Annotated in this window: 113 protein-coding genes, 1 pseudogene and 1 riboswitch (2 of these 115 cut by a window edge); of the genes and pseudogenes, 41 read left to right on the top strand and 73 right to left on the bottom strand. The window is 70.5% G+C overall.

What is annotated here, in order from left to right; translation table 11 throughout:
• From EER30_RS26375 to EER30_RS26365, 3 genes are all read right to left on the bottom strand, one after another.
• On the bottom strand, positions 1-316 hold the 5' portion of the coding sequence (locus EER30_RS26375) for a sugar ABC transporter permease (RefSeq protein WP_127503281.1). 515 nt of this gene lie to the left of the window's left edge; the window shows 316 of its 831 coding nt (coding positions 1-316); its start codon is at positions 314-316; its stop codon lies beyond the left edge, outside the window.
• Between the two features lie 68 nt (positions 317-384).
• The gene (locus EER30_RS26370) at positions 385-1,971 is read right to left on the bottom strand and encodes an ABC transporter permease subunit (RefSeq protein ID WP_127503280.1); all 1,587 of its coding nucleotides are present in this window, start codon (positions 1,969-1,971) and stop codon (positions 385-387) included.
• Entirely contained in the window at positions 1,972-3,189 is a 1,218-nt protein-coding gene (locus EER30_RS26365; RefSeq protein WP_127503279.1) for a sugar ABC transporter substrate-binding protein, read from the bottom strand.
• A gap of 241 nt (positions 3,190-3,430) precedes the next feature.
• Here EER30_RS26365 and EER30_RS26360 point away from each other — a divergent pair, with 241 nt between their 5' ends.
• The 3 genes from EER30_RS26360 to EER30_RS26350 are packed head-to-tail and all read left to right on the top strand — an operon-like array spanning position 3,431 to position 5,050.
• Positions 3,431-4,480: a LacI family DNA-binding transcriptional regulator gene (locus tag EER30_RS26360; protein WP_127503278.1), complete on the top strand. Its 1,050-nt coding sequence runs from the start codon at positions 3,431-3,433 to the stop codon at positions 4,478-4,480.
• Between the two features lie 12 nt (positions 4,481-4,492).
• Complete coding sequence (locus EER30_RS26355) at positions 4,493-4,798, top strand: flavoprotein (RefSeq protein ID WP_127503277.1); 306 nt, start codon at positions 4,493-4,495, stop codon at positions 4,796-4,798.
• A gap of 15 nt (positions 4,799-4,813) precedes the next feature.
• On the top strand, positions 4,814-5,050 hold the full coding sequence (locus EER30_RS26350) for a helix-turn-helix domain-containing protein (protein ID WP_205650417.1): 237 nt from the start codon (positions 4,814-4,816) through the stop codon (positions 5,048-5,050).
• A 1,169-nt stretch (positions 5,051-6,219) separates the two neighbouring features.
• On the opposite strand, the gene EER30_RS26340 is transcribed toward EER30_RS26350, so the two are convergent.
• Positions 6,220-7,236 (bottom strand): GNAT family N-acetyltransferase, encoded by a 1,017-nt coding sequence (locus EER30_RS26340; protein ID WP_127503274.1) that lies wholly within the window; start codon positions 7,234-7,236, stop codon positions 6,220-6,222.
• Positions 7,237-7,435: 199 nt separating this feature from the next.
• Here EER30_RS26340 and EER30_RS26335 point away from each other — a divergent pair, with 199 nt between their 5' ends.
• From EER30_RS26335 to EER30_RS26290, 10 genes are read left to right on the top strand one after another with little or no spacing between them, the layout of a single operon-like run.
• Positions 7,436-8,218, top strand: coding sequence for a polysaccharide deacetylase family protein (locus EER30_RS26335; protein WP_240670305.1), 783 nt, complete (start codon positions 7,436-7,438; stop codon positions 8,216-8,218).
• Positions 8,211-9,359, top strand: coding sequence for an aminotransferase class I/II-fold pyridoxal phosphate-dependent enzyme (locus EER30_RS26330; protein ID WP_127503273.1), 1,149 nt, complete (start codon positions 8,211-8,213; stop codon positions 9,357-9,359). The genes EER30_RS26335 and EER30_RS26330 overlap by 8 nt, the downstream gene beginning before the upstream one ends.
• Positions 9,360-9,364: 5 nt before the next feature.
• Positions 9,365-10,594: a glycosyltransferase family 4 protein gene (locus EER30_RS26325; RefSeq protein WP_127503272.1), complete on the top strand. Its 1,230-nt coding sequence runs from the start codon at positions 9,365-9,367 to the stop codon at positions 10,592-10,594.
• 22 nt (positions 10,595-10,616) lie between these two features.
• Positions 10,617-12,299 carry a tyrosine-protein kinase domain-containing protein gene (locus tag EER30_RS26320; RefSeq protein WP_127503271.1) on the top strand — a complete coding sequence of 561 codons (1,683 nt, stop codon included), beginning with the start codon at positions 10,617-10,619 and terminating at the stop codon, positions 12,297-12,299.
• Entirely contained in the window at positions 12,292-13,572 is a 1,281-nt protein-coding gene (locus EER30_RS26315) for a lipopolysaccharide biosynthesis protein (protein WP_127503270.1), read from the top strand. Before EER30_RS26320 ends, EER30_RS26315 begins: the two co-directional genes overlap by 8 nt.
• Positions 13,569-14,777, top strand: a complete 1,209-nt coding sequence (locus EER30_RS26310) for an O-antigen ligase family protein (RefSeq protein WP_127503269.1) — start codon at positions 13,569-13,571, stop codon at positions 14,775-14,777. The genes EER30_RS26315 and EER30_RS26310 overlap by 4 nt, the downstream gene beginning before the upstream one ends.
• Positions 14,774-15,916 (top strand): hypothetical protein, encoded by a 1,143-nt coding sequence (locus EER30_RS26305; RefSeq protein WP_127503268.1) that lies wholly within the window; start codon positions 14,774-14,776, stop codon positions 15,914-15,916. The genes EER30_RS26310 and EER30_RS26305 overlap by 4 nt, the downstream gene beginning before the upstream one ends.
• Before the next feature lie 23 nt (positions 15,917-15,939).
• On the top strand, positions 15,940-16,953 hold the full coding sequence (locus tag EER30_RS26300) for a GNAT family N-acetyltransferase (RefSeq protein WP_127503267.1): 1,014 nt from the start codon (positions 15,940-15,942) through the stop codon (positions 16,951-16,953).
• Between the two features lie 13 nt (positions 16,954-16,966).
• A complete protein-coding gene (locus tag EER30_RS26295; protein ID WP_127503266.1) occupies positions 16,967-18,184 on the top strand; it encodes an FAD-dependent monooxygenase in 1,218 nt (405 codons plus the stop codon).
• A gap of 2 nt (positions 18,185-18,186) precedes the next feature.
• Positions 18,187-19,191 (top strand): GNAT family protein, encoded by a 1,005-nt coding sequence (locus EER30_RS26290; protein ID WP_127503265.1) that lies wholly within the window; start codon positions 18,187-18,189, stop codon positions 19,189-19,191.
• A gap of 132 nt (positions 19,192-19,323) precedes the next feature.
• On the opposite strand, the gene EER30_RS26285 is transcribed toward EER30_RS26290, so the two are convergent.
• The 5 genes from EER30_RS26285 to EER30_RS26265 are packed head-to-tail and all read right to left on the bottom strand — an operon-like array spanning position 19,324 to position 24,577.
• Entirely contained in the window at positions 19,324-20,397 is a 1,074-nt protein-coding gene (locus EER30_RS26285; protein WP_127503264.1) for a PLP-dependent aminotransferase family protein, read from the bottom strand.
• Positions 20,387-21,157, bottom strand: a complete 771-nt coding sequence (locus EER30_RS26280) for a sugar transferase (RefSeq protein WP_240670304.1) — start codon at positions 21,155-21,157, stop codon at positions 20,387-20,389. The genes EER30_RS26285 and EER30_RS26280 overlap by 11 nt, the downstream gene beginning before the upstream one ends.
• A complete protein-coding gene (locus EER30_RS26275; protein WP_127503263.1) occupies positions 21,154-22,410 on the bottom strand; it encodes a nucleotide sugar dehydrogenase in 1,257 nt (418 codons plus the stop codon). Before EER30_RS26275 ends, EER30_RS26280 begins: the two co-directional genes overlap by 4 nt.
• Before the next feature lie 9 nt (positions 22,411-22,419).
• A complete protein-coding gene (locus EER30_RS26270) occupies positions 22,420-24,363 on the bottom strand; it encodes a nucleoside-diphosphate sugar epimerase/dehydratase (RefSeq protein ID WP_127503262.1) in 1,944 nt (647 codons plus the stop codon).
• Positions 24,335-24,577 carry a hypothetical protein gene (locus tag EER30_RS26265; RefSeq protein WP_127503261.1) on the bottom strand — a complete coding sequence of 81 codons (243 nt, stop codon included), beginning with the start codon at positions 24,575-24,577 and terminating at the stop codon, positions 24,335-24,337. The genes EER30_RS26270 and EER30_RS26265 overlap by 29 nt, the downstream gene beginning before the upstream one ends.
• A gap of 130 nt (positions 24,578-24,707) precedes the next feature.
• Here EER30_RS26265 and EER30_RS26260 point away from each other — a divergent pair, with 130 nt between their 5' ends.
• Positions 24,708-25,775, top strand: a complete 1,068-nt coding sequence (locus tag EER30_RS26260; protein WP_164842485.1) for a glycosyltransferase — start codon at positions 24,708-24,710, stop codon at positions 25,773-25,775.
• Here EER30_RS26260 and EER30_RS26255 read toward each other — a convergent pair.
• Both EER30_RS26255 and EER30_RS26250 read right to left on the bottom strand, forming a co-directional pair.
• Positions 25,748-26,323 carry a VanZ family protein gene (locus tag EER30_RS26255; protein WP_127503260.1) on the bottom strand — a complete coding sequence of 192 codons (576 nt, stop codon included), beginning with the start codon at positions 26,321-26,323 and terminating at the stop codon, positions 25,748-25,750. The genes EER30_RS26260 and EER30_RS26255 overlap by 28 nt on opposite strands.
• A gap of 10 nt (positions 26,324-26,333) precedes the next feature.
• Entirely contained in the window at positions 26,334-26,939 is a 606-nt protein-coding gene (locus EER30_RS26250) for a response regulator transcription factor (protein WP_127503259.1), read from the bottom strand.
• Between the two features lie 434 nt (positions 26,940-27,373).
• Between EER30_RS26250 and EER30_RS26245 the strand changes: the two genes are divergently transcribed.
• The 3 genes from EER30_RS26245 to EER30_RS26235 are packed head-to-tail and all read left to right on the top strand — an operon-like array spanning position 27,374 to position 30,399.
• Positions 27,374-27,883 carry a SigE family RNA polymerase sigma factor gene (locus EER30_RS26245; protein WP_127503258.1) on the top strand — a complete coding sequence of 170 codons (510 nt, stop codon included), beginning with the start codon at positions 27,374-27,376 and terminating at the stop codon, positions 27,881-27,883.
• Positions 27,880-29,268 (top strand): hypothetical protein, encoded by a 1,389-nt coding sequence (locus EER30_RS26240; RefSeq protein WP_127503257.1) that lies wholly within the window; start codon positions 27,880-27,882, stop codon positions 29,266-29,268. The genes EER30_RS26245 and EER30_RS26240 overlap by 4 nt, the downstream gene beginning before the upstream one ends.
• Positions 29,269-29,316: 48 nt before the next feature.
• Positions 29,317-30,399, top strand: coding sequence for a winged helix DNA-binding domain-containing protein (locus EER30_RS26235; protein WP_127503256.1), 1,083 nt, complete (start codon positions 29,317-29,319; stop codon positions 30,397-30,399).
• Here EER30_RS26235 and argH read toward each other — a convergent pair.
• From argH to argC, 8 genes are read right to left on the bottom strand one after another with little or no spacing between them, the layout of a single operon-like run.
• A complete protein-coding gene (gene argH, locus EER30_RS26230) occupies positions 30,396-31,817 on the bottom strand; it encodes an argininosuccinate lyase (protein ID WP_127503255.1) in 1,422 nt (473 codons plus the stop codon). The genes EER30_RS26235 and argH overlap by 4 nt on opposite strands.
• A 6-nt stretch (positions 31,818-31,823) precedes the next feature.
• On the bottom strand, positions 31,824-33,026 hold the full coding sequence (locus EER30_RS26225) for an argininosuccinate synthase (protein WP_127503254.1): 1,203 nt from the start codon (positions 33,024-33,026) through the stop codon (positions 31,824-31,826).
• Positions 33,023-33,523 (bottom strand): arginine repressor, encoded by a 501-nt coding sequence (locus EER30_RS26220; protein ID WP_127503253.1) that lies wholly within the window; start codon positions 33,521-33,523, stop codon positions 33,023-33,025. Before EER30_RS26220 ends, EER30_RS26225 begins: the two co-directional genes overlap by 4 nt.
• Positions 33,520-34,443 (bottom strand): ornithine carbamoyltransferase, encoded by a 924-nt coding sequence (gene argF / locus EER30_RS26215; RefSeq protein WP_127503252.1) that lies wholly within the window; start codon positions 34,441-34,443, stop codon positions 33,520-33,522. Before argF ends, EER30_RS26220 begins: the two co-directional genes overlap by 4 nt.
• Positions 34,440-35,588, bottom strand: a complete 1,149-nt coding sequence (locus tag EER30_RS26210) for an acetylornithine transaminase (protein ID WP_127503251.1) — start codon at positions 35,586-35,588, stop codon at positions 34,440-34,442. Before EER30_RS26210 ends, argF begins: the two co-directional genes overlap by 4 nt.
• The gene (gene argB / locus EER30_RS26205) at positions 35,585-36,493 is read right to left on the bottom strand and encodes an acetylglutamate kinase (protein ID WP_127503250.1); all 909 of its coding nucleotides are present in this window, start codon (positions 36,491-36,493) and stop codon (positions 35,585-35,587) included. Before argB ends, EER30_RS26210 begins: the two co-directional genes overlap by 4 nt.
• Entirely contained in the window at positions 36,490-37,662 is a 1,173-nt protein-coding gene (argJ, locus tag EER30_RS26200; RefSeq protein WP_127503249.1) for a bifunctional glutamate N-acetyltransferase/amino-acid acetyltransferase ArgJ, read from the bottom strand. Before argJ ends, argB begins: the two co-directional genes overlap by 4 nt.
• The gene (gene argC / locus EER30_RS26195) at positions 37,659-38,660 is read right to left on the bottom strand and encodes an N-acetyl-gamma-glutamyl-phosphate reductase (RefSeq protein WP_127503248.1); all 1,002 of its coding nucleotides are present in this window, start codon (positions 38,658-38,660) and stop codon (positions 37,659-37,661) included. Before argC ends, argJ begins: the two co-directional genes overlap by 4 nt.
• A gap of 137 nt (positions 38,661-38,797) precedes the next feature.
• Here argC and EER30_RS26190 point away from each other — a divergent pair, with 137 nt between their 5' ends.
• Positions 38,798-39,547 carry a Crp/Fnr family transcriptional regulator gene (locus EER30_RS26190; RefSeq protein ID WP_127503247.1) on the top strand — a complete coding sequence of 250 codons (750 nt, stop codon included), beginning with the start codon at positions 38,798-38,800 and terminating at the stop codon, positions 39,545-39,547.
• Here EER30_RS26190 and EER30_RS26185 read toward each other — a convergent pair.
• Positions 39,498-40,007 (bottom strand): hypothetical protein, encoded by a 510-nt coding sequence (locus tag EER30_RS26185; RefSeq protein ID WP_127503246.1) that lies wholly within the window; start codon positions 40,005-40,007, stop codon positions 39,498-39,500. The two genes, EER30_RS26190 and EER30_RS26185, sit on opposite strands and share 50 nt — an antisense overlap.
• Before the next feature lie 96 nt (positions 40,008-40,103).
• Here EER30_RS26185 and EER30_RS26180 point away from each other — a divergent pair, with 96 nt between their 5' ends.
• The 5 genes from EER30_RS26180 to EER30_RS26160 all read left to right on the top strand — a co-directional run bounded on the left by EER30_RS26180 (position 40,104) and on the right by EER30_RS26160 (position 45,279).
• Positions 40,104-40,580, top strand: a complete 477-nt coding sequence (locus tag EER30_RS26180; protein ID WP_240670303.1) for a Crp/Fnr family transcriptional regulator — start codon at positions 40,104-40,106, stop codon at positions 40,578-40,580.
• A gap of 48 nt (positions 40,581-40,628) precedes the next feature.
• Positions 40,629-40,862, top strand: a complete 234-nt coding sequence (locus tag EER30_RS26175) for a hypothetical protein (RefSeq protein WP_127503244.1) — start codon at positions 40,629-40,631, stop codon at positions 40,860-40,862.
• A 197-nt stretch (positions 40,863-41,059) separates the two neighbouring features.
• Positions 41,060-43,309 carry an exo-beta-d-1,3/1,6-glucosidase gene (locus EER30_RS26170; RefSeq protein WP_127503243.1) on the top strand — a complete coding sequence of 750 codons (2,250 nt, stop codon included), beginning with the start codon at positions 41,060-41,062 and terminating at the stop codon, positions 43,307-43,309.
• A gap of 57 nt (positions 43,310-43,366) precedes the next feature.
• On the top strand, positions 43,367-44,038 hold the full coding sequence (locus tag EER30_RS26165) for a SanA/YdcF family protein (protein WP_432417568.1): 672 nt from the start codon (positions 43,367-43,369) through the stop codon (positions 44,036-44,038).
• Positions 44,039-44,079: 41 nt separating this feature from the next.
• Positions 44,080-45,279 carry an acyltransferase family protein gene (locus EER30_RS26160; protein ID WP_127503241.1) on the top strand — a complete coding sequence of 400 codons (1,200 nt, stop codon included), beginning with the start codon at positions 44,080-44,082 and terminating at the stop codon, positions 45,277-45,279.
• A gap of 2 nt (positions 45,280-45,281) precedes the next feature.
• Here EER30_RS26160 and EER30_RS26155 read toward each other — a convergent pair whose 3' ends face one another.
• The 4 genes from EER30_RS26155 to EER30_RS26140 form a co-directional block, all read right to left on the bottom strand.
• Entirely contained in the window at positions 45,282-45,854 is a 573-nt protein-coding gene (locus tag EER30_RS26155; RefSeq protein ID WP_127503240.1) for a hypothetical protein, read from the bottom strand.
• Between the two features lie 96 nt (positions 45,855-45,950).
• Entirely contained in the window at positions 45,951-46,343 is a 393-nt protein-coding gene (locus EER30_RS26150) for a type II toxin-antitoxin system VapC family toxin (protein ID WP_127503239.1), read from the bottom strand.
• Positions 46,340-46,624 carry a type II toxin-antitoxin system Phd/YefM family antitoxin gene (locus tag EER30_RS26145; RefSeq protein ID WP_127503238.1) on the bottom strand — a complete coding sequence of 95 codons (285 nt, stop codon included), beginning with the start codon at positions 46,622-46,624 and terminating at the stop codon, positions 46,340-46,342. The genes EER30_RS26150 and EER30_RS26145 overlap by 4 nt, the downstream gene beginning before the upstream one ends.
• Before the next feature lie 113 nt (positions 46,625-46,737).
• A complete protein-coding gene (locus EER30_RS26140) occupies positions 46,738-47,247 on the bottom strand; it encodes an SRPBCC family protein (RefSeq protein WP_164842484.1) in 510 nt (169 codons plus the stop codon).
• A 76-nt stretch (positions 47,248-47,323) separates the two neighbouring features.
• Between EER30_RS26140 and EER30_RS26135 the strand changes: the two genes are divergently transcribed.
• On the top strand, positions 47,324-48,688 hold the full coding sequence (locus tag EER30_RS26135; RefSeq protein ID WP_127503236.1) for a M20/M25/M40 family metallo-hydrolase: 1,365 nt from the start codon (positions 47,324-47,326) through the stop codon (positions 48,686-48,688).
• 35 nt (positions 48,689-48,723) lie between these two features.
• The gene (locus EER30_RS26130; protein ID WP_127503235.1) at positions 48,724-49,791 is read left to right on the top strand and encodes a DUF3616 domain-containing protein; all 1,068 of its coding nucleotides are present in this window, start codon (positions 48,724-48,726) and stop codon (positions 49,789-49,791) included.
• 178 nt (positions 49,792-49,969) lie between these two features.
• Here the strand turns inward: EER30_RS26130 and EER30_RS26125 are convergent, their stop codons facing one another.
• The gene (locus EER30_RS26125) at positions 49,970-50,380 is read right to left on the bottom strand and encodes an RpiB/LacA/LacB family sugar-phosphate isomerase (RefSeq protein ID WP_127503234.1); all 411 of its coding nucleotides are present in this window, start codon (positions 50,378-50,380) and stop codon (positions 49,970-49,972) included.
• A gap of 231 nt (positions 50,381-50,611) precedes the next feature.
• Between EER30_RS26125 and EER30_RS48030 the strand changes: the two genes are divergently transcribed.
• Complete coding sequence (locus EER30_RS48030) at positions 50,612-52,306, top strand: GNAT family N-acetyltransferase (RefSeq protein WP_205650416.1); 1,695 nt, start codon at positions 50,612-50,614, stop codon at positions 52,304-52,306.
• Here EER30_RS48030 and EER30_RS26115 read toward each other — a convergent pair.
• The 6 genes from EER30_RS26115 to EER30_RS26090 form a co-directional block, all read right to left on the bottom strand.
• Complete coding sequence (locus tag EER30_RS26115) at positions 52,284-53,015, bottom strand: AMP-binding enzyme (RefSeq protein ID WP_127503233.1); 732 nt, start codon at positions 53,013-53,015, stop codon at positions 52,284-52,286. The genes EER30_RS48030 and EER30_RS26115 overlap by 23 nt on opposite strands.
• A gap of 398 nt (positions 53,016-53,413) precedes the next feature.
• Positions 53,414-55,306 (bottom strand): FtsX-like permease family protein, encoded by a 1,893-nt coding sequence (locus EER30_RS26110; RefSeq protein ID WP_127503232.1) that lies wholly within the window; start codon positions 55,304-55,306, stop codon positions 53,414-53,416.
• Position 55,307: 1 nt separating this feature from the next.
• Entirely contained in the window at positions 55,308-56,051 is a 744-nt protein-coding gene (locus tag EER30_RS26105) for an ABC transporter ATP-binding protein (protein ID WP_164842483.1), read from the bottom strand.
• Between the two features lie 75 nt (positions 56,052-56,126).
• The gene (locus tag EER30_RS26100; protein ID WP_127503231.1) at positions 56,127-57,134 is read right to left on the bottom strand and encodes an LLM class flavin-dependent oxidoreductase; all 1,008 of its coding nucleotides are present in this window, start codon (positions 57,132-57,134) and stop codon (positions 56,127-56,129) included.
• Positions 57,135-57,177: 43 nt separating this feature from the next.
• Positions 57,178-57,813 carry a response regulator transcription factor gene (locus EER30_RS26095; protein WP_127503230.1) on the bottom strand — a complete coding sequence of 212 codons (636 nt, stop codon included), beginning with the start codon at positions 57,811-57,813 and terminating at the stop codon, positions 57,178-57,180.
• Positions 57,810-58,955, bottom strand: a complete 1,146-nt coding sequence (locus EER30_RS26090) for a sensor histidine kinase (protein ID WP_164842482.1) — start codon at positions 58,953-58,955, stop codon at positions 57,810-57,812. The genes EER30_RS26095 and EER30_RS26090 overlap by 4 nt, the downstream gene beginning before the upstream one ends.
• 87 nt (positions 58,956-59,042) lie before the next feature.
• Between EER30_RS26090 and EER30_RS26085 the strand changes: the two are divergent.
• A pseudogene (locus EER30_RS26085) lies at positions 59,043-59,666 on the top strand (ATP-binding cassette domain-containing protein); the annotation flags it as partial.
• 68 nt (positions 59,667-59,734) lie between these two features.
• Positions 59,735-60,493, top strand: coding sequence for an ABC transporter permease (locus EER30_RS26080; protein ID WP_127503227.1), 759 nt, complete (start codon positions 59,735-59,737; stop codon positions 60,491-60,493).
• Between the two features lie 25 nt (positions 60,494-60,518).
• Here EER30_RS26080 and EER30_RS26075 read toward each other — a convergent pair whose 3' ends face one another.
• Genes EER30_RS26075 through EER30_RS26065 form a run of 3 tightly spaced genes read right to left on the bottom strand, consistent with a single transcriptional unit; the run spans position 60,519 to position 62,380 of the window.
• Entirely contained in the window at positions 60,519-61,280 is a 762-nt protein-coding gene (locus EER30_RS26075; protein WP_127503226.1) for a class I SAM-dependent methyltransferase, read from the bottom strand.
• Positions 61,281-61,307: 27 nt separating this feature from the next.
• Complete coding sequence (locus EER30_RS26070) at positions 61,308-61,979, bottom strand: cysteine hydrolase family protein (protein ID WP_127503225.1); 672 nt, start codon at positions 61,977-61,979, stop codon at positions 61,308-61,310.
• 38 nt (positions 61,980-62,017) lie between these two features.
• Positions 62,018-62,380: a MerR family transcriptional regulator gene (locus EER30_RS26065; RefSeq protein WP_127503224.1), complete on the bottom strand. Its 363-nt coding sequence runs from the start codon at positions 62,378-62,380 to the stop codon at positions 62,018-62,020.
• Between the two features lie 58 nt (positions 62,381-62,438).
• Between EER30_RS26065 and EER30_RS26060 the strand changes: the two genes are divergently transcribed.
• Positions 62,439-63,149, top strand: a complete 711-nt coding sequence (locus tag EER30_RS26060) for an SDR family oxidoreductase (RefSeq protein WP_127503223.1) — start codon at positions 62,439-62,441, stop codon at positions 63,147-63,149.
• 37 nt (positions 63,150-63,186) lie between these two features.
• Complete coding sequence (locus EER30_RS26055; RefSeq protein WP_127503222.1) at positions 63,187-63,933, top strand: SDR family oxidoreductase; 747 nt, start codon at positions 63,187-63,189, stop codon at positions 63,931-63,933.
• A gap of 77 nt (positions 63,934-64,010) precedes the next feature.
• Here the strand turns inward: EER30_RS26055 and pheT are convergent, their stop codons facing one another.
• The 10 genes from pheT to EER30_RS26005 form a co-directional block, all read right to left on the bottom strand.
• A complete protein-coding gene (pheT, locus tag EER30_RS26050; RefSeq protein WP_127503221.1) occupies positions 64,011-66,491 on the bottom strand; it encodes a phenylalanine--tRNA ligase subunit beta in 2,481 nt (826 codons plus the stop codon).
• 5 nt (positions 66,492-66,496) lie between these two features.
• Positions 66,497-67,558 carry a phenylalanine--tRNA ligase subunit alpha gene (gene pheS / locus EER30_RS26045; RefSeq protein ID WP_127503220.1) on the bottom strand — a complete coding sequence of 354 codons (1,062 nt, stop codon included), beginning with the start codon at positions 67,556-67,558 and terminating at the stop codon, positions 66,497-66,499.
• Between the two features lie 181 nt (positions 67,559-67,739).
• Positions 67,740-68,738 (bottom strand): alcohol dehydrogenase catalytic domain-containing protein, encoded by a 999-nt coding sequence (locus EER30_RS26040; protein ID WP_127503219.1) that lies wholly within the window; start codon positions 68,736-68,738, stop codon positions 67,740-67,742.
• Positions 68,738-69,514, bottom strand: coding sequence for a TrmH family RNA methyltransferase (locus EER30_RS26035; RefSeq protein WP_127503218.1), 777 nt, complete (start codon positions 69,512-69,514; stop codon positions 68,738-68,740). The genes EER30_RS26040 and EER30_RS26035 overlap by 1 nt, the downstream gene beginning before the upstream one ends.
• A gap of 260 nt (positions 69,515-69,774) precedes the next feature.
• Positions 69,775-70,167, bottom strand: coding sequence for a 50S ribosomal protein L20 (gene rplT, locus EER30_RS26030; RefSeq protein ID WP_127503217.1), 393 nt, complete (start codon positions 70,165-70,167; stop codon positions 69,775-69,777).
• Between the two features lie 35 nt (positions 70,168-70,202).
• A complete protein-coding gene (rpmI, locus tag EER30_RS26025; RefSeq protein WP_127503216.1) occupies positions 70,203-70,397 on the bottom strand; it encodes a 50S ribosomal protein L35 in 195 nt (64 codons plus the stop codon).
• A 69-nt stretch (positions 70,398-70,466) separates the two neighbouring features.
• On the bottom strand, positions 70,467-71,078 hold the full coding sequence (gene infC, locus EER30_RS26020; protein ID WP_127503332.1) for a translation initiation factor IF-3: 612 nt from the start codon (positions 71,076-71,078) through the stop codon (positions 70,467-70,469).
• 332 nt (positions 71,079-71,410) lie between these two features.
• Complete coding sequence (locus EER30_RS26015) at positions 71,411-71,872, bottom strand: PH domain-containing protein (RefSeq protein WP_240670301.1); 462 nt, start codon at positions 71,870-71,872, stop codon at positions 71,411-71,413.
• A complete protein-coding gene (hisG, locus tag EER30_RS26010; RefSeq protein ID WP_127503215.1) occupies positions 71,869-72,711 on the bottom strand; it encodes an ATP phosphoribosyltransferase in 843 nt (280 codons plus the stop codon). The genes EER30_RS26015 and hisG overlap by 4 nt, the downstream gene beginning before the upstream one ends.
• A gap of 45 nt (positions 72,712-72,756) precedes the next feature.
• Positions 72,757-73,020 carry a phosphoribosyl-ATP diphosphatase gene (locus EER30_RS26005; protein ID WP_127503214.1) on the bottom strand — a complete coding sequence of 88 codons (264 nt, stop codon included), beginning with the start codon at positions 73,018-73,020 and terminating at the stop codon, positions 72,757-72,759.
• Positions 73,021-73,096: 76 nt separating this feature from the next.
• On the opposite strand from EER30_RS26005, the gene EER30_RS26000 reads away from it, so the two are divergent.
• From EER30_RS26000 to EER30_RS25980, 5 genes are all read left to right on the top strand, one after another.
• Complete coding sequence (locus EER30_RS26000) at positions 73,097-73,969, top strand: ABC transporter substrate-binding protein (RefSeq protein ID WP_127503213.1); 873 nt, start codon at positions 73,097-73,099, stop codon at positions 73,967-73,969.
• Positions 73,970-74,001: 32 nt separating this feature from the next.
• A complete protein-coding gene (locus EER30_RS25995; protein WP_127503212.1) occupies positions 74,002-74,853 on the top strand; it encodes an amino acid ABC transporter permease in 852 nt (283 codons plus the stop codon).
• The gene (locus EER30_RS25990) at positions 74,853-75,593 is read left to right on the top strand and encodes an amino acid ABC transporter ATP-binding protein (protein WP_127503211.1); all 741 of its coding nucleotides are present in this window, start codon (positions 74,853-74,855) and stop codon (positions 75,591-75,593) included. Before EER30_RS25995 ends, EER30_RS25990 begins: the two co-directional genes overlap by 1 nt.
• Positions 75,594-75,713: 120 nt before the next feature.
• Positions 75,714-76,118 carry a hypothetical protein gene (locus tag EER30_RS25985; protein WP_127503210.1) on the top strand — a complete coding sequence of 135 codons (405 nt, stop codon included), beginning with the start codon at positions 75,714-75,716 and terminating at the stop codon, positions 76,116-76,118.
• Positions 76,118-76,498: a hypothetical protein gene (locus EER30_RS25980; RefSeq protein WP_127503209.1), complete on the top strand. Its 381-nt coding sequence runs from the start codon at positions 76,118-76,120 to the stop codon at positions 76,496-76,498. The genes EER30_RS25985 and EER30_RS25980 overlap by 1 nt, the downstream gene beginning before the upstream one ends.
• Positions 76,499-76,504: 6 nt before the next feature.
• Here the strand turns inward: EER30_RS25980 and ribH are convergent, their stop codons facing one another.
• The 6 genes from ribH to rpe all read right to left on the bottom strand — a co-directional run bounded on the left by ribH (position 76,505) and on the right by rpe (position 82,026).
• On the bottom strand, positions 76,505-76,981 hold the full coding sequence (ribH, locus tag EER30_RS25975) for a 6,7-dimethyl-8-ribityllumazine synthase (protein ID WP_127503208.1): 477 nt from the start codon (positions 76,979-76,981) through the stop codon (positions 76,505-76,507).
• Positions 76,982-77,031: 50 nt separating this feature from the next.
• Positions 77,032-78,237 (bottom strand): bifunctional 3,4-dihydroxy-2-butanone-4-phosphate synthase/GTP cyclohydrolase II, encoded by a 1,206-nt coding sequence (locus EER30_RS25970; RefSeq protein ID WP_127503207.1) that lies wholly within the window; start codon positions 78,235-78,237, stop codon positions 77,032-77,034.
• Entirely contained in the window at positions 78,230-78,829 is a 600-nt protein-coding gene (locus tag EER30_RS25965) for a riboflavin synthase (protein WP_127503206.1), read from the bottom strand. Before EER30_RS25965 ends, EER30_RS25970 begins: the two co-directional genes overlap by 8 nt.
• Positions 78,830-78,848: 19 nt before the next feature.
• Complete coding sequence (gene ribD, locus EER30_RS25960; RefSeq protein ID WP_127503205.1) at positions 78,849-79,928, bottom strand: bifunctional diaminohydroxyphosphoribosylaminopyrimidine deaminase/5-amino-6-(5-phosphoribosylamino)uracil reductase RibD; 1,080 nt, start codon at positions 79,926-79,928, stop codon at positions 78,849-78,851.
• A 135-nt stretch (positions 79,929-80,063) separates the two neighbouring features.
• A riboswitch (FMN riboswitch) is annotated at positions 80,064-80,243 on the bottom strand.
• Positions 80,244-80,326: 83 nt separating this feature from the next.
• Entirely contained in the window at positions 80,327-81,361 is a 1,035-nt protein-coding gene (locus EER30_RS25955) for a GGDEF domain-containing response regulator (protein ID WP_127503204.1), read from the bottom strand.
• Positions 81,358-82,026, bottom strand: coding sequence for a ribulose-phosphate 3-epimerase (rpe, locus tag EER30_RS25950; protein ID WP_127503203.1), 669 nt, complete (start codon positions 82,024-82,026; stop codon positions 81,358-81,360). The genes EER30_RS25955 and rpe overlap by 4 nt, the downstream gene beginning before the upstream one ends.
• A gap of 93 nt (positions 82,027-82,119) precedes the next feature.
• Here rpe and EER30_RS25945 point away from each other — a divergent pair, with 93 nt between their 5' ends.
• The gene (locus EER30_RS25945) at positions 82,120-82,992 is read left to right on the top strand and encodes a septum formation family protein (protein WP_127503202.1); all 873 of its coding nucleotides are present in this window, start codon (positions 82,120-82,122) and stop codon (positions 82,990-82,992) included.
• On the opposite strand, the gene EER30_RS25940 is transcribed toward EER30_RS25945, so the two are convergent.
• Genes EER30_RS25940 through EER30_RS25925 form a run of 4 tightly spaced genes read right to left on the bottom strand, consistent with a single transcriptional unit; the run spans position 82,989 to position 87,215 of the window.
• Positions 82,989-84,461, bottom strand: coding sequence for an RsmB/NOP family class I SAM-dependent RNA methyltransferase (locus tag EER30_RS25940; protein WP_127503201.1), 1,473 nt, complete (start codon positions 84,459-84,461; stop codon positions 82,989-82,991). The two genes, EER30_RS25945 and EER30_RS25940, sit on opposite strands and share 4 nt — an antisense overlap.
• Positions 84,458-85,384: a methionyl-tRNA formyltransferase gene (gene fmt, locus EER30_RS25935; protein WP_127503330.1), complete on the bottom strand. Its 927-nt coding sequence runs from the start codon at positions 85,382-85,384 to the stop codon at positions 84,458-84,460. The genes EER30_RS25940 and fmt overlap by 4 nt, the downstream gene beginning before the upstream one ends.
• A gap of 5 nt (positions 85,385-85,389) precedes the next feature.
• A complete protein-coding gene (gene def / locus EER30_RS25930) occupies positions 85,390-85,947 on the bottom strand; it encodes a peptide deformylase (protein WP_127503200.1) in 558 nt (185 codons plus the stop codon).
• Positions 85,948-85,988: 41 nt separating this feature from the next.
• Positions 85,989-87,215 carry a cytochrome P450 gene (locus tag EER30_RS25925; RefSeq protein WP_127503329.1) on the bottom strand — a complete coding sequence of 409 codons (1,227 nt, stop codon included), beginning with the start codon at positions 87,213-87,215 and terminating at the stop codon, positions 85,989-85,991.
• Between the two features lie 267 nt (positions 87,216-87,482).
• Here EER30_RS25925 and EER30_RS25920 point away from each other — a divergent pair, with 267 nt between their 5' ends.
• Positions 87,483-89,564, top strand: coding sequence for a primosomal protein N' (locus tag EER30_RS25920; RefSeq protein WP_164842481.1), 2,082 nt, complete (start codon positions 87,483-87,485; stop codon positions 89,562-89,564).
• Between the two features lie 58 nt (positions 89,565-89,622).
• Here the strand turns inward: EER30_RS25920 and metK are convergent, their stop codons facing one another.
• The 13 genes from metK to pyrR all read right to left on the bottom strand — a co-directional run bounded on the left by metK (position 89,623) and on the right by pyrR (position 104,160).
• On the bottom strand, positions 89,623-90,813 hold the full coding sequence (metK, locus tag EER30_RS25915) for a methionine adenosyltransferase (RefSeq protein ID WP_127503199.1): 1,191 nt from the start codon (positions 90,811-90,813) through the stop codon (positions 89,623-89,625).
• A gap of 75 nt (positions 90,814-90,888) precedes the next feature.
• Entirely contained in the window at positions 90,889-92,106 is a 1,218-nt protein-coding gene (gene coaBC, locus EER30_RS25910) for a bifunctional phosphopantothenoylcysteine decarboxylase/phosphopantothenate--cysteine ligase CoaBC (RefSeq protein WP_127503198.1), read from the bottom strand.
• 181 nt (positions 92,107-92,287) lie between these two features.
• Positions 92,288-92,551, bottom strand: coding sequence for a DNA-directed RNA polymerase subunit omega (gene rpoZ / locus EER30_RS25905; RefSeq protein ID WP_015623990.1), 264 nt, complete (start codon positions 92,549-92,551; stop codon positions 92,288-92,290).
• A 29-nt stretch (positions 92,552-92,580) separates the two neighbouring features.
• Positions 92,581-93,180: a guanylate kinase gene (gene gmk / locus EER30_RS25900; RefSeq protein WP_127503197.1), complete on the bottom strand. Its 600-nt coding sequence runs from the start codon at positions 93,178-93,180 to the stop codon at positions 92,581-92,583.
• Positions 93,181-93,212: 32 nt separating this feature from the next.
• A complete protein-coding gene (gene mihF, locus EER30_RS25895; RefSeq protein ID WP_127503196.1) occupies positions 93,213-93,530 on the bottom strand; it encodes an integration host factor, actinobacterial type in 318 nt (105 codons plus the stop codon).
• Between the two features lie 185 nt (positions 93,531-93,715).
• On the bottom strand, positions 93,716-94,546 hold the full coding sequence (pyrF, locus tag EER30_RS25890; RefSeq protein WP_127503195.1) for an orotidine-5'-phosphate decarboxylase: 831 nt from the start codon (positions 94,544-94,546) through the stop codon (positions 93,716-93,718).
• Between the two features lie 83 nt (positions 94,547-94,629).
• Entirely contained in the window at positions 94,630-95,907 is a 1,278-nt protein-coding gene (locus tag EER30_RS25885; RefSeq protein ID WP_127503194.1) for an adenosylmethionine--8-amino-7-oxononanoate transaminase, read from the bottom strand.
• Positions 95,904-96,908 carry a quinone-dependent dihydroorotate dehydrogenase gene (locus tag EER30_RS25880; RefSeq protein ID WP_127503193.1) on the bottom strand — a complete coding sequence of 335 codons (1,005 nt, stop codon included), beginning with the start codon at positions 96,906-96,908 and terminating at the stop codon, positions 95,904-95,906. The genes EER30_RS25885 and EER30_RS25880 overlap by 4 nt, the downstream gene beginning before the upstream one ends.
• Positions 96,905-100,258: a carbamoyl-phosphate synthase large subunit gene (gene carB, locus EER30_RS25875; protein WP_127503192.1), complete on the bottom strand. Its 3,354-nt coding sequence runs from the start codon at positions 100,256-100,258 to the stop codon at positions 96,905-96,907. Before carB ends, EER30_RS25880 begins: the two co-directional genes overlap by 4 nt.
• A 2-nt stretch (positions 100,259-100,260) precedes the next feature.
• Positions 100,261-101,418: a glutamine-hydrolyzing carbamoyl-phosphate synthase small subunit gene (gene carA / locus EER30_RS25870; protein ID WP_127503191.1), complete on the bottom strand. Its 1,158-nt coding sequence runs from the start codon at positions 101,416-101,418 to the stop codon at positions 100,261-100,263.
• Positions 101,418-102,683, bottom strand: a complete 1,266-nt coding sequence (locus tag EER30_RS25865; protein WP_127503190.1) for a dihydroorotase — start codon at positions 102,681-102,683, stop codon at positions 101,418-101,420. Before EER30_RS25865 ends, carA begins: the two co-directional genes overlap by 1 nt.
• Complete coding sequence (locus EER30_RS25860) at positions 102,680-103,603, bottom strand: aspartate carbamoyltransferase catalytic subunit (protein WP_127503189.1); 924 nt, start codon at positions 103,601-103,603, stop codon at positions 102,680-102,682. Before EER30_RS25860 ends, EER30_RS25865 begins: the two co-directional genes overlap by 4 nt.
• Entirely contained in the window at positions 103,600-104,160 is a 561-nt protein-coding gene (pyrR, locus tag EER30_RS25855) for a bifunctional pyr operon transcriptional regulator/uracil phosphoribosyltransferase PyrR (RefSeq protein WP_127503188.1), read from the bottom strand. Before pyrR ends, EER30_RS25860 begins: the two co-directional genes overlap by 4 nt.
• Positions 104,161-104,468: 308 nt before the next feature.
• Here pyrR and bldD point away from each other — a divergent pair, with 308 nt between their 5' ends.
• Positions 104,469-104,957 (top strand): transcriptional regulator BldD, encoded by a 489-nt coding sequence (bldD, locus tag EER30_RS25850; protein WP_020517563.1) that lies wholly within the window; start codon positions 104,469-104,471, stop codon positions 104,955-104,957.
• Between the two features lie 413 nt (positions 104,958-105,370).
• Here bldD and EER30_RS25845 read toward each other — a convergent pair whose 3' ends face one another.
• Complete coding sequence (locus tag EER30_RS25845) at positions 105,371-105,862, bottom strand: NUDIX domain-containing protein (protein WP_127503187.1); 492 nt, start codon at positions 105,860-105,862, stop codon at positions 105,371-105,373.
• Positions 105,863-106,193: 331 nt separating this feature from the next.
• On the opposite strand from EER30_RS25845, the gene EER30_RS25840 reads away from it, so the two are divergent.
• Together EER30_RS25840 and EER30_RS25835 are read left to right on the top strand one after the other, a co-directional pair.
• Positions 106,194-107,084 carry a hypothetical protein gene (locus EER30_RS25840; protein ID WP_127503186.1) on the top strand — a complete coding sequence of 297 codons (891 nt, stop codon included), beginning with the start codon at positions 106,194-106,196 and terminating at the stop codon, positions 107,082-107,084.
• Positions 107,085-107,144: 60 nt separating this feature from the next.
• On the top strand, positions 107,145-107,639 hold the full coding sequence (locus tag EER30_RS25835) for a GNAT family N-acetyltransferase (protein WP_127503185.1): 495 nt from the start codon (positions 107,145-107,147) through the stop codon (positions 107,637-107,639).
• Between the two features lie 516 nt (positions 107,640-108,155).
• Here the strand turns inward: EER30_RS25835 and nusB are convergent.
• The 4 genes from nusB to aroB are packed head-to-tail and all read right to left on the bottom strand — an operon-like array spanning position 108,156 to position 110,702.
• Positions 108,156-108,566 (bottom strand): transcription antitermination factor NusB, encoded by a 411-nt coding sequence (nusB, locus tag EER30_RS25830; protein ID WP_205650423.1) that lies wholly within the window; start codon positions 108,564-108,566, stop codon positions 108,156-108,158.
• Between the two features lie 25 nt (positions 108,567-108,591).
• Positions 108,592-109,149: an elongation factor P gene (gene efp, locus EER30_RS25825; RefSeq protein WP_127503183.1), complete on the bottom strand. Its 558-nt coding sequence runs from the start codon at positions 109,147-109,149 to the stop codon at positions 108,592-108,594.
• A 6-nt stretch (positions 109,150-109,155) separates the two neighbouring features.
• Entirely contained in the window at positions 109,156-109,644 is a 489-nt protein-coding gene (gene aroQ / locus EER30_RS25820; RefSeq protein WP_127503182.1) for a type II 3-dehydroquinate dehydratase, read from the bottom strand.
• Entirely contained in the window at positions 109,641-110,702 is a 1,062-nt protein-coding gene (gene aroB, locus EER30_RS25815) for a 3-dehydroquinate synthase (RefSeq protein WP_127503181.1), read from the bottom strand. Before aroB ends, aroQ begins: the two co-directional genes overlap by 4 nt.
• Positions 110,703-110,810: 108 nt before the next feature.
• Here aroB and EER30_RS25810 point away from each other — a divergent pair, with 108 nt between their 5' ends.
• Positions 110,811-111,494, top strand: a complete 684-nt coding sequence (locus EER30_RS25810; protein WP_127503180.1) for a Clp protease N-terminal domain-containing protein — start codon at positions 110,811-110,813, stop codon at positions 111,492-111,494.
• Here the strand turns inward: EER30_RS25810 and EER30_RS25805 are convergent.
• Positions 111,479-112,251, bottom strand: the 3' portion of a protein-coding gene (locus EER30_RS25805) for an NADP-dependent oxidoreductase (RefSeq protein WP_127503179.1). 184 nt of this gene lie beyond the right edge of the window; 773 of the gene's 957 nt are visible here — the last part of the coding sequence; the start codon falls outside the window, past its right edge; its stop codon occupies positions 111,479-111,481. The genes EER30_RS25810 and EER30_RS25805 overlap by 16 nt on opposite strands.

The following is a 112,251-nucleotide window of genomic DNA, read 5'->3' as shown; positions in this document are numbered from 1 at the left end:
TGAGCAGCACGCTGAGCAGTCCCACGCGGCGGCCGCGGAACCGTCGACGGCTGAACGCGTACGCGGCCAGGGCGGAGATGAAGACCGAGGCTGCCGACGACACCGCGGCGATCACGACCGAGTTGACGAACCAGCTCCCGAAGCGGGTTTCGCCGAACAGCCGCACGAAGTTGCCGAGCGAGGCGCCCGTCGGAACCAGCTCACTCGACGAGAGCGTGCCGAGCGGGTTGAGCGCCGCCGACACGACGAAGACGATCGGCAGCAGCGCGAACAGAAGCATCAGCACCGCGACCCCGTGCCGCCACCATTCCCTCATGCCGAGCCTCCTGTCGCGTGCCCTCCTGGCCGCTCTACGCCCTGCTGCGCTCGCTGCGGTGCGGTCGGTCACGCGTTGACCTCCTCGAGATGGCGCGTGCGACGGAAGCTGGCCGCGGAGACGACAGCGACAATCAGGAAAATGAAGATGGAGATGGCGGCCGCGTAGCCGTACTGCGCTCCCCCACCGCCGAAAGCGATCCGGTAGGTGTAGGTGATCAGCAGGTCGGTCGCCCCGTTGGCCGGGTTGTCGGCTGGGAACGGCGCGCCCTCGGTGGTCAGGTAGATCGCGTTGAAGTTGTTGAAGTTGAACGCGAACGACGAGATCAGCAAAGGGGTCAGCGCGACCATCAGCAGCGGCAACGTGATCCGGCGGAAGCCGCCCCACGCGCTCGCGCCGTCGATGCGCGACGCCTCGGCCAGCTCGCGCGGAATGGCCGTCAACGCGCCGGTCGCGACCAGGAACATGTACGGATAGCCGAGCCAGAGCTGTACGAGGATCACCGCGAGCCGGGCCGACGCCGCACCCCCGAACCAGTCGACGTCCGTACCGAAAAGGTTGTTGATCAGCCCGAAGTCGGTGTTGAACATGTCCCGCCAGACCAGCAACATGGCGAAGGACGGCATCGCGTACGGCAACACGAGCAGGATGCGGTAGGCGACGCGGCCACGTACCCGCGGCGAGTTCAGCGCGACCGCCAGCAGCAGCCCGAGCGCGAACGTGCCACCCGTTGACGCGATCGCAAAAGCGAAGTTCCAGACCAGCGTACGCAGGAAGGGCCCGCCGATCGCCGGGTCGGTCAGCACCCTCGTGAAGTTGCCGAACCCGACGCCGACCTTCCATCCCTGGGCCAGCCGGTCGCCGTCGGCCGCCACGAACGCCCCCGCGTCCTCGTCGGCCGTCCACGTCTGCCCGGTCGTCGTGTCGCGGACGCAGTCGCAGCTCGCCTCGTAGACGCGACCGGCCCTGCCCTCGTACGCCCTGGACAGCCCCGACGAGCGGATCGCGCCGCCCGGTGTGGGCACGGCGAGGGCGGTGATCTCGGCGCTGCGGGCACTGGCCTGACCGGCGTTGAGCAGCGTGTAGCCGTCGGCCGCCGTGACCCGCCCGGTGCTGCCGACCGTCGCGTCGGCGATCGGGCGCAGGCCGTTAGCGTCACCCACGAAGACCTGGCGGGTGGCCGGATCGGTGATCAGGAAGACCAGTGAGCCGGTGGTCGGATCACCTGTGGTCGCGACCGTCAGAACGTACTGGCGGGAACCCGGCACCTGGGTGACCGACGCGGTCTGGATGGCCACGACGGCCTCCTGCTTGCTGCCCCGGTGGCCGTCGCCGAAGTTCGTGAAGGCCGTGCTCGCCGTGTAGAGCACCGGGAACACCTGGAACAGGATCAGCAAAATCGTGCCCGGCGCCAGGTACTTCAGCGGAATGTGACGCGGCGTCAGGTACAGGTAGAGCAACCCGCCCGTGGTGGCCAGCAGGATCACCAGGCCGGTCCACGCCTCGTTCTCGATCAGCGGGAAGGCGGCCCAGACGGCGATCGCCACCGTGAGCCCGAGCAACACCGTTTTCGCCAGGAGACCGGCGCTGCTCCTCGGTTTCTCGTCGGCGGGGCGGGCCCGCACGGCAGGCCCGCCTTCCTTCGTTGCCGTCATCTACTTGATCTGCGCCGAGATCGTCTTGCCGGCCGCCGTGATCGTCTTGGCCGGGTCGGCGCCACCGACCACCGCGGCCTCGGCCTTGCCGAACGGGTCCCAGATCGCGGCCATCTCGGGGATCGCCGGCAGCGGCACCCCGTCCCGGCCCGCCGCGATGAACTTCTCGAGGTCCGGGTCGGTGCCCTTCACCTGGTCGAACGCCGCGGTCAGGGCCGGCGGCCGGGGCTCGGCCTCATAGAGCGCGACCGCCAGCTCCGGCGTCGTCACATAGTTGGTGACGAACTCTTGCGCGAGCGCCTTGTTCTTGCCCTTCGACGCGACATAGAACGTCTGCACCCCGAGGAACGGCCGGGCCGGCTGTCCACCTTGGAAACCGGGGACGGGGCTGATGTCGTACTTGATGCCCGCCTTCTTGACGTCGGTGATCGCCCACGGGCCGGAGACCAGGTACGCGCACTTCTTCGAGGTGAACGTGGCGATCGAGTTCTCCGGCGTGATCGACCGCTTGAGGAGCCCGTCGCCCTTCTCGCCGAGCTTCGCGATCTTCTGGAACGCCTGCACCGAGGAGGGCTTGCCGACACCGAGGTCCTTGGGGTCGTAGTCACCGCTGCCCGTCGTGCCGAAGAGGTAACCGCCCGCGCTGGAGTAGAGCGGGTAGAGGTGGTACGCGTCGCCGTTCTGTCCGATCTGGAGGCAGAGCGGTTTCTTCGCGGTTACCAGCGCTTCGATGGTCGCGGGCGCCTCCGGGGCCAGCTCGGTGTTGCGGATCAGAGCCACATTCTCCATCGCGTACGGGACTCCGTAGGTCTGCCCGTTGAAGGTGACCGCCTTGAGCGCGTTGGGGTTGAGGCCGCTGGTCTGTTCGGCCGACAACTGCACGGGGTCGACCGCGCCGTTCTGCACGAGGTTGCCGATCCAGTCGTGCGCGCCGACCATCACGTCGGGGCCGCTGCCCTGCTGGGACGCGGTGACGAAGGTGGTCTGCTGGTCCTTGCTGATCGCCTGCACCTTGACGGTGACGCCGTTCTCGCTGCCGAACTTGTCGGCGAACGGCTTGAGGGCGGCGGCTCGCTTGTCGTCGGCCCAGATGACGAGTTCGCCCTGCGCTTGCGCCGCCGACTCGGTGACGGTCGGGCTCTTGTCGTCGCTGCCGCAGCCCGCAACGGCTATCGCGGCTATGAGGGCGGCGGTGATCCCCACGGCACGGATGCGCATGTGTACGTCTCCTGTCATGTTCTTTCATCACCTGCACGCCGGGATCGAAGGGCTTGCGGGTGGGACGGTTTCGCGGTTGCATCGCTTTTGCATAGCCGCACGCGAATATGAGCAGCGTGCAGCGGGCCGATCCGGGATCGACGAACGTCTTTGGTGTGGCACGGACGTTAGCAAGTGGTTGCAGTGAATGGAAGAGCTTGCAGGAACTCGCCCGCAACACGGCACCACTAGAGTTGGCGGCATGCGTGCACGGATGGCCGACATCGCCCGTCAGGCCCAGGTCAGTGAGGCGACGGTCTCGCGTGTCATCAACGACCGCCCCGGCGTCTCCGCGGAGACCCGCCAGGCGGTGCTCACCGCGCTCGACGTCCTCGGCTACGAACGGCCCGAGCGGCTGCGCAAACGCAGCGCCGGCCTGGTCGGCCTGGTCGTCCCCGAGTTGGACAACCCGATCTTCCCGGCGTTCGCCCAGGTGGTCGAGTCCACGTTGGCCCAACAGGGCTACACGCCGGTCCTCTGCACCCAGTCGCCCGGCGGCGTCACCGAGGACGAATACGTCGAAATGCTGCTCGACCGCCAGGTCTCCGGCATCATCTTCGTCTCCGGCCTGTCCGCCGACACCACCGCCGACCACGCCCGCTACCAGCGCCTGCTCGACCGTCCCCTGCCGATCGTGCTGATGAACGGCTACGCCGAGGGCATCGAGGCCCCGTTCGTCTCCTGCGACGAACGCCTGGCCGGCGACCTCGCCGTCACCCACCTGGTCGCCCTGGGCCACCGGCGCATCGGCATGATCTCGGGCCCGCACCGCTTCATCGGCACCCAGCGCAAACTGGCCGGCTACCGCCAGGCCATGCAGCGCGAACTGGACATCGCCGACAACGCCGTCGACGACTACGTGTCACTGACCCTGTTCGGCGTCGAGGGTGGCGAGGTGGCCGCCGACCGGCTGCTGGCCATGGGCGCGACCGGCCTGGTCTGCGGATCCGACCTGATGGCGCTGGGCGCGATCCGCGCGGCCCGCCGCCGGGGTCTCTCGGTCCCCCACGACGTCTCGGTCATCGGCTTCGACGACTCCCCGCTGATCGCCTTCACCGACCCGCCGCTGACCACACTGCGCCAGCCCGTCACGGCCATGGCCGTCGCCGCCGTCCGCTCCCTGATGGACGAGATCAACGGTCACGGCGCCCCCCACTCGGAATACCTGTTCCGCCCCGAACTCGTGGTCCGCGACTCCACCGCCAAGGCCCCGTCCCGCCGCGATCAGCCCGTCGACGCCCCCGCCGCCTGAAACTTCTTTCAAATCCTGGTCCTGCCCGCCACCGCCAACCTGCTCGCCGCCGCGGCCACCGGCGCCGTCCCCAACCTGCTCGCCGGCGTGCTCCTGGCCGCCACCGTGCCGGTCGTCCTCTTCCCCATGATGAGCCCCACCATGCTGGCCAAGCCGGCCGTAGCCCGCAACCTCGACCAGCTCCGCCAGGACGGCTGCCACGTGGTCGAGCCGATCTGGGAAGAGCAGTACAACCCGGCCACCCGCGCGATGGTCAAGGCCCCTTCATTGCCTTCCCCCGCAACCGTTGTCTCCACAATCAAGGAGATCCTCGGCTGACGCATCATCGAGGACGTGGCCCTCCTGTCGACCTTCGGCGAGTACCGCGCGGCGATCAACCGCGCGTTCGTCCCGCTGACCGCCACGCCGCTCGACGACCGGCCGTTCCCCAGCCGCTCGGTGGCCGACCTGAGCCCCGCTTGTGGCTACAGCAGCGAAACCCAGCTACGCCGCGCCTTCCGCACCGAAACCGGCATGACCCCGGGCACATACCGCAGCAACCCCACGGCTCGCCCACAGCAGCGGTCCTAGACTGCCTCCGGGGTCGAGGTCTGCCCTGGAGGCCCGGTGCGGGCATCTGGTTCGCGCGGCCGTTCCCCCGAGGCCCAGACCGCCTCACCCATGCCCGCCGGTCGCGGTGACCGGTTGGTCGCGCAGGCTGTCCAGGCCGGCCACCGTCGTGGGTCCCGCACTGGTGCGGCCGGTCACGGTGGCCGGTTGGCTCGCCGCCGTGTCTAAAACCAGGAGACAGGGCTCTCCCCGGCTTGATCGTTGAGCTGATCCTTGATGCAGGGGCCTCGATCGCGTTCCAGGGGCCTGAAACCAGGATCTCGGATCGATCATGGAGAGCGAAGGGGCCTGAAACGAGGATCTCGGATCGATCGTGGAAGGGGAGGGCCTGTATTCCTGAACTCGGGACCTGTCGTCCAGCTTGACCGCTTGTCAGCGCAACCGGCGGCACCGCGGCACCACGACGCCGGCTCGCATGGGAAGCCTCAGTGGCCACCCTGCCGCCGCGACCGGCCACGCGCGTTTCGTCTTCGCCGACGCCGATGCGCTGAACACCTGGGAGCATGTCCTACCGCTCGACGGCTTGGCCGACCTGGTCCTTTGGGGCGCCGACGTGGCCCGGGCCTCCGCCGAGTTCGGCGCACCTAGGCTGACCCGTCCACCTCGATGTGGACGCCGGCGGCCACCCGGCCGCCGTCCGCATCGACATCACCACCGGCCCTTGAAGCCCACAAATTCCTGCCAATCACGGCCCCACCGCTCACCCCGGCATCCCGAGCCCGCACCCGCCGCAGTTCCCCTGCCGCCACCCGGGGCCATCGCTGGCTACTCGGACAGACCGGCAACCGCTGCGAGCAGCCGCCGTGCGAGGCCGGGGAAGATTGCCGGCGTGACCCCTCCAAGGGCGCGGAGCGTCCGTCCTGAACCGGCACGGTGCGGCTGCTCAACCCACCACTCAGGCCCGCCCGGGTGACGTGCCGACCACGGTGACCACAGCGCGGAAGCCGATCTACGCCCTGTCACGGGATCACGCAGGTCTTGATGCAATCAGAGGCGGGAGTAACCATCTTCTGGCCGTCACCGGCCACCACGCAAGGCTGAGGCCGGGGTGGAACTTCATGGCAATTAGATGCTCTTTGTTTGCCATGAAGTTCCACCCCGGCTTCGGCCGTCCCAGGGTGACCGAGGCGTCAGGAAGACCGAGCCCCCGACAACCGGGCCACAGCCCGCTGCTTCAACGCAAACCCTTGCTGAGCAGCATCGCGCAGATTAGCCACCAACGGCGACCGACTCCGCCGCGCCCACGGCACAGGCACCTCCACGGTGCCGTATTTCGCCTTGTAAGCGTTGCCTCCGACGAAGTCGAACTCGGTAACCCCTCGTTCGCGGGCCCATCGCATCGCATGCCAGATCAGCGTCTCGTTGGGACGCAGGTGCTGATGTTCACGCCAGCTCGCCCCGCCCCAGAAGTACATCGTCCGGTGATACCAGGGCAGCACCGCCGTGGCGATGCACGTGCCCGAATTGTCGCGCGCACGCAGAAGCAGCAGTTGACCCGACGATCCCACGTGTCGAATCAGTTGGCGGACCCGCTCGATCGAATAGGTCGGGACCAGATTCTGCTTGGCGAAAACGTCGCGCAGTTGGTCGTAGAAATCGAGTGCGAATGTCGGATCGCCGACATTCACTTCCTCCACTACGACTCCGCTGCGCTCCGCTTTGCGGATGTTGCGCCGGCACGCGCCGGCCATCGCTCCGAACAGCTCCGCTTCCGACGGCCGAAGATCGATCACCGCCGTAGGCGCCGCCGCCCACTTCAACCCCAGGCCCCCGAGGTCGTCCTCCGTCAGCCCGCGGTCGCGGATCTCCAGGTGCGCGCACCCGAGCTCCCCGAAGGCGAACGGCATCAACGCCTCCAAAGCGTCCCGCCGCACCACCCCTTCGTCCAGGGTGAACCCCACATATGAGGTGGTCCACCCGGCCATGGGGCTCCCCAGGATCTTCAGCCCGAACCTCTTCGACACCAGCCCCGTGAAGTGCCCGACCGTCGATCCTCCCGACGTGACCCGGGCCAGCACCGGCTCGGCTCGCTGGGCCTCCGCGACGAACTTGAGCCACGCCTCGGTGTGGAAGATCAGCCTGTCGTCGTACTGGGCGCGCTCCGCCCAGACCTCGGCTGAGGGAGCCACCCGGTGCAGTCGCAGCATGTGTCACCTTCCGCCGCCGAAATGTCTTCCCAGGCGCCGATGATGCGCCGCACGGCGTCAATTCCACAAGCGCCCGGAATTCACGTGAAGATCTCTCACGTTCCTGATGACAAATGGCACTGACGCACCCCGCCCTCCCTTTGAAAGGCTCTGTCATGGGCGTGCCACGACGCCCGCCCCATGATGCCGGAGGGTGCCGATGCCGTCCCCGACCTTGATCACCCCGGCTTCCGTCAAGAAGCGCTTGAACGAGCTCGGGCTGCGCAGCAAGCTGCGGGCCCGGCCGCGGGTGCAGGGCCGCATCCTGGCGCCGGCCGGTGCTTTCCGCCGCCTGCCGCGCGCCGCCGGGCTCTTTCTCCCCTTCTACCACGACGTCCTCCCCGAATACGCTCCCGACCTGCGCCGCCACCTGGCCGCCTTCCGCCGCCGGGGCCCGCTGGTCTCCTGGGACGACGCCCTCAAGATCCTCGCCGGCGATCACGAGCCCGATGGCCCGGTCTTCTGCCTGTCCTTCGACGACGCCCACCTGAGCTGGCGCGACGTTGTCGTGCCGATGTTGAGCGAGCTGCGCATCCCCGCGATGTTCTTCGTCACCACCGGCTTGATCGGCCGCCCCGGCAACCTCTCGTGGGACGACTGCCGTGCCATCGCCGCCGCCGGTTTCGACTTCGGTTCCCACTCGGTCACCCACCGGCGGCTCACCGACCAGGGCGACGACGACGCCCTCCGCGAGTTCGCCGACTCCAAGCGCGAGCTCGAGAGCGAACTCCAACGAGAGATCCGCGACTTCGCCGCCCCGTACGGCTCCGACGTCGATTTCGGCGAGCGCGAGATCGCGTACGCCGAAGAGACCGGCTATCGCAGCTTCGCCAGCACGCTGCGCCCGGCCATGTACCCCGGCGACAGCCCGTTGGCCATCAACCGGCAGGGCCTGCACCCGGCCTGGCCGCTCTGGGCGGTAAGGACACGAGTCCATGACTGAGGCGCGCAACCGCATCTGGCTCTCCCCGCCCGACGTCGGCGAGCTCGAGCGCAAGCTGCTGCTCGAGGCGTTCGACTCGAACTGGGTCGCCCCGGTCGGCCCCGATCTTGACGCGTTCGAGGCCCAGGTCGCCGAGATCGTCGGCGTGCGCCACGCGGTCGCCCTCAGCAGCGGCACGGCCGCCCTGCACCTCGCCCTTGTCGCGGCCGGCGTCCGCACCGGCGACACCGTGCTCGTCCCGTCGTTCACCTTCGCCGCCACCGCGAACGCCGTGATGTATCTCGGCGCCCGCCCGGTCTTCCTCGACAGCACCACCGAGAGCTGGAACGTCGACCCGGCCCTGGTCACCGAGGAGCTCAAGCGCCGCTGCGCCAAGGGCCGCCCGCCCCGCGCCGTCGTCGCCGTCGACATGTACGGGCAGTGTGCCGACTACGAACCGCTGGTCGACGCGTGTGACCGCTACGGCGTCGCGCTCATCGAAGACGCGGCCGAGGCTCTGGGCGCGACCTACCGGGGCCGCCCGGCCGGCTCGTTCGGCCTGGCCGGTGTGCTGTCGTTCAACGGCAACAAGATCATCACCACCGGCGGGGGCGGCATGCTCGTCACCGACGACGACCGGGTCGCCGCCCGTTCGCGGCACCTGGCCACGCAGGCCCGAGAGCCGCTGCCGCACTACGAGCACCGTTCGGTGGGCTACAACTACCGGCTCAGCAACCTGCTCGCCGCCGTCGGCCGGGGCCAGCTCCAGCGGCTCGATTCGATGATCGCCGCCCGCCGCGAGACCGGCCGCTACTACCGCGCCGAGCTGGGCGACCTGCCCGGCGTCTCGTTCATGCCGATCGCCTCCTACGGCGAGGCCAACTCGTGGCTGACCTGCCTGCTCATCGACGCCGACCGGTTCGGTGCGAGCCGCGACCAGATCCTCGACCGCCTCGCCGCCCACGACATCGAGGCGCGGCCCACCTGGAAGCCGATGCACCTGCAACCGGTCTTCCGCGACTGCGTCATGCGCGGCGGCGAGGTCTGCGCCGACCTGTTCCGCCGCGGGCTCTGCCTGCCCAGCGGCTCCGCGCTCACCGAGCACGACCGGGAACGCGTGGTGGCCGCCGTGCGCGCGGTCGCCGCCGAGCACGAGGGGTGACGGGCATGCACATCGTCTACATCCACCAGTACTACTGCAATCCCGCCATGGCCGGCGGGATCCGCTCCTACGAGCAGGCCCGCCGCCTCGTCGCCCGGGGGCACACGGTCGACGTCATCACGACCGACATCACGGGCGCCACCACCGAGCCGGGCTGGCGGCAGACCGAAGACGACGGCGTACGCGTGCACTGGTTCTCGATCCCCTACAACAACAACATGTCGTACGCCCGCCGGATCCGCGCGTTCGCCCAGTTCATGGTCGTCGCCACCGCGAAGGCCGCCCGCCTCAGGGCCGACCTCGTCTTCGCCACCAGCACGCCGCTCACCGTCGCGGTCCCCGGCGTCCTCGCCGCGAAGATGCGAAGGGTGCCGTTCGTGTTCGAGGTGCGCGACCTGTGGCCCGAGGTCCCGATCGAGATGGGCGCCCTGCGCAACCCCGTGCTGCGCGGCGTGGCCGGAGCCCTCGCCAACTTCGCCTACCGCAACGCCGAAGAGGTAGTCGCGCTGTCCCCCGGCATGGAGGCCGGCATCCTCGCCCGGCGTCCGAAGACCCGCACGACGGTCATCCCGAACGCGGCCGACCTGGCCATGTTCGAGGTCGACGACGAAACGATCAAGGCTTTCCGTACGAAGCACGAATGGCTGGGCGACCGGCCCTTGATCGTCTACACCGGAGCGCTGGGCCGGGTCAACGGCGTCGAATACCTGGTGCGCGCGGCCAAGCGCATGCGTGAGATCGACCCCGAGATCCGGGTGCTGATCGTCGGGCACGGCCTCGAGTGGGAGCCGACGAAGAAGCTCGCCGCCGAGCTCGGGCTGCTCGACGACACCGTACGCATGTGGGAGAAGGTGCCGAAGTCCGAGTTGCCGGCGATTCTCGGGGCGGCCACCATGTCGACCAGCTTCGTGCGGCCGATCAAGGCCCTGTGGGACAACTCGGCCAACAAGTTCTTCGACGCGCTCGCCGCGGGCCGCCCGATCGCCGTGAACTACGGCGGCTGGCAGGCCGACCTGCTGACCGAGACCGGCGCCGGACTGGTTCTCGACCCGACCGACACCGACGACGCCGGCGAACGTTTCGCCCGCCTCTGCCGCGACGAGACGTGGCTCTCCCAGGCCCGCCTGGCCGCGCACAAACTCGCCGTCGAGCGGTTCTCCCGTGACCTGTTGTTCGACAACTTCGCCGCGGTGCTCGACCGAGCAGCCGCCCACCGCACCGCGACGCGGCCCTGACGAGCCACCGAGGGAGAAGACCGTGGAACTTCGCGAATATGTGCGGGCGTGCCGTCGCCGATGGATCTGGATCGTCCTGCCGGTGCTGCTGGCTGTCGGCGGGGCGGTCGGACTGTCGTTCACCCAGGAGCCGGCGTACAAGTCCTCGATGATCCTGTTCGTCAGCACCGGGTCGAGCGACCCGGACGCCAAGGCGAGCCGCCTCAACTCGTACATCACCCTGCTCACCGGTCCCCGGGTGGCGCAGACCGTGGTCGACCGGCTCGGTGAACCGCTGACCCCGGCACGGGTGCAGGAGAGCCTGTCGGCCGAGGTGCAGGCCGGCACCGACCTGCTCGTGGTCACCGCGAAGGACGAGTCGTCCGCACGCAGCCGCGAGATGGTCACGTCGGCCACGTCCGCCCTGATCGCGCTGGCCAAGCGGCTTGATCCGCCCGCTGCCGCCTCCGACGGGCCCACGCCGACGATCTCGATCGCGCAAGACCCCGTCACGGTCCAGGAACCCGGCGATCTCGTACGGGATGTCGGCTTCTCGGCCGTGCTCGGGCTGCTCGTGGGCGGCGTCCTGGTCGCGGTGCGCGAGGCGACCCGCAAGACGATCACCGAGGAGGACGACCTGCGCCGTCTCGGCATCGGCACCGTCGGCGTGATCTCGCTGAACGGGCGGTGGGCGCGCTCGGGTCAGGCCGACTCCGCGCTGGCCGAGGCGTTCCGGCGGCTGCGCAGCCTGCTGCCCGAGGTGGCCGGTCTGCGCCGCGGCCCCACCCGGGGCACCGCGCTGCTGCTCACGGCGGCCAACCCCAAGGAGGGCACCACCGCGGTCGCGTGCGGCCTGGCGATCGCGATGGCCGAGACCGGCGCGCGGGTGCTGCTCGTCGACGCCAACCTGCGCTCACCCGGTGTCGGCCGCTATCTGGCCATGGACGGCGGTCCGGGCCTGGCCGACGTGCTGGCCGGCCGGGCCGAGGTGGGCGACGTGCTGCGCGACCCGCTCGACGGGCGGCTGACCGTGCTGCCGCCGGGCGAGAAGCGGCGTGACCCGGGCGAGGTGCTGGCCTCGCCCAAGCTCGCGGCGACCGTACGGGAACTCACCGCCCGCTTCGACATCGTGCTGATCGACGCCCCGCCGCTGCACGGGGTGGCCGACGCGGCCGTGCTCAGCAAGGTCACCGACGGTGCGCTGCTGATCGTGCGGGCCAACCGCACCCGCACGGCCGACGTTCGACGCTCCACCGACCTGCTCGAGCAGGTGGGAGCGCGCCTGGTCGGCGCCGTGCTCAACGCGCTGCCCCGCCGCCTGCCGACCGAGCCGGCCGCCCCCGCGAAGCCCGGAATCCCCGCGTCCGTCGACAGTCCCGGCCTGGTCACCACCCTGCTGGGCGAGCAGGACGACGAGCCCGAGGCGGCCACGCCACCCAACCCGGTCTCCGGCCGCGCGCGGGTCTCCGAGACGGCGCTGGCCACGGTCGACGTCGCCCACTCGGTGATCACGCCGGGCACGCTCGCCACCCGTCCGAAGACCGAGGCCCCGGCAACCGCCAACGGCCACGTCGTGGCCCACGCCGTCGTGCGTGGACAAGCTCGCGTCACCGAGGCCGACCCGGACATCCCGGCCCAGCGGTCCCCCGGCCACAACGACCCCGGCGAGGGAGAGGAGGGCTCCGGAGGGAGCACAAAAAGTAAGGACGAGGAGCAGCATGACTGAGCTCCAGGCCGAGCCCACCGCGGCCGGGCCGAACCCGCCCCGGCCCCCCGGTTCGCTCCCCTGGATCCTCGATCGACTGCGTGAGCCGTACGTCCAGCTCTTCGCCTCCCAGCTGCTGACCGGCGGGGTCGCGTTCGTGGCGAACATCCTCATGGTCCGCGCGCTGCTGCCCGCCCACCGCGGCGAGGTCGCCCTCATGCTCCAGGTCGTCTATCTGGCGACCCAGTTCGTGCTGCTCGGCACCGAACGCAGCTTCGTGGCCAACTATCACGAGGCGCCGCCGGGTGCGGCCGTCCGTGCGTACGCCCGGCTCCTGATCATCCCTACCTCGGTCGTGCTGGTCATCGGGGCCGGGTTCGAGTTCGCCGCACCGCAGCGCTTCAACCCGGGGCTGCTGGTGTTCAGCCTGATCGCGGCGTACACGCTGGTCGAAGCGGCCGGGCTGGCGATCCGGTCGATCGCGATCGCGGCCGGGCGGGTGCGCGACTTCCTGGTCTCGCGGGTCGCCGAGGCGTTGCTGCTGCTGGGCCTGCTGGTGCTGCTCTACCGGCTGAACACCACGACGCCCGCGATCTGGATCGTCGCCTACATCGTCGCCGGCACGCTGCCCACCTCGTACTATCTCGTCCGCTGGCTGCGCGGCCCCGACTCGCCGCTGCTGCCCGACCGCAACCGGCAGGTCCGCAAGGAGGGCATCGCGCTCTTCCCGGCGGCGATCTCGAACATGGCGATGCTGCGCTCCGACCGGCTCGCCCTGCCCGCGCTCGCGTCGACCTCGGCCCTCGGTCTCTACACGGCTGTGGCCACGATGACCGAGCTGCTGGCCTGGCCGGTGCGCGCCTACGCCGACGCCAAGCTCGGCAAGTGGCGCCAGGAGCACGACGGCGGCCGCCTCCCGACCCGCCCGATCCTGCTCGCCGTCGCGCTCTACTGCGTGGTCGTCGCGCCGATCGCCGCGGGCGGGCTCTACCTGCTGATCGTGCCGGTCTTCGGGCACGACTACGCGCCCGCGAAGGTCGTCGTGGTGCCGCTGGTCGTCGCGGCCGGGCTCTACGCGATGTCCAGGGTGACGCTCGGCCTGCTCATCGCCAAGAGCCGCAGCAGCCTCGTCTCGGCCGCCGAGATCACCGGTTTCGTGGTCAGCTTCGTCGCCTACGTGACGCTCATCCCGGCCTTCGGCATCCTCGGAGCCGCGTACGGATCGTTGATCGGCTACGGGTCCTGCCTGCTCTTCGCCCTGGTCGCCAACCGGCTGACGGGTGAGCGTTCATGAACTGGCTGCGCACTCCCCCGGTCTTCCTCGCCCCCGGGCTGATCATGATCCTGGTCGCGATCGGCGGCCGGTACACGCTCGACCGCGCCGGCTACACCGACCTCGCCTGGGTCGACCTGCGGGTGGCCGGCCTGCTGGTGGCGCTGGCCGTGCTGATCGTCGACATCGCGCGCCGCCCCCCGGCCCTGAGCACGCCGCGCCGCGAGGGCTGGCTCGTCGCGACCGTGCTGTTCTTCCTCTTCCAGATCGCCTCGGGCCTGTGGGCACCGCAGGCCTCCCGGGTCGGGCCGCAGACGCTCGACCTGGTGCTGATGGGCGCCCTGGTCGTCGCCTTCTACGTGTACGCCGTGGGTGATCCCGAACGGGTCGTGCGAACAGCGTTCCTGCTGTTCTTCGTCGCCGCGATCCTCTTCGCGCTCGCCGCCCTGTTCGTCAACGGCCCCGGCGAGCAGGGCCGCTACTCCGCGTTCGGCGGCGGGCCGAACGTCTTCGTCCGCATCGAGATCCTCGGCATCATCAGCGCCGTCGCGCTCTTCATGACCACCGGTCGCATCCTGCCGCTGCTGGTCACCCCGCTGTTCATGCTCGCCGCCGTGCTCTCCGGCTCGCGGGCCGGGCTCCTCGCCGGCATCGTCGTCGGTGGTGTCGCGCTGCTCAAGCTGCGTCGCAAGCTGCGCTCCGGCACGATAGTCGGCGCCCTCGCCTTCCTGACCGTCGCCGTCGCCGCGGTCTGGGCGTTCGCGCCACCCGCCTTCACCAACCTGTTCCAGGAGCGGTTCGTCGAACAGACCGTCCAGGAGCGCTACCTCTCCGACCGCACCGACATCTGGGCGGCGGCCTGGCAGCTCGCTGTTGACCATCCGATCGCCGGGGCCGGTCTCGACGGCTTCTACGGACTGATCGGCGTCAACCAGTTCGTCGAATACCCCCACAATTACGTGCTCGGCGTCGCTGCCGAGGGAGGCCTCATCGGTCTCGGTCTGCTCGCCTCGGCCGTCCTGCTCTGGACGGCCACCGTTCGCGGTGGCGGGCACCGCCCCCAGCTCACCGGCCTGGCCGTCGCCGCCGCCGTCTTCGTGGGGTTGAGCAGTTTGTTCTCCGGCGACTATTACGACTCCCGCCTCGCCTGGCTGTTCATGGCGATGGCGGCTGCGGCCGCGACGGTGCCGGCACCGTCGCGCGCCCTTGAGGAGGTAACACCATGAACACTCGAATAGGTCGTCGCGCAGTCCTGCTCGCGGCGGTCGGGTCAGTCGCCGCCGCCTGCGGCGCGGGCGAGGACGACGTCACCAGCGCCCTCAGCCCCCAGCCCGTCCCCGTCCCCGAACCTTCCGGCCCCGAGCTGGCCGTCGCCGCCGCCAAGCTCAGACCGGTCAGCTACTGGGCCGGCATCTTCCTGAACGGCTGGGACTTCCAGGCCCGCAACGCCATCCCGCTGAGCCGCTCGAAGGACAGCTGGGACCACTACGAGCTCTCCTACACGCTGGACGCCTGCGTGGCGATGTTCCGGGCCACCGGCGAGCGCCGCTACCTCGACCGGGCCCTGCAGTTCACCGAGAACGTCACCGCCTCGGCGTCGGCGGCCCGGGGCGGCTTTCTGGGGTGGCGCTCGGCGCAGGAGAACGGCGACGAGGTGCCCCTCTACGAGAGCTACTTCTGGCGGTACGGCACCGCGCTGCTCGCGGCCATGCGGGAGAACTCGGGCATCTACGGCAACAGCGGCTACCGCACCCGTTACAACCGGCTGCTCTCGTTCGCCGAGAAGAACGTCTTCGAGAAGTGGTTCTCGCGCGGCCCCGAGGAGACGATCTATCGCGAACGGACGCACATGACCGCCCACTGGGGTCTGATCGCGCTGAACCTGTCGCGGATCACCACCGAAGCGGCCCGCAAACGGCGCTATCAGACCGTCATCAGGAACGTGGACCGGCAGGTGCCCGGCGAGGGCAGCGGACTGAAACAGCAGATGCGGCGCAGCCCGGTCGAGCCGACCGCCTATTTCTGGAGCGACCAGTGGGGCGCGGCGGCACGGCCCGGGCAGGACGTCAGCCACGGCAACGGCGTCATGGCGTACGTGGTGGAAGCCCGCGAACGCGGCACGACCTGGACGAAAGCCGACATGGCGGCCTTCTCGCGTCTGCTGACGAAGGTCGTGTGGCCGAGCGGTACCACATACAAGGCCTACGTCGACGGCAGCGGCTCGGACAACGGGTGGTTCTCGGACGGCTTCGTGAAACTCGGCCGCACCGATCCCGCCGTCCAGCAGCGCCTCGAAAGTCACAAGGTCGTCAACGACCAGTTCGCCGCCAACATGGCGCTCAACGCGCGGATCCTGCGGCCCTAGGCCGTACGTGGGAGGAGAGAACGATGACCGCAGCGCTCGTGGGACCGGCGGCCCGGGAATGGAAGGAAGCCCTGCACCGCACCCGGCACGACACCTACCACCTGCCCGGCTACGTCACGCTCGACGCGGCCCTCTACTCGGGGACGCCGTCCGCGTTCTGGTATTCCGACGGCAACCGCCAGCTCCTGCTGCCGCTGATCCTGCGCGAGATCCCGGGCACCGGTCTGCGCGACGCGATCTCGCCGTACGGATACCCGGGCCCGGTCAGCGACGCCATGCCCGGCGATCGCGACTTCTGGGAACGGGCCTGCGTAGCCATGCTCGAGACGTTGCGCGGGGCGGGCATCGTCACCGCGTTCGTCCGCATGCACCCGCTGCTGCCGGCGCCGCCCGCGGTTCTGGGCAACTTCGGCACGATGGTACACCACGGCGAGACCGTGTCGATGGACCTGACGGTCAGCCTCGACGAGATGTGGTCGCAGACCCGCAGCGACCACCGCAACCACATCAACCGGGCGCGACGGGCCGGCACCGAGGTGGTCTTCGACGACTGGGACAGGCTCGGTGATTGGGTCGAGGTCTACCACGACAACATGCGGCGGGTCGGCGCCACCTCGTACTACTTCTTCAGTCACGAGCATCTGGTCGCCATGCACGAGGCGATGGGCGATCGCATGCACCTGGCCGTCGCGCTCGAGGACGGCGAGGTGGTCGGGGGCAACACGTTCTTCGAGCACCACGGCATCGCGACCGGCTACGTCTCGTCGACGCGGCGCGCGCCGAAGCGGTACGCCGACGAGATGCTGTACGACGAGGTTCGCCGCTGGTGCAAGGCGCGCGGCGACACCGTCTTCCACCTCGGCGGCGGCAAGGGCGGCGAGGAGGACTCGCTCTTCTCCTACAAGGCCGGGTTCTCGCCGCGGCGGCATTCGTTCCACACCTGGCGGGTCGTGGCCGACCGGCCCGCGTACGACGAACTGGTCAGCGACCGCGGCCGGGACAACGACGAATCCGGCACCTTCCCGCCCTACCGTTAGGAGAGCGCGCGCCATGCGGATCACGTGTGTCGGCGGTGGCCCCGCCGGTCTGTACTTCGCGGTGCTGGCCAAGCTCGCGAACCCCGCGAACGAGGTCACCGTGCTGGAACGCAACCCGCCGGGTGTCACGTACGGCTGGGGCGTGGTCTTCTGGGACGACCTGCTCGACGACCTGTTCCACTACGACCCGGTCAGCGCCGGGCGTCTCTGGCGGGCCGCCTGCAAGTGGGACGAGTACGAGGTGCGGGCCACCGGCAAAGAGGTGACCCACCTCGCCGGGTACGGGTTCAGCCTCGGACGGCACCGGATGCTGCAGATCCTGACGGCGCGCGCGGTCGAGCTGGGCGTCGACGTACGGTTCTCGGACGACGCGGTCTCCCCGCCCGACGCTGATCTGGTAGTCGCCTGCGACGGCGCCGGCAGCAGTCTGCGGTCGCTCGACGCCGAGCACTTCGGCACCGAGATCGCGACCGGGCGCAACAGGTACACCTGGCTCGGCACCCCGCACGTCTTCCGCACCTTCACGTTCGGCTTCGAGCAGACCCACGCGGGCTGGATCTGGTACCACGCCTACCCGTTCGACGACAACACCAGCACGTTCATCGTCGAGTGCACCCCCGAGACCTGGGCCGGGCTCGAGCTCGACCGGCTCGACCCCGCCGCCGGCACCGCCCGGCTCGAGACCATCTTCGCCGCCCACCTCGACGGGCAGCCGCTCGTTGACCGCGGCTCGGGCTGGATGAACTTCCGCCGCGTCACCAACCAGCGGTGGGACAACGGCAACGTCGTTCTGATGGGCGACGCCGCGCACACGACGCACTTCGCCATCGGCTCGGGCACCAAACTGGCCATGCAGGACGCGATGGCCCTGGCCGACGCGCTCGCCGAAGCCTCCGACGGCCCGCTCGCGCCGGCCCTCGAACGTTACGAACACCGGCGCCGCGCCGCCCTCGCCCCGCTGCAGCGGGCCGCGCAGGCCAGCAGCGAATGGTTCGAAAGAATGCCCGAATACGCTGATCTGCCGTCGATCCGATTCTCCTACGCGCTGTCCGACCGGCGCGGCGAGTATCCATTGTGGCGGTACCTGCTGCACCTGAGCACGCAACGCTCGGTCACCCGCGCCCTGCTGCGGCGGGCGTTGAGCGCGCGCAGGTGGAGCCGGGCCCGTCGTCGCCGCCCCGGTGACCCGGCGCCCGCCACCCGGGCGGCGCCCCTACCCACAGGAGGTTGACTATGGCCGATGCCGCACTGCTGTCACCCCAGGACCCGGCATGGATGGAGGCTCTTGCCCGGGTCCGGCATGACATCTACCACACCCCTGAGTACGTGCGGCTCGACGCCGGCCTGACCGGCGGCACTCCGGTGGCCTTCCGATATGCCGAGGCAGGACGCGTCCTTCTGGTTCCCCTGCTGCTCAGGCCGGTGCCCGACACCGACCTGCAGGACGCGACCTCCCCCTACGGCTATCCCGGCCCCGTCGGCAGTCACGACTCTGCCTTCTGGTCCCGCGCGGCCGGCGCGATGACCGAACTCCTCTGCACCCAGGGGGTGGTCACCGCGTTCGCGCGGCTCCATCCGCTGCTGCCGCTCCACCGCGAAGCCCTGGCGGGGGCGGGCACGGTGGTGCAGCACGGAGAGACGGTCTCGATGGACCTGACCCAAACCGCGGACGAACTGTGGTCCCAGACGCACCGCAGCCACCGCAATCAGATCAACAAGGCGAAACGAGCAGGCGTCGAGATCGTCTTCGACGACTGGGATCTCTATAGCGACTGGATCGACACGTACCACGCCACCATGCGCCGCGTGGGGGCCGACGAGTTCTACTTCTTCGGCCACGACCACTTCCACCGGTTGCGCACCGCCCTGCGCGACCACGTACACCTCGCCGTGGCGGTCAATGGCGACCGGGTTCTCGGCGGCAATCTCTTCTTCGAGTACGCGGGCCTGATGCACACGCACCTGCAGTCCACCTCGGACGCTCCGGTGCACTACGCCGACAAGCTGCTCTACCACGAGGTGCGGCTGTGGGGCCGCGCGCGCGGCAACACGGTCTATCACCTCGGCGGCGGGGTGGGCGGGTCGGCCGACTCGCTGTTCCGCTACAAGTCCCAGTTCGGTTCGGGACGGCACGAGTTCCACACCTGGCGGGTCATCACCGACCCGCGCTCCTTCGAGAAACTGGCCGGCGTGCCCACGCCGGAGTCCTTGACGGGGCGGTTCCCGCCCTACCGTTGAACCGGCGCGGCCCGGCCCTCCCGGCCGGGCCGCCTCACCGCGCCGACCGCCTCACCGCGTCGGCGCCTCGCCGTGCGGACGCCTCACACCGTCGGCGCCTCCCCGTGCGGACGCATCACCGTGCGGGCCGCTTCATCTTTGGGCGGCCAAGGGCCTCGGTTTCGTCGAGCGCGCCGGCTTCCCGCCGAGCACCTGGGCGGCGCGGTGGACGTCGGCCGGTCCGCAGCGGTGGTCGACGGGCACGGTCAGGATGCGGTCGGCCAGCTCGGCTGATTCCTCGTCGCCGCTCCACACTCCGCCGCGATCCTGCCGCCAGTGCACGGGCGCGAAGATGCCGTGGCCGGCGAGATGACGCAGCAGGTCGTCGCGCGACTGCTCGTCGGGGCAGAGCAGTTGCACCCGGAACGGCGCCGCGCCGCGCGGCACGTCGCACTCCAGGCCGAGGAGGGCTGACAGGGCGCGGGCGTTGCGCGTGCTCGCCGTGCGCACGCGGGCGATGTTGAGCACCGGCAGCACGGCCGCGGTGAACTCGCTCGGCGGGCCGGCACTGCCCAGCAGGGTCTGCTCGCCCCGCCCCTGCAACTCGCGGAAGGTCTCCTTGGCGATCGGGCGGCCGTCGAGCCACGCGGACTTGAGCAGCATCGCGGTCAGCTTCAGATGGGCGCCGGTGCTCGGCTCACCGGCTGGGGCGGGCACCGGCAGGCCGCGCGGCGACCACAGCAGACCACCGTCGGGCAGAGGCAGGGTCTTGCGCAGCGACGCCACGGCGTAGGGGGCGGTGCTCGACTCTGCCCACGGACCGAACGGGTCGTGCGAGTGGTCCTCGACGACGATCACGTCGGGGTTCGCGTCGATCCAGTCGTGCCAGGCTTCGCCGTCGTCGCGGCCGAACAGGTTCTGGGCCAGCACCACGTCGCCGGGGCGGGCACGCAGGGTCTCGAACCGCGGTCCGCGCCCGTCGGGCCGGTGCCGGTACCAGGCGAGCGGCATGTCGGCGCTCAACGCCTCGGCGACGCCCATGCAGAAGAACGACGGGACGTGCAGCCGGCCGGGCTGGGCGAGCCGGCGCAGCAGCGCGCTCATCGCACCGCAGCCGGTCGCGAAGAGCTGGTGCCCGGCCGGGAGGTGGCCCTCCCGCGCCACGGTGAGCAGGAGGGCCGGGTCCCAGTGAAACTCCGAGCCGATCTCGCGGCCCTCAGGCCGCACGACTGGCGTCCCGAGAGCGATCGCCGCCACCCCGGACGGGTTCCTCGTCCCACCGGCGCTCGTTGCTGCTTCGGGTCTGCGCCGGGATGCTGAGAGGAACGGTGTCACCGTCAGGCACCGGCATGGCGTCCGCGGGTTGGGCGCGCTCGATGTTCAGCGTGTCGACGTGCACGGGCGGCTCGCCGCGGCGCAGGTCGGCGAAGGTGCGCCAGACGATGCGCAGGTCGAGCGCCGGCGACCAATTGTCGACATACCACCGGTCGAGGATGAAGCGCTGCGGCCAGTCGATGTCGTCGCGGCCGTTGACCTGGGCCCAGCCGGTGATGCCGGGCTTGACCTCGAGGCGGCGCGCGTCGATCGGCGAGTAGTTGGCCACCTGTGGCAGCACGTCGGGACGGGGCCCAACCAGCAACATCTGCCCGGCGAGCACGTTGAAGAGCTGGGGCAGTTCGTCGAGGCTGGTGCGGCGCAGGAACCGGCCGCACGCGGTGATGCGCGGATCGTTCTCGACCAGCCCGAACGGGTCGCTGATGCCGAGCCCGGAGCTCATCGCCACCGAGTCGTGCACCATCGAACGGAACTTCAGCATGCGGAACGGCCGGCCGCCGAGGCCCGCCCGGTCTTGCACGAAGAGGATGCCGGGGCCGTCGGCGACGCGGATCCACACCGCGACCACGAGCAGCACCGGGGACAGCAGGATCAGCGCGACGGCGGCCACGAATCGGTTGGCGAGGTCCCAGAACAGGCGGATGGGCTTCACAGCGACTCCACGGTGGGTCCGGTCAGGCGGTGACGGGTGTCCAGCACGTAGGCGGCTTGGCCGGCGATCAGGTCGAGGTCGAACTCGTCGTGGTCGGCGAGCAGCACGACGGCGTCGGCCGCGGCGAGCTGCTCGGCGGTCAGCGCGACCCGCTCGACCCGGCTGTCGACCTGCGCGTCCTCGACGACGTGGGGGTCGGCTGCCCGCACGTCGGCGCCCATGTCGAGCAGCAGCGACGCGACCCGGCGGGCCGGCGACTCGCGGGCGTCGCCGCTGTTCTTCTTGTAGGCCAGGCCGAGCAGCAGGATCGTCGAGCCGTTCACCGCTTTGCGCCGCTCGTTGAGGGCCGCGACCAGACGACGTACGACGTAGTCGGGCATGTGGTTGTTGATGTCGTTGGCCAGCTCGACGAAGCGGAAGCTCTGGCCGAGCGTGCGCTGCACCCGCCAGGACAGGTAGGACGGGTCGATCGGCAGGCAGTGGCCGCCGACGCCGGGGCCGGGCACGAAGCGCAGGTAGCCGAACGGCTTGCTGGACGCGGCGTCGATCGCCTCCCACACGTCGATGCCGAGGTCGTGGGCGAACACGGCGAGTTCGTTGACGAGCGCGATGTTCACGTGACGGAACGTGTTTTCCAGCAGCTTGGCCAGTTCGGCGACCTTGCAGTCGGAGACGGGCACGGTCTTGTCGACGACCGAGCTGTAGAACGCGTCGACCCTTTCGAGCGAGGCCGCGTTGATGCCGGAGACCACCTTGGGCGTGGTGGCCAGCGACCATTCGCGGTTGCCCGGGTCGATGCGCTCGGGGCTGTAGCCCAGGTAGAAGTCGCTGCCGGCGATCAGGCCGGAGCCCTCTTCGAGCAGCGGGGCGACGAGGTCGGTGGTGGTGCCGGGATAGGTGGTCGACTCGAGCGCGACCGTCGCGCCGGGCCGCAGGTAGCGGGCCAGGGTGCGGGCGGACTCCTCGATGTATTTCAGGTCGGGGGTGCCCTCGCGCAGCGGGGTCGGCACGGCGATGACGGCGATGTCGAAGCCCGCGCACGACCGGGGGTCGGCGGACGGGTGGAAGCTGCCGGCCTCGAGCAGTTCGCGCAGTTCGGACGAAGTGACGTCGTCCACGTAGGACTCGCCGGTGGCCAGGCGTTTGATCCGTTCGTCGTCGACGTCGAAGCCGATGACGTGGTGGCCGGCCCGGGCGGCGTGGACGGCGAGCGGCAGCCCGACGTAGCCCTGACCGACGATGACGACCCGCATGGGAGCTCCTCAGCTCGCTCGTAGGGACAGACGCTGCTTGCGGGGCGCGCGGGCGGCCGGCGCCGGTGGGCCGCCGTTGTCGCGGGCGGCCACGGAGAGGGCGGGGCTCTCGGAGAGCCAGCGCAGGACGGCGATGAGCTCGGGCCGGGGCGCGGCCGCGTCGAGCAGGGAGAGCACGTTGCCGTCGAGCGGCGGCACCGGCACCTGGGAGATGAGCGGGTGGTTGGGGCGGCTGTCGGGCTCGGTCGCGCCGAAGAGGCTCTCGTGCATCTTCTCGCCGGGACGCAGTCCGGTGTAGACGATGGAGATGCGCCGCTCGGAGGCGTCGGCGAGGCGGCGGGCGACGTCGGCGATGCGCACCGGCTCGCCCATGTCGAGCACCAGCACCTCGCCGTGGCTGTCGAGCGCGCCGGCCTGCACGACGAGCCGTACGGCTTCCTGCACGGTCATGAAGTAGCGCGAGACGTCGGGATGCGTGACCGTGATCGGGCCGCCCGCCTCGACCTGGGCCGCGAACGCGGTGAGCACCGAGCCGCGGCTGCCGAGCACGTTGCCGAAGCGGACGCTGCAGAACGTGCCGGTGCCGGCCTCGTCGGCCGCGGCGGTGAGCCGTTCGGTGATGCGCTTGGAGTAGCCGAGCACGCTGCCCGGGTCGGCGGCCTTGTCGGTGGAGATGTTGACCAGCCGCTCGACGCCGTGGCGCAGCGCGGTCTGCAGGATCTGGTAGGTGCCGATGATGTTGGTCTTGAGGGCCTCGGACGGGTGCATCTCGAGCAGGGGCAGGTGTTTGAGGGCGGCGGCGTGGAAGACGACCTGGGGGCGGTGCTCGGCGAAGACCTCGTCGAGCCGCTGCTGGTCGCGGATGTCGGCGACGACGAGGTTGCGATCGTCGAGCAGGCCGCGGCCGTCCATCGAGAGCTGCACGGCGTGCAGCCCCGACTCGTCGCGGTCGAGCATGACCAGGGCGGCCGGTTCGAAGCGGCTGAGCTGGCGGCACAGCTCGGAGCCGATCGACCCGCCCGCCCCGGTGACCAGGACGCGGCGCCCGGTCAGGTAGCCGGCGATGGCGGCCAGGTCGATGCCGATCTCGCGGCGGCCGAGCAGGTCGGCGTGGCTGACCGGGCGGATGTCGTCGACGCCGACCGTGCGGCCGAACAGCTCGACCACCGGCGGCACGACCTTGACCTCGACGCCGGTCGGGCGGGCCAGGTCGGTCAGCTCGCGCACCAGCTCGGCGCCGGCGCTGGGGATCGCGATGAGCAGCACGTCGGCCTCGAAGCGGCTCACCACCTGGGCCATCGCGTGGCGGGTGCCGGCGACCGGCACCCCCATGATCTGCAGGGTGCGTTTGCCGGGGTCGTCGTCGAGCAGGGCGACGGGGATGTAGGGGCCGGAGGGGTCGCGCAGCATGGCCCGCACGGCCTGGGTGGCGCCCTCGCCGGCGCCCATGACGACCACGCGGCCGCCGTGCTGCGGTGAGGGGCGTAGGCGCTGGTCGCGCGCGAGGCGCACGGCGTAGCGCGCGCCGGCCGCGAGAACCAGGGCGATCAGGCCGGACGCGATGATGGCCGACCGGGGCACCAGCCGGCCGAGCAGCGTGTCGAGGACGAAGAGGATCGGGGTGGTGACGGCGGCGGTCTTGGCCAGGGCGGCGATCTCTTCGAAGCAGCCGTAGGCCCACCGGCCGGTGTAGAGACCGAGACGCAGGCCGACCCCGGTGTGGACGACGGCCCCGACCGCCGCGAGGATCAGCAGGCCGGCCAGGTGGACCTCGGCGAGGTCACCGTCGTGGCGCAGGACGGTGGCGATCAGCAGCGCCAGCGCGAGGGCGATCGCGTCGACGCCGGCCCGGGCGGCGCGGCCCGGAAGGATGGTGCCCAGCCAGCGGGTGCCCGGCCATCGGCTCCCCGCGTCGTCGGTGTCCTCAGGAGGCGCCGCGCTCCGTAACTGCATCAGTTCCTCCTCGCGCCCGGGTTTCTTCATCAGGCCAGGAATGCGCGCCAGGAAAGGACTGAAATAAGATCCGAAGCGCTTTCATCGCCTGCGGATCGAGCGTGCCAGGATGGGGCGGGTGAATACAGTGGCAATTGTCATGCAGCTTCCGAGACTTTTTCATGTTTTTTATGACACCGGCCATGACCAGCCAGGTCTCCGTGAGGAATGTCATGCAGGAACATGAAAATCTCTCTGCTTACACATGACATTTGTGACTGTCATGAGTATCCCCAGCTCTGCGAACGTCCTTTTTCGGGGAGCGCAAGCATATTGCCGACAATGGGACGGCGGGAGTAAAAGAAATGGCCGTTCGGGTGCTGCACGTCATCAGCGCCCGGGCCGGCGACGGCGTCGAGCACCAGCTGCGACTGTTGATCCGCCATCTGCCGCAGCAGTGCGAGGTGGTCACGCTGTCACCGCCCGGGCCGGTCCTGGCCGCGATGCGGGCCGGCGGCACCACCGTGCACGAGATGGTCAGCTCCCGCGACCTCGACCCGGCCTCGATCCGGGCGCTGCGCCGCCTCGCCCGGCGCGGCGGCTTCGACGTCGTACACACCCACCTGTTCCGGGCGAGCGTGCAGGGCCGCCTCGCCGCCTGGCTGGCCGGCGTGGCCCGCGTGGTCGCCACCGACTATCGCCTCGACGACGGACGGCGTACGGCCCTGGGCACCCGGCTGGTCTATCGAGGCCTGGTCACCATCGCCGTCTCCACCGCCATCGCGGACCGCCTGCGCCGCCGGGGCGTGCCCGCCGAGCGCCTGGCCGTGATCCCCAAGGCGCTCGACACCGAGGAGTTCCGCTTCGACCCCGGTCTGCGCGCCGCCGCCCGCGCCCGTCTGGGCATAGCGCCCGACGCGGCCGTCATCGGCGGCCTCGGGCGGCTCGAGCCCCGCAAACGGTTCGACGTGCTGATCCGCGCGGTCAGCGAGGTGCCCGGCGCGGTCCTGCTGCTCGTCGGCGACGGCTCCGCCCGGCGCGCCCTGGAACGGCTCGCGGCCATCGAGGGCGTCGCCGACCGGGTGCTCTTCGCCGGCTCGGTCGAGCACGCCCGCGAGATGCTCTGCGCGATGGACGTCTTCGCCTCACCCGGGCGTGAGACCTTCGGGCTGGCCGTGCTCGAGGCCGTCGCCGCCGGGCTGCCCGCCCTCTACGCCGCCTGCGAACCGCTCGACGACACGCCCGTCGAGGGCGCCCGCCGGCTCACCGCCCACGACCCGGAATCGCTGCCGCGCGGCCTGCGGGCCGAGGTGCTCTGCCACGCCGAACGACCCGGACGGTTGCCACCCCGATCGGCCGGGCCGCGGTACGACGCCAGCGAGGTCGCCGCCACCGTCGGCGAACTCTACGACCGCGTCAGCGGCTCGGGATGACGGGCCAGCGTCCAGCGATCGGCGGCCCGCGCCACCGCCGGCACCCGCAGCAGACGGCGCAGCAACAGCCAGCCCAGCCAGGCGCCGAGCGTGTTGGCGATCAGGTCGTTGGAGTCGGCCCACCGGTTGCTGTGCAGGAAGAGCAGCAGGAAGAGTTGGGTCAGCTCGATGGTCAGGCTGAGCAGGAAACCGATCAGCACCGCCCGGTCACGCTCGCGCACCCCGGCCACCACCAGCAGCACGGCGGCCAGCGGCAGGGTCATCGCGATGTTCAGCACGAAGTCGTCGGGGCGCATGGTGACGATCGGGATCGGCAGGATGCGGAAGTATTCGGGGTCGCCCGCCCGCGGCCCCCAGGCGATCAGAAGGGGCAGCATGGTCGCGCCGAGCACGGCCACCGCGTACCACCCCGCGAACCAGGCCGCACCCAGCCGCCCGGCCGTCAACGCTCCCTGGCGGCGCAGCACGACCACCGCCACGGCCATCAGGACGACCCCGAGCGGAATCAGGATCGGCAGCGCGGGGATTTCCAGTCGACCGGAAGGCACCAGACAAAGGCTATCGCAGCCAACCGTCCTTCCGGGCGATGCGGATCGCGTCGAGGCGGTTGCGGGCGCCGGTCTTCGCGATGATCGCGGAGAGGTAGTTGCGCACCGTTCCGCCCGACAGGAACAGCCGGCGGGCGATCTCTTTCACCGGCTCGCCCTCGGCCGCGAGGCCCAGCACCTCAAGCTCGCGCGTGGTCAGGCCCTTGTCGGTGAGCAGCGTCGCCGTCTGCAGCCGGGCCGAGACCACGCGTTCCCCGCCCGCGAGCCGCCGCACCGAGTCGGCCAGCACCGCCGCCGAGGTGTCCTTGGGCAGGAAGTTGAGCGGCCCGGACCGGTGGCGGGGCGGCAGCATGCCCCTTTTGTTGGGGTCGCACAGCAGCAGCAGGGCACACGACGGGTTCGCCGAGCGCACCGCGTTGGCGACCGGGAGCACTTGACTCACCATGTACTCCGTGTCGATCACGATCACGGCAGGCCACATCTCGGCGGCGACCTGTGGAAGGTCGTTGCCGAACGGGAGCGTGCCGATGAAATGCATGTCAGGGTTCGACTCGAGCAGCGCACGGACCGGGACGCCGAAGTATCCCTCGTCTCTCGCCACCGCAACGCGGATCACCACATCACCTCACCGATGGACGCCAGCACCCGTGCCCGGACAACAGATCCGGCAGGCACCCCGGAAAGCTCCTACCTGTGTACTCCTGCGTGTCTATTCGGAACATCCGCGCGCACGGATGGGTCGCGGTTGCGAAGAGTTTCCAACTCACCAGGTCACGACATACCTGGAGCGCCGGAACCCTCGGTTCCGGCGCCTCCTCACCGTAACGTCTCCGTCACTCGTCGGGTACCGGCATGTCCGATCAAACGACCCAAGTACACCGGTTCTCCTGACCGGACTCGGGGAAATGCGCCGGAAACGCCGGGGCAACGGGGGCGTCACCGTCCACGGAGGACCGAGTACGGCAGTCCGGGCACGGTTCGCGAGTGGTACAACCCGGACGCCCGGCACCGGACTCAACCTTTCGTGCCCTCGACGGCGTTGATCCTGACATGTCATCTCAACCATCGGCCGACGACGGGTTCCGGGCCTTCGTCGAACAGCAGTGGGGGCCGCTCGTCCGCCTCGCCTATCTGCTGACCGGCGACCGCGGCCACGCGGAAGACCTGGTCCAGTCCGCCCTGGAGAAGACCCACCGCAAATGGGGCCGCGTCTCGCGAATGGACGCGCCGCTCGCCTACGTACGCCGGGCGATGGTGAACACCGCGACCTCGTGGCGCCGTCGCCGCCGGGTCGGCGAGGTGCCGTTGCTGGTCACCGACGGCCCGGCCGCCGATCCCTACGGTTCGGTAGAGCAGCGGCAGCAGGTCGTCGCCGCGCTGCGCACGCTGCCACCGAGGATGCGGGCCGTGCTGGTGCTGCGCTACTTCGCCGACCTGAGCGAGACGGAGACAGCCGAGGCGCTGGGCTGCTCGGTCGGCACGGTGAAGAGCCAGGCCTCCCGTGGTCTGGAGCGGCTGCGTACGGAAATGGCCCCGACCTTGGAAAGGACGCGCGCATGAACACCGAGACCGTGCTGAAGAACGCGCTCGCCGACGAGGCTGACTCGCTGGGGGCGATCGAGGACCCGTGGCCGGGATTCGCGCGACGGGAACGCGGCCATCAGCGTCGCCGTCGCGCCAAGATCGCCGGGGTGGCGGTCGTGGTGGCGGCCCTCGCCGGGGTGCAGAGCGGAGTCGTGCCGCTGCCGGCGTTCGTACCCGGAATCGCCGTCACGGGCGGAGCGGGAGTACTCGCCGAAGGCCCCACCCGCGGTTCACTCGCCGGCGACACGGCCTTCCTCGACGGCCTGCGTCGCGAGATCAAGGACCTCGAGGACCCGGGCGAGACCTGGCGCGTCACCGACCGATCAAAGATCAAATTTGTGTACGCCGCCGACGTCGCGAGCCGTCGTCTGGTGCTCGCCCTCGTGCCGTTGCGGTTCGGCTTCCTCGACGACACCGCGCTGGTCTGGTACGAGGGTGAGCCCGGCGCGACGCCGGCCGAGATGACGGAGGGCGGCCGCGTCGACGGCGGCGAACCCGTGGTGACGTTCTCGACGACCCGCTCGGACGGCCCCGGCGTGCTGGTCGTGGTCGGCCCGATCGGCTCGACGGTCACGGTCAGTCAGGGCATCACCTACCTGCCCGTCGGCCTGGTCGCGTTCGGGACGCCTCAGGCGCAGGCGGCCGGCAGCGGGCTGGCCGAGATGACGCTGCCGCCCGCGCCGATCCCACCGGTCATCACGGTCACCGTCACCTCCGGGGCGGACGTGCTCTACGAGGGCGGGGCCGGCGGCGGGTGGGGTGGCAACTCGGACACGAACCCGCAGGAGATGAGTGCGGCGCAGATCGCGGAAGCCCTGGGCACCCGGACGTTCGACCACGCGATGCTGCGGTCGTGGGTGAACAGCGCCATCAGCGACGCCCGGCTGCCCGCAGCCGGGATCAAGCTCACCGTCCGCTGGCTGGGCACGGTCAACGGGCAAGCCGCGGTCCTGTTCACGATCCAGCCACCCGGGGGCGGCGTGCTGGCGTACGCGATGCACGGCTCGGAGAACTCGTACCGGCAGGACCTTCGACTGCTGCTGCCCGCGGCCGGAGCGGACCAGCGGCCGATCGCCTGGCGGATGCGGGCCGAGGGCAAGGACGACCGCACCGACCAGGTGATCGCCGCGGCTCCGCCCGGCGCCACGCGGCTGGAGCTCACGGACACCGGTTCGGCCCCCCGGACGCTGACCCTCGATGCCACCGGCGCGGCGATCACGTCGGTCGCCCCGCACGGCCAGGCCACGATCGTCGCGTACGCCGCCGACGGAACCCGGCTCGGCAGCACCCGGGTCCCACCGTTCGAGCCGGACTCCGGCGGCCCGCCCGGCGCCGACGCGAAAACCCGGGTGGTCGAGTAGGGCGGTGAGCGGCCGGGAACTGACCGCAATTCTGGTTAGCGTCGAAACATGACCGAGACGCTGAGCACGCGGCAGCTCAACCGGGCCACGCTGGAGCGGCAACTGCTTCTCCGGCGTACGCCGATGGGGACGATCGAGGCGCTGACCAGGCTCGCCGGCATGCAGGCCCAGGAGCCGCTGAGCTGGTACGTCGGGCTCTGGAGCCGGGTCGAGGACTTCCGGCCCGACGAGGCGTCCGAGCTGCTGGGCGACGCCGCCATCGTGCGGGTCGGGTTGATGCGCAGCACGATTCACCTGGTCACGGCCGAAGACGCGGCGTGGCTGCGGCCGCTGGTCGACCCGGTGATCGAGCGCAGCACGATGGGCGCGTTCCGGCGCGGCGTGGCCGGGGTCGACCGTGACGAGCTGGTCGCGGCCGCCCGGGCCGCCCTCGCCGGGAAGCCGATGCTCTTCGCCGAGCTGGGTCGTGAGCTGGCCAAGACGTTTCCCGACAACGACCCGGCCTCGCTCGGCTACGTGGCCCGGGCCTGGCTGCCGCTGGCCCAGATCCCGCCGCGCGGCCAGTGGGGGCGCAAGGGGCGGGCCCTGCACCTGCCGCTGGACGACTGGCTCGGCGACGTCAAGGCGGGCGAGTCCACGCCCGACCGGCTGCTGCTGCGCTATTTGGCCGCATTCGGGCCGGCCACGGTGGCCGACTGCCGGCAATGGTCGGGGCTCACGAAACTGGGCGAGGTCGCCGACCGGCTGCGTCCACAGTTGATCACTTTCCGGGACGAGCAGGGCCGCGAGCTCTTCGACCTGCCCGACGCGCCACGGCCTGACCCGGACACGCCCGCGCCGGTCCGTTTCCTCTACGACTACGACAACCTGCTGCTCTCGCACGACGACCGCAGCCGCGTGGTCGACGCCGATTACGAGGGGCAGGGTTTCGGCTACGACAACCCGGAGCAGCCCCGCTCGATGCTGGTCGACGGTTTCGTCGCCGCCACCTGGAAGGTCACCGGCAACCAGCTGACGATTCGCCCGTTCCGCCCGCTGACCGCCGCCGACCGCGACGAGATCGAAGCCGAGGGCACGGCCCTGCTCGACTTCCTGGCGCCGGGCCGTGCCCCCGAAGTGGTGATCGACTAGCGCGGCACGACCTTCTCGACCGCCCACTGGCGCCACGTGTCGAGGCGGTGCTGCACCTGGGCGAGCTGGTCGGCGACCGGGCCGGGGCCGGTCGAGCCGGGCGTCGTGCGCGAGGCCAGGGCCGACTCGACGGTGAGGATCCCCCGGACGGACGGGTCGAGGTGTTCGCTGACCGTCTTCAGGTCGTCGTCGGTCAGGTCTTCCAGCTCGCACTCGCGCACCGAGCAGAGCGCCACCAGCTTGCCGGTGATCTCGTGGGCGTCGCGGAACGGCACTCCCTTGCGGACCAGCCAGTCGGCGACCTCGGTGGCCAGCGAGAAGCCCACCGGCGCGGCCGCGGTCAGGCGGTCGACCCGTACGGTCATGGTCGAGATCATGCCGGCCAGTGCGGGCAGCAGCAGCTCGAGCGTCTCGATCGCGTCGAAGACCGGCTCCTTGTCCTCCTGCATGTCGCGGTCGTAGGTCAGCGGCAGGCCCTTGAGCATGGTCAGCACCGTGACCAGCCCGCCGATGAGCCGTCCGCTCTTGCCCCGGGCCAGCTCGGCGATGTCCGCGTTCTTCTTCTGCGGCATGATCGACGAGCCGGTGGCGAAGGCGTCGTCCAGCTCGACCCAGCCGAACTCGGTCGACGTCCACAGGACGACCTCTTCGCCGAGGCGGGACAGGTGCACCCCGATCAGCGCGGTGATGAAGAGGAACTCGGCCACGAAGTCGCGGTCGGCGACGGCGTCCATCGAGTTTGGCGCGGGGGCGGTGAAGCCCAGCTCCTTGGCGACCGCGGCCGGGTCGAGCGGCAGGGACGAGCCGGCCAGCGCGCCGCTGCCCAGGGGCGAGATCGCCGTACGCACGTCCCAGTCCCGCAGGCGGTCGAGATCGCGCAGCAGCGGCTGCACGTGCGCCAGCAGCCAGTGGCCGAAGGTGACCGGCTGGGCGTGCTGCAGGTGGGTCATGCCGGGCGCGGGCGTGCTGATGTTCAGCGACGCCTGCTCGGTGATCGCGTCGGCCAGCTCGACCAGCGCCTGGGCCAGGCCGCGGGCGTGGTCGCGCAGGTAGAGCCGCAGGTCGGTGGCGACCTGGTCGTTGCGGGAGCGGCCGGCGCGCAGCTTGCCGCCGAGCGCGCCGAGCCGTTCGAGCAGGCCGCGTTCGAGGGCGGTGTGCACGTCCTCGTCGTCGATGGTGGGCCGGAACTCGCCGGAGGCGCAGGCGGCCTCGAGGTCGTCGAGGGCGGCCAGCATCTTGCCCAGCTCGTCAGGGTCGAGGAGCCCGGCGGCCGCGAGCACCCGGGCGTGGGCGCGCGAGCCGGCGATGTCGTACGGGGCGAGGCGCCAGTCGAACTGGACACTCACGGACAGGCGGGCCAGGGCGTCAGCGGGACCACCGGCGAACCGGCCACCCCACAGCGAAGTCTTCTCAGTCATCGGGTGTCAGTCTGCCAAACGTGCGTCACGGGCCGACGCCATGCGCGACGGCAAGCCCCAGAGCTGCACGAAGCCCTTGGCGAGGCTCTGGTCGAAGGTGTCGCCGGTGTCGTAGGTGGCCAGGCCGAAGTCGTACAGGCTGGCCTCGGAGCGGCGGCCGGTGACCGTGGCGCGGCCGCCGTGCAGGGTCAGGCGTACCTCGCCGGTCACGTGCTTCTGGCTGTCGTCGATGAAGGCGTCCAGCGCGTGCTTCAGCGGCGAGAACCACAGACCGTCGTAGACGAGCTCGCCCCAGCGTTGGTCAATCGACCGCTTGAACCGGGCCAGGTCGCGCTCGACGGTGACGTTCTCCAGCTCCTGGTGCGCGGTGATCAGAGCGATCGCGCCCGGGGCCTCGTACACCTCTCGGCTCTTGATGCCGACGAGGCGGTCCTCGACCATGTCGAGGCGCCCGACGCCCTGCGCGCCGGCCCGGCGGTTGAGTTCGGTGATCGCCTGGAACGGGGTGACCGTCTCGCCGTCGATGGCGACCGGGTTGCCCTGATCGAAGGTGATGACGACCTCATCGGGGTCGCGGTCGACCGCCGGGTCTTGGGTGTAGGAGTAGATGTCCTCGATCGGGGCGTTCCAGATGTCCTCGAGGAAACCGGTCTCGACCGCGCGGCCCCACAGGTTCTGATCGATCGAGTACGGCGACTTGTGCGAGACGTCGATCGGCAGGCCCTTCTCCTCGGCCAGGGCGATCGCCTTGTCCCTCGTCCACGCGAAGTCGCGGGCGGGCGCGACGACCCGCAGCGAAGGGGCCAGCGCGCCGATGCCGACCTCGAAACGCACCTGGTCGTTGCCCTTGCCGGTGCAGCCGTGCGAGACGATCGTGCCGCCGTGCTGCTTGGCCGCCTCGACCAGGTGACGCACGATCAGCGGGCGGCTCAGCGCCGAGACCAGCGGGTAGCGATCCATGTAGAGGGCGTTGGCGCGCAGCGCGGGCAGGCAGAAGTCGGCGGCGAACTCCTCACGGGCGTCCACGACGACGCTTTCCGCGGCTCCGCAGTCGAGCGCCCGCTGCCGGATGACCTCCATGTTCTCGCCGCCCTGCCCGACGTCGAGCGCGACCGCGATGACCTCGCCGCCGATCTGGTCGGCCAGGTAGGGAATGGCGACGGAGGTGTCCAGGCCTCCGGAGTAGGCGAGGACGACCCGCTCGCTCACGGGGTGCTCCTTTCCAGGTTGTCGTGGTGCCCGGCCCACTCGGCGAGCTTGGCCGCGAGGGCCTTGCCGCCGGTGACCTCGCGGGCTACGACGAGGATCGTGTCGTCGCCGGCGATGGTGCCGACGACGTCGGTCAGGCCGGCGCGGTCGAGGGCGCTGGCCAGGAAGTGCGCGGCGCCCGGCGGGGTGCGCAGCACGGCGATGTTGCCGCTGGCGTCGACGCCGGTGAGCAGCTCGCGCAGCAGGCGCAGCAGCCGGGCCGGGCCCTGCTCGGTGGTCTCGCGCAGGGGGCGCGTGCCGTCCTCGGGGATCAGGTAGGCGCCGCTGACCTTGACCGCGCCCAGCTCCTCGAGGTCGCGGGAGAGGGTGGCCTGGGTGACGATCAGGTCGAAGTTGGAGAGTTTCTCGGCCAGCTCGGTCTGCGAGCGGATCTCGGCCTCACGGATCAGCTCGACGATGCGGGCGTGCCGGCTCGCGCGGGTTCCGGGGGCGGTCATGACGCCGCCAGCAGCCAGGCGAGCAGCGCCTTCTGGGCGTGCAGCCGGTTCTCGGCCTGGTCGAAGACGGCGCTCTGGGGGCCGTCCATGACCTCGTCGGTGATCTCCTCGCCGCGGTGGGCGGGCAGGCAGTGCAGCACGATCGCGTCGCCGGCCGCGGCGGCCAGCAGCTTCTCGTTGACCTGGTATGGCCAGAACGGGGTGAGCCGGTCGCGGCCGTCGTTCTCCTGGCCCATCGAGGTCCACGTGTCGGTGGCGAGCACGTCGACGCCGTCGGCCGCCTCGAACGGGTCGCGCAGCACCTCGACCGAGCCGCCGGTCCACGCCGCGATCTCGGCCGCCTCGGAGACGACGGTCGCCGACGGGTCGAACCCGGACGGCCCGGACACCCGTACGTGCATGCCCGCGGTCGCCCCGGCCAGCAGGTAGGAGTGGGCCATGTTGTTGGCGGCGTCACCCACGTACGCCAGTTTCTTGCCGGTCGTGGTGCCGAGGCGCTCGCGGATGGTCAACAGGTCGGCCAGGAGCTGGCAGGGGTGGAAGCCGTCGGTCAGCGCGTTGATCACCGGCACGTGCACCCCGGAGGCCAGCTCGGTGAGCCGTTCGTCGCCGGTGGTGCGGAAGACCATGGCCGCGACGTAGCGGGAGACGACCTTGCCGGCGTCGCTGAGCGACTCGCCCCGGCCGAAGTGGGTGACCTGGGTGTCGACGATCATCGGCTGGCCGCCCAGCTCGGCGATGCCGGCCTCGAACGACAGCCGGGTGCGCAGGCTGGCCTTGTCGAAGAAGACGGCGACCGAGCGCGGGCCCGCGAGGGGTGTGAACGCGAACCGGTCGGCCTTCATCTGCGCGGCCAGGTCGAGAACGTCGCTCTGCTCGGCCGGCGAGAGGTCGTCGTCGCGCAGGAAGTGGCGGGTCACAGCACACCCTCCAAGGCGGCGATGAGGGCGTCGGCCTGCTCGGTGCTGATGATCAGCGGCGGGGCGAGGCGGATGACGTCGGGCTGCGGGGCGTTGACGAGGAAGCCGGCCTCTTTCAGGTCGGCCGCGATGCGGGCCGACTCGGGAACCGTCAGCACGATGCCGAGCAGCAGACCCGCGCCTCGCACCTCGCTGACCTTCGGGAGACCCTCGATGCCGCGGCGCAGCTGCTCGCCGACCCGCTTGACGTGGTCGAGCAGGCCCTCACCGGCGATCGTACGAATCACCGCGAGCCCGGCGGCGCAGGAGATCGGGTTGCCGCCGAAGGTCGTGCCGTGCGAGCCCGGCGTGAGCAGTTCGGCGGCCGGGCCGAAGGCGACGCACGCGCCGATCGGGAGCCCGCCGCCGAGGCCCTTGGCCAGGGTGATGAGGTCGGGCTCGACGCCCTCGCTCTGGTGGTGGAACCAGTGCCCGGTGCGCCCGATGCCGGTCTGCACCTCGTCGAGCACGAGCAGCGCGCCGGCCGCCGTGCAGATCTCGCGGGCCCCGGCCAGGTAGCCGGGCGGGGGGACGACGACGCCGTTCTCGCCCTGGATCGGTTCGAGGATGACCATGGCGGTATCGGTGGTGACGGCTTCTCGCAGCGCCTCAAGATCGCCGAAATCGACGTGCGTGACGTCGCCCGGCAGCGGCCGGAACGGGTCGGCCTTGGACGGCTGGCCGGTCAGGGCGAGCGCCCCCATCGTGCGGCCGTGGAACGCGCCGTGGGTCGCCACGACGTGGCCGCGCCCGGTCAGCCGGGAGATCTTGAAGGCGGCCTCGTTGGCCTCGGCGCCCGAATTCGTGAAGATCACGCGGCCCGCGCGGCCGGCCAGCGCGAGCAGCAGCTCGGCCAGCGCGACGGGCGGTTCGGCGACGTAGAAGTTGGACACGTGGCCGAGCTGCCGCACCTGCTGGGTGACGGCGGCGACCACGGCCGGGTGGGCGTGGCCGAGCGCGTTCACCGCGATGCCGCCGAGGAAGTCGACGTATTCCTTGCCGTCCTCGGCGGTCAGCACCGCACCCTCACCGCGCACCAGGGCGGCCTGCGGGGTGCCGTAGTTGTTCATGCCCGCTTGGGACCACCGTTCGACGAGAGATGTCATGCCTTCAATCCTTCTAAGGGCGTCGGGTGGGGCGGTTGGAAGGATGAGGGGACCACCATCGTTCCGATTCCTTCCGGGGTGAAGACTTCGAGCAGGGTCGAGTGGGCAACGCGGCCGTCGATGACGTGGGCCGCGGGGACGCCGCCGCGCACCGCGCGCAGGCAGGCCTCCATCTTGGGCGCCATGCCCGACTCGAGGCGCGGCAGCAGCTTCTCGAGGGCGTCGGCGTCGATCTCGCTGACCAGCGACGACGTGTCGGGCCAGTCGGTGTAGAGGCCGGGGACGTCGGTGAGCACGACCAGCTTCTGCGCGCCGAGCGCCTCGGCCAGCGCCGCGGCGGCGGTGTCGGCGTTCACGTTGTGCACAACGCCCGCGGCGTCGGGGGCGACACTGGCGATCACCGGGATGCGGCCGGCGGCGATCAGGTCGGTCACGGCCGACGTGTCGACCCGGTCGACGTCCCCGACCAGGCCGATGTCGACGGTCTCCCCGTCGATGACCGCCCCCCGGCGTACGGCGGTGAACAGGTGGGCGTCCTCACCGGAGAGCCCGACCGCGAGCGGGCCGTGCCGGTTGATCAGCCCGACCAGTTCGCGGCCGACCTGCCCGGTCAGCACCATGCGCACGACCTCCATCGCCTCGGGCGTGGTGACGCGCAGGCCGCCGCGGAACTCGCTCTCGATGCCGAAGCGGTCGAGCATGCGGCTGATCTGGGGGCCGCCGCCGTGCACGACCACGGGGCGGATGCCCGCGTAGCGCAGGAACGCCATGTCGGCCGCGAACGCCTGCTGGAGCTCAGGGTTGATCATGGCGTTGCCGCCGTACTTGATGACGATCGTCGAGCCGTGGAAGCGTTCCAGCCAGGGCAGCGCCTCGATCAGGACCTCGGCCTTCTCCACCGTCATGAGGAGTAGGCCGAGTTCTCGTGGACGTAGGCGTGCGACAGGTCGGTGGTCCAGATCGTCGCGGCCATCTCGCCCTCGCGCAGGTTCACGGTGATCTTGGCGTCGCGGCCGCTGAGGTCGACCTTGGACCGGTCTTCCGCGGCGGCGCCGCCCTTGCAGATCCACACGTCGTTGATCGCCACGTCGACCCGGTCGGGCTCGAAGGCGGCCGACGTCGTGCCGACCGCGGCGAGGATGCGTCCCCAGTTGGGGTCGTTGCCGAACATCGCGGTCTTGACCAGGTTGTTGCGGGCGACCGTGCGCCCCACCTCGACCGCGTCGGCCTCGCTGGCGGCGCCCTTGACCTCGATCGAGATGTGCTTGGTGGCGCCCTCGGCGTCGGCGATGAGCTGCTGGGCCAGGTCGTGGCAGACCTCGGTGACGGCGGCGGTCAGCTCTTCGGGCGTGGGCTGCACGTTCGACGCGCCGCTGGCCAGCAGCAGTACCGTGTCGTTGGTCGACATGCAGCCGTCGGCGTCGATGCGGTCGAAGGTCAGCCGGCTCGCCTCGCGCAGAGCCGCGTCGAGCACCTCGTTGTCGGCGCTGGCGTCCGTGGTGATCACGACGAGCATGGTCGCCAGCGCCGGGGCGAGCATGCCCGCGCCCTTGGCGATGCCGCCGACCGACCAGCCCGAACGCTGCACGACCGCGTTCTTCGGCACGGTGTCGGTCGTCATGATCGCCTCGGCCGCGGCCGGGCCACCGTCGGACTGCAACGCGCGCGCCGCGGCGGTGACCCCGGGCAGCAGCCTGTCCATCGGGAGCAGTTCGCCGATCAGCCCGGTCGAGCAGACGGCCACGTCGCCGGCCCCGACGAGCTGCGGTTTCGGGCCGCCGCGCAGGACCGTCGCGGCGTGTTCGGCGGTCGCGTGCGTGTCGCGGAAGCCCTGGCTGCCGGTGCACGCGTTGGCGCCGCCCGAGTTGAGCACGACGGCGCGCACGATGCCGCCCTTGAGCACCTGCTGGCTCCAGAGCACCGGGGCGGCCTTGACCCGGTTACCGGTGAAGACGCCGGCGGCGGTGAAGTCGGGGCCGTCGTTGACCACCAGGGCCACGTCGGTGTTGCCGTTGGGCTTGAGACCGGCGGCGACGCCGGAGGCCCGGAAGCCCTTGGGATGGGTGACGGTCACGGTGCGACTCCGAACACGGACAGGCCCGTCGTCTCGGGCAGGCCGGACATGAGGTTGGCGCACTGCACGGCCTGGCCGGCCGCGCCCTTGCCGAGGTTGTCGAGCGCGCTGATCACCACGATGCGGCCGGAGTCGACATCGACGGTGGCTTGCAGGTGGCAGGAGTTGGAACCGGAGGTGGCGGCCGTGTGCGGCCACGCGCCCTCGGGCAGCACGTGGACGAACGGCTCATCGGCATACGCCGCCCGCAGGACCTCGCGCGGATCTTGATCGGAGAGCGGACGCACGGTGACCGTGGCCAGGATGCCGCGGGGCATCGGAGCCAACACCGGGGTCATCGACAGCGACGTCGTCCCGGTCGCCTGCTTGATCTCGGGAACGTGCTGGTGGGCACCGACCTTGTAGGGCGTCAGGTCGCCCATGACCTCGCTGGCCAGCAGGTTCACCTTGGCCGAGCGGCCCGCGCCCGAGGTGCCGGAGGAGGCGACCACGACCACGTCGGCCGGGTCGGCGAGGCCCGCGGCGATCAGCGGCGCGAGCGCGAGGGTGATGGTGGCCGCATAACAGCCCGTATTCGCCACCCGGTCGGAGGCGGCGATCAGCTCGCGCTGGCCAGGCAGCTCGGGCAGACCGTAGGTCCACGTGCCGGCGTGAGGACCGCCGTAATAGCGCTCCCACAGCTCGGCGTCGCGCAGCCGGAAATCGGCCCCGAGGTCGACGACCTTCACGCTCTCGGGGAGCTGGGCCGCCAGCGCCGCCGACTGCCCGTGGGGCAGGGCCAGAAAGACCAGGTCGGCGTCGCTCAGCGTCGCCGCGTCAGTCGTGCCGAGCGTGAGATCGAGGCCCGCCAGCTGGGGGTGCACGGAGGCGACTCGCGCGCCCGCCTGCGAGTGGGCGGTGGCCGCCACGAGGTCGAACTCGGGGTGCCCGGCGAGCAGGCGCAGCAACTCGCCGCCCGCGTATCCACTGGCCCCCGCGACCGCAACCCGGATTCCCATACATACCTCCGCATGACTATGCAGAAGACCGTATCAACTTCCACCCGAGCGCGGCAACAGCGTTCCCCCGCGAGTCTCGCGTCACAACCAGCCCGTCACCGCTGGCATACTTGGCGTCACTGTTGTGTCCTCGGAAGATGAGCACGCTCGACATGTGGCCGCGTGGATCGCTCCTGGCCGCGCTCGCCGAACCGACGGTCCGCGCGCTGCTGCGCCTGGGCTCCGAGCAACGCCTGCCCGCGGGCGGGGTCCTCATTCGCGAAGGTGCCGCCGAGTCACACGTGGTCGTCATCCGCCGCGGTGTCGCCAAGGTGTCCGCCGGGCAGTCCCTGATCTCGATCCGCACGGCCGGTGACCTGGTCGGCGAGATGGCCGCACTCGACGGCTCGCCTCGCTGCGCCACGATCACCATGTGCGGCCCGGGCAGCGTCGTGATGATCCCGCAGGACCGGTTCACCCCGTTCCTGGCCCGCCATCCCGACGCCGCGGTCGCGCTCGTCGCGATGGTCAGCGAACGCCTGCGCTCGTCCAACCGCCGGCAGACCGCCTTCACCGTCTACCCGATCAAGGTGCGGGTCGCCCGCATCATCACCGAACTGGCCGAGCAGCACGGTCAACCGCTGGGCCAGACCGCCCTCGAGATCGGGGTGCGCATCACCCAGCCCGAGCTGGCCGCCCTCTGCGGCGCGGCCGAGGGCTCGGTGCACAAGGCCCTGCGCGAGATGCGCGACGCCCGCCTGGTCACGACCCGGTACGGGCGCATCACGATCTGGGACCTGGAACGCCTCCGCACCGTCGCCGAACTCGACGAGCCACCCCGGCCGGCGGTGCCTGAGATCATTCGGGATCGTCCGGTCGCAATCCGTACTGTTTCTGAAATGCCTTGATCGCCTGATCCCAGGCCTTCGTGTATTCGGAGGGTCCGAGCCCGGCCTCGCCGTGCCCGCGCACCGCGCTGCTCAACAGGTCGAGCAGGTCGTGCACGGCCTTGCGGCGGCTGCCCACGAAGTTGCCGAAGACCCGGGCGAACTCCTCCTCGCTCAGCTGGGCGGCGAAGCTGGCCCGCGGGTCCTGGGCCAACTGGTCGAAGATGCCGGACCAGCGTGTCGTCAGCTCCTCGGCGTACCGGGCCCGCTGCAGGCCCAGCTCGTGGTCGCACTCGGCCTTGATGCGCTCGGCCCAGTAGGGACGCATCTGCTCGACGACAGCCTCGTCGGGCTCGACCCGGACGCTCACCGCGAACCAGAAGTCACGGTCGAGGTCGCGGAGCCGCTTCCAGACGTCCGCCGTTTTGTTGATCTCGTCCTCGAGCCGCGGGGCCCGATGCGGGGCGACCGATCTCGCCAACGGCCGGAACCGCTGCGTGGCTATCAACCGCACCCTGGGCATCAGGTTCTGCGCGCAGCCACGCAGCTCCTCACGCGAGCCGGCGTACCCACGCCAATGACAGCTCACGAAGACGCGGAACGAGAAGGCGTCGCCCTGAGCAAGCAACCGGATCGGGTCGGGCGCGTCGAGCCGGCAGGAGAACTCGTTCTCCGGGCCCCATTCGCGGACCGGGTCCGGCCCGAAGATGCCGCGCAGCCACGGCCGCCGCGGCTGCGCTGGTCGAACCGGCGGCGCATCGACTTCACCTCGTACCCCGTCAAGACCCGGCTGGCCCGGATTCTCGCCGAGCTCGCCGACCTGTACGGGCACCGTCCGGGCCACGGCGGCGTGGAGATCGGGGTGCGTCTCACCCAGCCCGAGCTCGCGACGTTGTGCGGCGCCGCCGAGATCTCGGTCCACAAGGCGTTGCGCGAGATGCGTCACTCCCGTCTCGTGACCACGCGGTACGGCCGGATCACCGTCTGGGACCTCGCACGCCTGCGGAACAGCGCCGACATGGCCCCTGACCAGCGCCGGATGGACGCATACTGAGGCGGCGTCACCCGCCCGCGGAGCCCTGGGTGGTGATAAGACTGGCTGATGACTGACACGACGATCATCACCCTGCGCCAGGCCGCCGAGGTTTACTCCGCCGCCGTGCGCAACACCCAGCGGTTCTTCGACACCCTCGAGAACACCGCCGACCCGTCCGTGCTGGTCGAGTACGCGACTCTCGTCGAGCGCGAGAAGGAAGCCGCCGAGGCCCGGCTCGACGCGATCGAGGCCGCCGGCATCGAGGTGCCGAGCATCGATGAGAGCGATCCGGATAACTAAGGGTCGTTCAGGCCTACCTCGACCCGCGAACAGCCGCGACTGGCATCGATGATCTCCACCGCCCTGAACAATTCTTACTTGAGTTAAAAGTTCCGGAACCGGGGCGGGGTCCCGTAACCGGTTCCGGACTGGAAGACTCCCGGTTGTTCATATGTTCGATGACCGTGCCACCGCGGTCGTGACGACCGGAGGCGTGCGTGCCCGCTGACGTCCCGTACCGGGATCCCCACCTGCCGATCGACGAGCGTGTCGACGACCTGCTGGCCCGGATGACCTTGCCGGAGAAGGTCGGGCAGATGCTTCAGCTCGACGCCCGGGGCGACGTGAAGGAGATCGTCAGCGAGAAGCTGGCGGGCTCGATCCTGCACACCTCACCGGCCAAGATGCTCGAGGCGATCGACCTGGTCGCCAAGACCCGGCTGCAGATCCCGCTGCTCACCGCCGAGGACGCGATCCACGGCCACTCGTTCTGGCCCGGCGCGACGATCTTCCCGACCCAGCTCGGCATGGCCGCGTCGTGGGACGCCGCCCTGATCGAGCGGGTCGCCCGGGTGACCGCCGTCGAGGTCGCCGCGACCGGCATCCACTGGACCTTCTCCCCCGTCCTGTGCATCACCCGTGACCTGCGGTGGGGCCGGGTCGACGAGACCTTCGGCGAAGACCCGTTCCTGATCGGCGAGCTCGGCTCGGCGATGATCCGCGGCTACCAGGGCGGCGGCCTCGACGACCCGACCGCCATCCTGGCCACGGCCAAGCACTTCGCCGGCTACTCCGAGACGCAGGGCGGGCGCGACGCCAGCGAGGCCGACCTGAGCCCACGCAAGCTGCGCTCCTGGTTCCTGCCGCCGTTCGAACGGGTCGCCCGCGAGGGCTGCCGCATCTTCATGCTCGGCTACCAGTCGATGGACGGCGTCCCGATCACGGCCAACAAGTGGCTGCTGAACGACGTACTGAAAGAGGAATGGGGCTTCACCGGCACGCTGGTGACCGACTGGGACAACGTCGGGCGCATGGTGTGGGAGCAGAAGGTCTGCGCGGACTACGCCGAGGCCGCCGCGGTCGCCGTCAAGGCCGGGAACGACCTGGTCATGGTCACCCCGGGCTTCTTCGAGGGCGCTCAGGAGGCGGTCGAACGCGGTCTGCTGCGCGAGGATGAGATCGACGGGGCCGTCCGGCGCATCCTGCGACTCAAGTTCGAGCTCGGGCTGTTCGAGAACCCGCGCGCGCCCGACCCGGCCCGCCAGCGTGAGGTGATCGGCGCGGCCGAGCACGCCGAGCTCAACCTCGAGGTGGCCCGCCGGTCGCTGGTGCTGCTGAAGAACGACGGCACCCTTCCGGTCGACCCGGCCGGCAAGTTCCGGCGCATCGCGGTCGTCGGCCCCAACGCCGACAGCGTCTCGGCCCAGCTCGGCGACTGGGCCGGCGACTCGGGCCAGGTCGACTGGCTGCCCGACGGCCACCCGCGCGAGCTGACCGAGACCGTGCTCGACGGCTTCCGCGCCGTCGCGCCCGAGAACTGGGTCATCGAGCACGCGCGGGGCGCCGAGATCGAGCGGCTGGTGCCCGACCCCGAGGGCGACACCTACCCCGACGGGCAGCCGCGCCCGCCGATCTCGCAGGGCGCGCCGGTCGACCACCACCTGATCGAGGTAGCGCGGGACAAGGCGGTCCGCGCCGACTACGCGGTCGTCGTCGTCGGTGACACCGTGAACCTGACCGGCGAGCACAAGTCGACCGCCACGCTCGAACTGCAGGGCGGCCAGATCGCGCTGCTCGACGCGATCGCGGCCACCAAGACCCCGATGATCGTCGTGCTGGTCAACTCGAAGCCGTCCGTGCTGCCGCCGTCGGCCCTGAACGCGTCGGCGATCATCCAGGCGTTCAACCCGGGCATGCGCGGCGGCCGGGCGATCGCCGAACTGGTCCTCGGCCACATCGAGCCGAGCGGGCGTCTGCCGCTGTCGGTGGCCCGCCACGTCGGTCAGCAGCCGGTCTACTACAACACCATCCGCGGCCAGCACGGCAGCCGCTACGCCGACCTCACGCAGGACCCGCTCTTCGCGTTCGGGGAAGGACTCAACTACACAACGTTGACGTACGAGGGTCTGGCCGTCAGCACTTCGTCGGTGTCCGCCGACGAGATCGTCCACGCCACGCTGACCCTGCACAACCGGGGCGACCGACCGGCCCTCGAAACGGTGCAGGCGTACATCAGCGACCTCGTCACGAGCGTGACCTGGGCGGGTCGCGAGCTGAAGGCGTACAAGCAGGTCTCTGTGCCGGCCGGGGAAAGTGTGACGGTCGAGATCGAGGTGCCGGCCTCGGCGTGCTCCCTGGTGACCGCCGACGGCCGCCGCGTCGTCGAACCGGGCGACTTCGAACTGCTGGTCGGGCCCAGCTCGCGCGAGCGTGACCTGCTGCGCGCGCCCTTCCGCATCACCGGCTGACGCCCGTCGCGACGATGCCGGCTGTTGACAGCGGCTGGCATCGTCGGGCGGGTGCCGATCTTCAAGCGCCGCCGGCTCCGTCGCCTCGCCGTCGCGACCGCCCTCTCCGTGGTCGCCGGCTGTCTTGTCTCGGCCGGCGCCGAGCTGTGGACCTGGAACACCTCGCGAGGCCACGTGTACGCCGAGGCCGACGTGCCCGCCGCCCCGGTGGCCCTGGTGCTCGGCGCGGAGGTGTACGCCGACGGATCACCCTCGCCGTTCCTGGCCGCGCGTCTCGACATCGCCCGGCGGCTGCTCGAAGCGGGCAAGGTCCGCGCGATCCTGGTCTCGGGCGACAACCGCTACTGGGACTACAACGAGCCCGGCTCGATGATGGTCTACCTGGCCGCCCGCGGCGTGCCGGCCCAGCAGGTCGCCCTCGACTACGCGGGCTTCGACACCTACGACTCGTGCGCGCGGGCCAAGCGCATCTTCGGCGTCGACCAGGCGATCGTCGTCACCCAGACCTACCACATCGACCGCGCGGTGGCGCTGTGCCGCACCCTCGGCATCGACGCCACCGGGGTCGGCGACGAGTCCGTGAAGATCTACGAGGAGCCGTGGCGCAACTCGGTCGTCCGGGAACGCGGCGCCGTCGTCAAGGCCCTGGCCGACACGGTCAGCCACCGCGACCCGGTCTTCCTGGGCCGTCAGGAGACCACGGTTCAAGAGGCGCTGGCCGCGAACTGAGGCCCCCCAAAGTGTCGTAGGCGATGCCTATGCTGACCGGCATGACCGCACCGCGGGAGTCAGTGTCGACAGCAACATCGCGCCGGCGGCGCCCCGAGCTCGACGCGATCCGGCTCGTGGTCGTGCTCGGCCTGGTGTTCTTCCACTCGGCGCTGGTCTTCGACGAACGCGACGACTTCTACGTCAAGAACGCCGAGACGACCGAGGCGGTGACCTGGGTCGCCGGGCTCGGGGTCGTGTGGGCGATGCCGGCGCTGTTCCTGATCGCGGGCCTCGGCTCGTGGCACTCGATCCAGCGGCGCGGCGCGCGAGGATTCGTCCGGGAAAGGCTTTTGCGCCTCGGGGTGCCGTTGCTCTTCGCGACGCTGACCATCGTGCCGGTGCCGCAGTGGTTGCGGTTGAAGGCGGCCGATCCCGGCTACGACGAGTCCTATCCGCGGTTCCTGCTGCGCTTTCTCGACGTCCACCTAGAACTGACCGACTTCCCGTTCCTGCTCGAGGGCGAACACTTCGAGACCGGTCACCTGTGGTTCGTGGTGCTGCTGCTGGCGTTCTCGCTGATGCTCGCGCCGCTGGCCGCCCGCGTGCCGGTGGAACGACTGTCGTGGCTTGCCCGGCGGGGCGTGTTCCTGGTGGTCCCGGCGCTGCTGTTGATGGTGATCAGCGCGCTGCTGGGCATGGAGGAGGCGTTCGCGGGCTGGAGCCGCTGGGCCTACCTGCTGTTCTTCGTCTTCGGCTTCGTCCTCGCCGCCGACGACCGCTTCCGAGCCGCGATGCGCCGCGACGCGAAGGTGGCCGCGGTGGCTGGGCTCGTGCTTTTCTGCGGCACCGGCCTCCTGCTGGGCAGCGCCGACGGCGAGCCGTTCACCGACATGACCGTCCACGCGATCGCGGCCCGCCTGGTCTTCGCCGCCGCCGGCTGGTGCTGGCTGGTCGCGATCCTCGGCCTGCTCGACCGTCCCGCTGCGCCCCCGCGGACCCAGCGGGACTCGGCCGACCCTCCGAGCGCCGAACCACGGAACCGCCCGGTGCTCGCCTACCTCGCCGCCGCGGCCCTGCCCCTTTACATCCTCCACCAGCCGATCGTCGTGGCCGTGGCCTACTTCGCCGTACGATGGCCGGCCCCGATGATCGTCAAATATCTGGCGATCGTCGCGCTGTCCTTCGCCATCATGTTCGCCGCTTACGACCTGTTGGTGCGCCGCACGCCGGTGACCCGCTTCCTGTTCGGCATGCGCTGAGCTCAGCCGCCCGCGGTGTCCTTCGGTCGCGATCTCGGCGGATAGCATTGGCCCTCGCCGTCCGGGGGAAGCTGCCATTTGTCGCCTCGAAGCTGGGCCGCCGTCTTGTCGAACGTGACGAGCAGCCCCCACCCGACCGTGCACGATCGCAGCTCGATCGCCGTCACCTTCGTCCCGGCCGGCCGCCCCAATTCGGCGGGGCAGTCCCAGCCCGGCTCGGGCTCCGAGGTCATCGACGAGATCCCCGGGCCGGGGACGAGCCGGAACCCGTTCGGTTCGACTGTCGCCTTCAGGAAGTCGACGCCGCCCTGAAGGTGATGCGTCCACGCGGCGGCTGGCCCACCGCAGGTGACCAAGTAATTCTCGTGCACGAAATGAACGTGTTCCAGCTTGACCCGGGCCGCCCGCTCCTCGAGCGTCGCCTCCGACCACCCGAAGGCTTGGCGGACGTCCGCGTTCTCGACGAACCCGGTCAGACGTTCCCGGTCGAACTCCACCTTCGCCGCCGCCGCGCCCGGCTGCACGACGCAGGCGGCCAGCACCACACCAGCAGCAGCGATCCGAACGGCGATCATCACCCGATCGTCGCACCCGGCAACGCCCTCCGGAGCCGAAACAGACCCCGAGACCAACAGCGACTCATCGCTGAGGTGGCACCGGCCAGATGTCGGTCAGAGAAGTCCCGGAGCTTCGGCCGGCAATCCCTCCGCACGCGCGACGTCGAGCATCCGCTTGTCGTAGGTGATCAGCGTGTCCAGCGAATCGCCCAGGAGCTGAGCGCTAGCCACATGTACGGCGTCGAGCGTCCGGAGCCCACCTCGGAGGTGAGCTGCCGCGTCGCGGATCTCTTCGGTCAGCAGGATCTCCGTGAAGCCCTGGACCAGGTCGCGCATGAGGTCGGGGTAGTCGCCGATGCGATCCATCGTGCGCACGGTCTCGACGAAACCGAGGGAGCTGGTGGCCATCGGCATCAACGGCCGGCTGTTCAGGAAGTCGCGCATTTCCTTGGCGTAGGTTCGCCTCGCCAGCAGCGTGACGAGTGCGGAGGCGTCGAGGTAGATCAACGATCGTCCTCGGCTCGAGCATCCAACAGCAAATCCAGCGGCGACACGTCGGCGGGAATGTCGTATGACGGCAGTCGGTCAAGATCTGCTGTCGTGGTGGCTTTGAGCCGGATCAGACCCTTGGCGACCAGCGGAGAGTAGCGGCTCAGACCGCTCGCACCGGGGAGCAGCACCGCGATGACCTTTCCGTGTCGAGTGACCTCGATCGTCTCGCCCTGCTCGACGCGGTTGAACATGGCACTGGGGTTATAGGAGAACTCTCGGACCGAGACCGAACTCATCGGCTGCCTCCTCAACGAAGTACCCACGCTGAAGAGATTGTACCTACAAAATGGTCGCGGAGAGACTCCGCTTGCCATAACCCCCATCATGCTGAATGACTATAGGCTCATGACTACCCTAAAGCGAACAGCGCGACGCCTCCGTCCGCCCATGACCCGCAGGCGCCAACGGGGCGGCGTTGCCAGTTGCAGAAGACGAAGCGGTGGACTGACTTCAGGCCGAACCACAGGGCTGGGTAGAACACCGCGGCGAAGCGGTTGCGTACGGAGACCGTTGTTGTCCGGGTGATCCGGGTGCCGGTGCCGGAGGGCTCCAGCTCGAACGTGTCGCCCAAGCTCTCGACGATGCCGCGGAAGCAGAGGTCGGTTTCCTCCATGTGGAACGACAAGCGGGCCGGCGGCTCCCACACGTCGATGCGCTGACGCACCACGCCCTGCTCGGAAACGCACTGCCGGGACGCTCCCACCGCCCCCTCGCCGTCCGGCAGCCGGCACTCGGTGGGCTGCGGTGTGCCGAGATAGAAGACCGGGCAGCGGGGCTTCAGCTCCATCGACGAGTCGCACAGCGCCGGCCACATGTCGTCGGGGCTTTGGGGCACGGTCCACCGAGTACGCACGATCATGACTCGAACCTGGTCCACCCCGGCGATACATCGATGAACGTAGACATCTGACGAACGCTGGGACAGAGTGGTCGACATGGGCAAGTCGACGAGACGTACGTTTCTGACGGTGTCCGCGGCGGCCGCGGCGGCGCCCCTGGTAGCGGGCGAGGCGGCCGCGGCGGCGAAAAGCGCGCCCAGCCGCGAGCTGCAGGCGATCCTGCGCGAGATCGACCCGAAGCGCGTCGAGGCCATCGTGCGCAAACTGGTCTCCTTCGGCACCCGGCACACGCTGTCCAGTCAGGACGATCCCGTCCGTGGCATCGGCGCCGCTCGCGACTGGATCCACGCCGAGTTGCAGCGGTACGCAGCCCGGTCCGCCGGCCGGATGACCGTTGAGCTGCAGTCCTTCGTCCAGCCCGTCTCGCCGCGCATCCCGGCCCCCACCACCATCACCAACGTGATCGCCACCCTCACCGGCAGCGTCACCCCCGACCGCGTCTACGTCGTGACCGGCCACTACGACTCGCGGGTCACCGACGTGATGGACGCCGTCAAGGACGCCCCGGGCGCCGACGACGACGCGTCCGGTGTCGCCGTGATCATGGAGTTGGCCCGGGTGTTCACGGTCCGCCGCCCCGAGTCGACGATCGTGTTCGCCGCGGTGGCCGGCGAGGAGCAGGGCCTCTACGGTTCCGACCACATGGCCCAGGCCTACCGTGATCGCAATGCCGACGTGCAGGCGATGTTCAGCAACGACATCGTCGGCACCGGCGACGCCCACGACGGCACCCGCCCCAGCAACCGCACCGTGCGGCTCTTCGTCGAGGGCGTGCCCACCTCGGAGACGGCGGCCGAGGCGAACACGCGCAAGAGCGTCGGCGGCGAGAACGACGGGCCGTCGCGCCAGCTCGGGCGGTTCGTCAAGGACGTCGAACCCGACGGCACCGACGTACGGGTCATCTGGCGGCGCGACCGTTACCTACGCGGCAGCGATCACATCTCGTTTCTGCTGCGCGGCTACCCCGCGGCCCGTTTCACCGAGCCCCGCGAGAACTTCGCCCACGAGCACCAGGACGTACGCGTCGAGAACGGCATCCAGTACGGCGACCTGCCCGAGTTCTGCGATTTCGCGTACATTGCCCGGGTTGCCCGCGTGAACGCGGCCACGCTCTGGTCGCTGTCGCAGGCGCCGGGCACCCCGAGGGGCGTGGTCATCGACACCACCCAGCTCACGAACGAGACGACCCTGCGCTGGCAACTCGGCACCGAGCCCGATCTGGCCGGTTACGAGGTGGTCTGGCGGGAGACGACCGCCCCCGACTGGCAGCATTCGAGGGCAGTCGGCAAGGTCAACACAGTCACCATCGACCTCTCCAAGGACAACGTCTTCTTCGGCGTACGCGCCGTCGACGCTCAGGGCAACCGCAGTCCGGCCGCAGCGCCCAAGCCGTCAAGCTGACCTCGGGGCTTTACGCACGGTGCGACGATGGTGACATGACCTTGGAGCACACGGTCCGGCTGCGCTTCGGCGACAGGTCGCGCGCCGCCGCGACGCATACCAACCTCTCCGCCGTACGCCTGGACGGGCCTGTCCTCTGGATCGCCGGTGACGAGACCGCCACCGTCGAGCGGCTGGTCGCCGACGATCCTCAGCAGCCGACCGAGTTCGGCGACGAGACGACCTTCCGCCTCGCCGACTACGTGACCCTGCCCGGCACCGACATCGAGGAGGAGGCCGACGTCGAAGGGCTGGCCCGGTCGGGGTCGTTCCTGTGGGCGATCGGCTCGCACAGCCTGCGCCGCAAGCAGATCAAGGACCGGCACGAGGGCGCGAGGGCGCTGCGCCGGCTGGCCCGCATCGAGGGTCAACAGAACAGGCAGATTCTCGTACGGCTCCCCGTCGCCGATGTCGATGGGCTGCCCACCCCGGTGCGCGAGCTCGAGATCGACGGGGAGAAGCACTACGCGGCGGCGCTCGGGGGCCGCGACGATCTCCGTCACCTGCTGCGCCGCGACGAGCACCTGGCGCCGTTCCTGCCGATCCCGGGCAAGGACAACGGGCTGGACATCGAGGGCATCGCGGTCAGCGACGGCCGGGTCTATCTTGGCCTGCGCGGGCCGGTGCTGCGGGGCTGGGCGTTCGTGCTCGAACTGCGCCCCTACATCGACCCCGACGAGCCCGACCGCCTGCGCCTGCACGAATTCGAGGACGGCTTCACCTACCGCAAGCACGTGCTCAAGCTCGACGGCCTCGGCGTGCGCGATCTGTGCCCCGACGGCGACGACCTGCTGATCCTGGCCGGCCCGACGATGGATCTGGACGGCCCGGTCCGCGTCTACCGCTGGCACGACGCCGTCCGATCTTCGATGCCCACCGTCGTCCGCGGCGACCTGATCAGCCGCGAGCTGGAGCTGAACTTCGGCGAGGGCGACGATCACGCCGAAGGCCTGAGCCGCTACGGCGAGGGCAAACTGCTGATCGTGTACGACAGCCCGGCCGCGGTGCGGCTCACCGACGACGACGCCGTCATCGCGGACGTCGTACGCCTGCCGTCTCGGTAACCGGCGAGCCGCGTGCGGGGTGATCGCTCAGTAGCCGGCGAGCCGCGGGCGGGGTGATCGCTCAGTAGCCGGCGAGCTGTGGGGCCAGGGCGATCGCGACGAAGCGGATCGAGCGGCCCAGCAGGCAGCCGGCCGCGAAGACCGCCGGACGCATGGGGGTGCGGCCGAGATACGGCCGTCACTCGATGGCGGCGATGTTCGCGGCCTCGCCGAGGTCGGGCTCCGGGGTGTCGAGGAACGCGCGCAGGACCTCGACCGCGACGTCCGGCGCAAGCCGCTTGAGGCTCATGGCCAGCACGTTCGCGTCGTTCCAGAGCCGCGCACCCGTGGCGATCCACGGGTCCCAGGCAACCGCTGCCCGCACACCGGGCACCTTGTTGGCCGCCATCGCCGTCCCGGTGCCGGTCCAGCACATGACCACGCCGTAGTCGGCGCGCCTGTCCACGACGGCCCGCCCGACGAAGCGCCCGAGATCGGGCCAGTCTGGCGAACCGTCCGGCCGGACGATCTCGTGCCCATCCTCGGTCAGGGCGGCCACGATCGCCCGGGTCGTCTCGTTCTCGTCGTCGCTGGCGAACGCTATCCGCATGTCCGCAGCGTAAGCAGTGCTGGGCCCGTTCACCGGCGGATCCAGCACCACCGGTGTCGCCCAGCACTCCCGACGGCATCGGCCGTTGTGAATCACCCGCCGTCGCGAAAGAATCGCTTGGCGCCACACGCCAAGAAGGATGGGAGTGTTGCACTGGTGGGCAGGTCGACAGACGGTGTGGGGCTACGGTCGGCTCGGCCGTCAGAGGCCGAGCGGCTCAGCGAGCTGGTCATGCGGTCCAAGGCTGTGTGGGGGTACGACGATGCGGTTCTGGACGCCTGCCGAGAACAGCTGCGGATCCGGCCCGGCGACGTCATCCAGCGGCGCACCGTGGTCGCCGAGCGGAGCGGGACACTGCTGGGTGTGGCCACCCTGGACGGCGACCCGCCGGACGGCGAGCTCGGACTGCTGTTCGTCGAGCCGGACGAGATGCGCCAGGGCGTGGGCCGCGCCCTGTACCGGCACGTACTGGCCGAGGCCGGCCGGCTCGGGTTCCGCCGCCTCGCCATTGACGCCGACCCGCACGCGGTGCCGTTCTACCGGGCCGTGAGCGCCGAGCCGGTGCCCCTGGCCGGACCGCCCCCCGCCGGACCAGTTACAGAGGATGCGCTGGTCCGGCTGCAGGCGTGGCCCCCGGCCCGCGAGCCGTCGTGGTCGGCGGCCTGGGACGGCGGCGCACAGCCGGTTATTGTGGGCAACGCCGCCGAGTTCAACGGCCAGTTCGGCCGGAGCGTTCGCGGCCCCGACCACTACTCGTGCTTGGCCGCCTTCTGCGCCACCCGCCCGGCGATGGTCCTGCTTCCGATGCCCGTCGAGGGCTGGTGGATCGAGCATGTGGGCGCCGTGCTCGGCTGGGAAGGGGTAGAGGTGCACAGCGGGCTTGCCGGCGATGCCCGAATGTGCGTCGCCGTCGGCTCTCGGCCAGACCTGCTGTGCCGCATCGCCGCCGATCGCTCACGGGCGCTGCCGTGGGGCTGGACAGCTGAGTTCGCGGCGATCGCGCCGGGCTCGCGTGACGCGCTGCAAGCCGTGCGGCGCTACGAGTCCAAGCGCCATGCGCACACCCTCTTCCGTGCGCTGGCTGACGGACATCCACGGATTACCGTGTCCGCGCAGCGGCCACTGGGCTCGCCTCGGGCGCTGGCGCGGGAACTGGCCGGGGGACGCCGGGTGGTACTCAAGCGCGAGTACGGCGTCGGCGGGGCTGGCACCCTGATCGTGTCCGGGGACACTCCGGGGCTGCGCCCGCTGCTGCGGCGCTGGGCTCGCGACGGGGCGCTGGTGGAGGAGTACGTTGAGGGTGACGAGAGCCACCGCGACGTCACCTTCGACGCCGTCATCGCCACCGACGGCTGGGTGCATCCGGTGGGCGCCGGACTCATGCACGTCGACGGGACCGCCTACCGCGGCGTCACCGTTGGCCCTGGTGTATTGCCTGACGTGGTTGCCCGTGCTGCGGCTGCGTTCGGCACCGCCGTGGGCCGCGTCCTGGCCGCAGACGGCTACCACGGCTGGTTCGACGTCGACTTCGTTGCCACCGCGTCGGGCCGTCTCGCGCCGACCGAGATCAACCTTCGCCTCACCGGGCCGGCCGTAGCGTTCCATGTGCAGGCCACCCTCGACCGCCGGTGGGGCGGCCGGCACGTCGTGCGGACCGCAGACCGGCTGCCGCTAGGCGCCCGCCTGCCCTCCGCTGCGCTGCGGGAGCACGTCAGCGACCTCGTCCTGCGGTGCCAGGGCCTCGGTGCCACGCTGCTGGTCACCATCCCGACGGCCGCGTTCGACGCCGCGCCCTATCTCGGGGTGGCCATCGCCGCCCGGACGGCCGTGGCTGCGGCCGAGGCCGAGGCCGCCGTGCGGCAGGCCAACGCGGCCCTCGGTGGCCTGTTCCAGGACCCTGCGCTCAATCCGCCCGTCGACGGCTGACCGCGAAGGCGGCCAGCACCGCCGCGGCCAGCATCAGCGTGACGTTGAAGCCGTAGACGAGCGCCGCCTGGCGGGGCCAGTCGGTCTTGGTGGCCAGACGGTAGAGGTTGTCCTGCGGCCACCACGCCACCAGCAGCCACACGATCGCCAGATGCGCGAGCCCGGTCCATCCGGGCGAGCGCCCGAGCCGCGCCAGCGGCACCCGGCCCAGGAGCAGGAACGCGACGCCGATTCCGAACGACAGGCACTCGGCCAAGTAGAGGGCCCGAAACAGCCCGGCCCACGGAGAGGGCACCCCACCCAGGTCGGTCGAGCCCGGCCACAGGTGGCCGGTGAGCAACAGAGCGGCAACCGTGCCGAACACGACCAGAAGGAACGCGCCCACTGCGTGCCCGGTCAGGCTGGCCGCCGCAACGCCGTGCTTACCGACGGCCGCCGCCGGTAGGGGCGGCAGCGGCAGCGCGGCGTGGTCCACCACGCCGGACGCGGACCGGGGCAACGCCCGCATGGGGATCACCGCGCCCGGGATCGACTCAGCCGGCAGACGCGCCTCAGCCAGAAAACTCCTGATCTGCTCGGGCGTAGCGTCGTCGGTCTCGACGTACGCGATCAGGATGTCGCCAGACGGTCCAGTGGGGACGCTCAAGATGGCGCATCCACGCACCAGCGGATGACGAAGCAGCACAGTCTCGACATCGTCGTGCCCCATGCCCAGTCCTCCACACGATTTCCGCTGATCGATGCCCGTCTACCATATCCGGATCTCGATCAGCCCGTGGTCGACCCGTCACCGGCCGAAGCGTCCAGCACAACCCCAAGGCTGCGGCCACCGCCGGCACGGCCGGAAGGTGTCCGGAAGCCCCCAGCTGCACGGGATAGAGGCGGGACTACCAGCGACGATGTCTCTTGTGGGCGAACCCGCTGACCCCGCGTACGCCCTGGGGGTGGCCGCCGCGGCCCTCGGCTTCCCGGCCGATCGGCTGCCTGAGGCGTCGACGCCGCGCCGGAACACTGCCAGCTCGCGCTCAGCCTGCTGCGCGCCGCCGACGACGAGCGCGACGCCGGACGGGCCGAAACCGCGGACGAGGCCGAACGCCAAGGCCGCTCTCACTCGCGGACGGCCAGCAGGGTCACCGGCGGGCGGCGGGTGGCCGACCACGACGTGATCAGGCTGGTCAGGCCGGTGACGGTCAGTCCGACGGCGGCGACCGCGCCGATCAGCGGCCACGGCAGGTCGAGCGTCGCGGCGCCGGTCACGGCCGAGGTCGTGGAGAGCACGGCGATGAAGGCAGCGGCGGCGGCCAGGCCACCCAGCAGCAGCGCCGCGCCGGTCACCGCGTACGCCTCGAGCAGCGCGGCCCGGACGACCTGCCCGCGGGTCAGCCCGGTCACGCGGGCCTCGGCGAACTCGCGCCGCCGGGTGGCCGCGCCGATCACGACCGCGTTGACCACGCCGAGCAGGGCATAGAGACCGCCCAGGCCGAGCACGATCAGCATGATGCGGTCGTTGGTCGAGCTGCGGTCGGCGGCGTCGGCGCGCAGCCACTCGTCGAGGCTCGACACCTTCCCGATCCGTGACAGGCCATCCCGTACGGCCGCGGGGTCGGCCCCCGGGGCCAGCGAGACGAATGACCGCGCAGCCGCGTCGTCGAGTTGGCCGGCGGGCACCAGGCCGGGTGGCAGCAGCAGGCTCGCGCCACCGGTCATGGTCTCGGGCACCGACGCCACCACGGGCAGCGAGCCGAGGTCGCTCTCGGGCAGCCGCACCCGCACCTCGCCGCGTTTCGGCACCTCGCCGCCGGGCCCGGCCGCCACGGCACGCCCCTGCAGTGACACCGCCGTACCGTGCACAGCGGCGTACGCCGTGGGGTCGATCACCAGGGCGGTCACCGTCTCGGTCTCTCGTTCGTCGCCGGAACCGGTGGTCAGCTCGGCCGGCAGCGACAGCTCGGTCGACGCGCGTGCGACGCCCGGCACCTTCGCGATCGCCGGCCCGACCGGACCGGTCGCCTCGATCACCAGGTCAGCGTGGGTCGAGCGGGCCAGCTCGTCGATGCCGCTGGCGGTGAACGACGCGCCGGCGCCGGTGTTGCCGACCACGAGCGCGACCAGCACGATCAGCGGCGCGGCGACCGAGGCCGACCGTCGCCGGGCGTCGCGCAGACTGGCCCGGGCCAGCGACGACGGCACCCCGCCGCCGAACGGCATGAGCCGGGCGAGCAACGGCACCAGCAGCGGAGCGAACGCCACCACGGCCACCGCGGCGGGCATCGCCACGTTCATCGCCATCGCCTGACCACCGGCCGGGCCGCCGTGCGGCGCCACGATGACCAGCGCCAGCGCGCCACCGAAGAACAGCAGCCCGGCGATCCAGCGCCCGGCCGTCATCACCCGGGCCGCCGGACCGCTCTCGCGCAGCGCCTCCAGCGGCCGCACCCGCGCGGCGCGCCGGGCGGCGACCAGCACCCCGGCCACGGCGAGCACGACGCCCGTGCCTACGGAGACTCCGAGAATCCACATGCGCCACTGCCCGGCGAAACCCTCGGGCACGAACTCGAAGCGGCGCATCAGCCACGCCTGCACGGCCATCACCCCGAGCCCGGCCGGAACGCCTAGACCCGCGCCGGCCAGGCCGAGCAGCAGCGCCTCGCCCAGCAGCAGGCGGCGCACCTGGCCACGGCTGCCGCCCACCAGGCGAAGCAGGGCCAGGTCGCGGCGGCGCTGGTCGACGGTGAACGCGAACGTCGAGCTGATGATGAAACCGGCCAGGAAGACCGCCCCGCCGAGGACGACGCCGAGCATCGCGACCGCGGCGCTCGTGCCGTCGGCGAACTGCAGGCGGGCGGCGGCGCTGAGACCGGCCGGCGGGTCGAGGGTGGCCGCCGTGATGAGCAGCAGCAGGGACGACTGCACCAGCGCCACCCCGAGGGTGACGGAGAGCAGCGCGCCGACGAAGAGGGTCCAGCGTTCGGCCAGGCCGGCCCGGCTCATGCCCAGCATCTCAACGCTCCCAGGCGGCGAGCCGGTCGGCGACCTCACGCGCGCCCGCCCCGGCGAGCCGGTCGACCACCCGGCCGTCGCGCAGGAAGACGACCGCGTCGGCGTGGGCCGCCGCGCCCGGGTCGTGGGTGACCATGACGATGCTCTGACCGGCGTCGGCCATCGCGCGCATCAGGCCGAGGACCGTACGGGCGGCGGTGGAGTCGAGCGCGCCGGTGGGTTCGTCGGCGAAGAGCACCTCAGGTCTGGTCACCATAGCGCGGGCGATCGCCACCCGCTGCTGCTGCCCACCGGAGAGCTCGCGCGGCTTGTGCCGGGCCCGGTCGGCCAGACCCACGGCGTCGAGAGTGGAGCGAACGATCGAGCGGGACGGGCGGCTGCCGGCCAGCCGCAGCGGCAGGGCCACATTCTGCTCGGCGGTGAGGGCTCCGATGAGGTTGAAGCTCTGGAACACGAAACCGATGCGGGTGCGGCGCAGCGCGGTCAGATCGGCGTCGCCGGCCCCGGTGAGGTCGGTGTCGCCCAGCATCACCCGACCGGTGTCGACCCGTTCGAGACCGGCCGCGCAGTGCAGCAGCGTGGACTTGCCGGAGCCGGAGGGGCCCATCACGGCCGTCCAGCCGCCGCGCGGGAACTCGAGGGTCACGTCGTCGACGGCGCGGACCGCCGCCGGGCCCCGGCCGAAGACCCGGCTCACCCCGTGCAGCGTCACGGCCGCCGCGGCCCGTGTCATCGTCGTCGTCATGACCAGAACGCTATTCAGCCGCGGGCTCAGTGTCGGTAAAGCCAGCCAGCCGGTTCAGGGTGGTGCTGGCACTACCTAGACAGGCTTCCAACCGAGGGCGGGACCGAGATGGCCGGCGATGTCGGTGAGGATCTGCACGTAGTCGGGGTGTTCGAAGCTGAACGGCAGCGCGAACGCCACCTCGTCGACCTGCTGGAACGCGGCGTGAGCGAGCAACTGTTCGGCGATCTCGGCCGAGCTGCCGACGTAGTCGCGGGAGAAGAGCATGCGGGCGGGGCCTTGGGGCTCGGTCGTGCGGGGAGTGCGCTTGTCGACGTAGGCCCGGTATTTGGCCTTCTGCTCGGGGGTCGCCGAATCGGTCGGGATGACGACGAGGCCCTGGGACACGCGCGCATGCTCGCGGTCGGGGTGGTGGGCGCGGAACGTGCGGATGTGCGACGACTGGATCTCGGCGAAGTCGCCGGACTCCTCGGCCTTGACGACGCTGCTGGTCAGGAAGTTCATGCCGTGCTCGCCGGCCCATTGCGCCGACCGCAGGCTGGCTCCGCCGTACCACATCCGCTTGATCAGGCCCGGTGAGTGCGGCTCGACCCGGTCGGAGAAGACCTCGACGACGCCCTGTGCACCGCTGAGGTCGCTGGCCTTGTCGCCCCGGACGAAACCGAGCAGCCGCTCGACCCGGTGGTAGCTGAAGTCTTCGGTGGTGTCGGGGTAGAGGGCTTCCTTGACGGCGTCGTAGTTCATCGGCAGGCCCACGCTCAGCCCCGGGTTGAGCCGCCCGCCCGACAGCACGTCGACGGTCGCCAGGTCTTCGGCGAGACGCAACGGGTTCTCCCACCCGAGCGGGATCACCGCCGTGCCCAGTTCGATCCTCGACGTACGCTGCGTGGCCGCGGCCAGCACGGCGACCGGCGACGAGATGCCGTACTGAAGGTGCCGGTGACGCACCCAGGCACTGTCGAACCCCAGGTCCTCCCCCAGCTTGATGATCTCGAGGGTGGATTCGTGGCCCGGCCGGGGATCGTCGGAGTCGAACAGCCCGATGGTCAGGAAGCCCAGTTTCCGCAGCGGTCGCGACGTCACCCGTTCACCCTGTCACGAACGGCGGCCACCGCGGACGTGATCTCTACCGCTGCGTGGCCACCACCCCCGTCTCGTAAGCGATGATCACAAGTTGCGCCCGGTCACGTGCGTCGAGCTTCTTGAGCAGGCGGCTGATGTGGGTCTTGACCGTCCCCACCCCGACGAACAGCTTCTGTGCGATCTCGGTGTTGCTCAGGCCCCGCGCGATCAGGATCAGCACCTCTTTCTCCCGCTCGGTGACGGACCTCAGGCCCGAACCGCTCTCCTCGGCGAACTTGGCGATCAGCCGCCGCGCCGCCCGCGACGCCGGCAGCGCCTCGCCGGACGCCACCGCACGGATCCCGGCCAGCAGCTCGGCCGCCGTCGCGGCCTTGATCAGGAAGCCGCTGGCCCCGGCCAGCAACGCGCCGTAGACGTATTCGTCGAGGTCGAACGTCGTCAGGATGAGAACCCGCGACGACGACTCGGCGCAGATCTGGCGGGTCGCCTCGATGCCGTCCATCTCGGGCATGCGGATGTCCATCAGCACGACGTCGGGCCGCAACTCGCGGACCAGCCGCACCGCCTCGGCGCCGGTGGCGGCCTCGCCGGCCACGATGAGATCGGACGACGACTCGAGCAACGTGCGGAAGCTTTCCCGGATGAGGGCGTGATCGTCGGCGAGCAGGACGGACGTCATCGGCCCTCCAAAGGAATCTCGGCGACCACCCGGTAGCCGCCCTCGGCCTGCGGACCGGTGGTCAGGGTGCCGCCGTACATCGACACGCGCTCGCGCATGCCGACCAGCCCGTGCCCACCACCGCCGCGCCCGTCGTCGTTCACCTCGATGCGCACGGCGTCGTCATCGGCCCGGACCGTCACGTGGCAGCCCGCGGCGTTCGCATGCTTCAGCACGTTGGTGAGCGCCTCCTGAACGATGCGGTAAACGGTGAGGTCGAGAGCGGGCGGCAGGGCGTAGACGCCGTCGACGACCATCTCGACCCGCATGCCCGAGGACCGCAGCCGCTCGGCCAGACTGCCCAGATCGGCCGTTCCGGGCGCGGGGGCCAGCTCACCCGCCGGATCGCCGCGCTCGTCGTCGTCATAGTCGCGCAGCACGCCGAGCAGCCGCCGGGTCTCGGCGAGCGCCGCCCGGCTGGTCTCCTCGATGGTCGTCAGGGCGGCTCGCGCCTCGGCCGGGCGATCGTCGGCGACATGGTTGGCGATGGTGGCCTTCAAAGCGATCAGTCCTAGGCTGTGACCCACGATGTCGTGCAGTTCCCGGGCGATGCGCAGCCGCTCGGCGGAGACCGCCCGGCGCGCGAGCTCGTCGCGGACCGCGCGCCGCCACCGGACGACGCGGCCGGTCACCCAGGCGGCCGTCACGATGACGGCGGTCATGCCGGACTCGACCTGCCACCACAGTGGAGCCTCGCTGGCCGGGGAGTCGGCCGGAGAGATGCCGGCGTGGTGATAGAGCCAGGGGATCGTGCTCACCGGGACGGCCACCGTGGCGGCCAGGGCGAGCGCCGAGACCACCTGACCGGTCGCCGTGGCCGCCGAATAGAGAGCGATCGCGGCCGGGACGAAGGCCACCCAGATGACGCCGGGGCCGACGACCCCGAAGGCCGTCGCCGCCGCCGTGGCGAGAAGGACCCCACCGAGAACCGGGAGCGGCCACCGGCGACGGATCGCGATCGGGAGCGCCGCGGCGGCCGCGGCCAGCCACACCACCCACGTCGGGCCGGTGAAGGCCGGACCGGGCGGGTCGAGGGTGGCGAAGGCGGCCAGCAACGTCAGCCCGAGGGCTGCCGTCAGGTCCACGATGGCGCTGATTCTCACGCACCCCACGCTATCGGCGCGGCGGCCGCTGCGCGTCTGACCCTGGTATGACGACAGCGACCGCATCGCCGGTGAAACATCGTCGGCATGATTTCGGTGCGAGACCTGACCAAGACCTACGGGTCGACAAGAGCACTCGACGGCCTGTCGTTCGACGCCCGCCCAGGCGTGGTGACCGGCTTCCTCGGCGCCAACGGCGCGGGCAAGTCCACTGCCCTGCGCATCCTCCTGGCCCTGCACCACGCCGACTCGGGCGAGGCGCTGATCGACGGCCGGCGCTACGACCAGATCGACCGTCCACTCCACACGGTCGGCGCGGTGCTCGACGCCGGTGCCGCCCACCCGGGGCGCACGGCCTTCCACCATCTCGCCTGCCTGGCCCGCAGCAACCGCATCGACCGTTCCCGCGTGACCACGGTCCTGAGCCAGACCGGCCTGGCCGACGTGGCTCACAAGCGGGTCGGCGGGTTCTCGCTCGGCATGCGGCAACGCCTCGGCCTGGCCGCAGCCCTGCTCGGCGACCCGTCCGTGCTCGTCCTCGACGAGCCCGTCAACGGCCTCGACGCGGCGGGCATCCGGTGGATCCGTTCGACCCTGCGCGCGCTGGCCGCCGAGGGCCGCACAGTTCTGCTCTCCAGCCACCTGATGTCCGAGGCCGCGCTCACCGTCGACCACGTGTTGATCATCGGCGAGGGCCGGCTCCTGGCCGAGACCTCGGTGGCGGCCCTACCCCGATCCCTCGAAGACTTCTACCTGACCATGACGGGCGAGGTGGCGGCATGAGCACCGATGTGATGGCCGCCGAGTGGCTGAAGTTGCGCACGGTGCGGTCGACCTCCGCCTTCCTGGTCGCGGCCGCCGCGGCCACGCTGCTCGGCATGACGCTGCTGTTCCTGCTGATCCAGGCGTTCGACGCGGCGACCACGGCCGAGCAGGCGAATTTCGAGACGGCCGACCCGACGGTGGTCATCATGCCGTTCGTCATGTTCTTCATCGGGGCCATCGGCGCTCTGTCGATCACCGGCTCGCCCGATCCCGGCCTGCTCGCGGTTCCTCACCGGCGGCTGCTACTTGCCTCCAAGGCCGCGGTCAGCGGCGCGATCGGCTTGCTCGCGGGCGGTGCCTTCGCGCTGCTCTCCTTCATCGGCGCGAGGCTGCTGCTGGGCGATCGTCCGCCGCCCCTCAACCCCTGGCCCGAGTGGACAGATGCCCTGCCGACCATCGGCTGCACCGCCCTGGTCGTCGCGGTCACGAGCGTTGTCGGTGTCGGCTTGGGCGCTGTCCTGCGGTCGACGGCCGCGACCCTGCTGACCCTCGGTGGACTGATCCTGGTCGCGCCGACCCTGGCCCACTTCCTGCCGACGGTCTGGCATCTGCGGCTGGCCACGGTTCTCCTGCCCAACCTGACACCCCAGATCACGGGCGCCGACCATCCCTATCTGCTGTCCCGCCCGGGTGCGGTTGTCGTGCTGGCCGGCTACATGATCGTCGCGCTCGTGGCCGGTGCTCTCGCCCTCGGACGCCGCGATGTGTCATGACGGAGAATCGGCGCGGCCGGATCGGTCAGCCAGCCCGTCGGGCCAGGTGAACGACGATGTCAGCGTTGATGTCGACGGTTTCCGGCAGCACCTCGCGGATGCGGGCATAGACCTGCTCGCGCGTCGAGGGCGGCAGCTCGAGATAGGCCGAGACCGTGGAGAGGTGGCCCACGAAGTCGTCGGCGGCCATCGTGAGGCGGCGCTCGATCGTGAACTGGCGGACGTCGGTGAACCGCTCGTCGTTCTCGAGTTCCGTGCCGGGCCACTGCATCGCCTGCTCGGGCGGGGTGCCATCGGGCGAGGGGAAATCGTCACCGGCCAGGAACGGGGCACGGGCTGTCCGCACGGCGTCGTCGATCGTGGGGTCGGCGAGCTGGACCGGGCCGCCGAAGTTGGTGAACACGCCGCCCGGCTCGACGAGCGCGGCCATGCGGTCCCATCTCCCCTCGGGCCTCGTCCAGTGCAGCGCGGCCGCCGAATAGACCAGGCCGTAGCTGTTCCCGGTCGGCAGGTCTTCGAAGGCGGCCCGCTCGGTGCGGACCTCCGCCGGGACGTGCTCGCGCAATTCGGCGAGCATGTCCGGGTCGGGGTCGGTCGCGGTGATCGCGATTCCCCGGCCGGCGAACAGGCGGGTGGCCTTGCCCGTACCCGCGCCGATCTCGAGGGCGGTGTGCACCGGACGGCCCGCATAGGCGATCACCGCTTCGAAGAGCTCCTCGGGATAGCCCCGGCGATACCGCTCGTACGCCTCGGCCATGGCCCCGAAGCTCAATGCGCGTTCAGACACACCACCGATCCTCACACGTCCGCGTTCTCAGGTCGCGGGGTTTTCCACGAGCGAGACCACCTCGTCGGTGGTGCGGACGTCGCCGTAAGTGCGGTAGATCGTGTAGAGCGTCGCGTTGTGGTCCTCGTCGCGGCGGGCCGAGTTGGCGTCCGCGACCATCACGACCCGGAAGCCCAGCGTGCCCGCGTCCCGCGCCGACGCCTCGCAGCAGACGTTGGTCACCGTTCCGGTGATCAAGACCGTGTCGATGCCGCGCTCCGTCAACAGTTCGGGCAGCGGCGAGAAGCCCGGGAAGAACGCGCTGGTCGCCGTCTTCTCCACGATCAGGTCGGCGTCGCTCACCTCGAACTCGTGCCACAGCCGTTCCCTCAGCGACCCCTCACCGCCGCTGTTCGCGAAGACCTTCGCGTGTTCCACGCCGAAGAACTCCTCATCGACCGGCGTCGGCTCGGTCGCGCCCGGCAACACCCACACCACGGTGCCCCCGGCCGCCCGCAAGCTGCCGGCCAGTCGCGAGATGTTCGGGACGATCCCGAACGTGTATTCGTTCTCCTTCACGAAGAACGGCACCATGTCGACGACCACGAGCGCCGTCCGCTGCGGCACCAGACTCGTGAACGCGTGCCGCCGGCCCCGCCGTGATTCCTGGCGGTCGTACTCGCGCTGTTCGATTCGCCAGGCGTGGGTTCTGCGCTCCATCGCGCGAAGCTACCGCACTTACAGGCGCGGACCCGCGCTCAAACGTAGTCGCACTGCGGGTTCGGCCTCGACGTCACGTCGATGATGTCGTCGAGCCGGTCACGGGCGATGATCAGTTCGGCGATCTGGTTGTTGATCCGGTCCCGTTCCGCGGCGAGCCGTTCCCGCGACTCCGGCGTGCTCACCTGGGCGTCCACACACGGCAGCAGCTCGGCGATCGTCCTGCTGGACAGGCCCGCGCCGTACAACTGCTGGATCAGCCGCACCCGGTTGACCGCCGCGTCCCCATAGAGCCGCTGCCCGCTCTGACTCCGCGTCGAGGCCAGCAGACCCTGCTCCTCGTAGTACCGCAGCGCCCGCACACTCACCCGAGCCCTGGTCGCCAGGTCCCCGATCCGCACAGTGACCCCCCTCGCAACACTTGCCTCTGACGTCAACGTGAGGTTTTAGTCTAGCGGCATGCAGATCAAAGGCACGAAAGCTCTCGTCACCGGCGCCAACCGTGGCCTCGGCAAGGCGTTCGCCGAGGCTCTCCTCGCCCGCGGGGCCGACACGGTCTACGCCACCGCGCGCCGCCCCGAGCGCATCGACATCCCCGGCGTCGTCCCCCTCCAGCTCGACATCACCGACCCGGCGTCCGTCGCAGCCGCGGCGGCCGAGGTGGGCGACCTCGACATCCTCGTCAACAACGCGGGCATCTCCACGAACGCTCCCCTGCTCGGCCCGTCCGTCGAGAACATCCGCCGCGAGTTCGACACGAACTTCTGGGGCACCCTCGACGTCACCCGCGCCTTCGCGCCCAAACTCGCCGGCGGCGCCATCCTCAACGTCATCTCGGCGCTGAGCTGGTACGCCTTCGCCCCGGCCAGCAACGGCTACGCCGCCTCCAAAGCCGCGGAATGGTCTCTCACCAACGGCATCCGGCTCGAGCTGACCGACCAGAAGACCCAGGTCACCGCGCTGGCCCTGGCCATCGCCGACACCGACATGATGGCCGGGTACGACATCCCGAAGCTCCCGCCGCACGAGGTGGTCGCCATCGCCCTGGACGGCCTGGAAGCGGGCAAGCTCGAGGTCATCGCCGACGCTCCCACCGCCAACGTCAAGGCCTCCCTGTCCCGCGACCCCGCCCTCTTCTACGCCGACATCCCCGGCGCCCTCTTCAGCTGATACGACTGACAGAAAAGAGGGCGAGTACGGTCGGCGCATGATGATCTCGGGGAGTGCGCTGGTCACCGGGGGTTCGCGGGGGCTGGGGGCGCATCTGTGCCGGCGCCTGGCCGCCGATGGGCTCGCGGTGGCGGTGAACTATCGGTCCGACGCCGACGGGGCCTCGCGGGTGGTGACCGACATCGAGGCGGCCGGTGGGCGGGCCGTCGCGTTTCAGGCCGACGTGACCGACGAGGATGACGTCGCCCGCCTGGCCGCCGAGATCGAGCAGACCCTGGGGCCCGTACGGGTTGTGGTCGCCAACGCTACCGGGCCGCAGCCCGCGGCCAAGGCCGAGAACACCACCTGGCAGGACCATCTCGACCAGCTCGTGTTCTTCGTGAAGAGCCCCACCCTGCTGCTGCACGCCACGCTCCCCCACATGCGGCGGCTCGGTGGCGGGCGCTTCATCCACATCGGCTCCGACATGGTCGAGCGGGCACTGCCGGGCTGGTCGGCCTACAACGCGGCCAAGGGCGCCCAGCTCGTGCTGGCCCGCACCTGGGCGCGCGAGCTGGGCGTGCACGGCGTGACCGTGAACGTGGTCGCGCCGGGCTGGATCCCGGTCGAGCGGCACGGGGAGATCACCGAGGAGAACAGCGCCGACTACGTGGCCGACGTGCCGCTGGGACGGCTCGGCACGCCGCAGGAGATCGCCGACGTGGTGTCGTTCGTGGCGTCGGATGCCGCCCGCTTCGTGACCGGCGAACGGATCACGGTCAACGGTGGTCACACCATCGACTAGGCCGGGCCGACGAGATGGGAAAGCCGCCGCTGGGCGGGGCCTGAAGCAGGCCCGCCCAAGCGGCGGCTCTCAAGCGCTCAGGCTCCGCGGAGGGTGGCTCCGAAGCGGGCGGCGACCGCGGTGACGGCGGCGTCGCGCGCGGCCAGGGTCTCCTCGGTGGTGAGCGTGCGGTCGGGGGCGCGGAAGGTCAGCTTGTAGGCGAGGGACTTCTTGTCCTCACCGAGCTGGTCCGACTCGTACAGGTCGAACAGCGACACCGTCTCGAGCAGGTCCCCGGCGCCACCCGCGAGCACCAACGAGACGTCGGCCGCCGGCACACCCCGGTCGACGATCAGGGCGACGTCGATCAGGGCGGGCGGGAACGACGAGATCCGCTTCGCCTGGGTGACCGGGGGCAGCGGCACCGCGTCCAGGTCGAGCTCCATCGCGCTGGTGCGCTTGGGCAGCTCGAACGCCGACACGACGGCCGGGTGCAGTTCGCCCGCGTGGCCGACCACTGTGCCGTCGACGGCGATCGCCGCGCACCGGCCGGGGTGCCACGGGGCCAGCTCGGCCGCGGCCACGCTGACCCGGGCGGGGTCGATGCCGGCCGCGGACAGCGCGATCCGCGCCGCCTCGATCGCGTCGGCCCACGAAGCCGGGCGGCCCGGGCCCCACCAGCCGGCCGGGTCGGCGTCGCCGGTGAGCACGACCGCGAGGTGCCACGGCTGGGCCGGCACGATCGTGTTCGCCTCGGCCCACTCCTCGTCGGTCGGGGCGCGGTCGACGCCCATCGCCGGCGGCGCGGTCGACGCCAGGCGCGGCAGGAACACCGTGCCCGTCTCGAACAGCGCCAGGTCTCGACGACCTCGTCCGAGGTTGCGCTTGAGCGTGCCGAGCAGCGGCGCCAGCAGCGACGTACGCAGCAGCGGGTCGGTCTCGGAGAGCGGGTTAGTCAGGCGTACGGCGCTGCGCCGCGGGTCGTCGGCCGGGTAGCCGAGCTGGTCAGCGGCCGTGGGCGCCACGAACGGGTAGGACAGCACTTCGACGTACCCGTTTTCGGCCAGCGCCCGGCCCACCGAGCGACGGCGGCGCTGCGACGGCGTGAGGCCGCTGCCCCCGCGGGCGGGCGGCAGGATCGACGGGATGTCGTTGTACCCGCCGAGCCGTGCGACCTCTTCGACCAGGTCGATCGGCGCGAGCAGGTCGGGGCGCCAGGACGGCGGGGTGACCGCGAGCGGGTCGACGCCGGTGACCGTGCACCCGACCCGGCCGAGCAGCTCGGTGACCTGGTCGGAGTTGTAGGCCAGGCCGATGCGCCGGGTGGGCAGGCCCGGGTCGAGTTCGATCGTCGCGGGGGCGACCACGTGGTCGATGTCGAGGACGCGGTCGTCGACGGTGCCACCGGCGTGCTCGGTCAGGATCCGCACGGCCCGTTCGAGGGCGACCAGGGTGAGCTGGGGGTCGACGCCGCGCTCCCAGCGCTTGGCGGCCTCGCTGAACAGCTTGTGGCGGCGGGCCGTGCGGCCGACCATGACGGCGTCCCAGTGCGCCGCCTCGAGCAGCACGTCGACCGTGTCGGGCTGCCACTCGCTGGTCTCGCCGCCCATGACCGCGGCGAGCGAGATCGGGCCGGTGTCGTCGCAGATCACCATGTCCTCGGCGTCGAGCACGCGGGCCACGCCGTCGAGCGTGGTCAGCTTCTCGCCGGGCCGGGCGCGGCGCACGACCAGGCCGCCGCTGAGCCGGTTCAGGTCGAAGACGTGCATCGGCTGGCCGAGTTCGAGCATCAGGTAGTTCGTGATGTCGACCGGCAGCGAGATCGAGCGGATGCCGGACGCGACGAGGCGCTCCCGCATCCAGGCCGGCGACGCGGCGTTCGGGTCGATGCCGCGCACCACACGGGCCGAGAAGCGGTCACACCCGACCGTGTCCTCGACATTCACCGCGTACGGCGGGGTCGCGGTCGCGCCGGGGGCGGAGACGAGCGTGGCCGGGTCGGTGTAGGCGGCGCTGAAGGCGTACGAAAGCTCGCGGGCCAGGCCGCGAAGGCTCATCTCGTAACCGCGGTCGGGCGTGATCTCGACCTCGACCAGCACGTCGGCCAGACCGACCACGGGACGCGCGTCGTCACCGGGGGCGGCCGCGTCGGCCGGCAGCACGATGATGCCGTCGTGCTCGTCGCCCAGGCCGAGTTCGGCGGCCGAGCAGATCATGCCGTTCGACTGGCGCCCGTACGTCTTCCGCGCGCCGATCGTGAAGCCGCCGGGGAGCTCGCCGCCCGGCAGGATGACCGCGACCAGGTCGCCCTCGCTGAAGTTGCGGGCGCCGCAGACGATCTCCTGGGGCGCGTCGCGGCCGACGTCGACGGTGGTGAAGCGGATCGGCTTCTTGAAACCGGTCAGCTCCTCGATGGTCAGCACGCGGCCGACGACCAGGTCACCCTTGACGGTGGCGCCCTGGTCGACGATCGACTCGACCTCCATGCCGAGGTTGGTCAGCGCTTCGTCGAGCTGATCGGCGGTGAGGCCGGCGGGCAGCTCGACGTAGTCACGCAGCCATGACAGTGACGTCTTCATGCTCGTCAGACCTCCATTCCGAAGTTCGTGGTGAAGCGAACGTCGCCCTCGACCATGTCGCGCATGTCGCTGACGCCGTTGCGGAACATCAGGGTGCGCTCGACGCCCATGCCGAACGCGAAGCCCGAATAACGCTCGGGGTCGATGCCGCAGGCGGTCAGCACCCGCGGGTTGACCATGCCGCAGCCGCCCCACTCGACCCAGCGCGGGCCGTCGCGGTGCTGCGCGAACCAGACGTCGAACTCGGCCGACGGCTCGGTGAACGGGAAGTAGTGCGGCCGCCAGCGGGTGCGCGCGTCGGGGCCGAACATCGCCTTGGCGAAGTGGTCGAGCGTGCCCCGCAGGTGGGCCATCGTGATGCCCTCGTCGACGACCAGGCCTTCGAGCTGGTGGAAGACCGGGCTGTGGGTGGCGTCGAGCTCGTCCGAACGGTAGGCGCGCCCGGGGCTGACCACATAGATCGGCGGCGTGCGGGTGAGCATCGTGCGCACCTGGCCCGGCGAGGTGTGGGTGCGCATGACCAGACCGGGCACGTCGACGTAGAACGTGTCCATCGACCCGCGGACGGCGTTGTCGGGCCCGATGTTCAAGGCGTCGAAGTTGGCCCACTCGAGCTCGAGTTCGGGGCCCTCGACGATGTCGTAGCCCATGCCGGAGAACAGGTCGCCCATGTGCTCCATCAGCGTGGTCAGCGGGTGCCGGGCGCCGCGGGGACGACGGTCCCAGGGCAGGGTGACGTCGACGCGCTCCTCGACCAGCACCTTGGCGGCGCGCTCGATCTCGAGCTCGGCCAGGCGGGAGTCGTACGCCCCCTGGACGGACTGGCGGGCGAGGTTGACCCGCTTGCCGGCGTCGGACTTGGCGGCCGGCGGCAGCGAACCGATCTCGCGCCGGGCCAGCGAGACGGGGGCTCGATCGCCGAGGTGCGCGGGCTTCAGCGCGGCCAGGGCGTCGAGGTCGGAGGCGCTGTCGAAGGCCTTGCGCGCCTCGTCGACGGCGGCTTCGAGAGCGGCCGGGTCGAGCAGGGCAGCCTGCTTCGGATCGTAAGGATCGTTGCGGTAGGACATGGTCGGGCGAACTCCCTCTGGTAGCCACCGGGCAGTCTACGGAGGCGCGGCGCGGCCGCAGCCCGCCGGTCAGGGGATGTCGCCCAGGAGGAAGCTAGCCGGATTGAGAACTAGCTCAGGCGCCCGCGACCAGCGGGCCGGCTAAACAGCTTCGGGAGTCCTGGCACGAAACGAAGCATACCTAGTGCGTCGCGACTGTGATACCGGCGTGCCCCGGGATGGGCGAGTCCATCGTGGTGAGGGCCACCCCGACCGCCTCCAGCGGGATCACCGACCCGACCAGACGGCCCGGGTCGAGCCGGCCGCGCGCCACCAGGTCGAGCATCGGCGGGTAGTCGACGGCGGCCATGCCGTGCGAGCCGACGACGTGCAGTTCGCGGGCCACCACGAGGTCCCAGGGCAGCGGGGCGCGCGCGTCGTCGCCGAGCATCAGCCCGACCTGCACGTGCCGGCCGCCGCGCCGCAGGCTGCGCACCGACGCCGCCGCGGTCTCGGCCGACCCGTACGCGTCGATGGCGATGTCCGCTTCCTGGTCGATCTTGTGCACGATGACCGCGCCGAAGGAGGCCGCGAGAGAGTTGGCCGCCGGGGACGGGTCGACGGCCAGGACCCGCAGACCCAGCGCGTTCGCGATCATGATCGCCGACAGGCCGACGCCGCCGCAGCCGAAGACCGCCACCACCGCGTCGTCGGCGACCGGCCCGTGCCCGGTCAGCGCGCGGAAGGCGGTGGCGAACCGGCAGCCGAGCGCCGCCGCCGCGACGAAGTCGACGTTGGCGGGAAGGCGTACGAGATTGGTGTCGGCCGCCCGCACCACGACCTGCTCGGCGAACGACCCCGGATGGGTGAACCCGGGCTGGGTCTGGTCGGGGCAGATCTGGGCCCGGCCCGCGACGCAGAACTCGCAGACGCCGCACCCGTTGACGAACGGCGCCGTCACCCGGTCGCCGACCGCGAACGCCTTGACCTGGTCGCCGACCTCGGCCACCACACCGGCGAACTCGTGCCCGGGGATGTGCGGCAGCGGCACCGGGTCGTGCCCGCGCCAGGCGTGCCAGTCGGAGCGGCACAGCCCGGTGGCCTTCACGTCGACGATCGCGCCGGTCGGCGGGCAGTCGAAGGGAGAGATCTCGGCGATCCGCGGCGGCGCCCCGACGGCGTCGTAGACGATGGCCCGCATCAGCGCTGTGCCCGGGCGGACGCGTAGAGGCAGACGGCGGCGGCCGCGGCCAGGTTCAGGCTCTCCGCCCCGCCGTAGATCGGCACGCGCACGCGCCGGTCGGCCGCCTCGAGCAGCGTGTCGGGCAGGCCGTGCGCCTCCGAGCCGAACAGCCAGGCCGTGGGCGCGGCCAGCACGCCCTCGTCGGCCAGGGTGTCCAGGTCGTCGGCGCCGTAGCCGCTGGTGGCCAGCACCTGCAGTCCGGCGTCACGCAGCGGATTCACGACATCGAGCGGAGAACGGATCACATCTACATGAAACAACGAGCCCGCCGACGCGCGGACGCATTTGCCGTTGTAGGGGTCGACCGCGTCGCCCGCGAAGATCACCGCGCCCGCTCCGGCCGCGTCCGCTGTCCGCAGAATCGTGCCCGCGTTGCCCGGGTCGCGGATCTCGGCGAGCACGGCCACCAGCCGGTGGCCTTTCGCGAGCGCCGTCGCCAGCGTCACGTCGACCTGCTCGCACACCGCCACCAGCCCTTGCGGCTGCACGGTCTCGGTCAGCGCGGCCAGCCCGTCCTCGGTCACCGCTGACACGACCGGCGCGTGCGCCACCAGATCGGCATACCGCTCGATGGCGTCCTCGGTCGCGAACAACTCGATCACCACGCCCGCGGCCAGCGCCTCCCGCACCGCCTGCGGCCCCTCAGCCAGGAAACGCTTGCTCTGATCGCGATCCCGGCGCCGCTGCAACTTCCGGGCGGCAGCGATCCGGGGCGTACGGGACGTGAACGTCATCAATCAGTCCAAAGGTTTGGGGTTGGGGCGCGCCCATTTACTCACGTCGCCGGGGTGGGTTTCGCGCTCTGGACGCGCCAGCGGCCAGCGAAGCCCGCGCCGGCCCCCGCGGGAGCGACGGTCTGTACCGCCCACCCGGCTAGGACATCGAGAATTTGATCTTGGGAACTTGTCTTTGAACGCCGGCACGTCAGAACTTGATCCTGGAAATGCCACAGGCGCCTCCCGAACCGATCGGGAGACGCCTGCAGAAGAAAAACTTACGCGGCCTGGGCAGCAGCGCCGCCCGTACCCTCAGCCTGAACAGCAGCCTTCGCGATCTCGACGATCGCTGCGAAGGCGGCGGCGTCGTTCACCGCGAGGTCGGCCAGGATCTTGCGGTCGACCTCGATCTCGGCCAGGCGCAGACCCTGGATGAGACGGTTGTAGGTCAGGCCGTTGGCCCGGGCGCCCGCGTTGATACGCGTGATCCAGAGCTGACGGAAGTCGCCCTTGCGGTCACGGCGGTCGCGGTAGGCATACTGCATCGAGTGCAGCACCTGCTCCTTGGCCTTACGGTAAAGGCGCGAGCGCTGACCGCGGTATCCGCTGGCGGTCTCCAGCAACGTGCGACGCTTCTTCTGGGCGTTGACTGCCCGCTTGACGCGTGCCATTTCGAACTCCTAACAGGGGACGGGTCTGGCGCGCGTCAGCGGCCCAGCAGCTTCTTGACTCGCTTGAGGTCAGCCTCGGCGACGACGGTGGTGCCGGTCATGCGCCGGGTGACGTGCGAGGACTTGCCCTCGAGCAGGTGGCGCTTGCCGGCCTTCTCGCGGACGATCTTGCCCTTACCGGTGACCTTCACCCGCTTGCCGGTTCCGGTGTGGGGCTTGAACTTAGGCACTTGGAGCCTCTTTCTGATCTTTCCGCACGTGTGGGGGCCCAGCAGGCCCCCGACGTGCGAAAAAGCTGTCTACTCTGCGGTGGTTTCGGCAGCAGGCGCCGGCGTCGCGACGGCGTCCTCGCCCTCGCGTCCCTCACGGGTGGGCTTGGCGGCCACGGCTGCGGCCTTCGTCGCCCGGTGCGGGGCCAGCACCATAATCATGTTTCGGCCGTCCTGCTTCGGACTTGCCTCCACGAATCCCAGCTCCGAGATCTCCTCGCTGAGCCGGCGCAGGAGCCGGAAACCCAGCTCGGGGCGGCTCTGCTCGCGACCGCGGAACATGATCGTCACCTTGACCTTGTCGCCCGCCTTGAGGAACCGCACCACGTGACCCTTTTTGGTCTCGTAGTCGTGCGGGTCGATCTTCGGGCGGAGCTTCATTTCCTTGATGACGGTCTGCTGCTGGTTGCGCCGCGCTTCGCGTGCCTTCAGTGCGCTCTCGTACTTGAACTTGCCGAAGTCCATGAGCTTGCACACCGGCGGCCGCGCCATCGGAGCAACCTCGACCAGGTCCAGGTCGACGTCCGCGGCCAGCTGAAGGGCGCGCTCGAGCGGGACGATGCCCACCTGCTCACCCTCGGGGCCGACCAGTCGGACCTCACGAGCCCGGATCTGTTCGTTAACGCGTGGTTCGACGCTGATGGGGCCTCCTAAGAACGGGATCACCCCCGCAGGTGCGGGGACGCTGCCAATGTCGGTCGGCCCCGCACGCCCAGACAACGGGCGCCGGGAAAGCAGAAGGCCCCGGCTGGCTCAGCTCTAGAAAATCTAGGGCAGCGCATGCCAAGGCCCGCTCGACCGGTCATCGGCGCCCCTGTAAGGACGCGCCCCGAGCCCGGGAAATTCCCCGGACTCAGGTGACCGGACCCGGCCCTCAGTGAAAAGGCGGCGGGTGGGAACCAGCGGGCTCCTCTTTCGCGCCTGTCTCAACAACAGGCGTGGTCGACGACGTCAAGCCTACCAGGTATGAAACTTCACGCGTCGACGGCCGCCGCGTGCAGTCTTCGCAGCTCGCGAACACCCTCGACGGCATAGTCCTTGTCGGCGGCCTGCAGGGCGTGGATCGAGATCTGTTCCTCGTCGTGCAGCTCGAGCTGGGCCCACGGCGAGTTGCGGTCGAACCGCACCTTGCGCACCACCGACCAGGGCAGGTCGTAGCCGCCGACGACGTTGCGGACCTTGATGCCCTCGGCGTTCGCGACCACGCGCGGCCGCAGGAAGGTCAGCACGCCCAGCCCGATCAGGATGCCGAGCCCGATCATGGCGGCCTGGTCGCCGCGCTGGAACGAGCCCGAGTTGCTGAACCCGGCCGACCCGTGCAGCCCGAAGCTGAGCACGGTGAAGAGCACGACCACCGCACCCGCGACCGGATAGGCCACCCAACGGATCTTCTTGGGGCGATAGGTCACGTTCGGCACGTCCACGAGAGTACTCACAGTCGGCAGTTCGCAATATCGGTGACCAGGATGGCCCGGGCGCCCAGCTCGTAGAGCTCGTCCATCGTGCGGTGCACCCCCGCGCGCGGCACCATCGCCTGGACGGCGACCCACCCCTCGCGGTGCAGCGGCGACACCGTCGGCGACTCGAAGCCCGGCGTCAGACCGGTGGCCTCGTCGAGCAGGTCGGCGCGCACGTCGTAGGCGAGCATGACGTAGCCCCGGGCCACCAGCACCCCCTGGAGACGCCGGACGAGCTGGGCCGCCGCGGCGGTGTCACGGTCGGCCCGGCCGATCAGGATCGCCGACGAGCGCAGCAGCGGCTCCCCCAGCGTGACCAGCCCGGCCTGCCGCAGCGTGGCGCCGGTCTCGACCACGTCGGCGATCACGTCGGCGACGCCGAGGCGTACCGCGTTCTCGACCGCGCCGTCGAGCCGCACGACGTCGGCCTTGAGCTCGTGCTCGGCCAGCCAGCGCTCGACCACTCCGGGGTAGGCGGTGGCGATGCGCCGCCCGCCGACCTCCTCGGCCGAGGTGAGCGAGCCGGCCGGGGCGGCCCAGCGGAAGGTGGCCCCACCGAAGTTCAGGTCGAGCACCTCGGTGGCCGGGACGCCCGAGTCGACGAGCAGGTCACGGCCGGTGATGCCCAGGTCGAGATCGCCCGACCCCACGTACGTGGCGATGTCGCGCGGGCGCAGGTAGAAGAACTCGACGTTGTTCGCCTCGTCGCGGCAGACGAGGTCCTTCGGATCGGTGCGCTGGCGGTAACCGGCGTCGCGCAGCATCTGCGACGCGGGCTGGGACAGGGTGCCCTTGTTGGGGACGGCGATGCGCAGCATTTCGACGTGCTCCTTCAACGTGTGTGGTCGAGGCGGAGAGGCACGTCACAGATGTCGATACACGTCCTTGAGGTCGAGGCCGGTCGCGATCATCAGAACCTGGGCCTGGTAGAGCAGCTGGGAGATCTCCTCGGCGGCCCGCTCGGGGCCTTCGTGCTCGGCGGCCATCCAGGACTCGGCCGCCTCTTCGACGACCTTTTTCCCGATGAAGTGGACTCCGCGCTCCAGCGCGGCGACGGTGGACGAACCGGGGGTTCGCTCCGCCGCCTTCGCCTGAAGCTCGGCGAACAGCTCTTCGAACGTCTTCACGCGGCCATTTTGCCAACTCGTCACGGGATGGCGACGAACGGCCCCAGCAGGTGAGACGTGGCCTAGGCTGCCGGACATGGTCAGCCGATTCACCCTTCTCACGACCGGTGGCGCCGTCCTCGCCCTCGCCGCCCTGTCGGCGTGCTCCCCCGTCGATGACACAGCCGCTCCCACCTCGTCCGCTACCGCCTCCGCGGACGCCTGCCCGGCCGGTGCGCTGCCGACCCGGACGGCCGGCAAGCTGACGATCGGCACCGACAACCCGGCGTACGCGCCGTGGTTCTCCGACAACGACCCGAAGAACGGCAAGGGCTTCGAGTCCGCCGTGGCCTACCAGGTCGCGCAGCGCCTCGGCTACTCGCCCGGGAACGTGACGTGGACGTCGGTGACGTTCAACAACGCCATCGCCCCGGGCCCGAAGGCGTTCGACTTCGACATCAACCAATTCTCGATCACCCCCGAACGGCGTAACGCGGTCGACTTCTCGTCGCCCTACTACCTGGTGCGCCAGACGGTGATCACCACGAAGGGTTCGAAGATCGCCGGGGCCAAGACGATCGCGGAGCTCAAGAACGCGAAGCTCGGCGCCCAGGTCGGCACAACGAGCTACACGGCCCTGACCGAGGTGATCAAGCCCACCCAGCAGCCGTCGGTCTACAACAACAACGACGACGCCAAGGCCGCGCTCGAGAACGGCACGGTCGACGGCATCGTGGTCGACCTGCCGACCGCGTTCTACATGACCGGCGCCGAACTGAAGGACGGCGTCATCGTCGGCCAGCTCCCGCAGGTCGGCGTGCCCGAGCAGTTCGGTCTGGTGCTCGACAAGGGCTCGGCGCTGACCCAGTGCGTGAGCACGGCGGTCGACCAGCTGCGGCAGGACGGCACGCTGGCCGTGCTCGAGAAGACCTGGCTGGCCGACACCGGCGGCGCTCCCGAGCTGACGTGACCCATCCAACCACCCCGCCCACCACCCAAAAAATGCCTAAAGACCGAGGTCCCCACCCGAGCGCGGTACAGCAGGGCCGGATCGCCTATCGCAAGCGGCAGGCGGTCCGGTCGGTGCTGCTGGCCGCGCTGTCCACCGCGGTCCTCGGCACGCTGCTCGGGTTCCTCATCACGGGCGCGCCCGGGTGGGACCGCGTACGGCAGGCCTTCTTCAACGGCGAGATGGCCCGCGAGTCGTTCGCCCCGATCCTGCAGGGGCTGTGGCTCAACATCCGGCTCTTCGTCGTCTGCGCCCTGTGCGCGCTGGCGCTCGGGCTGCTGATCGCGACGATGCGTACGCTGCGCGGCCCGGTCTTCTTCCCGGTGCGCGCGCTGGCGACGGGCTACACGTACTCGTTCCGCGGCCTGCCGCTGATCATCGTGATCTACCTGTTCGCGTTCGGCATCCCCGGGCTGCGGTTGCAGGGCACGCCGAGCGTCACCGTGCTGGGCGGCGCGGCCATCGTGATCACGTACGGCGCTTATCTGGCCGAAGTGTTCCGGGCCGGCATCGAGTCGGTGCATCCGAGCCAGGTCGCGGCGGCCCGCTCGCTCGGGCTCAGCTATCGCCAGGCCATGCGGCACGTGGTGCTGCCCCAGGCCGTCCGGCGGTCGGCTCCTCCGCTGCTCAACGACACGGTGGCCATGCAGAAGGACGTGGGACTGATCTCGCTGGCCGGGCCGATCGATGCGATCAGGGCCGCGCAGATCGACCAGATGGGAACGGCCAACTTCACCCCGTACGTGGTGGCCGGTGTGCTTTTCGTGCTTCTGGCGCTGCCGCTGATCGGGATCACCGACTATGTGACGCTGCGCGCCGCCCGACGGCAGAACGCGGGGACCTGATGTTGCTCGAATGCACCGGCGTGCGGAAGACGTTCGGGCCGGCCGTGGTGCTCGACGGGCTCGACCTGGCCGTGGACGAGCACGAGGTGGTGGCCCTGATCGGCGCCTCCGGCTCGGGCAAGTCGACCCTGCTGCGCTGTGTGAACCTGCTGACCGAGATCGACGACGGGACGATCACGCTGGACGGCGAGGACATCACCGATCCGCGGATCGATCCGGACCGCGTACGGCAGAAGATCGGTCTGGTCTTCCAGTCGTACAACCTGTTCCCGCACATGACGGTGCTCGACAACATCACGCTCGCGCCGGTCCGCGTCTTCCGGAAACCCGCCGCCGACGCCCGGGAACAGGCACGCGAATGGCTCGCCCGGGTGGGGCTGCTCAATCACGCGGGCAGCTATCCCGACCGGCTCTCGGGCGGGCAGCAACAGCGGGTGGCGATCGTGCGGGCGCTGGTCAACAGCCCGCGGCTGCTGCTGCTCGACGAGGTGACCTCGGCGCTCGACCCGGAGCTGGTCGGCGAGGTGCTGACGATGATCCGCGACCTCAAGGGCGAGGGCGTGACGATGGTGCTCGCGACCCACGAGATGGGCTTCGCACGCCAGGTGGCCGACCGGGTGGCCTTCCTCGACAACGGGCGCGTCCTCGAACAGGGCCCGCCCGAGCAGGTGCTGGGCGACCCGGTGGAGGCCCGCACCCGCCAGTTCCTGGCCCGCATCATCGAGGCCGGTCGGCTTTAAGACATTTGAATGTAATGATGTGGCGCTCGGTAGCGGGGTCATGACATGGTGCTACGGCGGGCACGGGGGTGAGCCGCCGAAAACGGGGAGGCGGCCCTCTGCTCTACTGAGAGGACCGCTATGCGTCGTTTCACCGCATTTCTTGCCGTCCTGATCGCCACTCTTCTGATAGCGCCGTCGGCGCAGGCCGCCACCGGCCCGTCAAGCACGCGCATCGTCACCGCCGAGCGGGCCGCGGCCGGTGAGCGGGTCGTCGTCACACTGGACGCGACCTGCCCGGCCGGCGCCACCATCAAGGTCGTCGTCACGGTCACCGCCGTGAACGACACGCGAATCGCGCAGGGCACCCGCCAGAAGAAGGCGGACTGCACCGGCGCGGCTCAGACCATCGAGCTGCGCGTGCTCCGCAACCCGATCGGCGCGATCTTCCTGCGCGGGCCGGCCACCGCCACGACCGTACGCACGGTCTGCGACGACACCGGCTGCGAGACCATCCCGTTCGACGAGACGATTCGGATCAGCTGATGCGGAAGATCGTTGCGATTCTGAGTGCCGCCCTGCTCACGATCGTCCTCGACGCGGCCCCGGCTCGCGCCGCCGGGCCCGAGGTCGAGATCCTCTGGACGCTCCTCGTCGCCAAGGGCGCCGCCGTGGACGTCTCCTACGGCGTCACCTGCCCCGAGGACACCACCGGCACGGTCACCGTCTCGATCGCCCAGGTGCGCGACGACGGCCTGCTCGCCGGTGGCACCACCACCGAGGAGCTGGACTGCGGGGCGCTCGCGATGGCCCGGGTCACCGCGAGCGTCCTCGGCGCACCGTTCGAGCGGGGCCGGGCCAGCCTGTCGATGCTGGTCACCGGCGGCCCGCCGTTCACCGCGAACGTCCGTCTGACGAAGGGCTGAGAAGCCTCAGGGCTTGCCCAGCTCCCGCAGGGCCAAAGCCGTGTCGAGCACGGCCACCGTCGCCTGCCAGCCCTTGTCCTCTATCGAGTCCTCGAGCCCGGCCCGATCGCGGGCCTGCCCGAGGCTGTGCACCGTGAGCACGCCGTGGCCGACCGGGGTCCGCTCGTCGAGCGCGACCCTGGTCAGCCCGGAGGTGACCGAGTCGTTCACGTACGCGTAGTGGTCGGTCTCGCCCTTGATCACCACGCCGAACGCCACCACCGCGTCGCAGCTCCCGGCCAGCGCCTGCGCGATGATCGGCAGCTCGACCGAGCCCACCACGCGCGACACCACCACGTCGGTCACGCCGCAGGCCTCCGCGGCCGCCTTCGCCCGTTCGATCATGTGATCGACCAGGTCGGAGTGCCAGCGCGCGCCGACGATGCCGAGCCGCAGCCCGGCGGCGTCCACCGTCTCCATATGCGGATCACCGAAGCCGGCCATGTCTCTCCCTCATCGTGTAGTACGGATTTTCGCCGTTGGCCGACGCGAAATCAGCCCAACGCCTCGAACAGGTGCCCCATGCGGTCCCGCTTGGTCCGCAGGTAGTGCACGTTCTCGGGGTGCAGCCGCACGGGCAGCGCCTCCCGCCCCAGCACGGTCAGCCCGTAGCCTTCCAGCGCGGCCCGCTTGGCCGGGTTGTTGGTGAGCAGCCGCATCGAACGCACCCCGAGGTCGTAGAGGATCTGGGCCCCGGTGCCGTAGTCACGGGCGTCGGCCGGCAGGCCCAGCTCGAGGTTCGCGTCGACCGTGTCGAACCCGCGGTCCTGCAGCTGGTAGGCCTGCAGCTTGTGCAGCAGCCCGATCCCCCGGCCCTCGTGCCCGCGCATGTAGAGCACGACGCCCCGGCCCGCCTCGGCCACCTTGTCGAGGGCGGCGTCGAGCTGGGGGCCGCAGTCGCAGCGCTGCGAGCCGAAGACATCTCCGGTAAGGCACTCGGAGTGCACCCGCACCAGCACGTCCTCGCCGTCGCCGATCTCGCCGAAGACCAGCGCCACGTGCTCGCCCTCGTCGACCTTGGCCCGGTAGCCGACCGCGGTGAAAACGCCGTGCTCGGTGGGCAGCCGGGTCTCGACCACCTTCTCGACCTGGGTCTCACGGTGCCGGCGGTACTCGATCAGGTCGGTGATGCTGATCAGCGCGAGGTCGTGCTCGGCGGCGAACTTCTCGAGGTCGGGGCGGCGCTGCATGGTGCCGTCGTCGTTGACCATCTCGCAGAGCACACCGGCGGGACGCAGCCCGGCCAGCACGGACAGGTCGATGGCGGCCTCGGTGTGGCCCGGGCGGCGCAGCACACCACCGGACTTGGCCCGCAGCGGCACCACGTGGCCGGGGCGCGACAGGTCACTGGGCCGGGTCTCGGGCGAGGCCAGCAGCCGGATCGTACGGGCCCGGTCGGTCGCCGAGATGCCCGTGGCCACGCCTTCGCGGGCATCGACCGTCACCGCGTACGCCGTGCCGCGCGCGTCCTGGTTGGTGTGGAACATAGGCGGCAGGTCGAGACGGTCGGCCTCGTCCTCGGTGATCGGCACGCAGATGTAGCCCGACGTGTAACGAACCATGAAGGCGACCAGCTCGGGGGTGGCCTTCTCGGCCGCGAAGATCAGGTCACCCTCGTTCTCGCGGTCCTCGTTGTCGACCACGATCACCGCGCGGCCCGCCGCGATGTCCTTGATCGCTCGCTCGACGTTCTCAAACATTGCGGTCCCCCAGCATCTTCTCGACGTACTTCGCGATCACGTCGACCTCGAGGTTCACCGGGTCGCCGACGTCCTTGCCGCCCAGCACGGTCAGCTTCGACGTGGTGGGGATGAGCCCGACACTGAAGGTCTCGTCGTCGACGGCCATCACGGTCAGCGACACCCCGTCGACGGTGATCGAGCCCTTCTCGACCACGTATTTCGCCAGGGCGGCGGGCAGCGAGAACCGCACGACCTCCCAGTCGGCGGCCGGTTCGCGGGCGACCAGGCGGGCGACCCCGTCGACGTGGCCCTGCACGAGGTGACCGCCGAGGCGGCTGCCCAGCGCGGCGGCCCGCTCCAGGTTGACCTGGCTGCCCACCTCGAGCGCGCCGAGCGACGAGCGACGCAGGGTCTCGCCCATCACGTCGGCGGTGAAGACACCGTCGACGTTGTCGATCACGGTCAGACAGACGCCGTTGACCGAGATGGAGTCGCCGTGCCGGGCGTCCGACGTGACCAGCGGCCCGCGGACCGCCAGGACCGCCGAGTCACTGCCCGAGTCGGTGCGGCGGATGACCTCGCCGAGCTCCTCGATGATGCCGGTGAACATAGAGATTCCTTCTTCCGGTTTAGGGGCGGCGGGCGGAGTGGTCGGATGGCTCCTTGGCGCGGAGCGATGCGGTGAAGCGCAGGTCGGGTCCGATCTGCGTGATGTCCTTGAGGTCGAGCTCGATAGCGTCGGCGATGGTGCCGACACCGGCGTCGACCAGGGCTGATTTGCCCGAGCCGAGCAGTTTGGGCGCGACGTAGCCGATGACCTGGTCGACGAACCCGGCGGCCAGGAACGCGCCGGCGAGGGTGGGGCCGCCTTCGAGCAGCACCGAGCGCACGCCCCGGCCGAACATGGCGGCCAGCAGGGCATTCAGGTCGACCTTGCCGTCGGGGCCGGCACCCAGCTCGCGGGTCGTGGCGATCCAGGTGGGGGCGGCCGCGTCGTGCACGCGAGCTTTCTCCGGCGTACGCCCCTCGGAGTCGACGACCACGCGGAGCGGCTGCTTGATCGCCAGGCTGCCGTCACGCAGGTCGCGGACGGTGAGCTGGGGATCGTCGGCGATGACCGTGCCCACGCCGGCCACGATCGCGTCGACCGTGCCGCGCAGCACGTGCACGTCCTCGCGCGCCGGCGCCGAGGTGATCCACTGGCTGGTGCCGTCGGCGGCGGCCGATCGCCCGTCCAGCGTCGCGGCGAACTTCCAGGTCACGTACGGCCGGCCGCGCCGCACAGCGGTCAGCCAGGCGACGTTGCCCTCGGTCGCCTCCAGGCGGCGTACGCCGGTCTCGACCTGCACCCCGGAGGCGCGCAGGGTGACCGCGCCGCCGGACGCGACGGGCGTGGGGTCGTCGACCGCGATCACGACCCGCCGCACGCCCGCGTTGATCAGCGCGAGGCTGCAGGGGCCGGTGCGGCCGGTGTGGTTGCAGGGTTCGAGGGTGACGACGGCCGTGCCGCCGTTGGCGCGCTCCCCGGCCTGGGCGAGCGCGACGATCTCGGCGTGCGGGCCGCCGGCGTAGGCGTGGAAGCCCTCGCCGACAACCTCGCCTTCGCTGTCGAGCAGGATGCAGCCGACCACCGGGTTGGGGCTGGTCGTGCCGAGTCCGCGGGCGGCCAGCGCGATCGCGCGGCGCATCGCCTCGTCCTCGGTCACCATCGGTTCTTCCTCTCGCGCGGTGCTTGTTCACGCGCGGGTGAGGAAGAGTCAGGAAACGCCGGGAATCGGACACACGGGTGCGCTGCGCGCACCCCGGTCGAGGGCACGCTTTCGCAAGCCCTCGGTCCGATGCCGACGCGCTGTCTCCCATCCGGACTGTCTGACCGAGGCTTACGCCTTGGTCAACCGTCGGCCCTGGAGTCTCACCAGGTCCACCGGGCGTCGTAGGTTGACGACGACCGGGTCGCGGGCTTACCGGCCTCAGGAGGCCGGATCACCGCCGGTTCGGAATTTCACCGAGTCCCGCCAGCGCGTGGTGGGTCACCCCAGAGTTTTACACGCGCTGAGGCTTTTGCCACCCCCCGGCGAGCCATGTCACAGGCTTCCCGGTTGAACGGTCAACGCTGTTCGGGACGAAACTCCTGCTCAGGCTCGCCGTCTTCCTCTTTTCGGCGGTCGATGGCGACGTATGACCCGGGCTGGGACTTGGCGACCTTCTTCATCTCGGAGGCGACGCCGATCACCACGCGCGGGTCGGTGAACTTGCGGCCCTCGACGGTCGCCTGGGCCACGCCGATCGACAGGGTCACCAGAGCGGCCCGGTTCTTGTTGCCGCGCCGGTCGGGGACCTCGATGTAGCCACGGCCGGCGTCGATCGCGTCGTAGAGCTGGTCGGCCGACTGCTCGAAGTCGGTGACCGTGCGCTTGGTCAGCGGCAGCACCTGCTCGGGCGTGCAGATGAAGACGAAGTCGTCACCGCCGATGTGGCCCAGGAAGATCGAGGGACGGCCGATCGAGGTCACCGCGCGGTGCAGGCTGCGGGCGAGCGCCGTGATGAACTCGTCGCCGCGGTCGAACCCGTACACGTCGTTGACGCTCTTGAACCGGTCGATGTCGATGTAGCCCACGGAGTATTCGCCGCCGGCCTTCATGCGGTCGGCGATCTCGCGGCGGACCCGGGCGTTGCCGGGCAGGCCGGTCAGCGGCGAGACCTCGCGGAACTCCTTGTTGCGGCGCAGCGTCGACGACACCCGGGCGATCAGCTCGGCTGTGTCGAACGGCTTGACCAGATAGTCGTCGACCCCCGCGGTCAGGCCCACGACCTTGTCGACGGTCATGCCCTTGGCGGTCAACATGATCACCGGGAGGGCGGAGGTGAGCGGCTCGGCGCGCAGCCGGCGGGTCAGCTCGACGCCGTCCATGCGCGGCATCATCCAGTCGACCACGGCGAGGTCGGGCCGCTGGGTCTCCATGAGGTCGAGCGCGTCCTGCCCGTCGCGGGCGGTGATCACGTCGTAGCCCTGAACCTTGAGGTTGAACTCGACGAAGCTGGCAATGTCTTGATCGTCGTCGACGACCAGGATCAGGTCGGGCCGATCCTCGGGTTCGGGACCGAGGTCGTCGTGCTGGGGATCCACGACCCCTGTGCTCATCCGGCTCCTCCCGTGAGGGCGCGCAGCTTGCGAATGGCCTCGGCCGGGTCTTGCGCGCCATAGACCGCCGTGCCCGCCACGAACGCGTCGGCGCCGGCCTCGGCCGCCCGCGCGATGGTGTCGGACGCGATGCCGCCGTCGACCTCGAGACGCACCTCGAGATTATCGGCATCGATGCGCCGGCGGACCGCGCGGACCTTGTCGAGCATTTCGGGCAGGAACTTCTGCCCGCCGAAACCGGCCTTGATCGTCATGATGAGCAGCGTGTCCACATGGGGCAGCAGCTCGAGGTAGGGCTCGATCGCCGTGTCGCGGTCGATGGCGAGACCCGCTTTGGCCCCGGCGGCGCGCAACGTCTTGGCCAGGGCGACCGGGTCGTCGGTGGCCTCGGCGTGGAAGGTGACGTTGTAGGCGCCGGCCTCGGCGTAGCCCGGCGCCCAGCGCTCGGGATCGGTGATCATCAGGTGGACGTCGAACGGGATGCTGGTCGCCTTGCGCAGGCTCTGCACCACGGGCAGCCCGATGGTCAGGTTGGGGACGAAGTGGTTGTCCATGACATCGACATGCACCCAGTCGGCCGCGCCCTCGATCGCGTGCACCGCGTCGGCGAGACGGGCGAAGTCGGCGGCGAGAATGCTGGGGGCGATGATCTGTGATGGCTCCACGGCTGAAGTGTAGGACCTTCGCCGCCCGGGCTCTCCCGGCCTGTGGATAACCGATAGAGTGACGCCCCTTGACCGACGGGGTGGGAGAACGACATGCGACGATGGCCCGCCGCCCTGGCCGTAACGCTCGTCCTGGCCGTCTCCGGCTGTTCCGAGCTGCCCGCCGGCATCGACGGCGACCTGACCAACGGCTGGTCCCCGCCACCCGCGGCCAAGCAGTGGCGTCCCGTCGCCAGCACCTGCCATCCCGACCTCGTCGACGAGAGCACGCTCGACGACCGCAGTCCGTCGGGCTGTCTCACACCGCACATCGCCGAGTCGGTCGTGGTCGCCGATCTCGCCGGCGTCCCCGCGGGCAGCACCGCCGAGGCCAACCGCCCGCGCGCCTTCCGCGAGTGCTCGAAGCGGGTCAACGGCTGGCTGGGCGGCGACTGGCGTACGGGCTGGCTGGTGTTGCAACCGGTGATGCCGAGCCGGCAGGCGTGGGAGGGCGGGGCCCGCTGGTATCGATGCGACCTCGCCGAGACCTCACCGGTCGACGGTGACCTGGTGCGCCGTTCCGGCAGCCTGCAGAACGGCCTCAAGACCGGCAAGGTGAAGATGACCTGCGCCGACCCCACGATCGCGGGCGAGCAGGTCACCGGCATGCGCCCGCGGCCCTGCGCGGCCAAGCACACGTCGGAGTTCGTCGGCGTCTTCGAGAGCAAGAAGAGCTCGGCCGCCGCCCTGACGTCGGCCGAGCTCGAGAAGGGCTGTCACGCGGCAATCGCCAAGTTCACCGGCATCCCCAACGACGGGACAGTGCGCAACCGGGTGGGCTGGCTCGGCTTCCCGCCGGACGACACCTCGTGGAAACTCGGCGACCGCGCGATCCGCTGCTTCCTGTGGCTCAACGGCGAGAAGATGACCGGCTCCTACCGCAACGCCGGCACCCGCAAGCTGAAGATCCACTACGTGTACCGCTAACTCGTCCTCCGCAGCACGGCCAGGAACATCGCGTCAGTGCCGTGGCGGTGCGGCCAGAGCTGCACCGTCGGGCCCGCGCCGAGACCGGGCATGCCCGGCGGCAGCAGCGGACGGGCGTCCACGAAGTCGACCTCGACCCCGCTGCGACGTGCGCCCTCGACCACCGTCACCTGCGTCTCGACCATGTGCGGCGAGCAGGTCACATAGGCCACCACGCCACCCGGCCGCACCGCCCGCAGCGCCGCGACCAGCAGCTCGCGCTGCAACTTGGTCAGCGGCGGCAGGTCGGCCGGCGTCCGGCGCCAGCGCGACTCGGGCCGGCGCCGCAGCGAGCCCAGCCCCGTGCAGGGCGCGTCGACCAGCACCCGGTCGAACGACTCTTCCGGCAGGTCGGGGTCGCGGCCCACGGAACGTCCGTCCATCGGCAGCACGGTCACCGGCATGCCCGCGGTGGCCTGCTCGACCAGCCGCGCACGGTGCTCGGCGACCTCGACCGCGGTCACCTCGGCGCCCCGGGCCGAGGCGATCGAGCCGATCAGGCCGGTCTTGCCGCCCGGCCCGGCGCACAGGTCGAGCCAGCGGGTGTCGCGGCCCTCGATCGGGGCGGCCAGCAGCGCCGCGGCCACGAGTTGCGAGCCCTCGTCCTGCACGTGGGCACGGCCCTGGCGGATGGCGGAGAGCTCGCGCGGCGAACCGCCGTTCAGGTAGACCGCGTAGGGCGAGAACGCGGCCGGTACGCCGTCGACCTCTTCGGCCAGCTCGACCGCGTCGGCGCGGCCGGGCCGGGCGCACAGGTGCACGACGGGGGGCTGATTGTCCTCGATGAGCAGCCGGGCGGTCTCGGCCAGGTCGCCGCCGAGCGACTCGGCGAACGCCCGGATCACCCATTCGGGGTGGTTGTGGTGCACGGCGAGGTTGCCGACCGGGTCGGTCTCGTAGTCGGGCGCGAGCTTCTCGAGCCACTTCTCCAGCGGGGTCTCGGTGATCGTGCGCGAGACCGCGTTGGCGAACCCGGCCGCGCCCGGAGCGACCGAACGCACCAGGTCGACGGTCTGGTTGACGGCGGCGTGCGCGGGCACCCGGGTGTAGAGGATCTGGTAGGCGCCCAGCCGCAGAGCGTCGCGGGCCGGCGGGTCGATGCGGGACACCTCACGCCCGGCGGCGTCGGCGATGATCAGATCGAGGGTGCCGAGGGCGCGCAGCGTGCCGTAGGTCAGCTCGGTCGCGAACGCGGCGTCGCGCCCGGACAGGCCCATGTCGCGCAGGATGTCCGAGAGCACCAGGTTCGCGTACGCGTCGTCGCGGTGCACAGCCGCGATCGCCTCGTACGCCGCCTGGCGCGCCGGGTCGGACGGAGGACGCCCCGCCCGAGGCGCCCGCCCCGAACGGCTGTCGCGGTCGTAACCCGGTCCACCGGGCCGGCTGGGCCGTCCGGAACCGTGGGGACGGTCTGCCTTGTGTTCAGTCACTGAAGCTTCTCTCCTGGCTGGATCCGCAGACCACGAGCCCAGTCCGTCGCCGCCATGGGCTTCTTGCCCGCGGCCCTTACCTCGCCGAGCGCGACCGGCGTCGTCGCCGTGCCGACCAGCACCTGGGACCGCTCGACGAGCAGGTCACCGGGCGCCAGCTCGGGCCCGTTGGCTATCGGGCGCACCGGCCCCAGCTTGAGCCGGTCGTCGCGCAGCGTCGTCCACGCGCCCGGCGCCGGGGTGCACGCCCGGATGCGCCGGTCGACCGCGAACGCCGGGTCGCCCCAGCGCACGCGCGCGTCGTCGACCGTCAGTTTCGGTGCCAGTGTGATGCCGTCGGCCGGCTGCGGGTGGGCCCGCGCGCTGCCCGACTCGATCGCGTCGAGCACCGCCACGAGCAGGCCCGCCCCCTCGGTGGCCAGCCGCTCGAGCAGGTCGCCGGAGGTGTCCGTGGGCCGGATGTCCTCGGTCAGGGTGCCGTAGACCGGGCCCGTGTCGAGGCCCGCCTCGAGCTCGAAGACGCTGGCGCCGGTCACCTCGTCGCCGTGCAGCACCGCGTGTTGCACCGGGGCGGCGCCGCGCCAGGCGGGCAGCAGCGAGAAGTGCAGGTTGACCCAGCCGTGCTTCGGGATCTCGAGGGCACTCGGGGGGACCAGAGCGCCGTACGCCACCACGGGCACACAATCGGGTGCGAGAGCCCGCAGACGCTCCTGGAACTCGGGCTCGCGGGGTTTCTCCGGGGTGAGCACCTCGATGCCGCGCTCGTCGGCCCAGGCGGCCGCGGGCGAGCGCACCAGGCGCCGTCCGCGCCCGGCCGGGGCGTCGGGCCGGGTGACCACGGCGAGCAGCTCGTGCCCCGAGGCGGCGATCGCGTCGAGGCTGGGCAGGGCGACGGCCGGCGTGCCGGCGAAGACGATGCGCAACCCGCTCACCGCCCCAGCCCGAACAGGCCCCGGCCGTGCGGGCTCTCCTTGATCGTCGGGGGCTTGCCGGCGTCGTACCAGTCGGCCGAGCGGATCTGCTTCATCGCGTCCTTGCGGGCGGCGGCGTCGAGCCGGTCGAGGAAGAGCACCCCGTCGAGGTGGTCGGTCTCGTGCTGCACGCAGCGGGCCATGAGGCCGGTGCCGATGACCCGGATCGGCTCGCCGTGCTCGTTGTAGCCGGCGGCTATGACGTTCTGACGGCGCTTGGTGTCGACGTAGACGCCCGGGATCGACAGGCAGCCCTCGGGGCCGTCCTGCTCCTCCTCGTCGGGGAACGACAGCACCGGGTTGATGAGATGGCCCACCACGTCGTCCACGTCGAACGTGAAGACGCGCAGGCCGACCCCGATCTGCGGGGCGGCCAGACCGGCGCCGCCCTCCTCCAGCATGCTGTCGGTCAGGTCCTTGACCAGGGTGCGCAGTTCCTTGTCGAAATCGACGACGAGATCAGCCGGCGACCGGAGCACCGGATCGCCGAACAGACGGATGGACTGGACGGTCACGCGGCTGGACTCCTGACATCTCGGCTCGGCACCCGACTAGTCTACGGAGTGCTTCCGGTCGTCTGCCGGGTGCCGAGCGTCACGGGCAGCGACGACCACCCCCGCAGGTTCATCCGGGGCCGCCGGGTGGGGCGCCCGGCGGGTTCCATCTCGGGAAAACGGCGCAGCAGGGCGGGCAGCGCGACCTGCGCCTCGAGCCGGGCCAGCGGCGCACCCAGGCAATAGTGGGCGCCCGCGCCGAACGACAGCGGAGCGTTGCCCGGCCGGCCGGGATCGAAGACGTCCGGATTCTCGAAACGCGCCGGATCGCGGTTGGCCGCACCCAGCAGCAGCACCAGCTCGGCGTCGGCGGGCAGCGCGACCCCGCCCACCACAGACGGTCGCGACGTGTAACGCTCGGTGAGCTGCACGGGCGACTCGATCCGCAAGACCTCTTCCACGTACGCCGCCACGAGGCCGGGATCGGCACGCAGGCGGTCGGCGTGATCGGGGTGGTCGAGCAGCAGCACGATCCCGTTGCCGAGCAGGTTCGTGGTCGTCTCGAACCCAGCGACCAGCAGCAGGACGAGGTTGCCCATCAGCTCGGCCCCGGTGAGCTGTTCGCCGCCCGCGTCGTGGGCCGCGGCCAGCGCGCTGACCAGGTCGTCGGCCGGCTCGGCCCGGCGCCGGGCGACCAGCCGCGTGAAATAGTCCTCGAGCTCGAGCGCGGCCTCGTGGGCGCGGCGGCGGTCCTCCTCGGTCCAGCGCACCTCGAGCACGGCGGTGAGCGCCTCGGCCAGCCGCCGGAACATGCCACGATCGGCGGCCGGCACCCCGAGCAGCGCGGTGATCACGGCGATCGGCAGCGGGTAGGTCAGATCGCTGACCAGGTCGGCCTCGGGACCGGGCAGCGCGTCAAGTGCCTCGTCGACCTGCGCGGCGATGACCGCACGCAGGGCGCCGACCCGGCGGGCGGTGAAGACCCCGGCGGCCAGGCGGCGCATCCGGGTGTGCTGAGGCGGGTTGGTGCGCAGCATCGAGTCGGCGAAGAGCGCGACGGCCCGGTTGTCACGCCAGTCGGACCACTGGGCGTCGAGGCGCTTGGCGTCATACGCCTCCATGCCCGGATCGCGCAGCACGGCGTCGACCGCGTCATAGCCGGACACGAAGTAGTAGCCGCTGGAGACGGGCACGACCGGGCCGTGGCGGTGCAGGGCGGCGTAGGCGGGCACGGGGTCGTGGTTGGCCCGCGGGTCGAGCAGCATGCGGACCGCGGCACCGGCGTCCATCGCGTCGCCTTCAGTGATCGTCACCACTACGTTCTACCTCGCGCCGTCCACGCTGGAGACCCCGGCCTGTGGACAACTACGCGTGCGCTCGGTCTGAAGCCCTCGCCCTGTGGACAACCCGTTGCCGCCGGTTTGACAAGCGGTAGCGTCCCCACCGCTGCTTCCCGGGTGGGAGGGGGAGGCGGTGGCGGGCTCTGGCGATCTTGAAGGGCGGGTGGATGACCGGCTGCGGGGAAATGTCGGTGGGGCCGGGCAGAATGTTCTGCGATGGCGACGAAGAGTGTGCGAAGCGAGCGGGTGCCGGCCGACCGGTTGCCCGTCGCCCGGGTGTGCGTCGACGTCCCTCTCCCCCATCTCGACCGCCCGTTCGACTACCTGGTCCCGGCCGACGACGATGAGAGCGCCCAACCTGGCGTACGGGTCAAGGTCCGCTTCGCCGGGCAGCTCGTGAACGGTTTCCTGCTCGAGCGGGCCGAGTCCTCGCCCCACGGCGGCAAGCTGGCCTACCTCGACAAGGTCGTCTCGGCCGAGCGGGTCCTCGACCCCGAGATCGCCCACCTGGCCCGCACGATCGCCGACCGCTACGCCGGCAACCTCTACGACGTTCTGCGCCTCGCCGTCCCACCCCGCCACGCCCGCGTCGAGGCCCAGCCCTCCAAGCCCGCCCCCGACCCCGCCCCCGACCCCGACCCCGCCCCCGACCCCGACCCCGACCCCGACCCCGACGCCGAACCGGCCGAGCGGGCCGAACCGGCCGAGCGGGCTGAGCCGGCCGAGGCACCAGCGGCCTACGAGCCCTTCCGGGGCGGGTGGAACAACTACGTCGCCGGCCCCGCGTTCCTCCGGGCGCTCAGTGAGGGCCGCAACGCCCGCGCTGTCTGGGGCGCCCTGCCCGGCGAAGACTGGGCCACCCGCATCGCCGAGGCCGCCGAGGCCACCGCCCGCGCCGGCCGCGGCGTGGTCATCGTCGTGGCCGACGCCCGCGACCTCGACCGCGTCGACCGCGCCCTGGCCACCGTGCTCGGCCCCGGCCGCCACGTCGCGCTGAACGCCGCTGTCGGCCCGGCCGAGCGCTACCGCCGCTTCCTGGCCGCCAGCCGTCACCAGGTGCCGGTTGTCGTCGGCACCCGGGCGGCCATGTGGGCCCCGGTGGCCAAGCTGGGTCTGGTCGTCATCTGGGACGACGGCGACGACCTGCACGCCGAGCCCCGCGCCCCCTACCCGCACGCCCGCGAGGTGCTGCTCACCCGGGCCCACCTGGCCGACAGCGCCGCCCTGGTGGCCGGCTTCGCCCGCACGGGTGAGGGCCAGCTTCTGCTCGAGACCGGCTGGGCCCGCGAGATCAGCGCCTCCCGGGCCGTGCTGCGCGCCCACGCCCCGGCGATCGCCCCGACCGGTGACGACCCGCAGCTCGCCCGCGACCCGGGCGCCGTCTCGGCCCGCCTGCCCAGCCTCGCCTGGCAGACCGCCCGTCAAGCCCTGCAGGCCGGCACGCCCGTGCTGGTGCAGGTGCCGCGCCGGGGCTACCTGCCGTCGGTCGCCTGCGCCGAGTGCCGCACCCCGGCCCGCTGCCCCCACTGCTCGGGCTCACTGGGTCTCACGGCCGCCAGCGACGTCCCCTCCTGCCACTGGTGCGGCCGCGCCGCCGCGGCCTATTCCTGCCCGGCCTGCGGCGCCCAGCGCCTGCGTGCCTCGATCACCGGCGCCCGCCGTACGGCCGAGGAGCTGGGCCGCGCCTTCCCGGGCACGACCGTGCGCACCTCGGGCCGCGACGAGATCCTCGATACGGTCCCGGCCGAGGCCGCCGTCGTCGTGGCCACCCCGGGCGCCGAGCCGGTCGCCGCCGAGGGCTACGGCGCCGTGCTCCTGCTCGACACGTGGGCCCTGCTCACCCGCTCCGACCTGCGCGCCGCCGAAGAGACCATGCGCCGCTGGCTCAACGCGGCGGCCCTGGCCCGCCCGGCCCGCCGGGGCGGCAAGGTCGTCGTGGTGGCCGACGGTTCGCTCGCCCCCGTGCAGGCCCTGATCCGCTGGGATCCGGCCTGGTTCGCGCTGCGCGAGCTGACCGAGCGCCGCGAGCTGTCGTTCCCCCCGGCGGCCCGCATGGCCAGCGTCACCGGCAAGGCCGAGGCCGTCGCCGACCTGCTCAACGCGGCCCGCCTCCCGGCCGACACCGAGTTGCTGGGGCCGGTCCCGGCCGACCAGGGCGAGGAACGGATGCTTCTGCGCGTCCCCCGCTCCCAGGCGGGCCCGCTGGCCCACGCCCTGCACGAGGCGGCCGGGGTCCGCAGCGCCCGCAAGGCCCAGCTCCCGGTCCGCGTCGAGATCGACCCGTCGGCCCTGTTCTGACCAGCGAACGAAACCGGCGCCCCCGCACGAATGCGGAGGCGCCGGTCGAAAGAACAGATCAGGCGGCGGCGTTCTTCAGGTCCGCGGCGCGGTCGGTGTTCTCCCACAGCAGCTCGGGGATCTCGCGGCCGAAGTGACCGTAGGCCGCCGTCTGCTGGTAGATCGGGCGCATCAGGTCGAGGTCGCGGATGATCGCGGCCGGGCGCAGGTCGAAGACCTCGCTGATGGCCTTCTCGATCCGCTCGACCGGCACGTTCTCGGTGCCGAACGTCTCGACGAACAGCGACACCGGGTGGGCCTTGCCGATCGCGTAGGCGACCTGGGTCTCGCAGCGCTCGGCGAGGCCGGCCGCCACGACGTTCTTCGCGACCCAACGCATCGCGTACGCCGCGGAGCGGTCCACCTTGGACGGGTCCTTGCCCGAGAAGGCGCCGCCGCCGTGGCGGGCGTAGCCGCCGTAGGTGTCGACGATGATCTTGCGGCCGGTGAGGCCGGCGTCGCCCATCGGGCCGCCGATCTCGAAGCGGCCGGTCGGGTTGACCAGCAGGCGGTAGCCCTCGGTCTCAAGGCCGAGGCCCTCGAGCTCGGGCGCGATCACGTGCTCGCGGATGTCGGGCGTGAGCAGCGACTCGAGCGAGATGTCGGCCGCGTGCTGCGACGAGACGACCACGGTGTCGAGGCGGACGGGGCGAAGACCGTCGTACTCGATGGTGACCTGGGTCTTGCCGTCGGGACGCAGGTAGGGGATCGTGCCGTCCTTGCGGGCGGCCGACAGCCGGCGGGCCAGGCGGTGGGCCAGCGCGATCGGCAGCGGCATCAGCTCGGGGGTCTCCGAGCAGGCGAAGCCGAACATCATGCCCTGGTCGCCGGCGCCCTGGGCGTCGAGCACGTGCTCGCTGTCGCCCTCGCGCAGCTCGAGGGCGCTGTCGACACCCTGGGCGATGTCGGGCGACTGCGAGCCGATCGAGACGCTGACGCCGCAGGAGGCGCCGTCGAAGCCCTTCTTCGACGAGTCGTATCCGATCTTGAGGATCGTGTCGCGCACGATGCTCGGGATGTCGGCGTACGCCTGCGTGGTGACCTCGCCCGCGACGTGCACCTGGCCGGTCGTGATGAGCGTTTCCACCGCGACACGGCTGCGGGGGTCCTGCGCGAGCAGGGCGTCGAGAATACCGTCGCTGATCTGGTCAGCGATCTTGTCCGGGTGGCCTTCCGTGACCGACTCGGAGGTGAACAGGCGGCGTGCCACGGTGCTCCTCAGAATTGTCGAATACAACGTAACGCGAGAGTGTAGTCACCGCGTCGGATCGAAGGCGCCTGGGTACTAGGCCGTCCCACCGGCGACGACCTGGCGTTCCAGGAGCGGCACAACATGGTCGTAAATCATATCGGCCACATCGTCTTTAGGGAGTTCGGCGTAGCCCGTCGTGCTGCCGTCGGCCCCGAGCAGTGTGACCTCATTGTTGTCGGCGCCGAACACGCGGTCCACACCCACCTCGTTAACGACGATCAGGTCGGCTCGTTTCTTGATCAGCTTGGCCCGGGCGTGCTCGATCGCGTCGTGCGTCTCGGCCGCGAACGCCACCAGAATCTGCCCTGGTTGCTTGTTCGCACCCAGTTCAGCGGCGATGTCGGGATTGGTGACGAGGGTGATCGGCGCCGGTGTTCCGTCGTCGCTCTTCTTGATCTTCTCGTCGGCGACGCTCGCCGGGCGGAAGTCGGCCGGGGCCGCCGCCATCACGACGACATCGGCGTCGACGGCCGCCTTCACGGTCGCCACCCGCAGTTCCTCGGTCGTTCCCACCCTGACGATGTCGACGCCGGCCGGGTCGGGCAACGTCACGTTCGCCGCGATCACGGTCGTACGGGCGCCACGGGCTGCCGCGGCACGGGCCAGCGCATAACCCTGCTTGCCCGACGACCGGTTGCCGAGGAACCGCACCGGGTCGAGCGGCTCGCGCGTGCCACCGGCGGTCACCACCACGTGCCGACCGGCCAGATCAAGGTCAAGACCCCTTCGGTGTACGCGGAGAGCCAGCTCGAAGATCTCCGAAGGGTCGGGCAGCCTGCCTTTGCCGGTGTCCTTCCCGGTCAGGCGGCCGACCGCCGGTTCGATGACGATCGCGCCGCGCGCCCGGAGTGTGGCGACATTGGCCTGCGTGGCCGGGTTCTCCCACATCTCCGTATGCATGGCCGGCGCGTAGACGACCGGGCAGGTCGCCGTCAGCAGCGTGTTGGTCAGCAGGTCGTCGGCGATGCCGTGGGCCGCCTTGGCCAGCAGGTCGGCCGTCGCCGGGGCCACCACGACCAGCTCGGCGGCCCGGCCGATGCGAACGTGAGGCACCTCATGTGCGTCGTCCCACACCTCGGTCGCCACCGGCCGCCCCGACAGCGCCGCCCACGTGGGCGCGCCCACGAACTGGAGGGCCGACGCCGTCGGCACGACCCGCACGCCGTGCCCCGACTCGGTGAACAGCCGCAGCAACTCGCAGGCCTTGTAGGCGGCGATGCCCCCCGCCACGCCGAGCACGACTTCCGTCACCGCAAACCCCCGACCGCTTCGCCGCCGGCAGGTGCGGGCGACCGAGAGCAACGCTAACCCGCCGCCGGACCGGAGGTGGATCACACCCTCGAAGGCTGTGGACAACTCCCGGACAGCAAAGATCCCGCGCCCCCAGCACGTGGGACACGGGATCTTCGGACAGTCGCGGACGAACCCCGGATCAGGGGTTGTCGGTCGCCTCGGCGGTCAGGAGGCCGGCGTTGATCTCGCGCATCGCGATCGAGAGGGGCTTCTCCTGCGGCGTGGTCTCGACCAGCGGGCCGACGTATTCCAGGAGACCCTCGCCGAGCTGGCTGTAGTAGGCGTTGACCTGACGGGCACGCTTAGCCGCGAAGATCACCAGCGAGTACTTCGACGAGGTCTTGTCGAGCAGCTCGTCGATCGGCGGGTTGGTGATGCCTTCGGGGTTCGCGATGGTTCCCACAGTTTTCAATTCCTTCTGTTCGCTAGGGCTTAATGCTCAGGGGCTTGCGCCGGTGTCAGAAACGACGAACCGAGCAATCCTACCAGCTCATCGGCGGCCCGCTCGACGAAGTCGTTGACGACCGTGCGGTCGAACTCCTTCTCGGCGGCCAGTTCCTCGTCCGCGTGCTTGAGCCGCTTGCGGATCGTCTCCTCGTCGTCGGTGCCCCGGCCGACCAGGCGGCGGCGGAGTTCCTCGACGCTGGGCGGGGCCAGGAAGACGAGCTGCGCTTCGGGCATCATCGCGCGGATCTGGCGGGCGCCGTTCAGGTCGATCTTCAGGAGGACCGGCCGGCCCTGCGCGAGCCAGCCCTCGACCTGCGCCCGGGGGGTGCCGTAGAGGTTGCCGGCGAACTCGGCCCACTCCAGCAACTGACCGCCGTCGATCAGTCGCTGGAAGTCCTGACGAGTCACGAAGTGGTAGTGCTCGCCTTCGGTCTCGTAGTCGCGCATCTTCCGCGTCGTCGCCGACACGGACAGCTTGATCCAAGGCGAGCGCGCCCGGATCAGCTCGATCACACTGTCCTTCCCGACCCCGGAGGGGCCGGAAAGGACCGTGAGGCGGGCTGCCGGGCGCGCGTCGTCATCCATGCTCACAGGCTCATTCAACACGAGCCCCTGAGTCAGTTCGCAGCGAACTCCCCCAGGAGGGCCTTCCGCTGCTGGTCGCCGAGACCGCGCAGCCGACGGCTGTCCGCGATCTTGAGCTTCTCCATGATCTGCGTCGCCCGGATCTTGCCGATGCCCGGCAGCGCCTGAAGCACGGCCGAAACCTTCAGCTTGCCGACGATCTCGTCGCCCTCCGCGCGGTCAAGCACGGCGGCGAGGGTGGTCTTGCCGGACTTGAGCTGTTCCTTCAGCTCAGCCCGAGCCTTGCGAACTTCCGCGGCCTTCTCCAGCGCAGCCTTGCGCTGTTCGGGGCTCAGTGACGGGAGCGGCACCAGTTCTCCTCAGGTCCCTATCGCGGCGGTAGTCCAATACCGGCGCTTCTGTGAAACGTGGTGTGCCAGGGAACCAAAGGGGCATGTGGTTCCCGGCGCCGGGAAAACTAGCGGTCAACGGCGCTTTCGGCAACGTGGGGGTACCCCCGAACCCGATCCCCCAGACCCTGATAAGCAGGGCCGGTTCACCCGAGAGCGGCCCTGCATTCGTCCAGCGCACGGTCTGCGGCGGCCCGCAGTTCGACCACGCCGGGTCCCGCCGTGAGAACTTCGCGTGAGTACGACGGCAGCACGTTGCGCAGGCTTTCGCCGAAGACAGATCGCAGGTCGGAGGGGGTCGCACCCTGCGCGCCGAGCCCCGGAGCGAGCAGCGGACCGTTCACTCGGGACAGATCGTGGCCCGTATCGCCGATCGTCGCTCCGATTACGAGGCCGTAACTGCCGAGGGGCTCAAAACCCTTGTTGAGCAGGGAAATCTCGTCGATTACGGTCTGCGCCACGGTCCTTTTGTCCGTTGCGACGGCATGCTGGACCGAGCGTCCCTCCGGATTGGACGTCAGACCGAGAACGAACACGCCGCCGCCGTGTTCGGCCGCGACGTCGAACGCCGGCTGCAACGAACCGACGCCGAGATAGGGACTCACAGTAATCGCGTCAGCACGGAGCGAACTCGCTGGATCCAGGTACGCGCTCGCGTACGCGGCCATCGTCGAGCCGATGTCGCCGCGTTTCACATCGAGAAGGACGAGCGCGCCGGCCTCCCGAGACTGTCGGATAGTTGACTCAAGAATTCCGACGCCACGTGACCCAAATCTCTCGAAAAAGGCCGACTGCGGCTTCAGAACCGCCACCCGATCGGCCAGTGCCTCGACCACCGTACGGGCGAAGCGTTCCAGGCCGGCGACGTCGTCGGAGAGCCCCCACCTGGCCAGCAGGGCGGCATGCGGATCGATCCCGACGCACAGCCGGCCCCGCTTCTCGATGGCGTCCGTGAGGCGCTTGCCGAAGGTCTCCATGGGGGCTCCACTTCTGTGTCATCAGTCAGGTGATCAGTCAGGCGGCGACGGCCCCGCCGCCCGGCCGGCGGTCAAGTGCTCGGTCAGGTCGCCGACACCGCGGCGGCGATGCCGGCGGTGATCCGTTCGACGTCCGAGAGACCCGTGACGTACGGCGGCATGGTGTAGATCAGGTCGCGGAAGGGTCGCAGCCACACGCCCGCCTCGACGGCCGCGGCGGTGGCCTTGGCCATGTCGACCTCGTGGTCCAGTTGCACGACGCCGATCGCGCCGAGCACACGCACATCGGCCACACCGGGGGCGGCCCGCAACGGCTCCAGGCCCGCCCTGAGACCGTTTTCGATCACTCGGACGCGATCGGCCCACTCGCCGGTGCGCAGCAGTCCCAGCGACGCGTTGGCGACCGCGCACGCCAGCGGATTGCCCATGAACGTCGGGCCGTGCATGAGCCCGCCACCGGCGCCCGACGAGATCGCCGACGCCACCTCGGGCGTGCACAGCGTCGCCGCCATCGTCAGATAGCCGCCGGTGAGGGCCTTGCCCACGCACATGATGTCGGGGCTCACCCCGGCGTGCGAGGCCGCGAAGAACTCCCCCGTACGCCCGAAGCCCGTCGCGATCTCGTCGAAGATCAGGAAGATGCCGTGCGCCGCCGTGACCTCGCGCAGCACCCGCAGGTACTCCGGATGGTGGAACCGCATGCCCCCGGCGCCCTGCACGACCGGTTCGACGATCACCGCGGCGATCTCGTCCGAGTGCTTCGCCACCATGTCGGCGAGCTCATCGGCGTACGCCTGATCGAAGTCGGCCGGCGGGGGCCCGGCGAAGACCTGGGCGGGCAGCACGCCGGTCCACAGCGAGTGCATGCCGCCGTCCGGGTCGCAGACGCTCATCGGGTGGAACGTGTCGCCGTGATAGCCGCCACGCCACGTGGCCAGCCGCCGCCGGCCGGGGCGCCCGAGGGCGAGCTGGGCCTGCAACGCCATCTTGATCGCGACCTCGACGCCGACCGAGCCCGAGTCGCAGAGGAAGACGTGCTCCAACCCGTCCGGCGCAAGATCCACCAATGTGGTCGCCAGCTCGATCGCGGGCTCGTGCGTCAGCCCGCCGAACATCACGTGGCTCATCCGCCCGGCCTGCTCGGCCAGCGCGGCGTCGAGCACCGGGTGCCGGTATCCGTGGATCGCGGCCCACCACGAGGACATACCGTCGATCAGTTCCCGGCCGTCGGCGAGGCGCAGCCGTACGCCCTCCGCGCTCTCGACCAGGTAGGGCTCAGACCGGCCGGGCATCGGGCCGTACGGATGCCACACGTGCTGCCGGTCGCGGGCGATCAGGGCCGCCGCCCGCCCGGTGTTCATCGGAGCGCCCGCGCCGCGGCCCGTACCAGGGCCGGACCTCGATAGATGAACCCGCTGTAGAGCTGCACAAGCGAGGCGCCGGCGTCGAGCAGCCGGGTCGCGTCGTCGGCCTCCATGATCCCGCCCACTCCGATGATCGGCAGCCGTCCGGCGGTCTCGGTATGAACAAAATGGACCACTTTGCGGGCCTTCTCGGTGAGCGGCGACCCGGAGAGCCCGCCCGCCTCGACCGCGCGCGGCTGGTCGGCCGCGGCCAGCCCGTCCCGATCGAGCGTCGTGTTCGTGGCGATCACGCCGGCCGCGCCGTGGCTGAGGCAGACCTCGAGCAGCTCGGCGATCGCCGGCTCGGTGAGGTCGGGGGCGATCTTCACCAGCACCGGTTTCGGCCCGACCAGCGCGGCCAGCAGGTCGGCGACGGCCGACTTGTCCTGCAGCGTACGAAGGCCCGGCGTGTTCGGCGACGACACGTTGACCGCGATGTAGTCGGCGTAGGGGTGCAGCAGCCGGTGCGAGGTCAGGTAGTCGTCGACCGCCTTCTCCAGCGGCGTGACCTTCGACTTGCCGAGGGAGATGCCCAGCGGTACGCCGATCGGGCCGAGCTGCTTGAGCCGGGCCGCCAGCGCGGCCGCGCCGGCGTTGTTGAAGCCCATCCGGTTGATGATCGCCTCGCTGTCGCGCAGGCGGAACAGGCGCGGCTTGTCGTTGCCGGGCTGCGCGTGCGCGGTGACCGTGCCGACCTCGACGAAGCCGAACCCGAGGGCCGGCCAGGCCCGCAGGGCCAACCCGTTCTTGTCCATCCCGGCGGCCAGGCCGACCCGGTTGGGGAAGCGCACGCCGAAGGCCTCGACCGGAGCGTCGACCGCGTATCGGGCCTTCAACGCGGACCGCACCGGACCGGGCAGCCCGGCCAGGCGGGCGAGGGTGAACTCGTGGGCGGTCTCGGCGTCCCCGCCGCCCAGCCGGAACAGCACCGGCCGGACGGCGGACTCGAACAAGGTCACCTCGTGCCTCGCAGCACCGCGTGCAGCTCCTGCAGGGGCCGTACGGTCATGTCGCCGCGCATCAGCGCCTCGATGCCCATGACCGCGGCCGCCGCGCCCGGCACCGTGGTGATGCTCGGGATGTCGGCGGTGACCGCCGCGCTGCGGATCTCGTACCCGTCGGAACGGGCGCTCGCACCCGACCCCTGCGGCGTGTTGATGATCATCGCGATCTCGCCGGCCAGGATGAGCTCGACCGCGTTCTTGCCGGGGCTCTCGAAGTGCTTGGGCACGATCTCGCAGACCACGCCGTAGCGGCGCAGCACCTCGCCGGTGCCGGCCGTGGTGACGATCGTGAAGCCGAGGTCGGCGAGCCGCTTGATCGGGAAGACCATCGCCCGCTTGTCGCGGTTGGCGACCGAGACGAAGATCTTGCCGGCGGTGGGGAGCGACCCGTACGCCGCGGCCTGCGACTTGGCGAACGCCTGACCGAAGCCGGCGTCGATGCCCATCACCTCGCCGGTCGACTTCATCTCGGGGCCGAGCAGGCTGTCGACGCCCTGGCCGGCCGGGGTGCGGAACCGCTTGAACGGCAGCACCGCCTCCTTGATGGCGATCGGCGCGTTCTCGGGCACCGTGCCGCCGTCGCTGTCGGCCAGCAGCATGCCCTCGGCCCGCAGCTCGGCGATGGTGGCGCCGAGCATGATGCGGGCGGCCGCCTTGGCCAGCGGGACCGCGGTCGCCTTGGAGACGAACGGGACGGTCCGCGAGGCGCGCGGGTTGGCCTCGAGCACGTAGAGCGTGTCGTCCTTCAACGCGTACTGCACGTTGAGCAGGCCGCGCACCCCGACGCCGCGGGCGATCGCCTCGGTGTAGCGGCGCACCTCGGCCAGGTGCGAGCCGGCCAGGGTGATCGGCGGCAGCGAGCAGGACGAGTCGCCGGAGTGGATGCCGGCCTCCTCGATGTGCTCCATCACGCCGCCGAGGTAGACCTCACCGGTCGCGTCGCAGAGCGCGTCCACGTCGATCTCGATCGCGTCGTCGAGGAACCGGTCGACCAGCACCGGGTGGTCCGGCGAGATCTGGGTGGCCCGCTCGATGTAGCCCTTCAGCGTCGGCTCGTCGTAGACGATCTCCATGCCGCGGCCACCGAGCACGTACGACGGGCGTACGAGGACCGGGTAGCCGATCGTGTCGGCGATGCCCTTGGCCTCGTCGAAGCTGGTCGCCGTGCCGTGGTCGGGCGAGCGCAGACCGGCCTTGGCCAGCACCGCGCCGAACAGCCCACGGTTCTCGGCCAGATCGATCGACTCGGGCGACGTGCCCACGATCGGGACGCCGGCCGCCTTGAGCCGGTTGGCCAGGCCGAGCGGGGTCTGACCGCCGAGCTGCACGATCACGCCGACCACGCCCGGGCCGCCGGCCGCGCGGCCGGACGAGTCCTCGGAGTGGTAGACCTCGAGGACGTCCTCGAAGGTCAGCGGCTCGAAGTAGAGCCGGTCGGCGGTGTCGTAGTCGGTCGAGACCGTCTCGGGGTTGCAGTTGACCATGACGGTCTCGAAGCCTGAGCCAGCCTCACCGGCTTCGCCGGAAAACCCGGGAACAGAAGTGGAGCGCAGAGCCATGACCGCGTGCACACACGAGTAGTCGAACTCGATGCCCTGCCCGATGCGGTTCGGACCCGAGCCGAGGATCAGCACCTTGGGCCGGTCGGACGGCGCGACCTCGGTCTCCTCGTCGTAGGTCGAGTAGTGGTAGGGCGTGTTCGCCTCGAACTCGGCCGCGCACGTGTCGACGGTCTTATAGACCGGTCGGACGCCGAGCCGGTGGCGCAGGGTCCGCACACCGTCCTCGCCGGCCAGCTCGGGCCGCAGGGCGGCGAGCTGCTTGTCGGACAGGCCCGAGCGCTTGGCCCGGCGCAGCAGTTCCTCGTCGAGCACCGGCGCGTCGATGATCTCGGCGCGCAGGTCGACCAGGGCCTTGATCTCGTCGAGGAACCACGGGTCGATGCCGCCGCTGGCCTCGAAGACCTGCTCGACGGTCGCGCCGTGCCGCAGCGCGGCCTCGACCGTGTAGAGCCGGCCGTCGTGCGGGATGCGCATCGCCTCGAGTGCCGCCTCGGCGGTCTCGAACGAGGGCGCGGTCCAGAAGCCGGCCGCCGACGTCTCCAGCGAGCGCATCGCCTTGTTCAGCGCCTCGGCGAAGTTGCGGCCCAGCGACATCGCCTCGCCGACCGACTTCATCGTGGTGGTCAGCTCGGGGTCGGCGCCGGGGAACTTCTCGAACGCGAACCGCGGGATCTTCACGACGACGTAGTCGAGGGCCGGCTCGAACGCGGCCGGCGTCTTCAGGGTGATGTCGTTCGGGATCTCGTCGAGCGTGTAGCCGATGGCCAGCTTGGCCGCGATCTTCGCGATCGGGAAGCCGGTCGCCTTGGAGGCCAGCGCCGACGAGCGCGACACGCGCGGATTCATCTCGATGACGACCAGGCGGCCGTCGGCCGGGTTGACCGCGAACTGGATGTTGCAGCCGCCGGTGTCCACGCCGACCTCGCGCAACACGGCGATGCCGAGGTCGCGCAGCTTCTGGTATTCGCGGTCGGTGAGCGTCATGGCCGGGGCGACGGTCACCGAGTCGCCGGTGTGCACGCCCATCGGGTCGACGTTCTCGATCGAGCAGACGACCACGACGTTGTCGTGCTTGTCGCGCATCAGCTCGAGCTCGTACTCCTTCCAGCCGAGCACGCTCTCCTCGATCAGCACCTCGTGCACCGGGGAGGCGGTCAGGCCGGCGCCGGCGATCCGCTCGAGGTCGTCGTCGTTGTGGGCCATGCCCGAGCCGAGCCCGCCCATGGTGAACGACGGGCGGATGACGACCGGCAGGCCCAGCTCGCCGACGGTGGCGCGGACCTCGTCCATCGAGTGGCAGACGCGCGAGCGCGGGGTCTCGCCGCCGGCCTTGGCCACGATGTCCTTGAACAGCTGCCGGTCCTCGCCGCGGCGGATCGCGTCGATGTTCGCGCCGATCAGCTCGACGCCGTACTTCTCCAGGACGCCGTTCTCGTGCAGGGCGACCGCGGTGTTCAGCGCGGTCTGGCCGCCCAGCGTCGGCAGGATCGCGTCGGGGCGTTCCTTGGCGATGATCAGCTCGACGAACTCCGGGGTGATCGGCTCGACGTAGGTGGCGTCGGCGAACTCGGGGTCCGTCATGATCGTGGCCGGGTTGGAGTTGACCAGCGAGACGCGGATGCCCTCGGCCCGCAGCACGCGGCACGCCTGGGTGCCGGAGTAGTCGAACTCGCAGGCCTGGCCGATGACGATCGGACCGGAGCCGATCACCATCACGTGCTTGAGATCTTCACGCTTCGGCATGATCAGCCCTTCTTCCCGGAGAACTCCACCAGCTCGACGAACCGGTCGAACAGGTAGTCGGCGTCGTGCGGGCCGGCGGCGGCCTCGGGGTGGTACTGGACGGTGAACGCGGGGACCTCGAGGCCACGCAGGCCCTCGACCACGTTGTCGTTGAGGCAGACGTGCGAGACCTCGACGCCGCCGAAGTCGGTGTCGATCACGGTGTTCAGCGGCGCGTCGACCGCGAATCCATGGTTGTGGCTGGTCACCTCGACCTTGCCGGTGGTCTTGTCGAGCACCGGCTGGTTGATGCCGCGGTGCCCATACCCGAGCTTGTAGGTGCCGAAGCCGAGCGCACGGCCCAGGATCTGGCTGCCGAAGCAGATGCCGAACAGCGGCGTCTCGCGGCGCATGACCTCGCGGGCGAGCGCGACCGGTCCGTCCGCGGTGGCCGGGTCGCCTGGGCCGGGCGAGAAGAACACCGCGTCCGGGCTGACCGACAGCAGGTCTTCGATCGAGGACGACGCCGGGAAGATGTGCGTGGTGACCCCGCGCGCGGCGAGCCGGCGCGAGACGTTGCGCTTGATGCCCAGGTCGAGCGCGGCGACGGTGTAGCGGTGCTCGCCCTCGGCCGCGACCGTATAACGCTCAGAAGTCGTGACTTCGGCGGAAAGGTCGGCTCCGACCATCTGCGGCGAGGCCTGCACGCGAGCGAGCAGCGACTGCGGGTCAAGATCCACAGATGACACACCGACCCGCATCGCGCCCCGCGACCGCAGGTGGCGGGTCAGGGCGCGGGTGTCGATCCCGCTGATCCCGACGACGCCCTCGGCGGCGAGCCGATCTCCCAGATCACCGGTCGAGCGCCAGTTCGAGGGCCGCCGCGCGGGGTCACGCACGACGTAACCAGCGACCCAGATCCGGTCGGATTCGTCGTCCTCGGAGTTGACGCCGGTGTTGCCGATCTGCGGCGCGGTCTGCACGACGACCTGCCGGTGATAGGACGGGTCGGTCAGCGTCTCTTGATAACCGGTCATGCCGGTGGTGAAGACGGCCTCACCGAACGTCTCACCGATCGCCCCATAGGCGAGACCGGTGAAGGTCCGTCCGTCCTCCAGCACGAGGATTGCTGAGCTGCCAAAACGGCTTCGCCGTGCTGCAGAGGAAAAGGGTTGAGACATTACTTAACAGCCTTCCCGTCCAGGACCGTCGGCTCGCCCCGGAGGAAGGTCGCGACGATGCGACCCGGCAGGGTGGTGCCCGCGTACGGTGTGTTGCGGCTGCGGCTCGCCAGCTCGGCCGGGTCGACGACCCGCCGGGCGGACGGGTCCACCAGCGTGAGGTTGGCCGGTTGACCGACCTTCAAGTCAGTGCCGTGCCCGGTCAGGCCCGCGATGCGCGCGGGGGTGCGGCTCATGCGCTCGGCGATCAGCTCCCACCGCTCACCCAGCACCGAGAGCACGACCGGCAGCGCGGTCTCGAGACCGACCATGCCCGGGCGCGCGTACGCCCACTCGCACTCCTTGTCCTCCACGGCGTGCGGGGCGTGGTCGGTGGCGACGATGTCGATGACGCCCTCGATCAGTGCTTCGCGCAGAGCGTGCACGTCCGAGGCCGTACGCAATGGGGGGTTGACCTTGTAGACCGGGTCGTAGGACGCGGCGAGCTCGTCGGTGAGCAACAGGTGGTGGGGCGTGACCTCGGCCGTCACCCGCACGCCGCGGGCCTTGGCCTGGCGCAGCACCTCGACCGAACCGGCCGTCGAGACGTGGCAGACGTGCAGGCGGCTGCCGACGTGCTCGGCCAGCAGCACGTCGCGCGCGATGATCGCCTCTTCGGCGACGGCCGGCCAGCCGGTGAGCCCGAGACGGGTGCTGACCTCGCCCTCGTGCATCTGGGCGCCCTCGGTGAGGCGGGGCTCCTCGGCGTGCTGGGCGATGATGCCGTCGAACGCCTTCACGTATTCGAGGGCGCGGCGCATCAGGCGCGGGTCGGCGACGCAGTGCCCGTCGTCGGAGAAGATGCGTACGCCCGCGGCCGAGGTCGCCATCGCGCCCAGCTCGGCGAGCTGCTTGCCGGCCAGCCCGACGGTGACCGCGCCGATCGGCTGCACGTCGACCAGCCCGGCCTCGCGACCCAGGCGCCAGACCTGCTCGACCACGCCGGCCGTGTCGGCGACCGGCGAGGTGTTGGCCATCGCGAAGACCGCCGTGTAGCCGCCGAGCGCCGCGGCACGGGACCCGGTCTCGACCGTCTCGGCGTCTTCGCGGCCCGGCTCGCGCAGGTGGGTGTGCAGGTCGACCAGGCCCGGCAGCGCCACCAGGCCGTCCGCGTCGATGATCTCGGCGTCCTCCGGCGCGCCGGAGGAGATGACCCCGTCGCGGATCAGCAGATCGGCCGGGGCGGCCCCGAGCACGGAAACCCCGCGCAGCAGATATGAGGTCATGCCTTGCCTCCCAGGAGCAGGTAGAGAACAGCCATGCGAGCGCTCACGCCATTGGCGACCTGCTCGACGATCGTGGAGCGCGACGAGTCGGCCACCTCGGGGGTGATCTCCATGCCGCGGTTCATGGGGCCGGGGTGCATGACGATCGCGTGCTCCGGCAGCTTGCGCATGCGTGCGATGTCGAGACCGTAGCGGCGGCTATATTCCCGGGCCGAGGGGAAGTACGAGTCCTGCATGCGCTCGGTCTGCACTCGAAGCATCATCACGACGTCCATGTCGGGAAGGACGCTATCGAGGTCGTACGACACTTTCGTCGCGGGCGAGAGCGCGGCCGCCAGGTCGAGCGGGATCAGTGTCGGCGGCCCCACGACCGTGATCTCGGCGCCCAGCGTGGTCAGCAGCAGCACGTTCGACCGCGCGACCCGGCTGTGCAGCACGTCCCCGACGATCGCGACCTTCAGTCCGTCGAGACGACCGAGCCGCGACCGCATCGTGTACGCGTCGAGCAGCGCCTGCGTCGGATGTTCGTGAGTCCCGTCACCCGCGTTGACGACCGAGCCGTCGACCCACTGGGCCAGCCGGTGCGGCGCGCCCGAAGCCGGGTGCCGGATCACGACCGCGTCGGCCCCCATCGCCTGCAGGGTCAGCGCGGTGTCCTTGAGGCTTTCGCCCTTCGACACGCTGGAGCCCTTGGCCGAGAAGTTGATGACGTCGGCGGACAGTCGCTTCGCGGCCGCCTCGAACGAGATGCGGGTGCGCGTCGAGTCCTCGTAGAAGAGGTTGACCACCGTACGCCCGCGCAGCGTCGGAAGTTTCTTCACCTCGCGGCCGGCCAGCGCGGCCATCTCGCCGGCGGTGTCGAGGATCAGGGTGGCGGTGGCCGCGTCCAGGTCGGCGGCCGAGCGCAGATGCTTGATCACTTGTCGCCCCCGGTGAGTTTGACCTCGTCGAGCCCGTCCGTCTCGGTCAGTGAGACGCGGACGCTCTCGGCCAGCGAGGTCGGAATGTTCTTGCCCACGTAGTCGGCGCGGATCGGCAGCTCCCGGTGGCCGCGGTCGACCAGCACCGCGAGCTGCACCGAACTGGGCCGGCCCTCGTCCTTCAGGGCGTCGAGAGCGGCGCGCACGGTGCGGCCGCTGTAGAGCACGTCGTCGACCAGCACGACCCGCCGGCCGTCGATGCCACCGCCGGGCAACTCGGTCTTGCCGAGCGCGCGGGTGGCCTGAAGGCGCAGGTCATCGCGGTAGAGCGTGATGTCGAGCGACCCGACGGGAACGTCGATGCCCTCGAAGGCGTGAATGCGGGCGGCCAGCCGGTGGGCCAGCGGAACGCCGCGGGTGGGGATTCCAAGAAGGACGGTTCCGGTCGCGCCGGAGGTCTTCTCGAGGATCTGATGAGCGATGCGATCAACGACCCGCTGCAGGTCGGAAGCACTCAAAATGATCTTGCTGGGCGCGTCGGCGCGTGGCGATGCCACCGCGGACCTCCTTCCCCGCCTCACGGGACGGGTCGTTAAAGGACGTCTTACAGAGCAACCCCGCGAGGGGCGGCCCCAATGGCTGACGCTACGTTACCAGTGGACGCAGCGTTGATTATGGTGACGTGCCCGACGCGAGAACACTGACGGACGCTGGATATTTCAGACAGACCGTCGCCAAGTCCTCCTAGGGCAGCACGACTCATCGGTAACCGACACTTGACCGGAAGTCGCAAACTCCGTACCGTCACGCTGCGTAGCGATCGCGGAGGGGAACCCTCCGGGCCAGCACAGTGGGAGTGTTCCGAATGCCGTCTGAGTACGCCAAGTCGCTGGGCGCGCGCCTGCGCTCCATCCGGCAGCAGCAGGGCCTGTCCCTGCAGGGTGTTGAAGAGAAGTCGAACGGCCGGTGGAAGGCCGTCGTGGTGGGTTCGTACGAGCGCGGCGACCGTGCCGTGACCGTCTCGCGCCTCGCCGAACTGGCTGACTTCTACCGTGTGCCCGTCTCGGAGCTGCTGCCCGACGGCAGCGGTGTCCGGCTCGAGGCCACCAACAAGATCGTGCTGGACCTCGAGAAGCTGTACGACACCACCGGCGAGGATCTCGCCTATGTGGCGCGTTACGCCCGGGCCATCCAGCAGCAGCGCGGCGACTACAACGGCCGCGTCCTGTCCATCCGGGCCGACGACCTGCGGGCGCTGGCCATCGTCTACGACATCTCGCCGTCGGGCCTGATCGAGCGCCTGACCGAGCAGGGCGTCCTGGTCGCCGACCCGCGCGCTTTCTTCGCCAGCTGAGAAAGCGCTCCCCCGGGAGTCCTGAACAGCCACAACGCCGGTCCCCACCGGCTACATCCCCCACCCCCGCCGACCGCGCCGGCTCTCGACTTACAGGCGCGTGTCCCGAGACCCGAAAAGCCCGCGCTCAGTCGCGGGCTTTTTCGTTTCCCCGTACGCCACGTCGCCGCTCACAACCGCACAGCGGCAGCACTCACGGCACCGGCGACGACCTGCCGCGCGTGGCCGCAGCGCCCGACCGGCCCGGCCTCTCCACGCCCGCTGCCCGTCTGCACCCGCCCTCACCCCGGCCTCACCCCGGCCCCCTCTCCGGCCCCTGATGGTCGACATCACTGCTTGTGGCGCCCCCCGTCGAAAGATCGCCGCCCCCGCCGTTTTTCGCACAATGCGTGATCGCAAGAACGCATCGCGTCTCACAGATGCCAAGGCAATTCGACCGGCGCTTCCGGCAAATCCCCCTTTACGATCGCGCCGACCAGCTCACCCAATCCGTACGGATAAACGACGTCCTCAGTGGCCAGAAGCTCGTCCACCGACCACCACCTGGCCTCCGCGAAATTCCTCTTCTCCAACTCCGTGTGCCGCCGCGTATCAACAACGTGCCCCGCGACCCGGCACACAAAGAAGTCATCCCGGAACAGCCCCGCGGCAAACCCGAGATCAGCCTGCCCACTGGTGAACGCCACCGCCCGCAGACCACTGGCCTTCACCGCGAGCCCGACCTCCTCCCCCACCTCCCGGGCAGCCGCCGCCTTGGCCCTCTCCCACCACCGCACTCCCCCACCCGGCGTGAGCCAAGCGAACCCTTCCCCTTCCCCAGAAACCACCGCAAACCGCATCAACAGAACCCGATCCCAACCGTCCAAAACGATCACTCGCCCGGTCCGCCGCGCATACCGTTTCATCGCGCCACCCTAAAACCCATCGACGCCCAACTCTGCTCGCCACGCGACGCCAAGCCACTCAGTCGCAACACCGGACCGCACCGTCGCGACGCTGGGGCCACCCAGCCGCGACGGCACGCAGCACGCGGCCGGCCACGGGAGAGGCGGTTCGAACAGGTCCGGGACGCGCTGATCGACAGGCACGACAGACCCCGGAAAGCCTTTCGGCCGAACCGCAGCCTGTGGATAACTCCCTGACAGTTGCGGGAGGGCGTAGTGTCACCGCCACCCCGGGCGGGCGGGTCAGCTAGCGGGTGTGTGGCCCGTCGGCGTGCGCGGGGGACGCCTGTTCGTGGACAAACGCGCACGACTCTTCAGGCACGATGTGGCGCGCGCCTCGCCATGCGTCGCGGTGTGGGCCACCGCCAAAGCGCGGGCCACCAGTACGCACAGCCGCCAACGCACAAAGTCGCCAACGCGCGGCAAATCGTCCAGGTCCGCGGCGACGGCGACGGCGACGGCGACGGCGACGGCGACGGCGACTGATCATGTCGGTGGTCGTCGGTACGCTCCGCCGGTGGCAGATGAGCGCGTGACAAAGTCCGTCGTCGACCGCTTGATCAAAGCGCTGGCGGCACAGCTCAACACCGGCGAGACCGTCGTCTTCACGCCGGAGACGCTGGACCATCTGCATGGCATGAACCCGGGACAGCCGGTCGAATTCCTGGACATGATTCGTGCGCTCGCGAGCGATGACCAGCACGTCGAAAAACTGCTCCACCGCATGTCCGACGAGATCGCGGCCGAGGTGGGTCTCTCGGCTCCGTCGTCCGCCGCCCATCAGTGGCTCGGAACGTTCATCAGCATCCTGGCCGAACAGGTCGGCGCTTCCCGCACCGCCGCCCTCGTACCAGATGCCGTGGCCGCGCTCACCGGTTTAAGTCGAGCTGAAGCCTGCGAGTTCTTCGCCGAGGCCGGGAGCTTCGTGCACTATGACCGCGACCAGCGAGTTCTGGATCTGATCCGGAACGTCGCCCGGTCACAGCCCCGCGAAGCCCGCCTCGGCCCCGGCGACCGGGTCAAGCTGACCCCCGACCTGGTGCCCGGCCCACATCTCTTCGATCCCGACTGGCACTTCTTCGTCGTCTTCGTGGGCGACGACGGCACGGTCGACGTACAACCAGAGCTCGTCATGGAGTGCACCATCCAAAGGTTCCCCACCTCCGCACTGACCCGTGCCTGACCGACCGCGCCCGCACGGAAGCGGCATTGATCCGGCGCACACTCTGGCAGGCTGGCTGGCATGTCGATTGCGATTCGCCCGCTAGCCGAGGACGACATTCCCGCCGTGGTCGAGCTCTCGCTGCGGGCCTGGACACCGGTCTTCGCGTCGTTCGAGCAGGTGCTGGGCCGCCGCGTCTACGACCACCTCTACCCCGACTGGCGCCACATCCAGGCCCAGGCCGTAGAGGACACCTGCCGCGAATTAGCCGCCACCACCTGGGTAGCCGACGAGAACGACCGCATCCTCGGCTTCATAGCCGTAGCCCACCACGACGCCACCCACGCCGAGCCCAACAGCGGCGAGATCGAAATGACCGCCGTGGACCCGGATGCTCAGCGCCGAGGCATAGCCAACATCCTCATCGAGTTCGCCCTGGAACACATGCGCGCCGCCGGCTTCACCCTGGCCAGCGTCTCCACCGGAGGCGACCCCGGCCACGCCGCAGCCCGTGCCGCGTACGAGAAGGCCGGCTTCGTAGCTTTCCCTTTGGTCCGCTATTACCAGCCACTGTAAAAGACAAGACCTTGGTGGCTCCGCCCCCAAACCCCCGGCCGAGCGCTCGGAGACCCAAAAGGCCAGGTTGGGGGTCTCCTCGCGCCACCGACCAGAGCAGAGCTCACGCGATCACCCGCGAGCCACCCCCACGGTGCTACAGCCATAAGGAGCCAGCTGCGCGAACGGCCCTCCTTGTCTTTCCCCCCGACCGCATGCCACCCCTTACCCCACCTGGCCTGTAATGGTGTAGACCGCGCCTGGCAGGAGGGCGCGCAGCGCCCGAACCGCAAGCGGCAAGCAATGTTCCCTTGACCACAACGATGGCCGGCCCGGGTGACGTGCTTCCTCAGGTGAACCACAGCGCGGAAGCCGATCTACGTCCTGTCAGGTGATCCCCCAGCTATGCCATGCAACCAGAGCCCGGTGACCCCTCCCATGGCCGTCACTGACTCCCCCCGTCAACCGTAAGAGAGCCGACGGAACACAAAGAAGCCCCGACCACCCAACAGCGCGATCGGAGCTTCAAAGGATCCCTCAGCGAGTAGCGAACTCAGCAATCCGCCCAAGAATCCCGTTAAGGAACCGAGGGCTGTCATCCGTAGACATCTGCTTGGCAAGCTCAACAGCCTCGGTGATAGCCACCGGGTCATCGATCTCAGGCACATACAGCAGCTCGAACACCGCAATACGCGCCAGGTTCCGATCCACCACAGGCATGCGGTCGATAGTCCACCCTTCGGCATACGACGCGATCAGTTCGTCGATCCGGTCCAGGTGTTCGGCGATTCCCTCGACCAGGCTGACCGTGTAGTCGAGGTGGTCGGGTCGTGGCTTGGCGATGCGCTCCAGGTAGGTCGCCAGCACCTGCCGGGGCGGCAGGTCTCGCAGGTCGGCCTCGTAGAGCACGTCCAGCGCCCTTTTGCGCGCCTTCCGGCGCGCCGGCATCTGCGTTTTGGGACCTTCGGCCATGTCAGGAACGACCGAGGTAACGGCCGTCGCGCGTGTCGACCTTGATCTTCTCGCCGGTGGTGATGAAGAGCGGCACGTTGACCGTGGCGCCGGTCTCGACCGTGGCGGGTTTGGTGCCGCCGGTGGAGCGGTCGCCCTGCAGGCCGGGTTCGGTGTAGGTGACCTCGAGGAAGACGCTGGTCGGCAGCTCGATGTAGAGCGGGACGCCTTCGTGGGTGGCGACCGTGGCCTCGGCCTCGGGCAGCATGTAGTTGGCGTTTTCGCCGACGGTGGCGCCGGGGACGGTGATCTGCTCGAACGTGTCGAGGTCCATGAAGACGAAGTCTTCGCCGTCCTGGTAGAGGTACTGCATCGTGCGCTTGTCGACCGTGGCCGTGTCGACCTTGGTGCCGGCGTTGAAGGTCTTGTCGACGACCTTGCCGGAGAGCACGTTCTTCAGCGTGGTGCGCACGAACGCGCCACCCTTACCCGGCTTGACGTGCTGGAACTCCACGACGGACCAGAGCCCGCCGTCGAGGTTGAGCACCAGGCCGTTCTTCAGGTCGTTCGTGGAAGCCATGTTTTCCTAATGCCCTTGATCGTGTGAAAGCTGTGGGTGACCGACCGAGTTTACCGACGTCGGGGCCTGCGCGGCGAATCGGGCCAGATGCTCGAGGGCCAGGCGGTAGCCATCGACGCCCAGTCCGGCGATCACGCCGGTGGCGACGGCCGAGATGACCGAATGATGCCGGAATTCCTCGCGGGTGTGGATGTTGGTGATGTGTACCTCGACGAGGCGTCCGCGCAGCATGGCCGCCGCGTCCCGGATCGCGATGTTGTAGTGGCTCCACGCGGCCGGGTTGAGCACGACGTCGACGCCGAGGTCGGCCGCTTCGTGCAGCCAGGCCAGCATTTCGGCTTCCGAGTCGGTCTGGCGTACGTCGATCTCGAGCCCGAGGTGGGTGGCGGCCACGTGGCACAGCCGGGCGAGGTCGGCGTATGTGGTGGTGCCGTAGATCTCCGGTTCGCGGGTGCCCAGGCGGCCCAGGTTCGGCCCGTTCAGCACAAAGATCATTCCGCCACCTCCGCGTACGCCTGTTCCAGCAGTTCTTCGTCGGGTCCGGCCAGGATGCCGGGTTTGGCCAGACCGTCGAGCACGACGAACCGCAGTGTGGCCGCCCGGGTCTTCTTGTCGACCCGCATGGCGCTGAGCAGCGCGGGCCAGGCCTCGGCGTCGTAACGTGTGGGAAGACCGAGCGCGTCGAGCACTGAACGGTGCCGCGCGGCGGTCGCTTCGTCGAGCCGCCCCGCGAGCCGGGCCAGGGCCGCCGCGAAGATCAGCCCGACCGAGACCGCGTGCCCGTGTTTCCAGGTGTATTTTTCGCGCTTCTCGATCGCGTGGCCGAGGGTGTGGCCGTAGTTGAGGATCTCGCGCAGGCCCGATTCCTTGAGGTCGACGCCGACCACCTCGGCCTTGACCCGGATGGCCCGCTCGACCAGTTCGCGCAGCACGGGCGCGTCGGGGTCGGTGGCGGCGTCGGGGTCGTTCTCGATCAGGTCGAGGATCGTGGGGTCGGCGATGAAGCCGCACTTGACCACCTCGGCCAGCCCGGCGACCAGGTCTTCGGCGGGCAGGGTGCGCAGTGAGCCGAGGTCGCAGAGCACTCCGGCCGGCGGGTGGAAGGCGCCCACGAGGTTCTTGCCGGCGGCGATGTTCACGCCGGTCTTGCCGCCGACGGCCGCGTCGACCATGCCGAGCAGCGACGTCGAGACGGGCACCCACCGCACGCCGCGCAGCCAGCTCGCGGCCACGTAGCCGGCCAGGTCGGTGACCGCGCCGCCGCCGACGCCGATCACGACGTCCGTACGGGTGAAGTTCTGGGCGCCCAGTTCGTCCCAGCAGCGGGCGGCGACCTCGACCGACTTGCCCTTCTCGGCGTCGGGCACCTCGATCATCACCGCGGGAACGCTGGCCGCCTCGGCAACCAGCAAGGCCTGCGCTCGCAGCGGCGCGGCGAACAGCACGGCCGCCCGGGACGCTCCGGAGATCAGCGAGGGCAGCGAGACCGCGAGGTCACGCCCGACGAGCACGTCGTACGGACGGTCACCGCTCACCTGAATTCGTGTCACCACGGCGAAACCCTATCGGCGGCGGCGTGGACACGTGTAACCCCGGCGGCCACGTTCCAACGTACGGATGGGGTTATATCTTCTAACCCCATGAGGGGTTATGAATGAACCATGCCGAAAATCAACGTGTATCTGCCCGACGAGCTGGCCGAGGCCGTACGCGAATCGGGTCTGCCCGTCTCCCCCATCTGCCAGCGCGCGCTCGAGCAGGCGCTGCGCCGCATGACGGCGATCCGCCAGGCCGTGCTCTCCGACCTCGACCCCGCAGCCCTCGCTGAGCGACTGCCCGGCTTCACCGCCCGCCTGCTCGAGGTGCTGACCATCGCCGCCGACCGGGCCAAACGGCGCGACGCCACCACGGTCACCACCGGCGATCTGCTCTACGGCCTGGTCAACGAACGGCAGAACCTGGGCCGGCAGGTGCTCGCGGCGATGGAGGTCGACCCCGACGTGCTGAGCGTGCCCGAGGACGACGAACCGGCCGTCGCGACCGACGCGCTGCGGTTCAGCGCGCCGGCCGCCGCGGCGATGGAGCTGACCGTAGGCGAGGCGATCGGTCTGGGCCACAACTACGTCGGCTGCGAGCACCTGGTCATCGGGCTGGCCGCCGAGCCCGACGGCATTGCCGGAACGCTGCTGCGCGAGCGGGGCGCCGACGGCAAGGCAGTCCGCCGCGCGGTCACCGCGGCGGTCGCCGGTTACGCCCACCTGAGAGCGACCGCCGGGGGCGGCAACCCGCTGCTGGCCCAGCTCATTCAACGGGTCGAACGGCTGGAACGTCAGCTCGCGGGCTGACGGCCGGCATTGGCGGGCAGTTCGGTGGCCAGCACGATCTTGCCGCGGGTGTGGCCGGCGGCCAGCTCGGTGTAGGCGTCGCGCACCGCGTCCAGCGGATAGATCGCGGCGACCGGCAGGACGAGCCGTCCCCAGGCCAGCTCCCCGGCGAGGAAGCCGAGGATCTCGGCGTCGCTGGCCGTCGAGCTGCCCTCGGTCTTCACCCCGGCCTTCTCGGCGGCGGCGTAGTCGATGATCGTGTTCACCCGGGCCGGGTCGACCTCCAGCTCGAGGGCGAGATCGACATAGCCTCCGCCGTGCGTGTCCATGAAGGCGTCGATGTGTGACGGGGCGGCCTTCCGCAGCCGGTCGGCCAGCCCGTCGCCGTAGGTGACCGGCGTGACCCCGATGCTGCGCAGCCAGGTCGCGTTCTCCTCCGAGGCCACGCCGATGACGTGTGCTCCGGCGTTGCGGGCGAGCTGCGCCGTCAGGCCGCCGACACCGCCGGCCGCGCCGCTCACGACGACGGTCTCGCCCCTGGCCGGCTGCACCGCGCGCACCGAGGCGTACGCGGTCACGCCCGCGACGAACAGCGCACCGGCCCGCGCCCAGTCGAGCGCCAGCGGCTTGCGGGTGAGGTGGTCGGCCGGGACCACCACGTGTTCGGCCTGCGACGATCGCCAGTCGGACCAGCCGAGCACCTCGTCGCCGACCGCGAACTCGGTGACCGACGTGCCGACCTCCAGCACGCGGCCGGCGAAGTCGCTGCCCTGCCCGG

The organism is Actinoplanes solisilvae (assembly GCF_003999975.1).
Classification (GTDB): Bacteria; Actinomycetota; Actinomycetes; order Mycobacteriales; family Micromonosporaceae; genus Actinoplanes; species Actinoplanes solisilvae.
The sequence above is the reverse complement of the archived record's forward strand: the minus strand, read 5'-3'. Positions and strand labels throughout refer to the sequence as shown.

Excerpts from the sequence above, each read along its gene's own strand:
- EER30_RS26270 (WP_127503262.1), bottom strand. The coding sequence starts at position 24,363 with ATGCAGTTACGGAGCGCGGCGCCTCCTGAGGACACCGACGACGCGGGG.
- EER30_RS25955 (WP_127503204.1), bottom strand. The coding sequence starts at position 81,361 with ATGAGCACAGGGGTCGTGGATCCCCAGCACGACGACCTCGGTCCCGAA.
- EER30_RS26300 (WP_127503267.1), top strand. The coding sequence starts at position 15,940 with ATGACCGCAGCGCTCGTGGGACCGGCGGCCCGGGAATGGAAGGAAGCC.
- EER30_RS26095 (WP_127503230.1), bottom strand. The coding sequence starts at position 57,813 with ATGACGTCCGTCCTGCTCGCCGACGATCACGCCCTCATCCGGGAAAGC.
- EER30_RS26055 (WP_127503222.1), top strand. The coding sequence starts at position 63,187 with ATGATGATCTCGGGGAGTGCGCTGGTCACCGGGGGTTCGCGGGGGCTG.
- EER30_RS26305 (WP_127503268.1), top strand. The coding sequence starts at position 14,774 with ATGAACACTCGAATAGGTCGTCGCGCAGTCCTGCTCGCGGCGGTCGGG.
- argH (WP_127503255.1), bottom strand. The coding sequence starts at position 31,817 with ATGACTGAGAAGACTTCGCTGTGGGGTGGCCGGTTCGCCGGTGGTCCC.
- EER30_RS26145 (WP_127503238.1), bottom strand. The coding sequence starts at position 46,624 with ATGAGTTCGGTCTCGGTCCGAGAGTTCTCCTATAACCCCAGTGCCATG.
- EER30_RS26140 (WP_164842484.1), bottom strand. The coding sequence starts at position 47,247 with ATGATCGTGCGTACTCGGTGGACCGTGCCCCAAAGCCCCGACGACATG.
- EER30_RS25965 (WP_127503206.1), bottom strand. The coding sequence starts at position 78,829 with ATGTTCACCGGCATCATCGAGGAGCTCGGCGAGGTCATCCGCCGCACC.
- EER30_RS25885 (WP_127503194.1), bottom strand. The coding sequence starts at position 95,907 with ATGAACACCGGGCGGGCGGCGGCCCTGATCGCCCGCGACCGGCAGCAC.
- EER30_RS26110 (WP_127503232.1), bottom strand. The coding sequence starts at position 55,306 with ATGCTGGGCATGAGCCGGGCCGGCCTGGCCGAACGCTGGACCCTCTTC.
- EER30_RS26155 (WP_127503240.1), bottom strand. The coding sequence starts at position 45,854 with ATGATCGCCGTTCGGATCGCTGCTGCTGGTGTGGTGCTGGCCGCCTGC.
- EER30_RS26275 (WP_127503263.1), bottom strand. The coding sequence starts at position 22,410 with ATGCGGGTCGTCATCGTCGGTCAGGGCTACGTCGGGCTGCCGCTCGCC.
- ribD (WP_127503205.1), bottom strand. The coding sequence starts at position 79,928 with ATGGTGACCGAGGACGAGGCGATGCGCCGCGCGATCGCGCTGGCCGCC.
- EER30_RS25970 (WP_127503207.1), bottom strand. The coding sequence starts at position 78,237 with ATGTTTGAGAACGTCGAGCGAGCGATCAAGGACATCGCGGCGGGCCGC.
- EER30_RS26135 (WP_127503236.1), top strand. The coding sequence starts at position 47,324 with ATGGGCAAGTCGACGAGACGTACGTTTCTGACGGTGTCCGCGGCGGCC.
- EER30_RS26325 (WP_127503272.1), top strand. The coding sequence starts at position 9,365 with ATGCACATCGTCTACATCCACCAGTACTACTGCAATCCCGCCATGGCC.
- EER30_RS26310 (WP_127503269.1), top strand. The coding sequence starts at position 13,569 with ATGAACTGGCTGCGCACTCCCCCGGTCTTCCTCGCCCCCGGGCTGATC.
- EER30_RS26175 (WP_127503244.1), top strand. The coding sequence starts at position 40,629 with ATGACTGACACGACGATCATCACCCTGCGCCAGGCCGCCGAGGTTTAC.
- EER30_RS26340 (WP_127503274.1), bottom strand. The coding sequence starts at position 7,236 with ATGCTGCGACTGCACCGGGTGGCTCCCTCAGCCGAGGTCTGGGCGGAG.
- EER30_RS26260 (WP_164842485.1), top strand. The coding sequence starts at position 24,708 with ATGGCCGTTCGGGTGCTGCACGTCATCAGCGCCCGGGCCGGCGACGGC.
- EER30_RS25995 (WP_127503212.1), top strand. The coding sequence starts at position 74,002 with ATGCCTAAAGACCGAGGTCCCCACCCGAGCGCGGTACAGCAGGGCCGG.
- EER30_RS26160 (WP_127503241.1), top strand. The coding sequence starts at position 44,080 with ATGACCGCACCGCGGGAGTCAGTGTCGACAGCAACATCGCGCCGGCGG.
- ribH (WP_127503208.1), bottom strand. The coding sequence starts at position 76,981 with ATGGCCGGCTTCGGTGATCCGCATATGGAGACGGTGGACGCCGCCGGG.
- EER30_RS26240 (WP_127503257.1), top strand. The coding sequence starts at position 27,880 with ATGAACACCGAGACCGTGCTGAAGAACGCGCTCGCCGACGAGGCTGAC.
- efp (WP_127503183.1), bottom strand. The coding sequence starts at position 109,149 with ATGGCTTCCACGAACGACCTGAAGAACGGCCTGGTGCTCAACCTCGAC.
- EER30_RS26295 (WP_127503266.1), top strand. The coding sequence starts at position 16,967 with ATGCGGATCACGTGTGTCGGCGGTGGCCCCGCCGGTCTGTACTTCGCG.
- EER30_RS26130 (WP_127503235.1), top strand. The coding sequence starts at position 48,724 with ATGACCTTGGAGCACACGGTCCGGCTGCGCTTCGGCGACAGGTCGCGC.
- EER30_RS25835 (WP_127503185.1), top strand. The coding sequence starts at position 107,145 with ATGTCGATTGCGATTCGCCCGCTAGCCGAGGACGACATTCCCGCCGTG.
- EER30_RS26360 (WP_127503278.1), top strand. The coding sequence starts at position 3,431 with ATGCGTGCACGGATGGCCGACATCGCCCGTCAGGCCCAGGTCAGTGAG.
- EER30_RS25980 (WP_127503209.1), top strand. The coding sequence starts at position 76,118 with ATGCGGAAGATCGTTGCGATTCTGAGTGCCGCCCTGCTCACGATCGTC.
- EER30_RS26220 (WP_127503253.1), bottom strand. The coding sequence starts at position 33,523 with ATGACCGCCCCCGGAACCCGCGCGAGCCGGCACGCCCGCATCGTCGAG.
- argC (WP_127503248.1), bottom strand. The coding sequence starts at position 38,660 with ATGGGAATCCGGGTTGCGGTCGCGGGGGCCAGTGGATACGCGGGCGGC.
- EER30_RS26335 (WP_240670305.1), top strand. The coding sequence starts at position 7,436 with ATGCCGTCCCCGACCTTGATCACCCCGGCTTCCGTCAAGAAGCGCTTG.
- EER30_RS26265 (WP_127503261.1), bottom strand. The coding sequence starts at position 24,577 with ATGACATTCCTCACGGAGACCTGGCTGGTCATGGCCGGTGTCATAAAA.
- EER30_RS26115 (WP_127503233.1), bottom strand. The coding sequence starts at position 53,015 with ATGGGGCACGACGATGTCGAGACTGTGCTGCTTCGTCATCCGCTGGTG.
- EER30_RS26125 (WP_127503234.1), bottom strand. The coding sequence starts at position 50,380 with ATGCGGATAGCGTTCGCCAGCGACGACGAGAACGAGACGACCCGGGCG.
- EER30_RS26070 (WP_127503225.1), bottom strand. The coding sequence starts at position 61,979 with ATGGAGCGCAGAACCCACGCCTGGCGAATCGAACAGCGCGAGTACGAC.
- EER30_RS26315 (WP_127503270.1), top strand. The coding sequence starts at position 12,292 with ATGACTGAGCTCCAGGCCGAGCCCACCGCGGCCGGGCCGAACCCGCCC.
- pyrF (WP_127503195.1), bottom strand. The coding sequence starts at position 94,546 with ATGGAGACCTTCGGCAAGCGCCTCACGGACGCCATCGAGAAGCGGGGC.
- aroQ (WP_127503182.1), bottom strand. The coding sequence starts at position 109,644 with ATGATCTTTGTGCTGAACGGGCCGAACCTGGGCCGCCTGGGCACCCGC.
- EER30_RS48030 (WP_205650416.1), top strand. The coding sequence starts at position 50,612 with ATGCGGTCCAAGGCTGTGTGGGGGTACGACGATGCGGTTCTGGACGCC.
- gmk (WP_127503197.1), bottom strand. The coding sequence starts at position 93,180 with ATGGATGACGACGCGCGCCCGGCAGCCCGCCTCACGGTCCTTTCCGGC.
- EER30_RS26370 (WP_127503280.1), bottom strand. The coding sequence starts at position 1,971 with ATGACGGCAACGAAGGAAGGCGGGCCTGCCGTGCGGGCCCGCCCCGCC.
- EER30_RS26290 (WP_127503265.1), top strand. The coding sequence starts at position 18,187 with ATGGCCGATGCCGCACTGCTGTCACCCCAGGACCCGGCATGGATGGAG.
- rplT (WP_127503217.1), bottom strand. The coding sequence starts at position 70,167 with ATGGCACGCGTCAAGCGGGCAGTCAACGCCCAGAAGAAGCGTCGCACG.
- pheT (WP_127503221.1), bottom strand. The coding sequence starts at position 66,491 with ATGAAGACGTCACTGTCATGGCTGCGTGACTACGTCGAGCTGCCCGCC.
- carB (WP_127503192.1), bottom strand. The coding sequence starts at position 100,258 with ATGCCGAAGCGTGAAGATCTCAAGCACGTGATGGTGATCGGCTCCGGT.
- EER30_RS26235 (WP_127503256.1), top strand. The coding sequence starts at position 29,317 with ATGACCGAGACGCTGAGCACGCGGCAGCTCAACCGGGCCACGCTGGAG.
- EER30_RS25845 (WP_127503187.1), bottom strand. The coding sequence starts at position 105,862 with ATGAAACGGTATGCGCGGCGGACCGGGCGAGTGATCGTTTTGGACGGT.
- hisG (WP_127503215.1), bottom strand. The coding sequence starts at position 72,711 with ATGCTGCGCATCGCCGTCCCCAACAAGGGCACCCTGTCCCAGCCCGCG.
- EER30_RS26330 (WP_127503273.1), top strand. The coding sequence starts at position 8,211 with ATGACTGAGGCGCGCAACCGCATCTGGCTCTCCCCGCCCGACGTCGGC.
- EER30_RS26105 (WP_164842483.1), bottom strand. The coding sequence starts at position 56,051 with ATGACGACGACGATGACACGGGCCGCGGCGGCCGTGACGCTGCACGGG.
- EER30_RS25990 (WP_127503211.1), top strand. The coding sequence starts at position 74,853 with ATGTTGCTCGAATGCACCGGCGTGCGGAAGACGTTCGGGCCGGCCGTG.
- EER30_RS26365 (WP_127503279.1), bottom strand. The coding sequence starts at position 3,189 with ATGCGCATCCGTGCCGTGGGGATCACCGCCGCCCTCATAGCCGCGATA.
- carA (WP_127503191.1), bottom strand. The coding sequence starts at position 101,418 with ATGTCTCAACCCTTTTCCTCTGCAGCACGGCGAAGCCGTTTTGGCAGC.
- EER30_RS26060 (WP_127503223.1), top strand. The coding sequence starts at position 62,439 with ATGCAGATCAAAGGCACGAAAGCTCTCGTCACCGGCGCCAACCGTGGC.
- EER30_RS26180 (WP_240670303.1), top strand. The coding sequence starts at position 40,104 with ATGACAGCTCACGAAGACGCGGAACGAGAAGGCGTCGCCCTGAGCAAG.
- EER30_RS26190 (WP_127503247.1), top strand. The coding sequence starts at position 38,798 with ATGAGCACGCTCGACATGTGGCCGCGTGGATCGCTCCTGGCCGCGCTC.
- EER30_RS26245 (WP_127503258.1), top strand. The coding sequence starts at position 27,374 with ATGTCATCTCAACCATCGGCCGACGACGGGTTCCGGGCCTTCGTCGAA.
- EER30_RS26000 (WP_127503213.1), top strand. The coding sequence starts at position 73,097 with ATGGTCAGCCGATTCACCCTTCTCACGACCGGTGGCGCCGTCCTCGCC.
- EER30_RS26080 (WP_127503227.1), top strand. The coding sequence starts at position 59,735 with ATGAGCACCGATGTGATGGCCGCCGAGTGGCTGAAGTTGCGCACGGTG.
- EER30_RS25810 (WP_127503180.1), top strand. The coding sequence starts at position 110,811 with ATGCCGAAAATCAACGTGTATCTGCCCGACGAGCTGGCCGAGGCCGTA.
- EER30_RS25985 (WP_127503210.1), top strand. The coding sequence starts at position 75,714 with ATGCGTCGTTTCACCGCATTTCTTGCCGTCCTGATCGCCACTCTTCTG.
- EER30_RS26035 (WP_127503218.1), bottom strand. The coding sequence starts at position 69,514 with ATGACGTTCACGTCCCGTACGCCCCGGATCGCTGCCGCCCGGAAGTTG.
- nusB (WP_205650423.1), bottom strand. The coding sequence starts at position 108,566 with ATGCCGGCGCGCCGGAAGGCGCGCAAAAGGGCGCTGGACGTGCTCTAC.
- EER30_RS25865 (WP_127503190.1), bottom strand. The coding sequence starts at position 102,683 with ATGACCTCATATCTGCTGCGCGGGGTTTCCGTGCTCGGGGCCGCCCCG.
- bldD (WP_020517563.1), top strand. The coding sequence starts at position 104,469 with ATGCCGTCTGAGTACGCCAAGTCGCTGGGCGCGCGCCTGCGCTCCATC.
- pheS (WP_127503220.1), bottom strand. The coding sequence starts at position 67,558 with ATGTCCTACCGCAACGATCCTTACGATCCGAAGCAGGCTGCCCTGCTC.
- EER30_RS26040 (WP_127503219.1), bottom strand. The coding sequence starts at position 68,738 with ATGCGGGCCATCGTCTACGACGCCGTCGGGGCGCCGCCGCGGATCGCC.
- EER30_RS25925 (WP_127503329.1), bottom strand. The coding sequence starts at position 87,215 with ATGGACGCCGGTGCCGCGGTCCGCATGCTGCTCGACCCGCGGGCCAAC.
- EER30_RS25920 (WP_164842481.1), top strand. The coding sequence starts at position 87,483 with ATGGCGACGAAGAGTGTGCGAAGCGAGCGGGTGCCGGCCGACCGGTTG.
- argB (WP_127503250.1), bottom strand. The coding sequence starts at position 36,493 with ATGACGGTGGAGAAGGCCGAGGTCCTGATCGAGGCGCTGCCCTGGCTG.
- EER30_RS26210 (WP_127503251.1), bottom strand. The coding sequence starts at position 35,588 with ATGACATCTCTCGTCGAACGGTGGTCCCAAGCGGGCATGAACAACTAC.
- EER30_RS25945 (WP_127503202.1), top strand. The coding sequence starts at position 82,120 with ATGCGACGATGGCCCGCCGCCCTGGCCGTAACGCTCGTCCTGGCCGTC.